The following is a 115,343-nucleotide window of genomic DNA, read 5'->3' on the forward strand; positions in this document are numbered from 1 at the left end:
TGTCATGCGCAACGCCAATCCTGCCTTCCGGTCCGCTCGGTCACGTTCCCGAAATGCCCGGTCACGTTACCGAAATCGCCGGTCACCATCCCGAAACGGCCGGTCACGTTCGTCCGAAATACGCAGCGATCGTCTTGAAGTCTGGCGCAAGACGTCCCATCAGCCACATCAGCTCGACATTGCGCTGGCATTCACGCTCAAGGCGCCGGCTGGACGGAATACGGTTCAGATACCCGTAGATATAAATCTTGAGCATCACCCCTGGGTGATAAGACGGGCGCCCCGTGAGCGCCGCGATGGCCCCCTCGAAACCGAGATCCTCAAGCCCCAACTCGTCGACGAAGACATCTATGACTCTGACCGGATTGTCCTGCCCAACATAGTCATCGAGGCATTCGGGCAGAAGTGAAACCTGCTTGCGGTCATCGCCTTCAACGAATCGCTTCATGAGTCACCCGGGGGTCGATGCGTTGATTCAGTTTAGGCGATGACTGCGTTTTCACACAGCCTCGACCCATTGCCGCCCGTCGCTCGGCGGGACCTCGAGCGGCAGCTAACGAGGTAGTTCGGCCCACCGACCCCATCATGTCGGAACAGAACCTCGGTCACTGCCGTTTCGTCGGACGACCTCCACAGCTGCTCTCGTACGAGCGGCTCGCCAAAGACGAACTGGATCCAATGTCCGCGCCAAGACCTCTCGGAGGTTCCGAGCCAAAAGCTGTCGAAGTTGTTTTGCATTAACCCTTTGCAAGAGGAGGGGGGCGGAAATGAATTGGTCGCCCGGCAATGTCGCCGAGCAGCCCGGCTCATGGGAGAAAGCAACGGCACCTAACACGCTGGCAAATTCACAGTCCCACAGAGTCCCCCGCGCTTGACTGACTCGTAGCCCTCACTCAGTTGCGACTCCCGGTTATAACCGCATTCGAGGTGGAGCTGCGCCCGCCTCAAGCACCGCTTGACCAAGCATCATCCAGTCGTCGATATTTGCAGAGGCCTTTGCGGTACGATAACTCTCGTGTGAAGAACAACCGCCCAAACGTTCTCGGACACCTCTGGCGATATTTTCACCAAAACCTGGCAAGACCGAACATTTACAGTCTTCCGCATTGTCGCAGCGCTCTTGTTCAAGGCAGTCACTACCCGGGAAAACCTCGGTTGCTACCTTCAACCAGTAGGTCCGTTGCGGTGATGTCTTCGCAAATTTAAAGATCGAGCAAAGGAGTACGCCGTTTTTCAGATCGGCGAATCGCACCGCCTCATCCGGCACCACCGACAGGCGCTCTTGGAATTCATCCCAAGTATCTGGATGCGAATCCTCGGCGACTTGCTTAAAAAGCGTATGAGGGATGGCATTTTCCAGTTCCCGTGCTCCCGCAAAGGTATGGTCAATCACTGAGTGAGATCCCTTCGTGACACGCGCACAAGCTCGTGCTATTTCCCCCGGTTCGCATGTCGGTGCCAAGCGATCGCTATCGGTGATGCATAGGCAGAATTCAATCTTCTCCTTTGCTATACGACTCAGCTCCTGACTGATTCCGGCTCCGTTTCCATTTCGCGGCTCGATGCGCAGTTGGACGCCTTGCAGTTTCGCCTCGATCATATAGTGCTTAGCGGCGAAACAATATACGTCGCCATCATGCGAATTTTCCGCAAGAAGGATCGTCGGGCGAATACCAAAGTCCGCCACATGCTTTGCCGGAACAACCCACTCCTGGAGATTCGGCTGTCGTTCGAAACGCGCCGCGGCCGGACATACTTCAACGCGGTATCTAAATCCGTTTAAAAGGCCTTTAATGTAAGTGTATTCACTCCGCAGCCACTCCATTACGCCACGTGTCGTATGGCTCAACGCGGCTTCGTTCGAAAGCTTAATCGCAAGCCTTCTACTAGCCAGAAGGAAATGCTCACCCCTAGCCACGGATTGACAAATTGTATCGACAGCAGCCCTAGAAACCGCATCAATGGAGAAATCGACGTTATCGAAAGCATCCGAGAGTGCAATTATCATTGAGATTTCCCCGATGCAAAGAAACCGTAGGGCCAGTTCTGCAAAACACCTTCTTCGTCGAACTGCGAAATTTGAATTTTTACCGGTGCTGATACAGAAGTCTGATCAAACATGACGACTTGAACATCATCGCGATCGATGCGTCCTTCGGCAACCAGCTCCCCGAGGCGATTAATGAGGCTGGAGCTATGAGTCTCGGCCACAATTCGCATCGGATTTTGTTTCGCCGAAGAGCTGGCCTCCAGTGACGCGACGAACAAATCCGCGATTTTTTCCTGAAATGCAGGATGCAAATGCAGCTCTGGCTGCTCGACCACAAAGCAAGTTGGAGCGTTGTCACTTCCCCGTCGCGGCCTCATAGCTTGGGAAGACCAGAGTTGCGTAGCAATCGGTAGAACCTGTGACATCCCAAATCCGGTGTCGGTGAGATTTGTATCATCGTTGTCGTCAACAAATCTTACCCGCAACGAAATATGCCCGCCGTCCGGAACAGAGCGAACTTCAAAGCCAAGATGAGTTTTCAACCATTCATTGAATCTGTCACGATCAAAGGCCTGCATGCTATGAATAAAAACTGCAAGGTTAGCGCCTTTTGAATCCACTTCATCAACTGCAAGTTCCTGAACTCGGTAGTAGCGCTGCGCCGTTGCGCGCAACGGCTCCAAATACCGCACACCCTTAGAAAACGTGCGAATCTCGGAATTCAACGACGAAAATACTTCTTCCAAGTGGGCTAGCCATACGAGCTCGCGAATGTGCGTGAGTTCGGGACTGGTAGTGCGCAGCTTGCTTGTATTTTTCTTCCAGGTCGATGAGCCGTTCACCGCCTGAAGTGCACTTAATACCTCCGCGCCCGATCCGAGGGGTACCAAATTTACTATCTGCGCGATTGTCTCGTCCTTTGTTTTTGGGTGCGCTAGTTTCCGGATCGAATCGTTCAACTCCGCGATGAACGGATTTTGAGGTTTTCGGAACGTACGATCTTTTGCGCGAAAGTGCCGAAAAAACGTAACCATCGGCAACAGCTCTCCCGCCGCACCGTGCGCCGAGACATCGGTGCTCGGAGTCCAGTTCACGTCGCCACAAATGATTTTTTCGACAGCCATATTTTGGGACGTGTGTACTGTGCAACTCATCCCGTCTGCTCGTATCTCCGTTCGCTTGATATACGTATTGTCATCCGACCCGCAAGCAAAAGCCACTTCCAACTGGAAGCGGGTAGGGCCGGCGAGGGGCAGCGTTTGGCTCCACCATGGGTCCATAAGGAATGGCTCTGACTCGGGCTCCAGCATAATATCGAAGCACAAGGAGACTTCCCTCACATCTGCATTGCGGTGTACCGCGTCGCGAAATGAACCGAAGTCGACGTACTTGCCCCACCATAGTACTGGTGCACGACGTTTCTCTTCATTACTTTGCCGAAGCAGCGGGAAAACACGCGCGAAGGTACTCTTGCCGACACTATTCTTTCCAACTAGCAAGGTGATCGGCTTTAGTTCGATGAACTCCGAATCAACCAAAGCACGGAGGTTTTTAACTCCAACCGCATGTAAAGTCATATCCTTGTTTTACCTCAATTTTGTTTTTAGCGATCTTTCGGGTACGGTTAACAACGCTGTCTTCATCCGGTGGGCCCAAGAAAGAACCTGCTCTCGACGGGGATGTTTACGGCATTTCTTAGCGTTCCTTTAGCTCCCTTAGTGCTTGTTCGCTATGCGCACGTTGAGCGTCGGGTAGGTTTCGAAATGAACCAGCCGTCCGAGTGACCGCCCAGTGACCGAATTGAGCGGCCGAAAGTGGCCGGCGGCTTCGGACGTAGCCTTTCGAAAGGGCCGCTGACGCTATTCGGCCAATGCCGACGATCATCCAGCGACCTCTGCGAGGCAGCAGGAGCTAACAGTATGCCGTTCCCGTAGCGAAGTGGAGTGAAAAAGCTTCCTAAGAGAGGCCCATCTTTTTAAAGGTACTGCTGTCAACTAACTTTTTTCGACGTTCGCGCGTACTTGATCCTTCCCGCTCCCAATGGACTGCATCACTTGAATTTTCGACACTGCGGAACATCGCCTGTATAATTCGTCGCGTTAGTCATAACTGAGACTCAACCTTCGTGGGGTTTGGCAACGCAGAACTATTGATTGTCGGCTATTCCGTCAGTCGTCTAGCAAATGGCGGCCTTGCAATCGGTCTTGCCCACGGATGAGTTTTATACAATTCAACGAAGTTTTTCGCATTGAGTGCATACATGCAAACGAAGGAAATCGTTGACCGTTTCATAACGGCGCAGAATAGCTTGGTCATCCAGCAGTCGGATTTTTCGCTTGCTACAATCTACGACATGGTGATTAAAGATGCGATTGATGTTTCGCCACACTATCAACGTCGCGATCGCTGGCCAATAGAGAAGCAGTCCGCGCTCATTGAATCGTTTTTATTAAATGTCCCCGTGCCGCCAGTCTTTCTGTCGGAAGACGAGTATGGGCGTTATAGTGTAATTGATGGAAAGCAGCGTATAACGGCGATTTGCGACTTTCTGCGAGGTGATTTGCGCCTAAAAGGACTGGACCGATTCATCGAACTGGAAAATTCGAGTTTCCACGATCTTCCATCCCCGCTTCAAAACGCATTATATGTGCGCCCTTATATTCGCGTAACGACTCTCTTACAACAGTCCGATCCGACGCTCAAGTATGAAGTATTTCTTCGCCTAAATACTGGCGGCGATTCACTTAAAGCGCAAGAAATCCGGAATGTGGCATATTCCGGTCCGCTTAATGACATGCTTGTCGCCCTTTCGGATCATCCATTTCTGAAAGATCGGCTAAAGATAACAAGCGATAAATCTGCTGCATACAGAAATATGGATGATGTAGAACACGTATTGCGGTTCTTTATGTTGCTTGAACGTTGGGAGTCCGTGGGAAATTCACTGAGCCAAGCAATGGACGATTTTATGGCAAGGAATCGGTATGCGGAGCCCAGTGTCCTATCGCACCGCTTCCTTCGCTCCCTGTCCGCCTGCGAGGAAATTTGGGGGCGACGAGCGTTTCAAAAGCCAAACGATAACGGTTGGCGAGACCAAATGATCTCGCCTTTGTATGATGCCCAGATGGTGTCAACGGCACTGTTGAATGACACGCAATTAGCTGAGCTGAAAGCAAGGTCCGGTGCTGTCGTTCAAGCGACGAGCCTATTGTTTACGGAAAACACCGCATTCGCGAAAGCAGTAAATCAGGGCACCAATACGCCATCGGCGGTTCGGCTGCGGATCAGTGTTATGCACGACACACTCTGCAATATTGCGCGGGGCTAACCATGTCGGCTGCGCGCTCTCAGTTCTTGGGTCGTATCTCGTCGCTCGTTCGTTCGCTCGGCATCGAAGCAGTGACGCCAAAGGCGTTGACGGAACGTGCACACAATGAGGTAGCTAGACTTCTGCGCAATGGTCTTGCCGTCGTGGGTTTTGCAGCACTCGAGGACTTTATAAAAAGCCGAACTTCCGAAATCTTGTCTGACGTTGGAAGCACTGGAGTGCCATTCCGTGACCTCCCCGAACGTCTTCGATTTGCGACTACGTTTGAGGCGGTCTCGGCTTTGTCCTATCAATTGAATATAAGACCAAAGCAAGATCGTATCGCCTACATGCAGGATCAGGCGCAGAAGATAGCGTCCACCGCGTCGGCTGCATATGAGCTAATGCCGCATGCTCTCGCCTTCGATCAAGCCAATGTCCAGGATGAGACGATTAAATTAATACTGAAATCCTTTCATATTGACGATCCGTGGGGAGAGATGTCACGGCTCTCGTCGAGACTCGGACTGACAGCGCTCCCCTTAGACGAGACATATCGCATGGCCGCACAGCGGCGCCACCGCGCAGCTCACGTTGCGAATGCGGATACACCACAAGCGGATCTCCACCAGTTTACGATTGATGCAACCGGGATCGCTATCGGCTTCGACGCATTGCTGACCCGAGCTCTTGAAAGAATGAGAGCGCGAGATAGTAGATACTTACAGGGAATTCAAAAAGTCTCCTCAAATTCGCTCACCGTTCGTGCCGTGCGTCCACACGGCGCACGCTGGCGCGAAACAGTTGAAGGAAGGACCACGGCAGTGAAGATTGGAACGTCGCTGGACAGTCTTCTCCCGGCCGCGAGGTCGCGGTGCGCCCGGGGCAAGAATCTCTTGGTTGTTTTTGAATCTGGTTCTCAAGTTCGCGAGTGGGATTGCTACTAAAGGGAGAGCAATGTGTCTAATGCAGACCCTAGCCGCCGTTGAAGGATGATCGCGCAAGCGAGCGCTTGGGCCCACGAATCTGACGTAGCCCACCAGGGGATTGAACGACTGCTTGCTGAGTGAAGCAGCCTTTTCAACTTCCGCGGGCTCAAGCAGACGAACGTCTCAAGCTGGCCGGTGCCGGACCTCCGACACAGATGGCGGGCGCCCGACCTCACCGCACTTTCACGGCGGGGGCAGAGAGCGATCGGTCTTACAACGCTTCAACGGAAGCACCTTGGCCGAATATAGCCGTACGGCCTTACCGGTGCCTTTGTCGACATCCATATCGATGCAGGCGCATCCGTAGCCGTGTCCGCCCGCATTGGTAACGACCCAATCGCCCGAAGTCATGTCAGGGAGATCGTCGAACCCTGGGACCGGCCTCTCTCCCATAACGGAAAGGGTCCAGCTTCCGTCCTTGTCGTCAAGCCACCAGTTGGCGGGCGTCGGGTTTTGCAACCAACCGCAGCGGTTTTCCCGAGTACTCGCAACTGCGTGGGTACAGAGTAATGCAGCCGAGATGCAAACGAAAAGCGCACGCACTCCCTGACCAGGATTCATGGAAGAGGACGATCCAAGAATAGTTTGTTGACGATCTATACATCGGTGGCAAATGACCGAAACTGGCTGTCGGACCACCGACCGCCCCCGCCGTCGCGCAACACCGTGCCCAGTGTACGACGCGCGTCGACCCATTGCAGACGCTCGCGTGGTCGCACGTCCTAGGGCGGTCAACATTGTGACCCAGACATCCACACCTGGTTTCTCGGGGGCAAGGTTCGGCCTTGGCCGACATTGAGGCGGCCGCATTGGCCCGTTTTCGCGGTGCGCGCAACAGCCAACAGTGTAACAGTGTGATTAGGCGATTTTATCTAAAGCCACACGCGAATCGGCCGTTATTCAATGTGTAAACGACGACTGGAGAGGCACCGTGAGGCAAGGCGATTGGACATGGGGTGCGACAATTCGTGTTTGGGGGGCTTTTACTTGGCGAGCGGTGCTCGCAGGTTTTTTTCTGGCATTCATTGTCGGCCTTCTCGTCGGCGTCGTGGAAGGTGCGCTGGGCGGGGGACGGCACCCGGCGATTGGTGTAATCGTGGGTATGACGTGCGCGATCCCCGCGAGCTTGTGGGCGATGCATTCGGCCCTTGGGCGAACTTACTCGGGCTTCCGGATCACACTCACGAGCGCGCATTAAGACGCGCAAACAGTCGCAGCAGTCTACCCCCCGGCGTCAGGATAGATTGCCTATACGTTGCCTTCCGTGTCCTTTTAACCCATCGCAGCACCACCGACGCTTTCGAAACAGCAACACCACGAATACGCCACGTCTTTCGCAGCAAGGATCTCTTCGCCCCCTCTCCGCTTCCGGTATGCTGGACCCCGTCCACATCACCAGACAAACGCGAATAGGAGAACGATGATATGCGGCGTGTCGTGTTCAATCAAAAGGGCGGCGTCGGCAAATCCACGATCGTTTGTAATCTCGCTGCAATCTGCGCGAGCGAGGGCCGGCGTACGCTGGTCATCGACCTCGACGCGCAGGCGAATTCGACTCAGTATCTCCTCGGCCCGGCGTCGGTCGACGTGAAGCCCAACGTCGCAGACTTCTTCGAAACCGCGCTCACGTTCAACTTCCGTCCGATCGACGTCACGTCGTTCATTCGGCCGACACCCTTCGCGAATCTGGACATCATGCCCGCGCATCCCGATCTCGACGCGCTGCATGGCAAGCTCGAGTCGCGCTACAAGATCTACAAGCTGCGGGATGCACTGAATGAGCTCGATATGTACGACGCGGTCTACATTGACACGCCACCCGCGCTGAATTTCTACACGCGCTCTGCGCTGATCGCGGTCGAGCGCTGCCTGATTCCCTTCGACTGCGACGACTTCTCGCGTCGTGCGCTCTACGCGCTGCTCGATAACGTGAAGGAAATTCAGCAGGACCACAACGCCGATCTCGCGGTCGAAGGCATTGTCGTCAACCAGTTTCAGCCACGTGCGAGCCTGCCGCAGAAGCTTGTCGACGAACTCGTCGACGAGGGCTTGCCCGTGCTGACGTCGCGGCTGTCGTCGTCGGTGAAGATTCGCGAATCACATCAGCAGGCGAAGCCGGTCATTCACCTCGATCCGTCGCACAAGATCGCGCGCGAGTTTGTGGCGCTACATCAGGAGTTGAGCGGAGCTCGACGTTAGGCTGCACGCTGCGCTCAATCTTTCACATGACGTTCGAGAATGAGCGAGCGATTGCTTCCCGGTATCGCGGCCCCTGATCCGAACAGGTCCATGGTGCGCTTGATGCCAACAGCCAGCGTGCAAGTAGGCCTCGACAGTGCTGCGAATTCCTCCGTGTACCAGATGGCCTTCAGCCCGGCAAAAACCTCATCGGTTCCAGGGCTGCTCCGACCGCTGACTGTCGAACTCTCGCACTCTCGCACGTCGTGCAACGCCCCGTGGCAATACGATGGCCAGACGCCGGCTCTAGCGCTCCGGCATGGGCGCGTCTGATCGGTCGCCGTTTCGAATCGCTCGCCACAACACGCGGTTGCCGATCGGAACGTTCACGATCGCGCCTTGTACGCACGAAAACCCAGATTGGGTCGAAAAACGCCCAATCGATCGATTCCCTGATTTTCCAGCGCTGTGCAAGACTCGAAAAGCTTCGCCGGCGGATTGTTTGCCGGAGCGGGTGGGTAAAAATCAACCCGGCATCCAAGGCCAACCAGCGCTGGAACCGATTCAATACGGGGCACCATTCGTATGGCACGTACATTGCGTGGCGAAGCCGCAGGAGTATGTTGCCGGTGACGCGAGTGCGCGAGCGGCCGCCCATCTACGGCACTAACCGGTGCGCTGCGGATCGTGGGCGTACTGATTCGAAATGCCGATGTCGCGCGCCTCAAAGCCAACCAGATTCGTCATCGGATCCGATTCATGCCGCCGCAATCCGCCAAAAAACAGGGCGATCCCAAAACCGCCGGAAAGAAGAGTACCGGCGCTTCGGCCCCGGAATTTCCCGACGCTGCGTCGATCCTGGGAAAACGAGCTCGCGCTGTCGACGTTGCAAGCCGTGGCGGACAGTTGTCCGCGCTCAATCATACCGGTGCGATCAAGTCATCCGTGCTCGCAATGGGCCATGGCGCGCAAACAACCCCCAAGCAATTTAGGGATGACACGTTTCCTTCACCAGAATTGCCGCCCAATATGGGCCGGGGGCGGCACGAGATTGCTTCGACGTCCCAGCGAGGCGCGTTGGTAGGCAATCCGGTTGCCGTCAGTGTCGCTGCGACGGCGCGCGTTTCCACTGCGCTTGCGCCTCTCGTCGACCACGGCGGCGAGGTCGTCGGTCATGCAGGCGAGTTCGCGCCTGAAATGACGTCCGGTCAGCCCGGCGCGCACAAGATATTCCACGATTTTCCGGCGACCCTCGCTACGCAGACCGATCCTTACGTCGCCAGTGCTCTGGCGATGCACACCGCGTTGCAGGGAACCGCCACGCCGGATCAGATCAGAGCCTCGGCTTCATTGACAGGCGCCTCATGGGTGGGCGGAAGCGGGGCGATCGAACCGCCCGACAAGTCTCGCGGCATGGACGATGGCTACGACAGCGATACCGAGCGAGGCCGCTACGCACGCCGCATCGGCGTTGGCCGCGAGCATTTGAAGGATTCGCTTTCCGCGATCCGGGCCGCTTCGCAGGCGGTGTTCGGCACCGTTCCGCCGCCGAGCCCTCGGCGCTCGCGCGGGGGCAGCTCGAATCCGTCGTTGATCGGCCCCCGGTCCACGTTAACGCTACCCGACGTATCGGCCGATCCGCCTGCGGCGGCCGCGGCGAAACTCACGACGTTCGCATTCGCGGGTTTCCAAACGCTCAGGCACGAATAGTCAAAGCGTCTGCTTTGCCGCATATTCGTGTGCGCAGGGCGAAGCGCTCGAAGGGCAACCGTCACTACGACATGCCGCCTCTCATGCTGACGCCCGATGAATATGGCCGCTACGCATCGGTTACGGTGATGCTGTGGCTCCTCGTTGCGTGGTGCGAATTACGCCGCGAATTTCGTCACTTCAGGATGGATCGGATTGTCGACGCCACGTTTCTCGATGCAGCGTATGAGGCGCAAAGAAGAACACTGATGGCACAGTGGAAACAACGTATGAAGCAATCACGCGGAACCGATTGATCGGCACTGCAGCCCATAGACCGACTTGGCAATTGCGAAGTGGCACCCTCGATGCGATCATCGGCAATCCTTCGCCGCCATCCGCACCACTTCGCAACAGTTCCTTTTCGGGAGCAAGCACGATGATCTCGCACGTTTGCATCGGCGTGAATGACTTCAACCAATCATTCGCCTTCTACTCCGCCATCATGGACACGCTGGGACTCGAGTTGAAATTCTCCGATTCCGACAGAGCCTGGGCCGGTTGGATGGAGAACGGCAAACCGCGACCACTGTTCGTCATCGGCCGCCCATTGGATGGCAAGCCAGCGCAAAGCGGGAACGGTCAAACCGTAGGGCTGCTTGCACCCACCCGTGCGTCGGTCGACGAGGCTCACGCCGCAGCACTCGCGAACGGCGCCACCTGCGAAGGCGCGCCCGGCCTTCGGCCTCAATATCATCCCGATTACTACGGCGCATACTTTCGCGATTTTGACGGCAATAAGATCTGCGTCTGCTGTCACGAGCCGGAATGAAAACTTGCGCACAGCATAAGCCCGAACGTCATTGCTGAAGGCGTCGGGTCGAAAACAGTGTTGGCGGTAAAAATGACAATCTCGTTTTGAGATCTCAAATCAAAATGCGGAATTATTTTCCGCTTACTTGCGGGTTGTCGTTTTCTCTAAATCGTCAATTAGAACTTTTCGACAAGGACGGGCGGCTTGTCGACTGTCGCTATCGATTATTCCTGTCGCCTCAATTAAAATCCCCGCTTCTCAGAAGAATCTGTTGTCAAAAGAGGGGCGCGGCATGGCTTCGAATAAGCTTTTCGACGCGGCATACAGCGGGGGCATCCAGCACAATCGGCTACTGAAGTTGGACACGCCGCTCGGCGGCGACCAACTACTGCCGTTATATGTGAAAGGCGTCTCACGTATTGGGCGCGACTATGAATTTGTCGTCGATGCCGTGTCGACGCGCAGCGATGCGATCGACATCAAAACGTTGATCGGCGTCGCGGTCACGCTTTGGATACAACAAGCCGACGGAACGTACCGTTCGCATCATGGTTACGTCCATGCCTGCGCGCGTCTTGGGTCGGACGGGTATCTGACGTTCTACCAGCTTCGCTTTTCCTCCTGGATGCATTTCCTGCGATTGCGCCGCGACATGCGCGATTGGCAGGAGCAAAACGGCCAGCAAATCATTGCCGATGTGTTCGATGCGCATCCGCAGGCGGGCGGCGCTTATCGCTTCGATCTGAGGCAGGCGATGCCGTCGTATTCCTACCGCGTTCAGTGGGAGCACGACTGGCACTTCGTCCATCGCAGCCTCGAGGAAGCCGGCGTGTTCGGCCGGTTCGAACAGGCCGAAGACGGCAAATCGCACACGCTCGTGCTGCTCGACGACCTGTACTTCGTGCCGAAGCTCGACACGGAACCCGTGCGCTTCGTCCGCACGGGTGTGCGCGAGGAGGTCGACGGCTTTACGCAATGGCACGAGCGCCAGCAGATCCAAAGTGCGACGCTGACGACGCGGACGTTCGACTACAAGCGCCCCGATTGGACCAAGCACGTGAGCGGCGATGTCAGCCGCCATGACAACGAGGTGCCGGCGCAGGGCGAAGTCTACGACTACACCGGTGGCTACACGTGGGGCGCGCGCGAGCACGGGGACGACCAAGCCACGGTTCGCCTGCAAGCGTGGGCGTCGGAGGCGCAGCGTTTTCATGGGATCGGCAGCTTGCGCTCGGCCATGCCCGGGTATTGGTTCACGCTCGTAGGGCACCCCGTGCATGACCGCGGCGCATCGCAAGATCGCGAGTTTGCCATTCTTTCGACGGTCTGGACGATCCGCAACAATCTGCCGGGGATGGAGGACGTCGCCGATTTTTCGCAGAGCCTTAGAAGCGAGCTGGCAGGCGTTGCCGCGGCAAAGCAGGGCGGCGTTGCGGTCAGGCATGCTGACGGCAGCGAAGGCTTCTTTCAGGTCGAAGTCGAAGCGCAACGGCGGCGCACGCCGTTTCGCAGTCCGCGCGAGCATGAGAAACCCGTCATGCAGTTGCAACCGGCGATCGTTGCCGGGCCCGACGGCGAAGAGATTTATACCGATTCGCTCAATCGGGTGAAGGTGTGGTTTCCGTGGAATCGTCGCAATGAACGAAACGAGAATGCGTCATGTTGGGTGCGTGCCGGGTTCGCCGCTGCGGGCTCGACCCGCGGCGGGCATTTCCCGATGCGCGCGGGCGATGAAGTGCTCGTTGGCTTCATCGGAGGCGATTGCGATCGGCCCGTGATCGTCGGTCGCATGCATGGCGGCGCGACGCCGCCGGTTTGGCACACGAACGGGCTGCTGTCGGGATTACGATCGAAGGAGTACGGCGGCAGCGGTTTCAATCAACTCGTGATGGACGACGCCACGGGGCAGAACCGCATTCATCTTGCAACGACGAGCGCCGATTCGCATCTGCATCTGGGGTATCTGGTCAATCACACGGGCAACGCGCGCGGTGAATATCTCGGCAGCGGGTTCGATTTGAAGTCGGACGCTTACGGTGCGATTCGCGCCGGGCAGGGGCTTTATGTTTCTACGCACCCGGCTTCGACGAAGCAGCCGTTCGACGCACGCCCCGCCGCTTCGCAGCTCATCAACGCCGAAAGCGTCATGGACGCGCTCTCGCAAGCCAGCGTGCAACATCAAGCGGAAGGCCTTCAGCAAGGCCACGATTCGTTGAAAGCGTTCACGGACGCGACGCAGCACTCGGTCGCCGGCGATGGTTCGCGCGGGCGCACGGCCGGCGGCGGGACGGGTAGCGCGAATGGTTTCACGCAGCCGGTCATGCTGTTTGCCTCGCCTGAGAGCATGGCGCTGTCGACGCAGCAATCGGCCCATGTGTCGACCGACGCGCATGTGAACATAGTCAGCGGTCAAAGCACGCATATCGTCGCCGGGAAGTCGCTGATTGCGAGCGTGTCGGACAAGATCAGCCTGTTCGTGCAGAACGCGGGCATGAAGTTGTTTGCAGGGAAGGGCAAGGTCGAGATTCAGTCGCATTCCGACAATATCGAGTTGATGGCCAATTCGAAAATTCGAATGCTGGCGGCGACGGATATGGTGAAGGTGGCGGCGCAGCAGGGCATCCTGTTGACGTCGGGCGGCGCGTATATCCGCATCAAAGACGGCAACATCGAGATTCATGGGCCCGGCACGATCGATGTCAAAGGGGCGCAGCGCGTGTTCAACGGACCGACGCGCATGGACGTCAACAACCCCGCGTTCAAGGACATGCCGACGAAGCGGCTCACGCTCAAGCTCAATGCGTCGCCCGATGCGCCCAATAGCGTGCCCGCTGGGATGCCTTTCAAGCTCTTTGCCGATGGCGCGCTCGTCAAGCAAGGCGTGATCGACCGCACCGGTTACTTGCCGATCGATCATCACGTGACGACGCAAAACTATAAGTTGGAGATGGCCAATGGGACCACGCACGAGATTCCGGTGCCGGGGGACTATCGCGGTGATGCGAGCAACGGCCGGCTCGCCAATCAAGGTTTTCAGTTTCACGAGGGAGCGGGGAGTGGCGATGCGCCTGCAGGAGATCGCGCCGAACATCGCTCGCGCTATAACGATTTGTTGAATCCTCCGTCGGACGCATAAGCCATGGCGACGCCCACTTTCGATTGCAAGATCACGACGCCGATGGCGCTCAATGAGACGAACTCTGCGAAGAGCACGATGCGCTGGTTCGTGCATAAGACCGAATACGATCCGCGTTGGGCGGAGGTCAGATTCCTGGTGAATGGGCAGCGGGCGTTCGGATCGATCTATCAGGACATGTTGAACGCGAAGCATTCGATCGACATTATTTGCTGGGGCTTTCAGCCGTCGATGTACTTCGTGCGCGATGGCGGGAAGTCGATGCGTATCGGGGAATTGCTCGCGCACAAGGGGGAGAAGGACAACGTCAAGGTGAGGTTGTTGTGTTGGCATGATCCGTTGTATGTAGCGGAGGCCGGCGAGAACAACATGCCGGGTTTTGATCGGAAGGTCACGACCCTTAAACACCTTCCGGACTCCTGGATCAATAAGGTTCCGCTTGCAAGCCCCGACTACCAGACATGGAGTGAAGCGGAATTCGACATGTATTGGTATGAGCGCGCTAATCTCAACAACGTGACGGACACGGTCCACAAGAACGCGCCAGACAAAATATTGGACGAGATGTCCAAGTTCACGCCAGGCGCGTTGCGCGACGACGTAGCGAGACTGCTGGGGAATCGCATAGCAGGATTCAAAAACATCGAGCTTGCGACGCGATCATTCGACGTGTCGGAGCGCACAGAGATCATTGCCCGGGTCAAGGCTCACGGGAAGGCGGCCGGTTGGAGCGATCAGTTGATCAGTGGTATGTGTCAGGGCATGGGAGGGGAGCCGACACACCATCAGAAGACCGTATTGATCGACTATGAATATCCGGACATCGCAGTGGGCTATGTGATGGGCCACAACATGCTCGATCAGTACTGGGACACGGATGAGCACAGTTACAAGCCGAAGAGCCCAAAGCTCGGGCGTAGTGGGCCCACCCCATGGCAAGACATATCATCCAGGGTTACCGGGCCAATCCTGCAGGACATTAACGCGAACTTTTGCCAAGCGTGGGACCAGGCCACGGGCCAGAAGCTTACCGAGGCGCGAAAAAAGTATGCTGGGAAGCATGCGCTTTGTTTGGCGGGGTCGACGCAGGAACGAGGTGTGATGGCTCAAGTCTTGCGCACGCAGTCGCAACACGGCAAGACGGACATCAGCAAGCTGTATCTACAGGCGCTTAACAACGCTACGCAGTATGTATTTGTGCAGAACCAATACTTTCGCTGGGACGAGTTTGCAGACACGATCAAGCAGGTAGCGACCAAACAGCATACAGCGGGGCGGGACGGCGGAACACATGGGCCGATCTATCTGTTCGTGATTACGAACTCGAGCGACGCGGCAGTGAGCACTGGGACTTTCACCACCTATGAGATGCTCGACTCTCTTGGCTACAGCGATCGGATGCCCGGCGTGAAGTATGCGGAGGCGGATGATGCGTTGCTGGCGAAAAAGGTTTCGCTCGAAAGCGAGCTTGCCAAAGCGCAGCAGGAAGAGCAGAGGATGCGCACGCAAAGCTACGACTGGAGCCAGATGGCAGGAGCGGCCAACTATATCGGAGAGCTTCGGGGACAAGAAGGGGTGTTGTCGGGGGAGATCGGGGATGTTGAGAAGCAGCTGGCGCAGCTTAAACAAGAATTGGGCGCTTCTGTGAAGATTGATCCGGGCGCACAGATCGTATCGCCCGACGGGAATCCTATCTTGAAGGTGCTTATCTGCACACTCGTTGCGCCGGATTCACCGGCGAACGCCTGGGTTCCGGTGTATGTCCACGCGAAGCTTGGCATCATCGACGATGCGTTCACGACGCTCGGTTCGGCGAACATCAACTTCCGCAGCATGAACGTGGATAGTGAGATCAATATCGCCCTCGAGAACGGGCAGATCGCGACTGAGTTGCGGCAACAATTATGGGGGTTGCATACGCGGACGTCTGGTTCGGGAGATTCTGCTCACGAGGAACCGTCGCAGGCGACCGACAGCGTAAGCGCAACTGGGCAAAACGGCCCGACGGAGGCATTCAAGGCCTGGACCAATATCATTGTGCGAAACAACCGCCACCGCGACGCGAACCAAGCACCGATAAGCTCGATAGTCGAATTCTTTCGCGTGTCGAAGCAACGGTCATATAAGGACTGACTTATGAAACGTAGACTCGTCATCCTTTCAATGGCTGTTTTGCTTTGCGCTTGTACAAAAAAGGAACCACCAGTGTCTCAGTCCACCGACCTGAGCGCGTTGCGCGCAAACCTAGCATTTACGTGTGTACATGAAACATCGAATCTACCCAAGCTAGATGCGGATGCCGATAAGCTGTTTCTGTACGCGAGATACCTGCAAAAGAGAGAGGGGGACAAGGACTTCGATGACATCATGCGGTACTACCGCATTGCGGCCGCCTATGGCCACTACAAGGCCAATCACAATGCGCAATTGCTGATAACGCAGGACCTCGTGCTATCACCGACAGGTCAAAAGGAAGCGGTTGATCTCGCTATGCAGCTCGTGCATCAGGGGGTCCCAGGCGGCTACTATGATCTTGGCCACTACATTGAGGCCGGGTATGGCGTTCAGCAGGATACGTTAGCCGCGATGCGTTATTTCCGCAAGGCGGCGGACCTTGGCAGCCCAGAAGCCCAGGCGTATGTCGCGAGCAAACTTAATCCCGTTGACATAGCACCGGATATCGCTAGAAAAATGTGGCGATGCGCAGCAGAACAAGGTGACGGCAGCGCCGCGAATGAACTCGGCGTCGTTTTGTCGATTGCTGGTCAGTTTCCCGAGGCCGTTTCCGCGTTTCAACTCGGCGTGCAAGCGGGCGAGACCCAGGCAGCGTACAGCCTGGAGTACGCCTTCAAGGGACCACCGCCATCCGACAAGCTCAACTATCTCGGGCTTGCCAACGATCCCGAGAGGTCCCGACGATATCATTTGATCGGCGACTTTATTGATCGACACGACGGTAAAAACCCGAAGGTCCCCGATATCGACAAGATCGTTCCGCTGCCGCCTGCGCCGTTGCCGGCCTGGGACGGGACGTTCCAATGGGAGAAGGAACAAGCGGCAGCGAAGCCGCCCGAGAAACCATCCGACGACCTCGTTAATCGAATGGCAAAGGACAAGAATCTCGATCCGGCAACTGGCTTGCCTTTAAGCGATGCACCCGCAAAAACATCGGCTACCGAGCAGCAGCCGGCCACGGTTGCAAGTCATGTAGACCGCCTGCCGATTGGCACAGTGGCACTCACAGGAGACAAATGCCCCGAGGACGGCGTCTGGTGCGCGAACCTCGGCAACCGACAAACAGCAAACACGCAACGACGCTTTGTGAAAGGCGACACGCTACCGCCTGTTGCCATTCAAGCCCCGAGACAAATTGCGATTCTCGATCGCTGGATGGGCGCGCGCGAGCAGCCGGAAAACGTCGTGTGGCAGTTGGTGTCGTATTCCGACAATGTCTGAGCGAAGCCAAGTCCTGGGCGTGATCGCCGGAGGGGGTGATCCATTTTCCCGATGGCCCTCAGCGAAGCTGGCATTGCTTCCGGCTGCGCGGTGGGCCACTCGAAATCTGATCGCGATACTTCCGGTCGCAGCGCTTGTTTGCGCCTGCTCGAAGTCAGAACCATTGCCATCTGGTCGCCCGAATGAAAACGAGGTGCGGCAGAACCTGGCGTTCTCTTGCACCCACGAGTCGTCGCACCTGCCGGCATTGAACGCGGACGCTGACAAGCTGTTCATGTATGCGCGCTATCTTCAGAAGCAATCCGATCCAGCGGATTTCGACGACATCATGCGCTACTACCGAATAGCAGCGGCGTATGGACACTACAAAGCGAATATCAACGCCCAATTGCTGATCGGGCAGGGCCTTGTCGTGTCGCCGGAAGGACAAAAAGAAGCTGTGGACCTCGCCATGCAGGCGGTGCGTGAAGGCATTCCAGGCGGCTATTACGACATCGGTCACTATCTTGAGATTGGCTACGGCGTCAAGCAAGACGCCATGGCTGCATTGCGCTATTTCCGCAAAGCCGCGGATCTCGGTAATCCCGAGGCGCAGGACTACGTAGCCGAGAAATTGCTCCCGGACGAAAAGTCTCGCGAGATCGCTGTCCAGATGTGGCAGTGTGCGGTGGCGCAAGGTTACGCGAAGGCGGCGGACTCGTTGGGTAATGTTCTGGGAGCTGAGGGACGCTTTCCTGAGGCCGTCACAGCGTACCAGCGGGGTGTGGCGGCAGGAAGCAGCCTATCGGCGTTCGGGCTGGAAAATGGCTTCAAGGGGCCGCCGCCTTCCGACAGGTTGTATTACATCGGGCTGCCGAATGATCCTGAGCGCTCGGATCGGTATAGAAAGATTCGCGAATTCTTCGAGCGCAACGACGGGCGCAACCCTAATGTTCCTGATATCGAAAGGATCGTTCCGCTGCCGCCTGCAAAGCTGCCGGCCTGGGACGGGACGTTCCAATGGGAGAAAGAACAAGCGGCAGCGAAGCCGCCAGAGAAACCGTCCGACGACCTCGTTAATCGAATGGCAAAGGACAAGAACCTCGATCCGGCAACGGGCTTGCCTTTAAGTGATGCACCGGCAAAGACATCGGAAACCGAGCAGCAGCCGGCCGGGGTTGCAAGCCACGTAGACCGCCTGCCGATTGGCACAGTCGCACTCACTGGAGACAAATGCCCCGAGGACGGTGTCTGGTGCGCGAACCTTGGCAACCGACAAGCAGCAAACACACAACGACGCTTTGTGAAAGGGGACACGCTACCGCCTGTTGTCATTCAAGCCCCGAGACAAATTGCGATCCTCGATCGCTGGATGGGTGCGCGCGAGCAGCCGGAAAACGTCGTGTGGCAGTTGGTGTCGTATTCCGACAATGTCTGAGCGAAGCCAAGTCCTGGGCGTGATCGCCGGAGGGGGCGATCCATTTTCCCGATGGCCCTCAGCGAAGTTGGCATTGCTTCCGGCTGTGCGGTGGGCCACTCGAAATCTGATCGCGATACTTCCGGTCGCAGCGCTTGTTTGCGCCTGCTCGAAGTCAGAACCATTGCCATCTGGTCGCCCGAATGAAAACGAGGTGCGGCAGAACCTGGCGTTCTCTTGCACCCACGAGTCGTCGCACCTGCCGGCATTGAACGCGGACGCTGACAAGCTGTTCATGTATGCGCGCTATCTTCAGAAGCAATCCGATCCAGCGGATTTCGACGACATCATGCGCTACTACCGAATAGCAGCGGCGTATGGACACTACAAAGCGAATATCAACGCCCAATTGCTGATCGGGCAGGGCCTTGTCGTGTCGCCGGAAGGACAAAAAGAAGCTGTGGACCTCGCCATGCAGGCGGTGCGTGAAGGCATTCCAGGCGGCTATTACGATGTTGGTCACTACCTCGAGATAGGATATGGCGTCGAGCAGGATGTGCCAGCCGCAATGCGTTACATTCGGAAGGCGGCGGATCTAGGTAATCCTGAAGCGCAGGCGTACGTGGCGGCGCAGCTCAACCCCGTCAACATGGCTCCCCAGATCGCACGACAAATGTGGCAGTGCGCTGCCGAACAGGGCTATGGCGATGCGGCGAGTACGCTCGGCGTCGTTTTAAAGGTTGATGGCAACTATGCTGGTGCAGTATCGGCTCTCCAGCTTGGAGTGCAAGCAGGCGACGTTCAAGCCGCATACATTCTGGAGCAAGGTTTTGATGGCCCCGCGCCCTCGGACCGAGTAAGGTACCTTGCGCTATCAAAAGACGTTGAACGGTCCCGCCGCTACGGAATGATTCGCGAGTTCATTAGTAGGAACGATGGCCGCAGTCCCAATCTTCCCGACATCGACAAGATTGTTCCGCTGCCGCCGGGACCGTTGCCAGCATGGGACGGCACATTCGAATGGGAGAAAGAACGAGCCGCAGCGAAGCCGCCCGAGAAACCTTCCGATGACCTCGTTAATCGAATGGCAAAGGAAAAGAACCTCGATCCGGCAACGGGCTTGCCGCTGAGCGACACGCCTGCAAAGACATCGGAGACCAAGCAGCAGCCGTCCACAGTCGCAAACCAAGCAGACCGTCTGCCGCTTGGAACAGTGGCGCTCACCGGAGATAAATGTCCCGAAGACGGCGTTTGGTGCGCGAACCTCGGTGAGCGACAAGCGGCAAACGCGCAGCGACGGTTTGCCAAAGGCGATACTCTGCCGCCGCTTTCGATTCAAGCACCGAGACAGTTTGCGATCCTTGATCGCTGGATGGGGACGCGCGAGCAGACGGAAAACGTCGTGTGGCAACTGGTGTCGTATTCCGACAATGTCTGAGCGAAGCCAAGTCCTGGGCTTGATCGCCGGAGGGGGCGATCCATTTTCCCCATGGCCCTCACCCAGGCTAGCATTGCTTGGGTCTGCGCTGTGGGCTGCTCGAAATCTGATCGCGATATTTCCGATCGCGGCGCTTGTTTGCGCCTGTTCGAAGTCGGGACTGTCACCATCTGATCACCCCGATGCAGGCTTGCTGCAGCCGAATCGGCAGTTCTCTTGCACTCACGAGTTGTCTCACCTGCCGGCGTTGAACACGGACGCTGACAAGCTATTCATGTACGCGCGCTATCTACAGAAGCATTCCGATCCGGTGGACTTCTATGACATCATGCGCTACTACCGCATTGCGGCGGCATACGCGCACTACAAGGCCAACGGCAACGCGCAGTTACTGATCGTGCAAGGTCTCGTGGCGGCGCCGGATGGGCCAAAAGAGGCGGTCGATTTGGCCATGCAGTTGATGCGCGAGGGTTACCCAGGTGGATATTACGACGTGGGGCACTACCTCGAGGTTGGTTACGGAGTACAGCAGGATACTGCGGCCGCGATGCGGTACTTCCGGAAAGCTGCTGACCTTGGCAGTCCAGAGGCACAAACATATGTTGCCGACAAACTTGAGCCGGCGGATATGGCGCCTGGAGTTTCGCGTCAGATGCTCCGGTGTGCGTCCGAGCAGGGGAACGGCGATGCCGCAACCCGGCTAGGCATTAATCTGAAATTGGATAAACAATATCTCAAGGCCCTGACGCAGTTTCAAACGGGCGTAGCGGCTGGTGACGCGCAGTCTGCTTTCAACCTCGAGCGTGCATTCGCGGATGGCTCGAATATTGGAGAGGACGACAGGCTAGGAATGGCGCGCGACCCGGAGCGTGCGCGACGTTACCGTGCGATTCGCGCCTTTGTGCGGCGAAATGACGGCCGCAACCCCAAGCTTCCCGACATCGACAAGATCGTCCCGCTGCCACCTGCGCCGTTGCCGGCCTGGGACGGCACGTTCCAATGGGAGAAGGAGCAAGCGGCAGCGAAGCCGCCCGAGAAACCATCCGACGACCTCGTTAATCGAATGGCAAAGGACAAGAACCTCGATCCGTCGACGGGCTTGCCTTTAAGCGATGCCCCTGCAAATACTTCGGAAATTAAGCAGCAGCCGGCGACGGTAGAAAACCGAGCGGACCATCTGCCGCTTGGCACAGTCGCGATCCTCGATCGCTGGAGGGACGGTCGAGAGCAGACGAAAAATGTCGCGTGGCAACCGGCGTGGTATTCCGACAATGCCTGAGCGAATCCGAGGCCTGAGCGTGATCAACCGGGGCGTCAACGGATTGACCCGTACCCTGCGGCTCACACGCGCTCTGTTCACGATGCTCTCGATCATGACGCTTGTTTGCGCATGCTCGAAGTCGGGACCGCCGCCATCTGATCGCGCGAATGCAAACCTGCTGCAACTGAGTCCAGCGTTCTCTTGCACTCACGAGTTGTCTCACCTGCCGGCGTTGAACGCGGACGCTGACAAGCTGTTCGTGTACGCGCGCTATCTGCAGAAGCACTCCGATCCAGTGGATTTCGACGACATCATGCGCTACTACCGGATCGCAGCAGCCTACGGACACTACAAGGCCAATCACAATGCGCAGTTACTTATCACGCACGGCCTGGTAGTTGTACCCGCGGGACCGAAAGAAGCGGTGGATCTGGCCATGCAGCTAGTGCACGATGGCATACCCGGGGGCTATTACGACTTGGCTCACTATCTCGAGACCGGGTATGGCGTACAGCAAGACGTCGGGGCGGCAATGCGATACTTCCGCAAGGCTGCGGATCTTGGTAATCCGGAAGCGCAAGCGTATGTCGCCGAGAAGCTGGCCCCTGTCGACATGGCCCCTGAGATAGCGCGGCAGATGTGGAGATGCGCGGCTGAACAAGGGCTTGGCGATGCCGCTAATAACTTGGGGATTAGTACGAAACTGGGTGAACACTACGACAAGGCTGTCGAAGCGTTCCAGCTAGGCGTCAAAGCGGGCGACGCTCAATCTGCGTACCGCCTTGAAGTCGCGTTTCGCGAGCCTTATAACCCGAGCGACGCGGATCAGTTTGGCTTGCACCCCGACGCAGAACGATCGCGGCGCTACGCGGCCATTCGAAAGTTCATAAGCCGCAACGACGGACGCCACCCCAGGGTTCCTGACATCGACAAGATCGTCCCGCTGCCACCTGCGCCGTTGCCGGCCTGGGACGGGACGTTCCAATGGGAGAAGGAGCAAGCGGCAGCGAAGCCGCCCACGAAACCATCCGACGACCTCGTTAATCGAATGGCAAAGGACAAGAATCTCGATCCGTCGACGGGCTTGCCTTTAAGCGATGCCCCTGCAAATATTTCGGAAATTGAGCAGCAGCCGATCGCCGTAGCAAACCAAGCCGACCGTCTGCCGATTGGCACAGTGGCACTCACAGGAGACAAATGCCCCGAGGACGGCATCTGGTGCGCGAACCTTGGCAACCGACAAGCAGCAAACACGCAACGACGCTTTTCCAAAGGCGACACGCTACCGCCTGTTGCCATTCAAGTCCCGAGACAGATTGCGATTCTCGATCGCTGAATGGGCGCGCGGGAGCAGCCCGAAAGCGTTGTATGGCAGCACATCGAACCGGCCTGATTTCGCGGGTCGGGGACACGAATCTGACCTGGCAAGCTCCTGGCCGCATCGTCGTCGCAGGCGATGGAAAAGATCGAAAAACGGGCGCTGCGGTCACCTGCGTGCTCGTTCAGTTGACAGACGGCAAGACGCATCCTTGCGAAAAGACGAGCGAATCCGACGAAGAACGCATCCAATAGCAGCGTATCGACAAGCCTCGGCGATACTGCCTGGCTACCTGCAAGGTGACGAGGTCGAGCGAGCACGCCCGATGGCTCAGGCCTTCGACGCGCGATAGCGCGAAGCCTAAGCCACACGGGCATTCGCCGCGGCCCTCGACACGTATCAGCGGCGATGGCGCGATGAGGGATCAGGTCGGCGAAGTACCGTAGAGAATGCCTCGACCGCTGTTGGGTGCCACGTAGACGGTCCCGAACGTCCTGGGATCACCGACCACCAGCGAGTAACCGCCCCATTGATGCTGAGCGTCGTTGATCTGCACCCAGGTCGTGCCCTGATCGATGGAGCGGAACAGGCCGATCTCGCCATTGATCGTGCCGGCCAGATAGAAAGTCTGACCGTTCGCGCCGACCGCCGCCTTGCCGAAACCGATCGAGATTGCCGACGTGATGATGCCCGGCTGGAAAGCGTTCCAGGTCCAGCCCGAGTTGCTGCTGCTGTAGAGGCCGGACGGCGTCGCAAGCCAGATCTGCCCCTGGACGCCGGTCACCGTCGAAGCTCGGCCGCCAGAGGGCAGGCCGCTGGCAGCCATTTGCCACGTCACGCCTTGATCGCCGCTGCCGTAGAAGACGCCGTGGGCGGCATCCCATGCATAGAGCAGGTTGGCGTTGAGCCCGTCCGAAAGCACCTGGACACCGACTGGCAGCGGCGTTTGCGTCCACGCCCCCAAGCACGGGAGCCAGCTCGCGCCATGGTTGGTGGAGTAAACCGGCGCCACATCGGACGGCGCCCACACGATCGTGCGGCCGTCCGCGGACAAGGCCACTCCACCGGAACCCTTGGACGAGCCGGCCTGGTTGGCGAAGGCCGTCCACGTCGCGCCGCCGTCCTGCGAGACGGCGCCGAATGCGCCAGTGCTGCCAACGCCGGTCCCGACCATGACCATCGTCGCAGGGACGTTCCTGGCGAAATCGACACCCGAGCCGTTTCCGCTGGTGATATTGGCGGCTGACTGCGTCGGCGCCACGGTCAAATCGGTGTGGACGAACCCGCCCACGTCGCCGAGGCCGCTGATGAGCGGGGCACCCGCCGTCGGCGAGGCCAGCGCGAGCACGGCGGTTTCTTCGATGCCGTTGGCGCCGATGCTCCAGTGGGTCGCCAGACCGCGATCGGCATCGGTCAGGTTGGACGTGGTCCAGATGCCGCCGCCGGTCGTATAGAACGCGTGGTCGACGTTCGACGGATCGATCATGGCCTGGGCCCAATTACCGAACGAGGGCTGCGTTTGACCTTCTGCCATCCAGGGCGCCAGGCTCGCGTCCCGCACGGCGTTCGCACCGACATCCGTCCACGTCGCGCCGCCGTTGACGGTGCGATACATGGTGTCTTGCGGCCACCAATGGTCCATCGTCATGACGATCGCGACACCGGGGTTCCACGGATCGAGCGCCAGGCCGCTGAAACCCGACGGGTAGTTGTCCAGATTGGGTGGCGAGATGTTCGTCCAGGTGCCGGTATCGATAGCGTACTTCCACACTTGGCCGGCCGTCATGCCGTTGGGGCCTTTGACATTGCCGTACGTGACGTACAGTTGACGGTCGGGCCCGATCAGGCCGCGCTGCGGCATCATAGGGCTTGTCGGGCCGCCCGCAACCGGGCTCCACGTCACGCCGCCGTCGGCGCTGCGATAAAGGGTCGACGCCGCCGTGCTGGTGGAAACGCCGGCAAAGATGATCTGGCTCGGTGAACCATTGCCCCCGGATTTCGGATCGAACGCGATAAACGCCACGCCGGCCCCCGTGCTGTCGCTGGAGAGCGCATTGAAGCCGCCCACCATCGCCCACGTCTGGCCGCTGTTGGTGCTAGTCCACAGGCCGTTGGTGCTGGGCTGGGAGCTGTCGTTGGAGCTCCCGTAGAACAACGTCGACCCATGGTTCGGATCCACCTGCAACCGTTCGCCGACCTGACGTCCGTCCTCGTTGCCGCCAACCCGAAAGCTCAACGGATACGACGTGAAGCTCGCGCCCTGGTCCGACGACACGAGTACGGCTCCATTCTGGGCCCACCAGCGGGTATAGAGGCCGACGACCATGTACACCATGTTCGGATTGCTCGGATCGACGGCAATGCTCTCGATCCCCATCCAGTTAGATTTCGATGGTGGTGTCCAGTCGTTCAGCGGAATCCATGTGCTGCTCGCCGCGTTGTAGCGATAGGCGCCGCCGATATCGGTGCGCGCATAGAAGAGCCCTTGTTCCCACGGATGCGCGACGATGCCCGTGACATAGCCACCGGCGACGATCCGCACGTTGCCCCAGGCATAGGCAGGCTCGACAGTCGCGCCGCCGACATTGGCGGCCATGGCCACGGCCTTGACGGATGTCGACGTCGGACCGCTGCCGTCCGTTCCCCCGCAGGCGGAGAGCAGCGTTGCCGCGCCGAGGCTCAAGAGAAAGTGTCGTCGAGCGTTGCTTTCGATACTGCTGTCCGCGGATTGATGCGCAGCCGGCACGTGTGCCGGCGTATTGGGTTGACCCATGAATGCACTTCACTCCAATTGTCGTTGTTGATGAACGCAAGCCTGCGCCAAAAGAACAGCACTGTGAGGTTCCCTCGGTTTTTCGCCTTCCAGAGGCCCTGGGTTATGCGGCCGTACCCCTCGTGCGCTGAGCCACAAGCCAGTCTCGCATGAACTGAGTTGGCGACGTGAAGCCAAGCGATGAATGACGACGACTGCGGTTGTCCCCCAAGGGGACTTCCTTCGGAGCGTAAAACACTTCAATGTATTCGAACAAGTCCGCCACGGCTTCGCGATGCGTGCGATACCGCGTGCCGTGTACCCGCTCGTTCATCAGGCTGTTGAAGAAGCTTTCCGTCGGCGCGTCGCAGCAACTGCCTTTGCGGCTCATCAACTCGTTATTGGAATGGCAAAGGACAAGAATCTCGATTCATCGACGGGCTTGCCTTTAAGCGAAGCACCTGCAGAAACATCGAAAATCGAGCAGTAGCCGTACACGGCCACGACCCACGTGGACGACTGCCCTCGATCTTGCCGCACCCTCACCGCTCGCGAGACCGCTCTCTAACCAGCTCGGCAATATGGCACGCGACCGCCTCGACATCCGCTTTAACGTCGTGCTCCCACACGCGAAGTGGTATCCATCCTCGCGCGATGAGCTGTGCGTTCACCGCCTCGTCACGCGCCCGATTTCGTTGGCGCTTTTCGTTCCAGAACTCCGCGCGTGTCTTCGGAGCTTGGTAGTGAACGGGGCAGGCGTGCCAGAAGCAACCGTCCACGAATACCGCCACTTTCGACGACATGTAGACAAAGTCCGGACGGCCTGGAATGTTCGCCTTTAACCGATGCCGCAATCCAAGCGCATGACAAGCCGAGCGAAGCAGAATTTCAGGCTTCGTGTCCTTTCCACGGTTATGCGACATGCAGAATGCGCGCTGCGCCGGCGTTAACACATCCGTCGAGGCAGAGGCTTCCGACTCATTCGATGTCGCTTTCTTCGTCATCCTCGTCGATCTGAATTTCCATGACGCTTTCGCTGAAGCCGAAGACGCCGCGATTGAAAGAAAGGGGGTGCCTCAAAAAAGCCAGATCAAACGACTTTAGCCTTTTTAGCGCTGGCTTTCGCGGCGTGTGGTTTCGTCAGCTGATTGAACATGGAGTCGGCGAGCGCCTTCGCCAGAAGGGCCGGGACCGCATTGCCGATCTGCCTGAAGGCGGGGTTCATCGAGCCCGACAGAATAAAACCATCCGGGAACGATTGAAGTCGGGCCGCTTCGCGCACGGAGATAGTACGAGCCTGTTTGCTATCGAAATGAATATGCGAGTAGCCGTCCTTGCCGAGGTGGGCCATCAGCGTTCGCGCCGGCGCGTCGGCTTCCATCTTTCGCCACTTGTTCGGAAATTTGCCCGGGTCGTAAGGCGGGACGGTAGCGTCCCAAAGGCCCTTGTACGTGACGGTTTTGGCGCTGAACGTCTTGCCTTTCTCCGCTTCCAACGCCGCTAGCCGTTCGCGAAAGAGTTCGATGGCATGCTGGTGCGCCTCCGGGTATTGGTCGCCAGGATTCATTCGGGCAAAGATGGCGTAATCGCGCGGCAGAAACCGGATAAGGTGATCTTTGATGCCCGTGTCGTTTTCGAAGCCGGGCCACGTGCGCATCAGCTTCGCAAACTTCGAAAGCGGAGCATCCGAATAAGGAATCAACGCATCGAAGCGACGTGCTCCCTTCTTCAATCGGCCTTCGAGATGATCGGTGATGACCGGCAGGTCGCCGATCGCATCGCGAGCCGTTACCGCCGGCTCACATGTGGCCTTGTCCGCCTTCGGAGGATCGACGAAGAAGCCGTCCTCATCAGACAAGTTGCGCTTCACCGTCTGTAGGGCAACGTTCCGCGTGCCGTCATAGCCCTTTGGAAGATCGATCCAGTGCGTCGGCGAAGGAAACTGCACCTCGGCCGCAATTTCCGAAGCGATGGCAATCAGAAACATGCGCTCGCGCATTTGAGGCGCGCCGAAGAAAACCGAGTTGAGCAGTGTATACCGGCAGGTGTACCCCATTTCCGTCAACAGCTCGCAGGTTTCCTCTGCGATGTTGTGGCCGCCATAGTTCAGCACGTCTGGAACGTTCTCCATCAGCAGCGCAATCGGTTTGACTACATCCACGTAATGGAGGTAGCGAAGATAGAGATTGCCGCGCGGGTCCTGAAGAAACGCCTCGGGATGATCGGCCACTTCGCGAAGCTTGGCCCGCCCCACTCGCGCAAAGGCCTGACACGGTGGGCCACCAACGAGGACGTCGACGTGTTTATCCGGCGAACCCGCGTAGCCAAGGCGGCTCAGCAGCTCGTCCGGTTCGATCTTCGTGATGTCCTTCGCTGCGGCGTGCAGTTCGAACTTGTCGACGGGCAGGTCGCGGAAGAAATTCAATGCGTGCGACCGTGCAGCGTCTTCATCGAACTCCACGGCGGCAATGGAACGAAATCCGGCAGCATCGAACCCCAACGAAATCCCACCGCAACCGGCAAAGAGGTCCAGGGTGCGCGGCGCCTCTCCCGCGAGTATCCGGGCGTGCTTTTCTCGGATGAGCGCTGCCGGTAGCCTGGTGAAGCTGCGATTGCTCATTGATTTTCCAGCGGTTTTTCCATGATTCGCGCCTGCTCTGAAGCTGGCTGGTCACATTGTGCCGAGGCACCAGGCAAATGGCCAGGTTTTTAAGGTCGCGGTCCTCGCCGGGGCGCTTGGCGCCCACAGCATACCGGCGCGATCAGAAATCGCACTCCGCACTCCGCCTTCCTGCGGCCTTCAAACCAACCTGCCACCCCCATCGACATGCAACACCTCGCCGGTGATGAACCCACCGGTCAACAGCACCCGCACCGCTTGAGCGATATCGTCCGGCCGCCCGATGCGTCCCGTCGGCAACGCCGCAGCGGCCGATGCCAATGCCTGCTCTTTCCCCTCGCCAAAGAACGCATCCAACAGCGGCGTATCGACGAGCCCCGGCGATACCGCATTGACACGGATCGGCGCGAGTTCGAGCGCCAGCGCCCGCACGACGGCTTCGACCGCGGCCACCGCGCCCGCGAGCATCGCTCCGGTTCGGATCGGGCGGTCGGCCAGCAACCCCGACGTCAGCACGATCGATCCCGTGGCGCTAAAGTTTCCGAGCGCGGCCCGCACCATCGACAGCGGTCCGACGAGCCGCTCGGTCAGCATCTGCCGAAGGTCGTCGGGCGTGCTGTCTCGCAGCGTCTTGAGCGAAGCGGTGCCGGCCGTAATGACCAGGTGATCGACACGCGGCAGCGCTTCGAACAAGGCGGGAAACGAAGCCGGTTCGCGCAAGTCGCCGATTCGTTGCCGCGCACCGCCAATCGCCCCCGATGCATGGCGCAGGCGCGCCTCGTCACGCCCGACGAGCGTCACCTCGGCGCCCGCGTGCGCGACATCCCGGGCGACAGCGAGCCCGATGCCTGACGTACCGCCCACCACCACCACATGTTTGCCGACAAGCGCAGCAAGCGTGCCGCTTTCGCCGTTATCCGACCGATCGCCCATGTGTGTATTCATCGCCTTCTCCGATTGATAAAAATGAGAACGGTCATCATGTCGGGGAAAACGAGTAGTAAGAAGAGCGCCGCCGCCGATTCCCATCATCGAATAATTTGATAGATTGGCGCGCATGGACCTTCTTCTCGCCATGCGCGTATTTGTCCGCGTCGTCGAATGCGGTGGACTGTCGGCCGCGGGCCGGGATCTCGGGCTCGGGCAGCCCGCCGTCAGCGAGCGCCTGCGCCAACTCGAACACCATCTGGGCGCGCGGCTGCTCGATCGCAACACGCGCTCCGTCAAGGTCACCGACGTAGGCGCGGTGTACTACGCGCGCGCCAAACAAACGCTCGAAGCCGCAGACGACGCGGCGGCGAGCGTCGCCACCTTCAATCGGCAGCTGCGCGGCACGCTGCGGGTGGCCGCTCCGCACGGGCTGGGCGAGTCGTTGTTGCCGCCGTTGCTCGCAAGCTTGCAACAACAGCACCGCGAGTTGTCGATCGATCTCGTCCTGAACGATCGCTTCGTTGATCCTGTGATCGAGGGCGTCGACGTCTCCATTCGCGTCGGCTCGCTCGGTGATGGCCGATTCGTGGCGCGGCCACTGGGCAGCGTGCGTCGCCTATTGCTCGCGTCGCCGGGTTATCTCATGACAGCGGGCGTCCCGGCGTCGCCCGCGGCGCTCGCCATGCATCCGTTCGTTCATATCGATAGTCTCGCGCGCGATGGCAAGCTGCGCCTCACCGGGAAGGACGGCTCCACGGTCACGGCCGCGGTGCGCTCGGGCTGGCGTTGCAATCACTGGCGGCCGCTGCTCGCCGCACTGTTGGCCGGCAATGGCATCGGCGTGCTGCAATGGCCTGTCTGTCGGGAACACGTCGCGGCCGGAGAGCTGGTCCCGCTGCTGCCCGATCATCCGCTGCCCGACGCGCCCGTGCATGCAATTTATCCGGCATCGAGGCGCACACCTGCGAAGACGGCGACGGCCGTGGCATGGCTGCAGGCACAACTGCCCAAGCTGTTGGAAGTCGCTGAGCCAGACCATCTACCCGACGCATAAGCACCTGCAGAGATCGGCCCGCTTCGCGCTTTCAGGGCGTCGCCAACGTGGCGGCGGCGGCCAATCCCATCGCGTGTTTCGCATCCACCGTATCGTCGACGCGCGTGCCGTAACCCGTCTGGCGCAAAACCACGAAGCCTCGTCCATATTTGCCGGCATATCGGCACCGCATTGAATTCATCGGCGCTCTTTAAATGATTTACGCTAAGGCGCGCGGAAAATCGGAGAAAAAGTCGCGCCGGTTCAAACAGGCAGGCAACGATCGGCCGGCAACGTCGCATTAAACAGCCTCACCGAACACTCGAAACACATTGCATGCGGAGGCTTCATGAAAAGCAGCAGCAGTACGTATTTTTCGGGGCAACCCAGATTAATCGCGGCGCTGGTGCGGGGCGCGCTTGCCGCGCTATGCGGCGTCGTCTCGATCGCTCATGCAAAGGTGCTGCCGGGCGGTGGAAGTTTCGTCGCCGGAAACGGCACGATCAGTCAGAACGGCAAATCGCTGACGATCAATCAAAGCACATCGCGCGGCATCATTGAATGGAATAGCTTCTCCATCGGTAAGGGCAACTTCGTAAAATTCGACAACGGTAACGGCGCGACGCTGAACCGAGTGACAGGCAGCGATCTTTCTTCGATTCTCGGCACGCTGTCCGCAACCGGCAGTGTCTACCTCATCAATCCGCAAGGCATCGTCATCGGGTCAAGCGGCGTCGTATCCACGGGGGGGCGCTTCGTCGCCTCGACACTCGATACCGACAACACGTCGTTTATGAATGGCGGGCAGATTGCGCTCATTGGCGTATCGGGTGCGAAGGTCGTCAATCTTGGCAAGATCGGCTCGACCCACGGCGACGTGTTCCTGATCGCCGATGCTCAAGTCGAAAACCGCGGCAGCATCCGCGCGCCGAACGGGACGGCCGAGTTGGTCTCGGCCGAAGCCGTGTTGCTGCAGGATTCATCGACAGGCAAGCAGGTGTTCGTCGCGCTCGGCGATAAAGGCTCGGTGATCAATCGCGGCGTGATAGATGCGGCGCAAATCAGTCTGCAGGCGGCGGACGGCAACGTCTTCGCATTCTCGGGCAATCATCGGGCATTGCGTGCGACGGGCACAGCCACGCGCGAAGGCCACATCTGGCTCGTCGCCGACACGGGGCATGTTCAGGTCGGCGGCCATATAAACGCCAGAAATGCGGACGGTAACGGGGGTGTGGTCGATACCGCGGCCGGCAATCTCTCATTCGTCTGTTGCGGCACAACCGTGTTGACCGGCATCTGGAACATCGCCATGCCGAACATGACGATCGACTCGCATGCGGCTGCGGTATTCGCCCGCAGCTTGAGCAAGGGCACGGGCGTGAGCGTCCAAGCGACGGGTGCGCAGGGCGCAACGGGCGACATCGATGTGGCTTCCACGGTCGATTGGAAAGGCGCGGCGCCGTTCTCGTTGAATGCCCTGCATTCTGTCAGCATCGGCAAAGGCGCAACGATCAAAAACGAAGGCAGCGGCAATCTGACGATGCGCGCCGATTCTACGGGCATCGACAACGGCGGCAGCGTGATCAATAACGGCTTGATCGACTGGTCGAAGAGCACCGGCATCGTCTCGATGTACTACGACCAGAAAGGCACCTACGCCGCCGGCCGGCAACTCGGCAATGCGACATGGAGCGCGCCGCGCTACAGCGGGTTGGCGACGCAGCTCACGGCCTATCAGCTGGTCAATACGATGGATGATCTGAACGCCGTCGGCGCGTCGGGCAACTACGCGTTGGGCGCCGATATTGCGCTGCCGTCGTGGGCCTACGTGCAGATCAACGGCCCGTTCACGGGGCAATTCGACGGCATGGGGCACACGATCTCCAATGCCGTCGATATCGGCGACAACCTGTTCGGGACCATCGCGCCCAGCGGCGTCGTGCGCAATCTGAAGATCACAGACGCGATCGAGATGACATTGTCCAAGGGTGTGCCGGCCGGCGTCCTGGCGGGCGACAACCAGGGCACCATCGTCAACGTCGTCGTATTGGGTTCGGCGCAAGGCAATCTGTTTGCCTACGACGCCGGTGGTGCGCCGCCCGTCGGCGGCTTGGTCGGTACGAACGAAGGCACCATCGTGCGTTCAGGCGCGAACGTGAATGTCTCGAACGCAGGCCTCGCAGGTGGCCTCGTCGGGCAGAACTCGGGCGTCATCATCGATTCGTACGCGACTGGCGGCGTCGGCGCACTGACGAATCCTTTCAGCGGCACGACGAATCATCGGGTCCGCGCAGGTGGCCTCGTCGGCGCCAATTCGGGCACGATCTCACAGTCTTATGCAACGGGCGCCGTTTCCGGCACGGCGATAGAGGGAGGCGGCCTTGTTGCAGAGAACAGCGGAACGATCACGCGATCGTTCGCGAGCGGCACCGTCAGCGGCGTGACCGATGGCTCGGCCACGCCCGTGCTGGGCGGTATCGCTGCCGTGAACACGGGAACGATCGGCGCCGACGTCTATTGGAACAAGGAAACGAGCGGCCAGACATCGGGCGGGCCCGGCGTGGCGCCGGCCAATGGGCTGACGAGCGCGCAAATGACGAATCCCGCCAGTTTCACGGGATGGGATTTCGGACCGGTCGGCGTATGGGCGATGCCGCCGAACGCGACGAACCCCGTTCTTCAATGGCAACTGAGCAGGGAGTGAAGAAGCGATGGAAAAGCAATGACGTGCCGACTGCGTGCGCCTCGCACAAGCGCACGCAGCCTTGAGCGTATCAGTGCCCGATCTGCCAGCTGAGCACCGGGTGCGTCGCGCCCGCAGGCATCGCCCAGACGCCGTTGGGCCCGAAGTCGTATCCGGCGAATGACGAAGGGTCGCTCATCTGAGCGGTGCTTGGGCGTCCGCGTACATCGACGCAATTTCGCGTATCACCTTCCCCGTCAAATTCAATGTGCCGGGTACGCACGGATTCAGATCGCTGTGCCGGTCGTAGAACGGCACCGTCGTTAGGTTGATCGAATGAGATCTATCGCAGCCTTCGAGCCAATCCGTTGGCTCCGACTTCCGTCAGTCTGAAAATTTTTGTGCGAAGCAAAGATCGAGCGTGGTCCTGCTAGCTTCGTGCGGGACTCTGCCGACTTGTGGTTCTGCCACGCCAAATCGCTCGGCATTTCTGTTCGAACGGTGGAGTGTCACCTGGACGCCCTTCGAAACAAGGCGGCGGACGGGAATTTGAATGGAATCCTTGGATCTGTCAAATGGAGCGTCAAATGCGCCGGCGATCGAGCCCATTAATCAAGGTCGCGTTTACTGCGCCGCTTTTCCGATTTCTCGACCTGCCCGGCGTGGTACGCGCGCAGCTAGGCGCGACCATACTCAACAGCGCCAGCGTGATAGTCAAATTGTTCATGCCGCTGCTGTTTCGAGGCAGCTACGCGCTGGATTTCCAGACGATAGGTATGCTGATGGCCGGTTACGGGGCGGGTTGTGTCACCGGGGCATACGCCGGCGGCGTGCTGACTGGGCGATCGGATTCGCGCAAAGTCACCGCGGCATGTCTAGGCGTTAGTGGCGCGTTGGCGGCGTGTCTGGCGCAATTGCCGACCGTTGCTTGGCTTGCCGTTCTCGTGCCAGCGATTGGGGTAGCGGATGGGGCGTTTCGGCCGGCGAACCTGCGTCTCGTAATGGAGGCCGCCGGGTCACGCGACGCTACCTGGCTGCAAGGCTTGCATCGTATCTGCTTCAACCTCGGCGTCGCGCTCGCCGGTGTCGCGGCGGCTGCCTTGTCCGGCGCGGGCTATCCAGCGCTATTCGCTGCAGCAGGTATCGCGAATATGGTGGGCGGTTGCCTTTTGGCCTGCCATGCGCGCAATGCAAGCGGCACGACCCTGGTGCAACCGACGGGCGCCGCGGCCTCGCTGGCTTTTTGCTGTGGCAAGACGCTCTCGCCCTGGGGCGATCGCCCATTCTTGCTGTTTGTACTCGGGCAGCTTCTTGCCCTTGGCGTGTTCGATCAGATGTACGGCACATTCGGCCTCTTTCTAGCCGAAGACTATGGGCTCGATACCCGTTGGGTGGGCTACCTGTTCTCTTTGAATGCGTTACTCATCGTGTTAGTGCAGGCGCCCGCAATGACGCTCATCGGCAAGATCGGCGTTCGTGCCGCGAGCCGATGGGGCACACTATTGCTCGCGATGGCGTTTCCACTACTGAATTTCGGCAACGGACCGGCGTACGCAGTCGCTACGATGATGTGTATCACTGCGGCGGAAGTTCTCTTAACCCCGGCATGGACGCTCGCTGTTATGGACTGCAGTGCCAATCGTGACCGCGGTCGCTATCTTGGCATTTACACGGCGGCTTGGCTCGGCCATTCACTGTATGGTCCGGCTGCCGGGACGTGGATCTACGGTTCGTTAGGAGGCCGCACGCTTTGGTGGGCATGCGCAGCGGCCGGTCTCGCTGTGTGGGTCATGCACCGTCGCGCGCTCGGTGCCCTCTCGCATCCCGCTCCCGTAGCCTGAGCACCCGGCGCCACAGATGACATCAGTGCAGACCCCAATGCAGACTCTTGTGGAACGGCAATCGAGGAGCCCTGGCACTCGCTCAGGTCGAGTGTGGCCGTGCTTCGCCGAGTGATTCCCTCAGCCAATCTCCCGCCTCGCCAGGTTCCGATACAACTCGCGCACCCCGAAGCGCCACGGCTCGATTTCCGTCGAGAGCCGCACCGTATTGACGAGTGCGCCGAGTGACGGCGTCGAGATCGTCACCACGTCGCCGAGATGATGCGTGAAGCCGCCGCCTGCCGCGTCGCGGTCTTTGATCGGCGAGAACATCGTGCCGAGAAACAACATGAAGCCATCGGGGTATTGATGATGAGCACCGCATGTTTGCGCGACGAGATCGAGCGGGTCCCGGCTGATCTCGCGCATATGACTCACGCCTTCGAGCACGAAATCGTCCTCGCCGACGATATGCAGCTTCACGCTGGCCTCGCGAATCGTATCGAGCGTGAAGCTGTCGTCGAACAGCCGCACGAACGGGCCGATCGCGCACGAGCCGTTATTGTCTTTCGCCTTGCCAAGCAGCAGCGCCGAGCGGCCTTCGATGTCGCGCAGATTCACGTCGTTGCCGAGCGTCGCGCCAACGACGCGCCCCTGCGCATTGACGGCCAGCACGATCTCGGGCTCGGGGTTGTTCCAGGCCGAAGTCGGATACAACCCGACATCGGCGCCGAACCCCACGGCCGACATCGGCTGCGACTTCGTGAAAACTTCGGCGTCTTCGCCGATCCCGACCTCCATGTATTGCGACCATGCGCCACGACGCTTGAGCTCGTCCTTCAAACGCATCGCGGCCGCCGAGCCCGGTTTGATCTTCGCGAGGTCGGTGCCGATCAGCGCATGCAGCGATGCGCGAATCTCGGCGGCCCGCGCCGGGTCGCCGCCGGCCTGCTCCTCGATGACGCGCTCGAGCAGGCTCACCGCGAACGTCACGCCGCAGGCTTTGATCGCCTGCACATCGCAAGGGGCGAGCAGGTGCGAAGACGTTTGCGTCGGAGCGGCGGTGACCGTTGCATCGAGCAACGCCTGCACAGGGCCAAGCGCTTCGCCCGGAACCGAGCGAGCGAAAGCGGCGACATCGTCGCGATCGAACAGATCGCTCGTGGTCGGCGCGTGCGCCGTAATGTCGAACGCCTGTCCATTGCGTACGACGACGACGGCAGGTCCGTCGATCGGCGCACCGCGCCAGACGCGGCCGACTAGCAGACTGCGGTCGAGGTCCGCGGGCAGGCACGAAGCAGAATCGATATGCATGGTGGTGAAATGTGAAAGTTCGTTCAATGCGAATGGCGCGGATTCCCGCGCGTCTCGATGACTTTGAGGTATAGCGTGGCCGGTTCGAGGCAGCCCCCCGTCGAAAGCTGCCCGACGAACTGTCGATAGAGCTCCTGCCACGGCGTTTGCGAGGCCGGCACACTGGGCACAGCCTGCGCGCTGCGCTGGGCCAACTCGGCTTCATCGACGAGCAATTCGACCCGCCGCGCATTGAGATCGACCCGTACCCGATCGCCCGTGCGCATCAGCGACAAGCCGCCGCCTGCCGCCGATTCGGGCGACATGTTGAGGATCGACGGGCTCGCCGACGTTCCGCTTTGACGGCCGTCGCCTATGCAGGGTAGCGAAGTGATGCCGCGCTTCACGAGCGCGGCCGGCGGCGCCATGTTGACGACTTCGGCGCTGCCGGGATAGCCGAGCGTGCCGCAACCGCGCATCACGAGGATGCAGCGCTCGTCGATTTGCAGCGCGGGATCGTCGATGCGGGCGTGGTAATCCTCAGGGCCGTCGAAGACGACGGCGCGCGCCTCGAACGTATTCGGTGCGCCCGGTTCGCTCAGATAAGCGCTGCGAAACGCCTCGCCGACGACCGACATTTTCATGATCGCGCTGTCGAAGAAGTTACCCGACAGCACGATGAAGCCGGCCCCGTGCTTCAATGGTTCGGAGTACGAATGAATCACGTCGCCGTCGGCGTCGGGCGCACTTTCGGCGATGTCGGCAATCGTGCGGCCCGATACCGTCAGGCAGTCTCCGTGCAACAGGCCCGCCCCGCCGAGCTGCCGCAAGATGGCCGGCACGCCGCCGGCGCGGTGGAAGCTTTCGCCCAGATATTCGCCGGCCGGCATGCAATTGGCCAGCAGCGGCACATCGGCGCCGAGCCGCTGCCAATCGTCGAGCGACAATTCCACGCCCATATGGCGTGCGATCGCGATCAGGTGCGGCGGGCAATTCGTCGAAGCACCCAGCGCCGACGCAACCACGATCGCATTCTCGAATGCCTCGCGCGTCAGGATATGCGAGGGCCGCACATCTTCGCGCACGAGCTCGACGATGCGTTTGCCCGTCGCATAAGCCATTTGCCCGCGCTCCCGGTACGCCGCCGGAATCGAGGCACAGCCAGGCAGCGACATGCCGAGCGCTTCGGCGAGGCTATTCATCGACAACGCGGTGCCCATCGTATTGCAATGACCGATCGAAGGCGAAGCCGCCGCCGTCAGTTGCATGAAGCCCTCGTAGTCGATGTCGCCGGCGGCGAGCAGATTGCGCGCGTGCCAGATCACGGTGCCCGAGCCGACGCGCTTGCCCTCGAACCAGCCGTCGAGCATCGGGCCGCCCGAGAGCACGATCGCCGGCATGTCGACCGTGGCCGCAGCCATCAGGCAGGCGGGCGTCGTCTTGTCGCAGCCTGTCGTCAACACCACGCCGTCGAGCGGATAGCCGTGCAGGATTTCGACGAGCCCGAGATAAGCGAGGTTGCGATCGAGCGCCGCCGTCGGCCGGCGGCTTTGCTCGGCGAGCGGATGAACGGGGAACTCCATCGGAATGCCGCCCGCGTCGCGAATCCCCGCCTTGGTGCGGGCTGCCAATTCGATGTGATGGCGATTGCAGGGGGCGAGATCGCTACCGGTCTGCGCGATGCCGATGATGGGGCGGCCCGATTGCAACTCTTCGCGCGTCAAGCCGTAGTTCATGAAGCGTTCGACATAGAGCGCCGTCATATCGGCGTGCGAAGGGTCGTCGAACCAGTTTTGGCTGCGCAGCCGGCGAGGGGGCGTCGATGACATAAATGTTTCGTTCTCCTGAGAAATCCTTTGCGATCAGCGCTCGCGCACGAGGCCGCGCGTCATGACGTTCTGCGGCAGACCGGGCACCGGGGAGCGGAATGCGAACAGGCCACCCCCCAACGTTTCCCGCTCGCGCCTGGCGGGGCTCAGGCCTTTGAGTGCGGTCGTGACGTATGCGGTGCGTAGGTCATCGCCGCCGAACACGAGCTTCGTGATATTCGAGCAGGGAAACGCGACCGTATCGATCTGTGTGCCTTCGCTCGAATAGCGTTCGATGCATCCGCCGCCGAAAAGTGCGACCCACAGGCAACCTTCCGCATCGACGGCCATGCCGTCGGGGTGTGCCGTCCCTTGCACTTTGATGAAGGTTCGCTTGTTCGACAGTGCGCCGTGCTCGTCGAGATCGAATGCGTAGATCGTCTGGGCCAGCGTGTCGGTGTGATAAAGCGTACGCCGATCGGGGCTCGTCGTGGGGCCATTGGTGATGACGTAACCGTCGTCGCGCCGCTCGATCTCGCCGCGCTCGCTCACGCGATAGAGCGCGCCCGTCGGCGCTTTTTCTTCGTCATCCATCGAGCCGAACCACAAATAGCCCTGCGGATCCACGAAACCGTCGTTCAAACGGTTGACGGCCACGTCGCGCTCGACGTCCTTCAGCTTGTCGAACGCGCCCGTGCGCGGGTCGAACCGATAGAGGCCTTTGCGCAACCCGCAGACGAATGCGCCATCGTCAGCGGGGACGATGAAGCCCGGTTCGCTCGGTGCGGGCCAGGTCATCGTCTCTCGCGTCTCGGTGGCGTAGCGATGCACCTGCTTGCGTTTGATATCGACGAAATAGACGGCTTTCTCGCCGGTGCTCCACACGGGCCCCTCGCCGAGTTCGGCGCCCAGGGGCCAGATGCATTCGGGTGAAATCATGAGGATGCTCCATACCAGCCCGCATCGACGAAGTATTCGCGTCCAGAGCATCGCGAGCCGTCGTCCGATGCGAGAAACAAGGCCATGCGTGCGACATGCTCGGGCTCGACCCGCTCTGGCAAGCATTGATCGGCGACGAGCTTCGCCTCGCTTTCGGGCGATTGCCACAGCTTCATCTGTCTCGGTGTGCGGACGGCGCCCGGGATGATCGCGTTGACGCGGATGCCGGATGCGCCGAGCTCACGGGCGAGTGCGCGCGTCAGCCCTTCGATGCCGGCTTTCGCTGTCATGTAGATCGACAGGCTTGGCAGTGCAAGGTGCCATGAGATCGAGCCGAGGTTCAGAATCACTCCCTTCCCCGCACGCTTCATGCCGGCCGCGGCATGTTGCGCGCAGAAGAATTGATGCCGAAGATTCACGGCGATGCGTTCGTCCCAATAGGCGGGCGTAATTGTGCCGAAGGGGTGGCGGTCGTCGTTGGCGGCGTTGTTCACGAGCACGTCGATCGCGCCCGCCTCTGCATATATCGCGCCAAATACCCGCTCGATCGCGTCGGTATCGCGCAGGTCGCAGCGGTGAAACACGGGGCGGTGCGCGCAATCGCTCAGGCTTTCGGCCAGCGCATGGGAGTCGGCCTCGGCGATGTCGAGGAAAAACACGCGTGCGCCTTGCCGGGCGAACGCTTCGACGATGGCGGCGCCGATGCCGCTGCCGCCTCCGGTGACGACGACGGTCTGATCGGCGAGGCTCGGATAGATGGCGTACGACATGGGGAATTCCACTTTGAAGAAAATGCCGCTTTTGCGCGGCAGGATTGCAGTGCGCCCGGCGTCAACGACGAGCGCTTTCCGTTGCCTTACCGCCGGTTCGTGCGCGAGACGACGTCGATCCAGACCGCGAGAACGAGAATCGCACCTTTGGCGATCATTTGCCAATAGGCGTCGACATCGAGCATCGACATGCCGTTGTCCAGACTGGCCATGACGAGCGCGCCGATCAACGCGCCGTAGACGGTGCCCGAGCCGCCGCGCATCGAGGTGCCGCCGATGAAGCAGGCCGCGATGGCGTCGAGTTCGCCCATCGTGCCGGCCGACGGCGAGCCGGCCGCGAGGCGCGCCGTATTGACGATGCCGGCGAACGCGCACATGAGTCCCATCAGCGCGAAGATGGCGAGCTTGACTCGGTTCGTATCGATGCCCGACAGCCGCGTCGCTTCGAGGTTCGAGCCCACCGAATAAATGCGCCGGCCGAATACGGTCTGCGTGGCGAGCCAGCTGAACACGCCCAGCAGGACCAGCACGAGCAGCACTGGCACGGGGATGCCGCCGTAGCTGTTGAGCGTCGCGACGAACGCGGAGATGATCGCGCCCGCGACGACGATCTTCGCGCCATCCTGCCAAAGCGGCGGCACGGGCAGGTCGTAGCGGCGGCGGTTGCTCCGCTGGCGCGCTGTCACGAACGCGAGCACCGCGAACAGCAACAGCGCGAGCGCGTCGCCTGCGAGCCGAGGCAGGTAACCTTGGCCGATGAAAACGAAACGGTCGGACACGGGAGCGATCGTCGAGCCCCCGGTGATGCCAAGCAACACGCCGCGATAGGCGAGCATGCCGCCCAGGCCGACGATGAACGACGGCACGCGCCGGTAGGTCGAGAGCCAGCCGTTGAATACGCCGGCCAGCACGCCGAGGGCGAGCACGACGGGGATCGTCGCCTCGATCGGCCAACCGCGATTGGCGTCGAGGATGGCCGCAACGCCGCCGAGCAGGCCCAACAGCGAACCGACCGACAAGTCGATTTCGCCGGCGATGATGACGAACACCATCCCGCAGGCAAGCATGCCGCTGATCGCCATCTGTCGCAGCAGATTCGACAGATTGCGCGGCGTCGCGAATGCGCCGTGCGTGAGCACGGTGAAGAACAACCAGATCAACGCGACGGCGAACAGCAGCGCGAGAATCTTGTAGCGCGCGAACCATTGGCGAATGCGGTCCGAGCCGGCGGCTGCGGCACCGCTGCGCGCCCGGGGGGAGGAAATGTCCGGAGTCATAGGGAAAATGCGGAAGCCGTTTCGGTGGAGTGGGAAGCCGCGGCGCGATGCGCCGGTTCGATGGCGGCCGTGAGAATGGCCTCTTGCGTGAGACCGTCGTTGACGAAGTCGCCGCGCAGCTCGCCCTCGCCCATGACGAGAACGCGATCGCTCAAGCCGAGCACTTCGGGCAGCTCCGAAGACACCACCACGATCGCCATGCCCCGCTTGGCCAGCGCAAAGATGAGCTTGTAGATTTCGTACTTCGCGCCGACGTCGACGCCGCGCGTCGGTTCGTCGAGGATCAGCACCTTCGGCTCGGTCAGCAGCACGCGCGTGAGCACGGCTTTCTGCTGATTGCCCCCCGAAAGATTGGCGATCGGCAGCAGCGGATGCGCCGCGCGCACGGAAAGCTGCTTCATCGATTTGTGGATCGTATCGAGCTCGGCAGCCGCATCGATCGAGCCGCGTTTGACGAAGCGCTGCAACACCGCCAGCGTGATGTTGTGACCGACGCCTAGGTCGGGCACGATCCCGTGTGCTTTGCGGTCTTCGGGCGCCATGCCGATGCCGGCCCGGATGGCGTCGCCAGGTGCGCGCACTGCGATCGGCTTGCCTTCGACGATGACCGTCGCCCGGCATGCCCCGGCATAAGCACCGAAGATCGCCTGCATGAGCTCGGTGCGGCCCGAGCCGACGAGCCCTGCCACGCCGAGTATTTCGCCGCGTCGGACGCTGAACGAGACATCGTCGACCCGTTTGCGGTGTGGGTTCGTCGTGTCGAAGCAGGTGACGTTGCGTGCTTCGAGTACGACCTCGCCGATCTCATGCGGCTCGCGCGGAAAGAGGTTCGTGATCTCGCGCCCGACCATCAACGCGACGATGCGCGGCGCGGGCATCTCGGCAAGCGGCGCCGTTGCCACATGGCGTCCGTCGCGAATCACGGTGACGGTATCGCAGACGGCTTCGACTTCATCGAGCTTGTGCGAGATATAGATGCACGCTACGCCGCGCCGCTTCAGATCGCGCACGATGTCGAGCAGAATGCGCGTCTCGGCGGCCGTCAGCGATGAAGACGGCTCGTCGAGAATCAACAATCGCGCCTGCTTGTTCAGCGCTTTCGCGATCTCGATCAATTGCTGATGACCGCCGCCGAAGTTCATCACCGGTTGCGCGACGTTGATCCCCTCGATGCCGAGGCCTTTGAGCAGTTCGTCGGCGCGTTGGTGCATCGCCGCGTAGTTCATCCGGCCGCCGGGCAACGTGATCTCGCTGCCGAGAAAGATGTTCTCGGCCACCGAGAGCTCGGGCACGAGCATGAGCTCCTGGTGGATGATGACGATGCCCGCGCGCTCGGTATCGCGCACGTTCGAGGCCTTCAATGGCGCGCCGTCCCAGACGATCTCGCCGTCCCATGTTCCGTGCGGATAGACGCCCGAGACGATCTTCATCAGCGTCGACTTGCCGGCGCCGTTTTCTCCGCACAGGCCAAGGCATTCGCCCGGTGAAACGGACAGGTCGATGCCGTCGAGCGCCTTCACGCCCGAGAACGTCTTGACGATGTTCCTCAGCGACAGCAGCGGTTGTGCTTGCGCCATGCGTCTCGTTCCTCGTTGCTTCGTTCGACTTGAACCACGCTGCGACGCCGCGGCGGCCGCTGCAAAGGGCCGCCGCGGCGCTCGCGTCATCGGGTGGACGTTATTGGCTCGAGAGCTGCGCTTGCGTGTAGAAGCCGTCCTTGACGACGACGTCGACATTTTTCTTCGTCAGCACGATCGGCTGCAGCAGAACCGTGTCGACCTTCTTTTTGCCGTTGTCGTATTGGGCGTTGAAAGCCGGCTTCTTCCCCTTGGCGAGATCGACGGACAACTGGGCGGCTTCGGTCGCGATCAATTTGATCGGCTTGTAGACCGTCATCGTCTGCGTGCCGGCCATGACGCGTTTGACGGCGGCCAGATCGGCATCCTGGCCCGAGATGGGCACCTTGCCTGCGAGCTTTTGCGCGGCCAGCGCCTGGATCGCGCCGCCGGCCGTGCCATCGTTCGATGCGACGATCGCATCGATCTTGTTGTTGTTGGCCGTCAGCGCATCCTCGACGATGCGCATGGCGGTTGCCGCGCTCCATTCGGGCACCCACTGCTGGCCGACGACCTTGATGTCGCCGCGGTCGATCGCGGGCTTGAGCACCTTCATCTGGCCCTCGCGCAGCATCTTCGCGTTGTTGTCGGTCGGCGCGCCGCCGAGCAGGAAGTAATTGCCCTTCGGCTGCGCGTCATAGACGCCCTTGGCTTGCAGTTCGCCGACTTTCTCGTTGTCGAACGAGATATAGGCGTCGACATCGGCGTCGAGAATCAGGCGATCGTACGAGACGACCTTGATGCCGGCCTTCTTCGCTTCGGCGACGACATTGCCGAGCGTCTTCGAATTGAACGGGACGATGACGATCACATCGACGCCGCGCGAGATCAGGTTTTCGATCTGCGAGATTTGCCGCTCTTCGCTGGCATCGGCCGATTGCACGGAGACGGTTGCGCCCAGTTTCTGAGCAGCGGCGACGAAGTAATCGCGATCGCGCGACCAGCGCTCGACGCGCAGATCATCGATGCAAAAGCCGATGACGGGATGATCCTTGCTCGCGTGAGCGAGCGGCGCGGCAAGCGTGATGCTCGCGAGCACCGCGCCCGCGACGAGCGAGCCTAATACCGAACGACGTTTTGCGAATGCCATGTCTCCACTCCTCTTTTATCTATTGGGCGTCGCCTTGGATGCCGATCGGACGGCCTTGCGCGCGGCGACTCGCGCGACCGCAACGCGCACCGAATGCGGCGGCCGGCCGGCGCGCCGCGGTTCGAAGGCGGCCGGTTGTCGGAGTGCGGCCATGGTGCCAGCGGGCCGGCGCCGGCCACAATTGCGAAATTGCGCAGCGACGCTAACGTTTCTTGCCGATGAGGCGTTCGACGCCCGCACGAGCGTCGTTCGCGCCTAAAATCGCGGAAAGCAACGAAATACGTGCAAAATCGACCCCCAAGCAGGCGAGCAGGCCGGCACTGAGGCTGGCGGGCGACCGACGATCGACAGGAGACGAACCCATGCGCGAGTTGCAACGCGCGACCGTACGCAGAGCAAGGCTGGGGCAATGACGAAACCGCCCGCGCCGCAAAAGGCACATCGCATTGCGCTGCTATTCAACGCGAACAAGGTCTACGACCGCGAGATCATCTCGGGCGTGGGCCAGTACCTGCTTTCCACGCGCGTGGGCTGGAATCTCTTTCTCGAAGAAGACTTCCGCTGCCGCCTCGCCGGCATCGACCGCTTCGACGGCGACGGCGTCATTGCCGATTTCGACGATCCCGCCGTATGCGAGGCGCTGGCGCAGTGCCCGCTGCCGGTCGTGGCCGTGGGTTCGTCGTTCGAAGATCCTTCGCACTATCCGCCCGGCGTCCCGTACATCGCCACCGACAATCTCAAGCTGGTCTCGCTCGCCTACACGCACCTGATCGAGGCGGGGTTGCGGCACTTTGCGCTTTACAGCCTGCCGCTCTCGAACGAACACCGCTGGGCGCATCAACGCGAGCTCGCCTATGCGCGCTTGCGCGAGGGCGACGGCCGCACGCGCGAGCAGATCGACGGGGAAATCTATCGCGGGTTATCGACGAGCGCGCCGACGTGGAATCAAGCGATCGATCAGTTGACGCAATGGCTCGATGCGCTGCCCAAACCCGTCGGCGTGATTGCGGTGACCGACGCGCGGGCGCGGCATCTGCTGCAAGCCTGTTTGATCGCGGGCATTCCGGTGCCCGAGGACGTGGCGATCATCGGCATCGACAACGATCCGCTCACGCGCACCCTGACACGCATTCCTTTGTCCTCGGTCATCCAGGGCACCGAGGAGATGGGGCGCACGGCCGCGCATCTGCTGCACCAGATGCTGCATGGCGCGCGTTTTCCGGGGCGCACGATTCTAGTGCCGCCGGTCGGCATCAATGTGCTCGAATCGACGAAACATCAGCCGCTTGCGAGTCCCTACGTCGCGCGTGCGCGGCATTTCATCCGGCAGTACGCGTGCCAAGGCATTCGCACCGAGCAGGTGGCCGATTATGTGGGCGTATCGCGCTCCTCGCTCGAAGAGTATTTCCGGCGCGAACTGCAATGCACCGTCCATCAGGAAATCCTTCGACAAAAGCTCGACGCGGCCAAGGCGCTGCTCGTCAAGCGCGATGTGTCGAGCGCCGATGTTGCCGTGCGCTGCGGCTTCAAATCGGTGCAGTATCTGCATGCCGTGTTTCGTCGCGAACTGGGCTGCACGCCGCGTGAATATCAGGCGCGTGCGCAGGCGCAAGAACCCTCTCAACCTTCCATGTCCTTATGATCAGTACTGCCGATCTGTCGCACGAACCTTGGGGCCGGCTGCCCGGCGGCGAAACCGTTCAACTGTTTACCTTGCGCAACGCGCACGGCATGCGCGTGGCCATCAGCGACCTTGGCGGCACGATCGTCTCGTGGCACGCCCCCGATCGCGCGGGGCGGCTCGGCGATATCGTGCTCGGGCACGATATGCCCGCTGATTACTGCGAAGCGAAGGGATACATGGGGGCGCTCATCGGCCGCTGGGCGAATCGTATTGCCGGTGCCCGCTTCACGCTCGACGGCATCGGTTACAGCGTCGATCGCAACGAGGGTGAGAACCTGCTGCATGGCGGGGCGACGGGGTTTAATCGGGCGCTCTGGCGGGCGCGGGAGGAAGAGGGCAGTCTTGTTTTGACGCTCGATTCGGAAGAGGGCGATGCGGGTTTTCCGGGCAATGTGCAGGTCGAAGTGTGCTACACGCTCGATGACGAAGGCGAATTGACGATCGATTACCGCGCGCGGACCGATGCGCCGACGCCGCTCAATCTCACGAACCATGCCTATTTCAATCTGACGGCGCAAACCGGCGCCGACATCAAAGGGCATGTGATTTCGATCGACGCCGATACGTTCTTCGAGGTCGACAGCACGCTGATTCCGCTGCGCGAGGCGACAGTTGCCGGCACGGCGTTCGATTTTCGCGAGGCGGCGCCGATTGGCGCACGGCTCGACTGGCCGCACGAGCAACTCGTGCTCGCACGCGGCTTCGACCATTGCTATGTGCTGCGCGAGCCGCAGGTCCAGAGCGCCGCAGCGCTGCGTAACGGCGAAGGCAAGGGCAGCGGCAGTGACAGCGAACACGACCACGACCACGACCACGACCATACCGCCGACGCGCGGCCCGTGCGGGAAGTGGCGCGGCTGTATGAACCGACGAGCGGGCGTGTGCTGACCGTCTCGACCGATCAGCGCGGCTTGCAGTTCTATACCGGCAACTACCTCGACGGCGTGCGTGCACGCAGCGGGTCGACTTACATGCGCCACGCGGGCTTGTGCCTCGAAGCCGGCGGGTTTCCGAATCAGATCAACATGGCGGACCGCGAAGACGTGATCATCCGCGCAAACAAGCCGTATCGGCAGGTCACGAAGTATCGCGTCGGCGTGGTGGTGTGAGCGTGCCTCGCTGATCGTTGTTTTGGATGTTTGGCTTTATTCGTTGGCAAACGACGAAATTGCGCTCGTTGGAGGCGACATGCCTGACAACGAGCGCTTCTGCATGAGCGGTCCCGTACACGCCGGCGTAATGTGCGGCATATGACGCCACCGCGCATGTTGTTGCTCTCGCGGCCCGCTGCGGCCAGCCCGATGTCTTCACATCGTCCTATTTTTCTCTCGTTCTATTCATAGGGTGCAAAACGCGGTCTAGGCTCGCCCGATTCGTGACATCGGCGCTCCTGGCAGGCAAACCTATGAATACCCCTCTTATCGCCCAAGATCTGCGAAAGATCGCTTCGGGAATGCAGAACAATCGGCTGTTGATGCTTTCCTTTCCTGAGGACGATGCCCCTTACGACACGTTGGTGGTCAATCGTTTGGAGGGATGGGAGTCTCTGTCGTGCGATTTCCGGTTCGTGATTGAAATACTGTCGGACAGTGCGCAGCTCGATCCGAAGGACTTCGTCAGAAAGCTGATGTGCGTGCAATTGCTGCGCGAGGACGGCAGCTATCGGTATTTCACCGGTTACGTGTTTTCGTTCCGACTGGTTGAGAGCGATGGCGGGATTGCGTTCTATGAGGCCGAACTGGGGCCTTGGACGCGCTACATGACGCTGCGCAAGAACAATCGACTGTTCCTGGACTTATCGCTGCGCGGTCAGATCGCAAGGATTCTTGAAGACTACGGGGTGCTGCCGGTATGGGATTGGCAGGTGCGCGAGCCCGATCGGCCGATGACGATGGCGTGCCAGTTCGATGAGCACGACCACAACTACATGAACCGTCGTCTGGAGCACGCGGGTTTCTTGCACTTGTACGAGCACACGGCCCACGGCCATACCTTGGTCGTGGCCGATCCCAAGCGTAACGAGGCTGCAATCGACGGCGATACCCCGGCGATTGCCTACCGGCCGGAGGTGGGCTCCAAGGAGGCGGACGGGATTGCGTCGTGGTCGCCGATCGAGCGCGTCGTGTCTACGCACGTGGCGATGTCGCGTGGCGACTTTAAGAACCCTGGGCATACCGCGAGTACCGGGGGCGTGGCGAAATCGCGCATCGAAGGTTGGGACAGCAGCCGCATGCCGAAACTCGAGTGGTACGAGTATGTCGGCGCATACGGATATCGCAACACCGACGACGGCCAGCAGTTGGCCGAGCGACGCACCGATGCAATCGGTGGGGGCGTGCGTCAGTACGAAGCGCAGGGGAACTGCCGGTATGTGATGCCGGGGCGCTGGTTCCGGCTGACCGATCAATTCGGGTATGCGATCAGCCGCAACCCGTACGACGACGAATACCAGATCGTAGCGACGCATCACGTGGCGACCAACAACTACCTGCAAGGTATCGACGTCCCGGCCGTCTATCGGAACACCTTCATCTGCGTAAGCCGCCGTACGCCTTGGCGGCCGATGCCCGGGTTCAACAGCGTCGATACGCGCATCCTTGCGCCGCAGACTGCGACCGTGGTGGGGCCGAAAGGGGAAAGTCTCTACACGGACGAGTATGGCCGTGTGCTCGTGCAGTTTCACTGGGACCGGGAAGGCAAATGCACGACGTGGATACGCGTGTCGAGCGGGTGGGCGGGCGGCAATCAGGGTGTGACGGCGCTGCCGCGGATCGGCTCGGAGGTCATCGTGCAATGGCTCGACGGCAATCCGGACCACCCGCTCATCACAGGACGGGTTGCGAACGCGCGAAACCTGTCGGCGTGGCAATTGCCGCACCAGCGCGCGCTGACCGGCATTCGCAGCCGCGAGCTGGTGGGTGATGCGGGCAACCGTGCTGGCGGTAAGAGCAATCATCTTGTTTTCGACGATACGGCGGGTGCGATTCAAACGCAGTTGCGCAGCGACCATGGGGCGAGCCAATTGTCGCTGGGCAGCATCACCCGGATCGAGGACTGGCAGGGGCGGCAGGATGCGCGGGGCGAGGGGTTCGAGTTGCGGACGGACATGGCAGGTGCGATCCGCGCGGCGCAGGGGCTGCTCATCTCGACAGATAGCCGCGCCCAGGCGAAGGGGCGTGCGCTCGACAGCCAGGAACTCGTCGGTCAACTTGAGGTTGCGCTGGCTATTGCAAAGCAGTTGGCGGACGTCTCTTCCAGACACCAGGCCGATGGCACTGACACCGCTCAGCAGGAGAAATTGCTCGGCAAGCTAAAGCAATGGGACACCGGGCAGCCGGGCGGCAGCGCCGTGATCGGGTTGTCTGCGCCCGACGGGGTGGCGCTCGCGAGTCCGCTTAATGTCGTTGCCTCTGCGGGTAGACATGTTGACGTTACCGCCGTGCAGGACGTCAACGTCAGCACGGGACGCAAGATCCTGATGCGGGCGGCGCAGGGGCTCTCGGCTTTCGCGAAAGCGGGCATGAAACTGATTGCCGGGACCGGCGACATCGCGGTGCAGGCTCAGCAGGGCAAGACGGAGGTGGGAGCTTCCGAGCGCCTGCATCTGTATTCGCTCAAGGACGTGCTTATCGAAGCGCCCAACATCGTGCTGAAGGCCAACGGGGTGACGTACTCGCTTGGCGACGGCAAGGTGCTCGCGTCATCGAGCGGCGACCACAGGATCGAGGCATCCAGGTTCAGCTACACCGGCGGCGGAGGTGGCAATCCCGAGTTGCCCCAGATGCCGTCGTCCACGATGAAAACCAACGAGCAATTCGCGCTTGTGAACCGGGCCGGTCAGGCGCTGCACAACCTCGCACACCAGGTGTTCGACGAGACGGGCGCGGTGCGCGATGCCGGTCGCCTCGGCGCGGACGGTGCGAATCAATCGATCGTCGAAGACACACAGATCCGGCCGCTCACGATTCGTCCGACTCCCTGACTCTTATCTGTATTCGACCTATCTATGTCCAGTCCAGTTGCCCAAGCTTTGCGGGTCCACCAACAGGCGGTACGTCGCGTGCCTCTGCAATTCGATGAAAACGGTGATCCGATCTTCAATAGCGTGACGAGTCCAGACTGCTTTAAAGCGCGTGCGCTTGGTGTCATGCCGCCGAAACACGTGATTCCGGTGATTTTTGTGCCCGGGATCATGGGTTCGAATTTGCGTGCGAATGGGAATCTGCTCCCCCGAGGGGCACCGGCGTGGCTGCCGCCGAATGGCATATCGAATGGGTTGGATGAGTGGCGTCGGCGCAAAAAGCAGGAACCCCGGGATCGCCAGGTTCAAATGGCCGCAGACGGTGTCGAGGTTGACGATACCGGGCCGGTCAGCATTCCGAGGACGGTTTTTACCCTCACTGAAGCAGAAGCGAAGCGCCGCGGTTGGGGAGAAGTTCACCTTGATAGCTACGGCGGCATCCTTGCCGAACTCGAACTCGCGCTGAACGACCAGTACGTTGAGGCGGGAACCCAGGCCGCAACGCCGATGGCGGCCTGGAAGGTTGCGATGACTCTTCGGCGCGATTCCGACCATCGATATAACGAGCAAATCGACGTTGTAAAAAATGATTGGCATCCGGTCGCCGGCACGGACGTACCACCATTGACCGAGGAGGAGTTTCGGCGGCTGGGCGACTACTATTACCCGGTGTGGGCATGCGGCTATAACTGGCTTGACAGCAACGAGGTTGCGTCGGATCGCTTGATCCAGCGCATCAACGAAGCCTTGGAGTGGTACAAGAAAGGCAAATATTGGATTCCGGTCGGCAAGGTCATTGTCGTCACGCATTCAATGGGCGGATTGGTGGCCCGGCGTGCGGCGCAAAAGGCGGGCGACAGCATCCTCGGCGTTGTGCATAGCGTGCAGCCGGTTGGCGGCGCACCTGTTGTCTATCGTCGCTTTCGAGCGGGTACGGAAGCTAATGGCGTGTTTGACATTCCCGCTGCGGTGGCTGCCGAGATCATTGGTTGGGATGCCGCCGACGTTACCTGCGTCCTGGCGAATTCGCCGGGCCCGCTGGAGCTTTTGCCCACAAAGCACCATCCGCCGGGCTGGCTGCGATTCGAGTCACGAAGCGGAGGCGAGACCAAGGAGTTGATGCCGGCGCTGCCGGTCTCGGATCCGTACGAAGAGATTTATAGCAAAACTGTCCAAAATGTCTGGTGGGGGATGATCGATGAGACACTGATCGATCCGGCGAAACTCACTGGTTCGCGTGGTAAAACTCCGATGCGGGCCTATGGAGAGGCGCTGGCCGCGGCACGGGCTTTTCACGATGCGTTGAAGCTCGAATGCCATCCTGTCACATACGCGCATTTTGGCAGCGATCCAAAACACGTGTCGTTTGGCCGAGTGACGTGGGCCACGAGCGATGCACTAACGCCTGGCCGCGCCGACATGCTGCCGGTCGCGCGGGCCACTTCACACACGAAGCTGGGTGCTTCGACGCTCACACTTGGCGATGAAACGGCCACCTTCAGACTGGTCAAACATGAACCAGCGTCAGAAGACGACAAGGCGAATGCGGGCGACGGCACCGTGCCACTGCCATCAGGCCTGCTGATCAACCGCTGCTCGCCGTTGCCAAAGGTTTTCAGCATGACGGGCTTTGACCACCAGATGAGCTACGAGAATCTTCATGTTCAAAAGAACGTCTTGTACTGCATGGCGAGAATCGCGCAGCTTGCGACTCCCGTTTCGCAGCTTCCTTCGTGCAAAGAGTGAAATGTTGGTTGCCAGGACATTCACGATGCTGCTTTCCAGCATCATTGCCTTGAATTGCTATGCGAAAGATCCTCAGATGAGCGAAACAAAGACCTACTGCATGGGCCGATACCTTGTCGACGTTCCAGCCGATGCTCAGATCAACGGGCAAGCGTACATGTATCGGTTCGGGCTGATCGAAACTGACGCATCGATCGAGACGGCCTTGGCTTTCCAGCAGAAGATGGACGAACGAGAGGTTGAGCTAAGGGGCGGCAAACACAAGAAAAGATACGCCCTCGTCGGAGTGCGTCGCCCAAGTTCAACCATTCGCATTTTCGAACTCTCGACGGAACTGATAGTCGGTTCTTCTGCGGGATTCGGTGCGTATGTTTGGGACGATGGAAGAACCTTCTCGATGGAAGAGACGGCTTATGATCCGGCAAAATTTGGAGACATACTTGCAGAGCTGCAGGAGAAATTGCTGCCTCATCTGAAAGCCCGCTCGCCGGACGATATCCCTACCGCGCCAGGCTTCTGCCTAAAAGACGGTTTCATTACTGACGACGGCAAGGTGCCCCAATTTGAAAGTGCCCTGATCGGTTTCAAGTTTGCGAAATGGCCGGGGGTGCAAGTAACCGTACAGACGGCGACGGTCACCAAACTCGGCGAGCCCAAACTGCTCGAGAGACTGAATATGGACGACGTGCCGGAACGATTTAAGAACCTGGTATCGAAGATTCATACGATACGACGGGGTGAGCGAGCGATAAATGGCCGGGCGGGCGAAGAAGATCTGTCGACTGTGCCGACGGGGCACGGCTACAGCGTTCATCAATTTCGCTGGGAATCTCAGGGAAGCCACGTCAGTGATGCTCTTGAGCCCACGCTGGTCGTCGAACTCGAGAGCGGCATGACAAGAGATGGTCACGGCAATCCCGCGCGTCCTCCGCTGACAGACGAGGAGGCTGTAGCCGTGTTTGACGCGGTCTCGAAGTCGCTACGTTTTCGTTCAAGCGAATCGGGCGTGATAACTGGCGATACCCATCCGTCTCCCGATTTGCCGCTCGGCACACTTGCGCAAACGGGCACTACTTGCCCGCAGACAGGCTGGTGGACCTGTCCAGAAGCTATTTCGAACGAGATCGAGGGTGGGGGCCGCCAGCGGTTCGAGGCTGGTTCTGTGATACCGGCGGCGCAGGTACTTGGTAAGCAGTCTCTGATCGACCGCCTGACGGGCCGACGGGAGAAATACAGTGTCAACACCGTGTGGAAGCTCGTGGCATATGACCCGAGCTCGCGCATCACCAATCAGGAAGAAGGCGACAAGCGCTGAGCTTCGCTTTTACCTTCATCCAATGACTGAGGCCCAAGGCGGCAATCCAGACCACCCACTCATCGCGGGGACGGGTTGCGGATGCGGCACCCGTTGCCCAACTGCCTTCGCGCGAGGAATGAAATGCGGATTGTCGCGACATTTATGGTGCTTTTCGCCAGCCTTGTCACCCTGAATTGCAACGCCCGAGAGCGTCAGATGAACGACACAAAGACGTACTGCATTGGCCGATATTTGGTTGACCTTCCTGCGGATGCTCAAATCAATGGGCAGGCCTACGACTACAAGTACGGGCAAGTGACTTCCCGGTCGATGGACGAGGACGAATTCCAACGGCAGATGGCTCAACGAGAGGGTGAACTGCAAGCAGGCAAGCACAGGGATGGATATAAGCTGAAAAACGTATTGCGTCTAACGCCGACCGCATTGATTTTCGAATTGGAGCGTCAACTGCTGATGGGACCATCGGTGGGCTTCGAGGCCCACATGTGGATCGATAATCAGGCCTTCCAACTCATTCAGGTTGACACGCGCCAGGGAAAGTATGCGGTGGTCATTTCCACCGTAAAAGCAGAAGTATTCCCGCGGCTTCGCGGGCGTCACGCGCACGAGTTGCCTACCGAGCCGGGCTTCTGCCTGAAAGACGGTTTCATTGCTGACGACGGCACCACCCCGCAATTCGAGGACGCAGCCATCACCTTTAAGTTTGCTCAATGGCCCGGGGTGCTGGTTTCGATCGAAACGACGACCGTCACGAAACCGGGCGAGCCCGCTTTGCTCCAGCGAGTTGATAGCAGTGGGGTATGGGAGACGTTCAAGGATGTGGTGAGCCAGATCCGGACACTGCGACGCGGACAGCGCGCGATCAACGGGCGAGCCGGCGAAGAGATTTTGCTGACCCTTCCTACGGACGGTGGCTATCGTCTGCATCAGTTCCACTGGGAAGCGCAGGGTACGGAGGTCGGCAATGGACTCAAGCCAACCCTTACAGTCGAGCTGGAAAGCGGAATGAAGAGGGAAAACGGTGTTCCAGCCCGCCCGCGACTCACGGATGCACAGGCAATCGAGCTCTTTGATGCCGTCGCCAATTCGGTCCGGCCAAGGCCCGTAATTGCCGCGAAGGTTTCCGAGGATCAGATTGCCCCGACGGCTCCGCTTGGCACACTGGGCCAAACGGGCACTACTTGCCCGCAGACAGGCTGGTGGACCTGCCCAGAAGCTACCGCAAACGAGATCGAGAGCCCGCCGGCTGCGACACCCGGCTGATTTCATCGATGCAGTAAATCGCAGATGGTTTTGGAACTATCGGCCCGCACCGGTTACTCATTCAGCGCAATTGCGAACCACCAGCCTTTGAACCACCAGCCTTTGAACCACCAGCCTTTGAACCACCAACCCTCGCACCGTCAACGAGATCGCCCTGAATGCAAATCCAGTTGCCAAACATCGCCCAGCACCCGGCCCGCTCAATCCAGCCGCACAACCCGCACCATCCCGCCGCAATAACAGATCTTTCTCCTCGATGAACCGCTTCGAACCGGGTCTACTCGACAAACTATTCGGCGACGGACCGCACCAGCCTGCGTCCGCCGTTGTGCGGCGGTGGTCACTGGATGAATTGAAAGGCGCGGTCGCTCGTCATATCGAATCGATCCTGAACACTCGGATCGTCTTCACCGACGAACGTCTCGACGGGCTGCCGGAGTGCATGCGCTCCGTGCTGACATGCGGTCTAAACGACTTTGCCGGACTGAGTCTCGCCAGCCACGACGATCGCACAGTCATTTGCAACTCCATTCGCCGGGCCATCGAGCGTCATGAGCCAAGGCTGCAGAAGGTAGACGTGGAACTGGAGCTGAACCAACAGTCGACCCATGTGCTGTGCTTTTCGATCCAGGCGCTATTGGTGGTCCATCCTGCCGAGGAGCCGGTCAATTTCGATGCCTTGCTGCAACCGTCCACGCTCCAATACTCGGTCACGCGAGCACGCGCAAGAAGGCCTTCCCATTAGAGCGATCGGCGCGCTCGAAAGCGCTCGCGACCGCCCTGACACACAGGCATCGGAACGATAGATGGAAGAGTTGTTATCGCATTACGAACGTGAACTATTGCATTTGCGCCGCCATGCCGGCGAGTTTGCGCAGCGTTATCCAAAAATCGGGGGGCAGCTTTCGCCGCCGGGCGAGCATGGCGACGATCCGGCTATCGCGCAGTTGATCGACGCGATGGCGCTGCTCAACGCGCGCATCGGCAGGAAGCTCGAAGACGATTATCCGCAGCTTATCGAAGCCCTGGCCGACGTCCTGTATCCCCACTATCTGCGCCCGTTCCCGGCGTGCTCGATCGCCCAGGTGACCGTCGCGCCCGCTGAAAGCAACGCACGTCCTCACACCCTTGCGCGCGGCACGGAACTCGTGAGCCGTGCCATCGACGGTGTCGAATGCCGCTTCAAGACCGCCTACGACGTGACGCTTGCACCGCTCGCCATTAGCGAGGCCCGGTTCCTGGCGGCGGCGTCCGCTCCCATCGTGTTGCCGGTCAGCGCCGCGGGCGTCGTGTCGATCACGTTCGAATCGACCGCGCCAGATATCGATTTGCGCGCGCTCGACATCCGGACGGTGCGCGTGCATCCGAACGGCGAGCGCTCGTTCATTGCAGCCCTCGCCGATGGCATCTTCCTTCACGCGCTGGCGGCCTATGCGCAAGTGGGCGGTACGCGGTGCTGGCAACCGCTACGGGCAGTTCCGATCGCTCAGGTCGGTTTCCTCGCAGACGATGCGCTGCTCGAATTCCCAGGGACATCGCACCCGGCGCATCGCCTATTGTTCGAGTACTTCGGTTTTCCGGAAAAGTTCGACTTCGTCGATGTCGATCTCGGCGCGATGCTCGATACGACAGGGCCGTGCCAACGCGTGACGCTCCATATCGTGTTGAAGGATGGCTATGGCAACCCGCAGGCGGCGCGGCTATTGGAGTCTCTATCACCAGCGCACTTGCGCCTGTTCTCGACGCCCGTTGTCAATCTGTTTCGCCAACATGCGGAACCCGTACGCGTGACGCACGCGGCGCTCGCCTATCCGGTCGTGCCCGTTGCGCGCCATGCATCCGCGTACGACATCTTTTCAATTGACGATGTGCGGCTCGTGCGTCAGACGATCGAGTGCGACAAGGTCACCGAACTGCGCCCGTTTTACTCGCTGCGCTACGGCGACGAACAGCAGTCCGGACACTACTGGTTCGCGCGTCGGGACGAAGCGGTTGCGTTGAAAAGCCCCGGGTACGAGACGGAGATCTCCATGATCGACGTCGACCTGGACCCCATGGCGGCGCAAACCGATACCTTGAGCCTTCAGCTGACATGCACCAACCGAGACCTGCCGTCGAGACTCGCGGTCGGGCTCGAAGGCGGCGATCTCTTCTTGCGCGAGCGCACGGAAGCCGGGCCTGCGCTCAGCGTCGCGATGCTTCGCCGGCCCACGCAGTCGCTCCGTTTCGAGCGAGGTCAGGAACTGCATTGGCGGCTTTCGTCACACCTCGGGCTCGACTATGTGTCGGTGGCGGACATGGAGGTCGGATCGCTCAAAGCAGTGCTCGTGCTGTATGACCTGATGCGCTCCAGCGTCTCGTCGCGGCAGATCGAAGGGATCGCCGGCATCGAGTCGCAGGATGCGGTGGTCCAACTGCCGGGCAACCCGTTCGTGACGCCCGTACAGGGTGTCGGCGTGCGCCTGATCCTCGATGAAGGTCATTTTGTCGGGACGAGCATCGCGGCGTTCGTCGGCCTGATCGACGCCTTTCTCGGCAACTACGTCCATTTGAATAGTTTCGTTCAATTGACCGCCATCTCGAAGGACACGGGCGAGGAGATCTTGCGATGCAGGCCGCGCAGCAGCGAGGAATTCCTTACATGACTGATCCGTTTGCCCGAGAGCGTCGGATCGTCGTTCGGGCACCGATGGGTGCGCACTGTCCCGCATGAGCTCAAACGTTGACGTCTACGACGACGATCTGCTGCGGCATTACTACGAGCTGGAACTCGAGGTCTTGCGCCGCGATATGCTCCGCTTCGCGCAACGGCGCCGCGATGCCGCCGCGCGCCTATCGATCAATAGCGACGGGCACTCGGATGAGCAAGGCGTCGAGCGCCTGGTTCAGTCGACGGCGCTGCTTCATGCGCGCCATCGCCTCAAAATCGACGACGACTATCCGGAGTTTGCCGAAGCGCTGACGCACCTGTCCTATCCGCAGTACCTGCGGCCCTTTCCGTCGTGCGCGATCGCGCAGTTCAACATCGATGGCCTGTTCGACAGTGTCAAAGAGCCCTTGCGCATCTCCCGCGGGACGGACTTATGGACGCACGTCGAGAACTGCCGATTCCGCACGGCATACGATGTCGTTCTGGCGCCGTTGCGTATTGCCGCCCTGCAATATGTGTCCACGCCGAGTGCGCCAGGCAGCGTGAGATTGCCGCCCGACATCAGCGGCATGTTGTCCGTCACCTTCCGCTCGGCCACCCCCGACGGTCGCCTCGATGCCGCGATGCCGGCCAGTCTGCGCGTTCATCTCGCGGGCCAGCTTCCGGTCGTTGCCACGCTGATGGACACGATGCTGCTCCGCACGACGAGCGCTTTCGTCGAAGACAGCGCCGGCCGTTGGACATCGCTGCCTGCGATACCCGTAACGGCGGCGGGCTTCGGCCCGCAGGACTGGCTTTGTACGGACGAGCGGGAGACGGGCCAATCGTTCGGGATACTCGCCGAGTGCTTCGCGTTCGCGCAACGATTTCATTTTGTCGACATCGATTGTGCGGCGCTGCGCGTAGCCGCTTCCGGCCAAACGCTCACGCTGCATCTGGCCGTCGATCGCATTGCCCCGGATTCGTGGGCATCGCAGCAACTGGCCCACCTGAACGCCGATCATTTCAAGCTCTTCTGCACGCCGGTCGTCAATCTCTTCGACAAGCGGGACCTGACGCTCAAATACGATCCGCACACGGATGCGTGGCCGTTCGAGGTGCAGGGAAGGGACGATGCACTCACGGAGGTCTGGTCGGTCGATCGCGTCCGCATCGAGCAAGGCCCATCGCTGTCTTCGGCGGCAGCGTTCACGACCCGTTGCGCCGACGATGCGCTTCCCAGGTGGGCTCTCACACAGTCCAATGGTCAGGAAGCGCCCGGCGTCGGCGGGCGCGCAGCGCTCGTCCTGGTCGCCGCCGACGGTGGGACGGCGGGCGCGGCCGCTCTTGGCTCGCTGCGGGCCGACGTGATGTGCACGAACGGTGATGTGCCCCGCAAGGAACGCTGCGGTGCCGCCGAGGGCGACATGCGGATGGATGGCCCCGCGCCGGTGAAGCGGGTCACGCTGCTGCAGGCGCCGACTGCCGTCGCGCAGCTCTCTCGCACCAACGGTGCGCTGTGGCGGTTCATCGGTCAGCGCACGCCTCAGCCTGTCCGGTTGAGTCAGGCCGGTCTGCCCGGACTGAAGCAACTACTCCAGCAGTTCGCGACGTTGTCGCCGGTGCCGGCTCGGCACATCGACGGCGTCACGGCATTGAGCCATCGATCCGTCATGACGATGGTCGCGCGGCCGCCCCAGCCCGCCATGGTGCGAGGCATCGAAATCACGCTGGAGATCGACGAGCCACTGTTTGCGGGCCACAGCATTGCCGTATTTGCCCGTGTGATGGAGCGGCTTTTCGCGCCCTATGCGCACCGCAACAGCTTCGTGCAGCTGTGCGTCGTATCGGGCAACGGCGCGCGTCTGTGGTCGGGCGCGCCACTGACGGGGGCGAGCCCGGTGCTGTAAGCGACCGCGCTTCCCCCGTTTGACGCCGAAACCGCGCGCAAGCGGGCGCGCGGTCCCGCCCGTGGGCCCTACTGCGACTAGGAGACGCGCATATAGCGGCACACTTCATGATCGGCACGAATGCCCGGATGCACGCGCGTCGCCTGCCACAGCGGCGATGTGCCGATGCTGCCGTGTTCGCCGTCGTGGCCATAGTGCCCGCGTGCCAGCGCTTCGCGATGCGCCTGCGCGCTCGTCCAGCGCGAGAAGTTCAAGACCGAAGCTTCGTCGTGCGACGCGAAGAAATTCGCCGAAATCAGACCATCGGGCGGTTCCGCGTCGCCGTTCAGCGCGAGCAGGACGCGGTCGATCCAGCTTTGTTGAATGACGGCCGAGGGCCGCTCCAGCGGCTGGCGCACGAGCACGAGACATTCTCCGGGGCCGCTGCGGCCCGACGTCCACGCGCCGGCGGGCACGGCCACGTCGACCCATTCGGGCGTCGCTTCGCCGTGCAGCGGCTCGATCGCATGAGCGATAGCATCGACGACCGTGCGCTCCGCGGCCTCGAAGCGGTTCACGCGCCAAGCCGCGACGAACAGCAAGGCGTTGGCGTCGACATCGCGGAATACATCGGCAAGGGTGCCCGTCGGCACGGTGCGGGCCCGCTCGATCAGCGGCGCCATCGCGGTTTCGAGCGCGCGGCTCGTGGCAAGGCGCACACGGCCCGCGGCCAACAACCGAATGTCGGGGTCGGTGCAGCAAAAACGGTTCGACATGGATTTCCTCCTCTGTGTCGCTGCCGGCGCGAGCGGCTACTTCGTGCCAGGTGAGACCGGCGTCGGCGCGTCGCGATTCCCTCGCCGTCCTGCCATGGACGCATGCGGCACGCTCATAGTTCGTCGCGCATAAGACTAAGTTAGCGCTTCTTCGGCCCGCCTGCAGGATCGCCGCTTCGCAAGCGCGGTCATTTGACAACACCCTTACGCTCGCGTAAATTTCGCGCACGCGTCGGGAGAGCGCGTTCGCACCAGGGTTTCTACCCGCCCGCGAGCGCCGCCGAAGGGGCACACCCATAAACTCTCAGGCAAAAAGGACCGACCGCGTCGAAAAGTTTGCGCATTGCGCGGCTTTTCGCACTCTGGAGAGAGGCGATAGCTCGCAAGTACGTAGGCAGCGTTCATCAGACCGTTGCCGATACTCGCCAGCCAGTCGCCCACCGAAGGGGCGCGCGCAGCGCCAGGCAAACGCAGGGCGTTGCCGGCCGCGCAATCTCTCAGGTACCGAGGACAGAGGGGCCATGCACTGCATTTGCCGCAAGCATTCCAGCCAAATGAGCTGTCGAGCTTCGCGCGCGGGTCGGTCGGCATGGCCCTTTTTTGTTTTCGCGAACACCTAAGCGCGCCGAGGCTGAGAATGACCGAACTGAAACACACCCCGCTCAATGCTGCTCACCGCGCCCTCAATGCGCGCATGGTCGATTTCGGCGGCTGGGACATGCCCGTCAACTACGGCTCGCAGATCGACGAGCACCACGCCGTGCGCACCGATGCCGGTATGTTCGACGTGTCGCACATGTGCGTCGTCGATTTCGCCGGAGCGCGCGCTCGCGCATTCTTCGAATATGCGATCGCCAATAACGTCGGCAAGCTGCAAACGCCCGGGCGCGCCCTGTATTCGTGCATGCTCAACGAGCGCGGCGGCGTGATCGACGATCTCATCGTCTACTTCTTCTCCGACGATTTCTTTCGCGTCGTCGTCAACGCCGGCACGGCCGAGAAGGACATCGCCTGGTTCAATCGCCTGAACGCCGAGCGCGGGTTCGGCTTGACGATCACGCCGCGTCGCGATTTCGCGATCGTCGCGGTCCAAGGCCCCCAGGCGCGCAGCAAGGTGTGGCAGGTGCTGCCGGCGGCGCGCGAGGCGACCGAATCGCTCAAGCCGTTCAACGCCGCGCGTGCGAACGTCGCGCCCTACGGAGAGCTGACGATTGCGCGCACGGGCTATACGGGCGAGGACGGCTTCGAAATCATCGTGCCGGCGGCCCAGGTCGTCGCGCTCTGGCAGGCGCTGGCAGCCGCCGGCGTGCGGCCTTGCGGACTCGGCGCGCGCGACACGCTGCGGCTCGAAGCGGGCATGAATCTGTACGGCCAGGACATGGATGAAGACGTGTCTCCGCTCGACGCGGGGCTGGCCTGGCCCGTTGATCTGACGGCGCCCCGCGATTTCGTAGGCCGCGCGGCGCTCGAACGGGACGGCTCGCAGCAGGATTTCGTCGGCCTTATCCTGCAAAAGGAAAACGGCAAGGCCGGCGGCGTCCTGCGCGCGCATCAGAAGGTCGTGACGCCGCACGGCGAGGGCGAGATCACGAGCGGCACGTTCTCGCCGTCGATGCAGGAATCGATCGCCTTCGCGCGCGTGCCCAAGGGCGTGCATGCGGGCGACACCGTGCAGGTGCTGATTCGGGACAAAGCTTTGCCCGCAGCCGTGGTAAAACTGCCGTTCGTGCGCAACGGCAAGGTGCTGGCCGCCTGAAGCAACCCCGGGCGGCCCTGCGCGCGTACGCATGGACCTCGCCATCGACACCGCCGATAGCGCGATGGTCCCGAAGCTTTCAATTCAACGCATTTCCTATTTCACCAGGAGCATCCAATGAGCAACGTCCCGGCCGATCTGAAATACACGGAAGAACATGAGTGGATCAGAACCGAAGCCGACGGCACGGTGACGGTGGGTATCACCGATCACGCGCAAGAGACGCTCGGCGACATCGTTTTCCTCGAACTGCCGACAGTCGGCAAGACGATCACGGCCGGCGACGCCGTCGGTGTCGTCGAATCGGTCAAGGCGGCTTCCGATATCTATGCGCCCGTCTCTGGCGAGATCGTCGCCGTCAACGAGGCACTGCTCGATACGCCCGACGCCGTCAACCAGGACGCCTACGACAGCTGGCTCTTCAAGGTCAAGCTCGGGGCCAGCGCGGCGCTCGACAAGCTGCTCGACGCTGACGGCTACCAAAAGCTCGTAGGCTGACCCCAAGTGCCGCGTTCGGCCGGTCAGCGCCGCTTGCAGTGCGCTTTCACTTTGCGCTTGCACCCGCTTTCGCCGAACCCGGCACGTTTCGTTTTTGCCGCGCGGCGCGTCTTGCGCATGGGACGCTAAGACGCCGCGCACAACCGCCGCCCTATCATGAAGCTCGAACACCCGGATCGTCTGATGAACCGCTCCCCTCTCTCGCTCGCCGCGCTCGAAGTGCATGACGCCTTCGCGGAGCGGCACATCGGCCCGGATGCCGCGGACCAGCGCACGATGCTGGACGCGCTCGGCTTCGAGTCGCGCGCAGCCCTGATCGATGCGGTGATCCCGCGGGCGATCCGGCGCACCGACGCGCTGCCGTTGGGTCCCTTCGCCGAGCCGCGCAGCGAAGCCGAAGCGCTCGCTTTGCTGCGGCAGCTTGCGGACAAGAACGAGGTGTTTCGTTCCTACATCGGGCAGGGTTACTACAACACGCACACGCCGGCCGTCATTCTGCGCAACGTGCTCGAAAACCCGGCGTGGTACACGGCCTACACGCCGTACCAGCCTGAAATCTCGCAAGGCCGGCTCGAAGCGCTGCTGAACTTCCAGCAGATGATCGGCGACCTGACCGGGCTCGAGATCGCGAATGCGTCGCTGCTCGACGAAGCAACGGCCGCCGCCGAAGCGATGACGCTGCTGCAACGCGCCGGCAAAGCCAAATCGAACGTGTTCTACGTGGCCGACGACGTGCTGCCGCAAACCATCGAGGTCGTGCGCACGCGCGCCGAGCCGATCGGTATCGAAGTGCGCGTCGGTCCTGCGCAGGAAGCTGCCGGCGCGAATGCGTTCGGCGTGCTGCTGCAGTATCCGGGCGCGTTCGGCGACGTGCGCGACTACCGCGCGCTGACCGAGGCCGTGCATGCGGCGGGCGGCCATGTGGTCGTCGCGGCCGATCTGCTGGCGCTGACGGTGCTGACGCCGCCGGGCGAGTGGGGCGCCGACGTGGCCGTGGGCACCTCCCAGCGGTTCGGCGTGCCGGTCGGGTTCGGCGGGCCGCACGCCGCCTACATGGCGGTGCGCGACGCGTTCAAGCGTCAAATGCCGGGCCGGCTCGTCGGCGTGACCGTCGATGCGCAAGGCAAGAGCGCATTGCGCCTGGCGCTGCAGACGCGCGAGCAACATATTCGCCGCGAAAAAGCCACTTCGAACGTGTGTACGGCGCAGGCGCTGCTCGCGATCATGGCGAGCATGTACGCCGTTTATCACGGGCCGCAGGGGCTCAGGACCATCGCGCAGCGCGTGCATCGCATCGCGCAACTCTTGGCGACGGGCGTGCAGCAACTCGGTTACACGCTCGTCAACGAGACCTTTTTCGACACGCTGACGATCGAAACCGGCACGCGCACGGCGGCTGTTCACGATGCGGCCAAGCGCATGCGGATCAATCTGCGCCGTGTCAGCGACACGCGCGTCGGCGTATCCGTCGACGAAACGACGAAGCGCGCCGATCTGAACGATCTGCTGTGCGTCTTCGCGACCGCGGCCGGCGCGATCGACGTGCCGCACGTCGACGTGCTCGATACGGCTTTGACACGCGCCGAGGCGGAAGGCCGCAGCGGCGAATCGGGCGGGGCGGCGGCGGTGCCGGCCGCGCTCGTGCGCACGAGCGCGTACCTGACGCACCACGTCTTCAACCGTCACCATTCGGAGACGGAGATGCTGCGCTATCTGCGCAGCCTCGCCGACAAGGATCTCGCGCTCGATCGCTCGATGATCCCGCTGGGCTCCTGCACGATGAAGCTGAACGCCACCTCGGAGATGCTGCCCGTCACGTGGCCTGAGTTCGCGCAGATTCACCCGTTCGCGCCCGCCGACCAGACGGTCGGCTATCGCGAGATGATCGACCAGCTCGAGCATATGCTCGTCGCGGCGACGGGTTATGCGGCCGTCTCGTTGCAGCCTAATGCGGGCTCGCAGGGCGAGTACGCCGGCCTGCTCATCATTCATGCCTATCACGCCTCGCGCGGCGAAGGTCATCGCGACGTCTGCCTGATTCCGGCGTCCGCGCACGGCACGAACCCGGCCTCGGCGCATATGGCGGGCATGAAGGTGGTCGTCGTCGGCTGCGACGAGCAAGGTAACGTCGACATCGAAGACTTGAAGGCGAAGGCGGCCGAGCATTCGGCGAACCTCGCGGCCATCATGATCACGTACCCGTCGACGCACGGCGTGTTTGAGCAGAACGTGCGCGAGATCTGCGAGATCGTGCATGCGCACGGCGGGCAGGTCTATGTCGACGGCGCGAACATGAATGCGATGGTCGGACTCACGGCGCCCGGGCAATTCGGCGGCGACGTGTCGCATCTGAATCTGCACAAGACCTTCTGCATTCCGCACGGCGGCGGCGGTCCCGGCGTGGGTCCCGTTGCTGTCGGCGCGCATCTGGCGCAGTTCCTGCCGAACCAGACTTCGTCGGGCTATCGCCGCGCCGAGAACGGCATCGGCGCCGTATCGGCCGCTCCGTACGGATCGGCCTCGATTCTGCCGATTTCGTGGATGTACATCGCGATGATGGGGGCGAAGAACCTGACGGCGGCGACGGAAGTGGCGATTCTGAACGCCAACTACGTGGCCAAGCGTCTGGCGCCGCATTATCCGGTCCTGTACTCGGGCCCGGGCGGACTCGTCGCGCACGAGTGCATTCTCGATCTGCGCCCGATCAAGGATGCGAGCGGGATCACGGTCGACGATGTCGCCAAGCGCCTTGCCGATTACGGCTTCCATGCGCCGACGATGAGCTTCCCGGTGCCGGGCACGCTGATGGTCGAGCCGACCGAATCGGAATCGAAAGAGGAGCTCGATCGCTTCGTCGAGGCGATGATCGCGATTCGCGAGGAGATTCGCGCGGTCGAGGAAGGTCGTGCCGATCGCGAGGACAATCCGCTCAAGCACGCGCCGCATACGGCGGCCGTGGTGACGGCGAACGAGTGGCCGCATGCGTACACGCGGGAGGCGGCGGCCTATCCGTTGCCCTCGCTTGTGACGCGCAAGTACTGGCCGCCGGTCGGGCGAGCGGACAACGCGTATGGCGACCGCAATTTGTTCTGTTCCTGCGTGCCGGTGGCCGATTACGCGTAACGGCGGGAGCCGTGAGCGTAACGGCGGGAGCCGTGAGCGTAACGGCGCGAGGCGTCAGCATGCCCGCTGTGCGCGGGCATGCTTCGCTCGGCGCGAATACCGGCTACCATCTGTCTCCGCAAGGCCAACGAGGGAGCGACGGATGGAGCAGGCGGTCAATACGGAATCGAAATCGCGCGCATCGTTCGCGGCTTGGCTGATTGCCTGTGCGGGGGCGCTGGCGCCCGCGGGCGCGGCGCAAGCGGCGATGAACTTCTGCGCGGCGCCGGCCATGCAGACGAGCGAGCGCACGAGCGCGGCGCCCAGCGCGCAAGGCCTCGTCAAACGCGTCGCGGCGCGTCTGAACGATCAACCGAAGCCGCTCGCGCGCCTGCATACGGAAGGCACGCTGCCGCACGAGGGCATCTACGACGAAAGCGTCGAAGCCGAACGCGACCTGGAACTGATGCGCGATGCCGCGCTCGTCTGGCGCGCGACGGGCGACGCTCGCTATTTGCATCTCGTCGACCGATTCCTGCTCGCTTGGGCCACCACCTATCAGCCGAGCTTCGACCCGATCGACGAGACGCATTTCGACTCGATGATTCTCGCCTACGACATGACCGCCAGTGCGCTGTCGGTGAAGACGCGCAATGCCACCGCCGCATTCATCAGCAAGCTTGCGAACGGCTATGTGGAGCGAATCGATGCGCAGCAGCGGCCGTTGACGGGCGTGTATCGCAACAACTGGGAGAGCCACCGCGTGAAGCTGATCGCGATGGCCGCGTTCACGCTTGACGACCGCAAGCTCATCAACGCGGCGCAGCGGTTGTTCATCGAGCAGATCGGCGAAAACGTGGCACCCGACGGCGCAACCGTCGACTACGCCGAGCGCGATGCGTTGCATTACGTGACCTACGACCTGGAGCCGCTCGTCGTTGCGGCGCTGGCCGCGCGCCGTCACAACCGCAACTGGCTCGCACAGCGTGCACAAAATGGTGCTTCGCTGCAATCGGCGATCGACTGGCTCGTGCCTTATGCACTCGGAGAAAAGACGCACGAGGAGTTCGTTCATTCAAGCGTCGCGTTCGATGCGAAGCGGCGCGAGGCGGGCCTGACCGGCTATTCGGGGCCATGGGATCCGAAGGGTGCGGCGGAACTGTTTCATCTGGCCGCGCGGCTGTCGGGCCGCTATGCGGGTGTCGCGCTGCGGCTGGCGCCGACACCGCCGGCATGGCTCGCCGTGTGCCTCCCGCTGCCGGCGCGGTAGCGTCAGCGAGGCATCGGCGAGGAATCGAAATTTGCGTATTTCGCAAGGTGTCGGGTGAATCGTTGTATCGAGTGACGGCCGGTCGCCGGGCGCCGGGCATCAGGGCGCATACTTATCAACCCGAACGGCGCGAGCATGTCGCGCGCGCCGCTTCGATCAATCAGCGGGTGGAGCAGCAATGGCAGTCAGCGTTTTCGATTTGTTCAAGATCGGCATTGGCCCGTCCAGTTCTCATACGGTCGGGCCCATGCGCGCGGCCCTGCTGTTCGTGCAAGGACTCGAGCGCGATGGGCTGCTCGAGCAGACGGCTTCGGTCAAGGTGGAACTCTACGGATCGCTCGGCGCAACGGGCAAAGGGCACGGCACCGATCGCGGGGTCATGCTCGGGCTCATGGGCGACGCGCCCGATACGGTCGACCCGTCGACGGTCGCTGCTCGTCTCGATATCGTGCAGAAAACGCGGCGGCTTACGCTGATCGGCAAACAGGAAATCGCGTTCACGCCGAAGGAACAGATCGCGTTTTACCGCCAGGCACTGCCCGAACATCCGAACGGCTTGAAGCTGCGCGCGACCGACGCGGCCGGCGCCGCGCTCCGCGAGGCGACCTATCTGTCAGTGGGCGGCGGTTTTGTCGTGACGGCGGGCGCGCCGAATACGAAGGTGTTGCAGGCGGCCGATCAGCGCGCGCATCCGTTCAGCACCGGCAACGAACTGCTCGCGCTCTGCGCATCGACGGGCAAGTCGATCGCCGAACTCATGTGGGACAACGAGCGCGTCTGGCATACCGAGGAAGAAACGCGTATCGGTTTGCTGAAGATCTGGGATGTGATGCAATCATGCGTCGCCCGCGGCTGCGGCATCGGCAATCCGGACGCCGACGGCACCCTGCCAGGGCCGTTCCAGGTCAAGCGCCGCGCGCCGCAACTCTATCGCACGTTGTCGGGCAACCCTGAGCAGGCGCTGCGCGATCCGCTTTCGATGGTCGATTGGATCAATCTTTATGCGATCGCCGTCAACGAAGAAAACGCGGCGGGCGGGCGCGTGGTGACGGCGCCGACGAACGGCGCCGCGGGGATCATCCCGGCGGTGCTGCATTACTACACGCGTTTCGTGCCGGGCGCGAACGAGCAGGGCGTCATCGATTTTCTGATGACGGCGGCCGCAATCGGCATTCTCTACAAGCTGAACGCGTCGATTTCCGGTGCGGAAGTCGGCTGCCAGGGCGAGGTGGGCGTCGCCTGCTCGATGGCGGCCGGCGCGCTGGCCGCCGTGACGGGCGGCACGCCGCGCCAGGTCGAGAACGCGGCCGAAATCGGCATGGAGCACAACCTGGGGCTGACCTGCGATCCGGTGGGCGGCATGGTGCAGATTCCCTGCATCGAGCGCAACGCGATGGCCGCCGTCAAAGCCGTCAACGCGGCGCGTATGGCGTTGCGCGGCGACGGCAGCCATTACGTGTCGCTCGATTCCGTCATCAAGACGATGCGCGAGACGGGCGCCGACATGAAGACGAAGTACAAGGAAACGTCGCGCGGCGGATTGGCCGTGAACATCGTCGAGTGCTGACGCTACAGCTGCCGCCGATCACGGGCGCAACTGGGGCGCGCGGGGCGCCTTGCGTCACGCGATGAATGACAGCCGGATCGATTTCTCCTGCGCGAAATCGCGAATGTGACGCTCCGCGGCATTCCACGGTAGGCCGAGGAAAGTCGAACGCATCTCGGAGCGCGAGATCACGATCGCGGCAATGTCGCGATCGAAGCGGATGTCCGCATGAGCGTGGAATTCGATGTAGTTGACTTTGACGCCCGTCGTATCGGGCGGCAGGCAATAGGTCGAGCCGCGCGCGCGTTGTCCGCTGGCATACAGGTAGATCTGCCTGAGCATACCCGGCGTGCAGTAGAGCAGGATCTTTTCGAGGTTGAAGTAGGTGGCGATCGCGTCGTGCAGCGTGATGTGATGGCCGCCGTATTCCTCGCTGCGCGCGGCGAGGTCTTTGTTGACCTTGAACGAGTCCGTATGGGCGAAGGTCGACGCGTGCTTGATATGTTCCTTGAGCACCGCGTAGGACTTTCCATAGCCGTTGCCGCCCGCACCGCCGCCCTGGCAATAGGCGAAATCGAGCGCGCCGTAGCGCGGCCGCACCCACGGTTGAAAATGCGGCGAGGTCGGTAGACCGACCCGATTCATGCCCGTGGCACAGAAGTGTGCGACCAATCGGCGCGCATCCCTCAACGGGTGCGAACGACCGCTGCGCGCCCGCCCGCCATAATCGCCGAATTCCATCTCCACGTCGTTCCGGTACCAGCGATCCTTGACGATCTTGGGGTCGTGAGTCGGTTTGCCCAGCCTGTCGAAGAGATTCAATACGCGAGACGGTTCACGTCCATTGCCGAACCACGTGTCCGCATTGAAATTGATCGTGAGCCGGCCTTCTTTCAATACGCCGAGCATGCGCGTTTCGAATAACCGCCGTGCCTGCTGATTCGATTCATGCGGCCGGCAGATTCTCATAAAACGGCGAAACGCTCTTTCCTTTAGATCCAGATGACGGTCGGCGATATTGCGCAGACCGAGCACATTGTTTCGGGCCAGCCGCGCCAGTGCGGCTTCGGTTTCGAATTCGTCGGCTCGCATCAGGTCGTCTCCGCGGTTTGCATGGCTTCGAATGTATCGTCGCCGTCTCGAACCCAGCAGCGGAAAAGTCGCAGAATCGTTTCGGCGATGGGTAACCGAAGGGGGGCGCCGACTATGCCTCGACCCGTGCGTCGAGCTATGCGCCGATGGATGCGGCAAGCCGCCGCGCACGTGCCTCGCCCACATTTTTTCGGCAGTGACAGTGCGCACGACGCAGGCGTAAGCTGTCGACGCCGTGTCTCCCAACGCGCTTTGTGTCGTTTCCACTTCCAACAAATCACAGACAGTCAGGAGGTTGCCGCACATGTCGAATGCCGCCGATACCACGAACGTGACCGGAGCGCGTCTACTCGTCGACGCGCTTGTCACGCATGGAGTCGATCGTGTCTTCAGCGTCCCGGGAGAGAGTTTTCTCGCCGTGCTCGATGCGCTGCACGATGAAACCGAACGCATTCGCACGTTTGTTTGCCGACACGAAGCCGGCGCAGCCAACATGGCCGAGGCGACCGGCAAGTTGACGGGACGTCCCGGCGTTGCACTCGTCACGCGCGGGCCCGGTGCGACCCATGCGTCGATCGGCGTCCACACCGCATTCCAAGACTCGACGCCGATGATTCTGCTGATCGGTCAGTGTGCGCGCGAGCATCTCGATCGCGAAGCGTTTCAGGAGATCGACTATCGGCGGATGTTCGGGCAGATGGCGAAATGGGTCGCCCAGATCGACGACGCGAGGCGCATTCCCGAGTATCTGAGCCACGCGTTCCACACGGCGTGTGCCGGCCGGCCGGGCCCCGTCGTGCTCGCGCTGCCGGAAGACATGCTGTCCGATCCGTGCCCGCGGGTGCCGGGCGCGCCACCGTTCAAGCGCATCGCCGCATCGCCGTCGCACGCGCAGATCGATGCGCTGCGCGACCTGCTCGAGCGCGCGCAACGGCCGGTGGTCATTGCGGGCGGCAGCGGCTGGAACGAACAGGCATGCGCCGATCTGCGCCGGTTCGTGGAAAGCTGGCAATTGCCGATCGGCTGCGCGTTCCGCTATCAGGACACCATCGACAACGATCACCCGAATTACGCCGGCGACGTCGGCCTCGGCATCAATCCCGCACTCGCACAGCGCATCCGCGAGGCCGATCTGCTGCTCGTGATCGGTCCGCGTCTGGGCGAAGCGACGACAAGCGGCTATGTGCTGCTCGACATCCCGAAGACGAAGCAAACGCTCATCCACGTTCATCAGGGGGCGGAAGAACTGGGCCGCGTCTATGCGGCCGATCTGCCGATCGTCTCCGGCATGCCGGAAATTGCGTCGGCGCTCGCAGCGCTCGAGCCGCGCGGGACACCGGCCTGGGCGGGCACGGCGCAGCAAGCGCACGGCGCCTACCTCGAATGGCGTGCGCCGCGGCCGATGCTCGGCGATGTCCAGTTGGGCGAAATCATGGCGCAGTTGCGCGAACGCCTGCCCGGGGACGCCATTGTAACGAACGGCGCCGGCAACTACGCGATCTGGCTCCATCGCCATTTCGCCTATCGGCAATGGCGCACGCAAGTCGCACCGACGAGCGGGGCGATGGGCTATGGCGTGCCCGCTGCGATTGCGGCGAAGGCGCTTTATCCCGGACGTACCGTCGTCGCACTTGCGGGCGACGGCTGCTTCATGATGTCGTCGCAAGAGCTCGCGACGGCGATGCAGTATCGTCTGAACGTTGTTTTCATCGTCGTCAACAACGCGCACTTCGGCACGATCCGCATGCATCAGGAGCGCCATTATCCTGGTCGCACGCACGGCACCGGGCTGACGAATCCCGATTTCGCGGCGTTTGCGCGTTCGTTCGGCGCGCATGGCGAAACGGTCGAACGGACGGCGGATTTCTTGCCGGCGTTCGATCGATGCATCGCCAGCGGGCTGCCGGCCGTCATCGAAATTCGCGTGCCGCAGGAAGTCAGCACGCCGTCGGCCACGCTCGACGACATCCGCGAGCAAGGCCGGCGCGCGCGAGCGGGCGCCGGCTCATAGCCGCGGCGCCGCGGCTTAGGCTCGCGGCTTGAGACGCGGCTTGAAACGCGGTTGGCGAGGCGCGATCGGGCAGGCGCGGTTGGCCAGGCGTGCCGGGCGGGATGCGCCTATGCTGACCGCTATGGGCAGCGCAAAGAATCGCAGCGCGCGATCGCGCGCGGGCGTACGCTTCCCAACTTACAGCCGCGCCGGGACCGTCCTTTATGTAGTGGATCGGCGGTCAACCGGCACGAGAAGGCGGGTATGAGGAATCGGCGCGCACACCGATGGCTGGCGGGCCTCGCCACGGCGCTGGCTTTGACGGGAACGGCTGCCCAGACAGCGTCGCCGCCGGCTGTTTGCGCGCCTGCGCTTGCGCTCGACGATGTCGCGCCGACCTTCCGTTTCGTGCGCAAATGCGATATCACGCCAGAACGGTTGACGCGGTTTGCCGCCGACGCGGAGCGCGCCGCGCATCGTGCCCGCCTGCGCAGCAGTCAACGTGTCGCTTTTGCCAAAGCGGCCAATCTCATGTTCGCCGCCGCACCGCCCGAAGCGTTCGACCGACTTGCGCCGCTCGTGCTCGCGCTTGCCGCGCTGGGCACGGGCAAGCCGGACCTCGACTTCGCCGCGCTCGCGCGCAGCTGGGTCGATCGCTATGGTCTGCTCATGCGGCGCGTGCGCGTGTTATGGACCGACGATCCGTTGGAGCCACAGGTCCATGCCGCGCTGGCCGGATTCGCTTTCGACGATGCGGCCAAGTCGCTTGCCCTTGAACTGGCCGAGCCGGGCGCGCCCGACGAGCTGACCGCCGAACGCAGCTTCGAGGCCTCGATCGTCGAGTGGCTGCGGCTTTCTCCAAAGCGTGCGCTCGCGTTGGCGCGCATCGCGCACGCCATGCAGCCGGACGATCTCGACATCGCGGAGTTCTACGGCGATCTGCTCGAAGAAGCGCATCTGCTGGAGCAGGCGCAACCTGTCGTCGAGGCGTTGGCGCTGCGCTATCAAGCGCTGGCGCGGGACAAGCCCGATCGATGGCGGGGCCGGTTCGCGCGCGAACTGGGCAAGCTCGGCGTGCTCTATACGGCATTGGCATTGCCGCAGGATGCCGAGATGGCCTATTTGCACGCGCTCGGAAACTACTGGGGCCTTGCGCGCGAACAGCCTGAGCGCTTCGGCCCCGATGTCGCCGACGTACTGGAGGCGTTGGGCGCGCTCTATCGCGACGCCGAGCGCCCGGACGACGCCATCGACGCTTATCGCGAGGCACTCAAACTCGAGCGGGCGCTCGCGCAGCATGACGCCACGGTCTATACGGTCGGCTTGGCAAGAACCTTGAACGATCTGGGCGTGTTGTACGCGATGACGCATCGTGCGGACGAAGCCCGGCACGCCTATGCCGAGGCGCTCGATCTGCAGCGCGAGCTCGTGCGCGAGAACCCGATGGCGCATAGGGCGGCGTTGGCCCGCACGCTCAATAATCTGGGCAATCTGTACAGTGATGACGGCCGCTTCAGTGACGCCGAACAGGCATATGACGAAGCGCTGACGATTCGCCGGGCGTTGGCGCTGGAGAGCCCGACTTACGACGCGCCCGACATGGTGCGCACGTTGACGAATCTGGGTGTGCTCTATCGCAGGCAAGGCCGTGTTTCGCAAGCCGAGAAAGCCTACCGCGAGGCGCTGCGGACGCTGCAGCCGCTGGAGCGCGGCGCGCCGGGGGCGTTCAACGCCGACAAGGCGCGCGTGCTGAACAACCTCGGCGTGTTGCTCAGCAAGACGCGTCGCCGGTATGAAGCGGAGGGCGCCTATCGGCGGGCGATCGTGCTGTACGCCGCCCTCGCGAAAAAAGAGCCCGCCAATTACCGGTCGGACTATGCGCGCGTGTTGGGCAATCTTGCGAAGCTCTATGCGGAGATGGGCCGAAAGCGGGAAGCGCAGGCCGTGCGACAGACGGCGGGTAAATTGGGCGGCGCCGAGCGGATCGAATAGACGGCGTTGGGGTCTTCAGCTTGCCGGTTTCACGAGTGCGACCGCGAGCGCGGCGGTACGTAGCGCCAGGTCAGCAGCACGACGAGCGCGAACGCGATATAGACGAGCGTGAAGACCCAGGCCGGCAGCGCGTAGTAGAGCAGCCGCCCGACCCAATGCTGGATGAAGCCTTCGGGGCCGACGCTGCCCGTGCGTAGCCGGTCTTCGAGGAAGGTGAGGGGGCATGGAATGTCCAACGCGGCCAGCAGCGCCACGATGGCGATAGCGGCCAGATGCACGAACCGCAAACCCCGATCGCGCACCCACTCCCAGTTCAGCGCGGCGCCGAGCCATATCGCGACGAACCCGCCGACGATGAACAGCACGACAAGCGCATGCAAGAGGAGAACGAGATCGGCCAGGGCGGTCATGGAAGGATGCATATGCGTCGAACGGCATCTGCGAAAGTCGCTCAGTATTGCACCGTCTCAGTGGGCGAGCATCAACAAATCCATAGCACGCCGAGACGTAGGGGCCGCAGTGTACGCGTGATCCGGGGGGCCGCGTCGCCCGGCGGATCGGCGAGTCGCTGCGCAGCCGCTTTTCCTCCGGGTCGAGCCATTGCCGAATCGCCCGATGACGCGTAGTCTATCGAACGGTCGACCCTCGCTGATCCGGTCGATTCCGGCATTGGCTACGCGCCAAGCCCTTATCCGTTCTACATCAATGACGAACTTCATGCGCACCCGCGGCTTCCTGACCGGCACCTCCGACACCTGTGTCGGCGCCGGGCGCGCTGCGCATTCGGCTGTCGTCGTACTTGTGCAAGCCGGCTCGCCTCCCCCTCCGAGGCAGGTCGTCGTCGGTATTGCTGCGCCTCCGCCGGCGCACGCCTGACACCGGCTTTTTTCGCATCCCGTTCACGTTCGCGCGTTTCGTATCGCGTTCGCTCGCGAAACGAACGACGCACGTGCGTGTGCACGGGGTTCCGGCACATTTGCACAGGTACACATCCAAATGAATTCGATCAAGGCCGCGCTGGCGGCTTACGGTACGACCTCGCTGTTCGTTTTGCTCTGGAGCAGCGGCGCCATCTTTTCTGAACTTGGCATCGAGCATGCCAGCGCTTTCGCCTTTCTGCTGTTGCGATTTGCGCTTGCCTGCGCCGTGCTCGGCGCGTTCGGCCTGTATCGCGGACGATGGCTGCCCGCGCCCGGCACGCGTTGGCGCGTTGCGCTCACGGGCGTGCTGCTGACGGGCGGCTATTCGATCTGCTATCTGCTCGCGCTTGCGCGCGGGCTGACGCCGGGCCTGCTGGCCACGATCCTTGGCGCTCAGCCGATCCTGACGATGCTCGCGACGCAGCGGCGCTACAGCCTGCGCCGTTTGGCGGGCCTCGGCACTGCACTGGCCGGATTGGCGCTCGTCGTCCATCCGGGCGAAGGTGGCGCCGCTACATCCTTCGCCGGTGCGGCGCTGGCGCTCGCCGCGCTGCTGTGCATGACCGCAGGCGCGATCTTGCAGAAGCAGATCAAGCAGGCGCCCATCGACGTGCTGCCGCTGCAAAACGCCGTCAGTCTGGCGCTGTGCATGGCCATCGGCCCGTGGATGCCGCTCACGGCCCGATTCGATGCGACGCTCGTTGTCGCACTGATCTGGCTTGGCCTCGTCATTTCCGTCATCGCGCAACTGCTGTTCTATCGGTTGGTGCAGCGCGGCGATCTCGTCAACGTCACGAGTTTGTTCTACCTCGTGCCGATCACGACGGCTTTGATGGACTACGTCTTCCTCGGCAATCGTCTGCATTTGACGGAGCTTGTCGGTATGGCCGCGATCCTGGTCGGCCTTACGCTCGTGCTCGGGGCCGGCGGCACGCCAGGACTTCGTCAACGCGCGGGATAGGGTGGAGCGCCCGGCCGGCCGCTCCTTGCGGCGCGGGCAGCGCAGGGCAGGGCCAGGACCGGGCGCGGCGGCGCGAACGGGCGGGCCGGCTACAATGGCGCACGCACGGCGTGTGCCCCTTTTTTTTCGTCCGCTTCATGACCAACGTTGCCCGAGCCGAGCTTCTCGGCTCCCTGCTCAAAAGCGTCTCGCGCTCGTTCTATCTGACGTTGCGCATCCTGCCGGGCCCGATGCGCGACCCGATCGGCCTCGCTTATCTGCTCGCTCGCGCAGCCGATACGATCGCCGATACGCCGCTGATCGATCCCCCGCGTCGGCTGACGTTGCTGTTGGCGCTGCGCGCGGCCGTGGGCGGCGACACCAGCGATGCGACGAATCAGGCGATGCGCGAAGTGGCCGGTGAAGTGGCCGGCCGCCAGGCGCTGCCCGACGAGAAGCGCTTGCTCGAATCGCTCGTGTCGGCGCTCGCGCTGCTCGATGACCTCGACGCGGGCGATCGCGCCGCGGTGCGCGATATCGTCACGACGCTGACGACGGGGATGGAGTTCGACTTGCGCACGTTCCCGGCCGAGGATTCGGGACGGATTGCCGCGTTGCACGATGTCTCGGAGCTCGACCGCTACACCTGGCTCGTCGCGGGCTGCGTGGGCGAATTTTGGACGAAGATGACGTGCGCCCATCTGCCCGGCACGTTCGACGAGCCCGAAGCAACGCTCGTCGCGCGCGGCATCCGATTCGGCAAGGCGCTGCAATTGACAAACATCCTGCGAGACTGCGCGAAGGATTTGCGCATCGGCCGTTGTTATCTGCCGACGTCGATGCTTGAACGTCACGGTCTCACACCGCCCGCTTTGCTGGGCCCGGACGCCTCGGTGCGGGCACGCCCCGTTCTGGTCGAGCTGATCGGGACGGCGCTCGCGCATTACCGCGCCGCGCTTGATTACACGCTCGCGATTCCAAGGCTGTCGCTTCGTTTGCGCCTGGCCTGCTTGTGGCCGATCCTGATCGGATTGGAGACGTTGCAACTGCTCGCGCACAACGATGCCTGGCTCGATCCGGCCCGGATTTCGAAGGTGAGCCGCAACGACGTTTATCGGCTCGTCGCCGGCTCGACGGCGCTTGTCTGCTTCGACAGCGTCTTGCGGCGCTGGATCGAACGCCTGATGCGCGACGTGCAGACACGACTGGCGCAGATGGGCGCGGCCCACGCTGTTGCGTAGTGTCACGTGGGGCCCGTGTGCGCACGTGCGCATCGGGCGGCGCGTTTATGCGAAGCATGGAATAATCGATCCGTCCGCGCGACTGGCGCCCTGGGATGGAGTTCACCATCGGGAAACGCGGAATCGCACCCGCCGCGCGCCTGGGCATGAATGGCCATCTATCACCTACCCAGGAGATGCAATGCCCACGTCCGGTTCACTGCTTGCTTTCGGTCTCGTCGCACTCGGCATCGCGCTGACGCCCGGCCCCAACATGATCTACCTCGTCTCGCGCTCGCTTTGCCAGGGGCGCGCCGCAGGCATGATCTCGCTCGGTGGCGTCGCGCTCGGCTTCGTTTTCTATATGGTCAGCACGGCATGCGGCATCACCGCGCTGTTGATGGCTGTGCCGCTCGCCTACGACGTGCTGCGTATGGGCGGCGCGCTCTATCTGGCCTACCTTGCCTGGCAGGCGTTGAAGCCGGGCGGCCGCTCGCCGTTCGAAGTGCGCGATCTTCCGACCGACAGCCCGCGAAAACTGTTCGTCATGGGCCTCGTGACGAATCTGCTCAACCCTAAAATCGCCGTGTTGTACCTGTCGCTGCTGCCGCAGTTCATCGATCCGCAGCGCGGCAGCGTGCTCACGCAGTCGTTGACGCTCGGCAGCCTGCAGATCGCGGCGAGCCTCGCGGTCAATACCGTGGTGGCATTCATGGCGGGTTCGATCGCGGCGTTTCTCGCGACCCGACCCAGCTGGGTCAAGGTGCAGCGCTGGTTGATGGGCACCGTGCTGGCAGGCCTTGCCGTGCGGATGGCGACGCAGGCGCGGCGCTGACCCGGTCGCATCCGCCCGCGAGGAGCGGCGCTGCGCCGCTCCCCTGACATCAATTTCCGATCGCGCGCGTCGCGCCGTCGAGTTCCTGATTGAGCACGCGTTGCTCGTCGGCGGACAGTCCGCCTTCGTGCTGATCGGCCATGTCGTGCAGTTCCTGGTGAATCACGTCGAGGCGGTGGTGCAGCGAGCCGCCGGCCGGGCGCGGATAGTAGCCCTGGTTGACGCGCTCGTCGATACGGCGATGCAAGCTGTCGATGCGTTCCTCGACCTGCGCATAGCGTGCCATGTCGGCTTCGTGCGGGACCACGTTGGGCGGATTCGGAACCGGCCGCACGACCGGCGGTGGCGGTGGCGGGGGCGGCACGCGCCGATGCGGCGGCCGCGGCGCCACGCAGGCCGCCAGCGCGGACATCAGCGCGCAGCATACGAGTACGCGAATCGAGCGTTGCATCCCATTCTCCTTGTGATTGTGCATGGGGTTCGGTGGGGTCGATCGTTCCAGTTCTGTCACATCAAACGTCCGGCGCCCTGTGTCCGATGACAAGCGCCGGACGAATCCAATTACACAGTCGGCCGCAATCCGCGGCTTGGCCCCCCGGCGCGGCGGACAAGGCTACGCCTCACACGACGGCGCGCACGAACGGCAGTCGCTTGCCTTCACGAGCGCTTTCGTTCGCGAGTTCGATGATCGTCATGACGTCGACGGCATCTTGCGGCGTAACGGGGAAAGCGCTGCCGTGAGCGATCGCCTGTGCGACGCGGCGGTAGAACCCGACATAGTCGCCATCGCGCGTGGGTACGACAGTTTCGACTTCGCGCTCGCCCTCAAGTGCACGAAGCGTGCCTGACGCATTGCCGCCCCCGTAGCCCGTCTGGCCGGGACGCAGCCCCGCCTTCAGTTGATCCTCCTGCGTATCGAGACCAAATTTGACATAGCTTCCGCGCGTGCCGTGCACGGCGAAACGCGGCGGATCGATGGCCGACAGCGCGCTGGCGTGAAGCACGATTTCCTTGTCGGGATAGCCGAGCAGCAGATGAACGTAGTCGGGCGCGCTGGCCTGATCGCGGTGCAGCTTGACGGTCGCGTAGACCGATTCGGGCGCGCCGAACAGCACGAGCGCCTGATCGATCAGATGCGGACCCAGGTCGAACAGGAGTCCGCCGCCGCGTGATGCTTCTTCGCGCCAACGCGGGCGCACCATCGGCCGGAAGCGATCGAAGTGCGACTCGAAATGAACGATCCGCCCGAGCACGCCGCTTTCGATCAGATCGCGCACGGTCATGAAATCGCCGTCCCAGCGGCGGTTGTGAAACGGTGCGAAGACGACGTCGTGCTCGCGAGCGAGTCGCGCAAGCGTGCATGCCTGCGCGGCCGTCAGCGTGACCGGCTTGTCGACGACGACATGCTTGCCCGCCGCCAGCACCTGCGCCGCGAGCGTGTAGTGCGTGTCGTTGGGCGTGGCGATGACGACGCAGTCGACGTCGGTCGACGCGATCAGCGCATCGATGTCGGCCACGATCTGCGTGCGCGGATAGTCGGTGCGTGCGCGCTCGGGTTGGCTGGTGGCGATGGCGGTGACGCGCGCGTACGGCGTATCGGGCGCGTCGGGCGGTGCGCCGCAGTGGTCGATGACGGGGGCATGAAACGTGGCGCCCGCGAACCCATAGCCCATCAAACCGATTTTCAACGTCGAAGCCATGCTTGCTTTCCTCCGTCTTGTGACGTGACGACGAGTGGACAAGGCGCGCACGGCAGGCGCGGCATCGATGACGCCTCAACCGGCCGCGCGGCAAGAGAATCGGACATTGTGGCATGCATCGCCACAGGGAGGAACCGATCCCATCGACGTGACGGGATGAGCGGCGCATCCGTGTTAACATCGCGCACTTGCCCTCACGGCCAAGCGGCACCGCATCGGCACGACCCATCGATGCGTTGGTTGCGCTGGCCGCCAACCTCGTTACACCCATCCACAGACGATGTCCGCAGGATTGAACCCCGCGCAAAGCGAAGCGGTGCGCTATCTCGACGGCCCGTGCCTCGTGCTGGCCGGCGCAGGCAGCGGCAAGACGCGCGTGATCACGCAGAAGATTGCTCATCTGATCGAGAACAAAGGCTTCGAGCCGCGTCATATCGCGGCCGTGACGTTCACGAACAAGGCGGCTGCCGAAATGCGCGAGCGCGTCGGCAAGTTGCTCGAAGGCAAGACGCTGACCACCCCCGGCAAAGAGGGCCGTAAGGTGCCTGTCAATCAACTGACTGTTTGCACTTTTCACTCGCTTGGCGTGCAGATATTGCGGCAGGAGGCCGAGCATCTGGGGCTCAAGCCGCAGTTCTCGATCATGGACGCCGACGATTGCTTCGGCATGATCCAGGAGCAGGTCGGCTCGACCGATAAGGGTTTCATCCGCAAAATCCAATCGATCATCTCGCTGTGGAAAAACGGGATGATCGATCCGCAGACGGCGCAGGCCATTGCGGCGAACGAGGACGAGCACCAGGCCGCGATCGTCTACCGCAATTACGTCGCGACGCTGCACGCTTACCAGGCCGTCGACTTCGACGATTTGATCCGCCTGCCGAGCGAACTGTTCGCTCAAAACGAAGCGGTGCGCGACCGGTGGCAGAACAAGCTGCGCTATCTGCTGATCGACGAATACCAGGATACGAACGCGTGCCAGTACGAATTGCTGAAACTGCTGGCGGGGCCTCGCGCCGCGTTTACGGCAGTGGGCGATGACGATCAGGCCATCTATGGCTGGCGCGGCGCCACGCTCGAGAACCTCGCGCAGCTCGGCAAGGATTTTCCGAAGCTGCATGTGATCAAGCTCGAGCAGAACTACCGTTCGACCGTGCGCATTCTGACGGCGGCCAACAATGTCATCGCAAACAACCCGAAGCTGTTCGAGAAGAAGCTGTGGTCCGAGCACGGGATGGGCGACACGATTACGGTGACGGGTTGTAACGACGAAGAACATGAAGCCGAATCGGTGGTGTTCCGGTTGTCGGCGCACAAGTTCGAGCGGCGTTCGCAGTTTCGCGATTACGCCATTCTTTACCGCGGCAACTTCCAGGCGCGCATCTTCGAACAAGTGCTGCGCCGCGAGCGTATTCCGTATGTGCTCTCGGGCGGCCAGTCGTTTTTCGATAAAGCCGAAATCAAGGATATTTGCGCGTATTTGCGGTTGATCGCGAACCCCGACGACGATCCCGCTTTCATCCGCGCCATTACGACGCCGCGCCGCGGCATTGGCAATACGACGCTCGAAGCGTTGGGCTCGTTTGCCGGGCAGGCGAAGGTGTCGTTGTTCGAGGCTGTCTATATGGGCGGAATCGAGGCGCGGCTGTCGGCGCGACAGGTCGAGCCGCTGCGCGTGTTCTGCGATTTCATGCAGCGCATCGCCGATCGCGCGACGAAGGATCCGGCGACGACGCTGATCGACGACCTCATGGAGGCCATTCACTACGAGGCCTACCTGTACGACACCTTCGACGAACGCCAGGCGCAGTCACGCTGGCAGAACGTGCTCGAATTTCTCGAATGGCTCAAGCGCAAGGGCACAAAACCGGAGCCCGAGAATGTCGAGGACGGCGAAGCGAGCGGTTTCGACAATGCGGATGGGCTTGCCGATACCGGCAAGAACCTGCTCGGGTTGATTCAGACAGTGGCTTTAATGTCGATGCTCGAGGGCAAGGATGAAGACCCGGACGCCGTGCGACTTTCGACGGTGCATGCTTCGAAAGGCCTCGAATATCCGCACGTGTTTCTCGTTGGCGTTGAAGAAGGGATCATGCCGCATCGTGGCGGGGCCGATGACGAGCCGATCGACGACGCGCGCATCGAAGAAGAGCGGCGCCTGATGTACGTGGCGATCACGCGTGCGCAGCGCAGCCTGCATTTGAATTGGTGCAAGAAGCGCAAGCGGGCGCGAGAAACGGTGGTGTGCGAACCGTCGCGCTTCATTCCCGAAATGGGGCTCGACGAGGCGCCGCCACCGACGCCTGAAGAAGCGCCGATGTCGCCGAAGGATCGGCTCGCCAGCCTGAAGGCGCTACTGCAGAAACCTTGAGTGCCGGGGTTGCGGGGAACAGCGCGCATCCCGTGCGAGCGGTGCGCGGCAGTTCTCCGTTGTCGCGTTCGGGTTCCGGCCGTCCGTCGTCAGGTTTCTGCTTTCGGCTTCCTGCTTTCGGCGTGGTGAGGCCCCGCGCGTTAGCTTGGGGCCTTGAACGCTGACTTTCTCTGCGTGTTACTTCGCTGCGCTGACCATGTAGTCGACGGCGGCTTTGACATCGTCGTCCGATGCGTTCGATCCGCCCTTGGGCGGCATTTGCCCTTTGCCGTGCAAGGCATAGTTGTAGATCGTGTCCATGGGATCTTTCAGGCGTGGCGCCCAATCGGCTTTGTTGCCGAACTTTGGCGCGCCGAGCACGCCCGCGGCGTGACAGGCCTGACAGACCTGCGTGTAAAGCGCCTTGCCGGCTTGTGCATGGTCTGCGCTCGACGTCGACGGCGCCGGCGCACTCGGCAAAGCCGCAATGGCGGCCGCAGCCTGGTCGTTCACGGCGCCGGTGCTGGCGCTCGCGCTTTGAGCGGCGGACGCGGCGGCTTCCGGTGTTGCCGCGGTTTGGGTGGTGGCGCCGGGGGCCGGTGCTGCTGGTTCCGGGAAGCTCGCGCCCGAGTGGTCTGCCATGTAGACGACGGCGCGTGCGATTTCGTAATCGCTGTAGTCGTCAGGGCTCGTGCCGCCGCGCGGGGGCATGGCGTTCTTGCCGGTCAATGCGTTGTGCAATAGCGCGTCGTAGCCTTGGGCAATCCGTGGCGCCCAATCGGCGTTATTGCCGAACTTGGGGGCGCCGGCTGCGCCGGGTGTGTGGCAGGTCGTGCAGACCGCCTTGAAGACTTCTTCCCCGGTTTTGAAGACATGGGGTGCGTTGGCGTCGCGGACGGTCACTTGCGCGAGCGGAGCGATGCGGCTGGCGACGGTGGCGTCGGCCAGGCCGTCGGTGCCGGCGCCGGTGCGCACTGATTGGTTGACGTAGAACGCCAGCAAAATAATGACGACGATCGGGACCGCGAACGCCGCGACGACCGCGGCAATCAACTGGCCGGGCGTTTTGATCGGGGCTCCGTGTGGTGCTTCGCTCATGCTTGTCTCGTCTCCCGGGAATTTTGTTGGTGAGCGGTACAGCGCGACGGCAACAGCTAAAAACCTGAAACGGCTAAGTCGGCAACGACTTAATTAATTCGATCAAACAGGGACGATTATAGACGCAACGTTTTAGCGTCGGCGAGCGGAGCGGGCATAGCCCGGGGGCCGCGTTTACCCGGGCTGGGTTCAATCAGGGGCCGAATCGGCGGTTTTTTAGGACGAGGAAGTGCCGGGTGTGGGCTGCGGGCGGTGCGCCGGCGCGCGGTCCGGCGGGGTGCGGTGGACGCGTCAGGTGAAACCGGGTATGCTCTCGGTCTTGCTTGGCGCTATGGTTTTGGGTTCCCACAGCCGCGCCGACATGTCTAAGCGCCCGTAGCTCAATGGATAGAGTACTGCCCTCCGAAGGCAGGGGTTGCTGGTTCGATCCCAGCCGGGCGCGCCAAGAACAGGCCGTTCAATCAATGTCTTTTCCGAGGCGCTGACAGTGCTGTGGGCTCAGGAAAAGGACGCGCACCGTCTCGAACACGTTGGATGTGGGTGCGTAGGCAGTATGAGTTCGCCTGCGGCAACCAAGGCCGCTACCACAGCTGCAATATCCATTTGTTCAACGGGGGGCTACGGTATGGGCGGGAAGCGCGACCTTACGACGCTATTGAGCGATATGACGCCGGTCATCGCTCGGCCTACCTACGTTTATTGCACCTTCCCCGACCGTCGTTTGCCAGTAGGCGTGGAGGCGATCTGTCAGTTCAGCGAAAGTGAAGGCCTCACTGCCATCATCGACAAGTCGGACGCGGAGCGACTCAATATAGCCTATGAGTTCGCTGCACGCATGATTACGCTGACCGTTCATTCGGACCTCGCCGCGGTGGGGTTCTTATCAGTCGTCTTCGCAACGCTTGCAAACGCGGGAATCGCCTGCAACGCGGTTTCAGCCTATCACCACGATCACTTGTTCGTGCCCGATGAGCGGTCGGACGAAGCGATGAGCCTGCTGCAGTCGTTATCCGAGGGCGGCGGAAAGCGCTGATTTTATGTAGGCTCCGGCCTGCGATGCTGCTACCGGTTAGGGAAAACCGCGATCAAAAATAAAAATTAACCGAAGCGGGAGAGCGCGCGTCGGTGGATAGAATGCGCCCAACTAGGGAGGTGTTGAGAGTGCTCTCCGCCTGCTATCCCTTTCCCTCGTTTGGGCAATGCCGTGGACAATCATCAGCGAATGGTGGCTAACGCTGTATTAGCCGATGTTACCGCAATCCGTAAAGAACTCGTCGAGCACGCAGTCGACGCCGCCGCGATTTGCTCGATCAACCCGTGGCGTCCCGTTTTCGATCTCATATTCGACTGGTGCGTGATTGTATTCGCGTGCGTTTTCGGCTTTGACCGCGGCATTTTCGGTTGTTTGTTAGCGCTTTTCGCGGTCGGAAACCGCCAGCGGGCGCTGGGGAATTTGCTGCATGAAGCGAGCCACAGAAATCTCCACCCTGCCCAAGCGTTCAACGATTGGCTAGCCGATATCTTGCTGGCACCCGCGCTGTTTACCGACTTGAATTTGTACCGCGTCTCGCACTCGCGGCATCACGCGAAGCTAGGCGTACCCGGCCAAGACCCGGACTACATTATTCCCGCTTCAAGCGAGCGTAGTGCGTGGCGGCAGACGTATTGGCGCGAGCTTATGTGTCGCGTCAACTGGCGTAGTTGCCTGTTCGGTCATTTGACCGATGGCCGTCTCAAGCCGCATCGGTACGTGTGGATGACGATTTGGTGGTTAGCCGTCATCACGCTGCTTACTCTGTATAAAGGTTTGGCCTTTTCCATCTTCTTTGTCGGTGTTTGGGTCGCGGCAAAAGCCACTGTTTTTTATGCGATCACGTGGTTCCGGGAGATGTGTGATCATTTCGGCCTCGAGCGCGGCGGCATCTTTTCATTCACGAGGGACACCTGCGTTGGCAAATGCTGGCGATGGATCATTCATCCGCATAACAACGGGTACCATCTGTCACATCACCTGATGCCGTCCGTTCCCTATTACAGGCTGCCGGTGGCTCAACAGGTGTTGTCTCGTTTGCCGAGCTATGCGGCGAAAGCCATCGTATGCAATGCCTATTTTTACGGCTGGAAGGCAGTCGTCCGTCATAGCGTCAAGCTGTCGAGGTCCTCCACTTGAATACTCGGGAGCTGGGATACCTGCAAGTAGCCGCACTACTTGTCTCCGCCAGCTACGGTGTCGGCTTTCTCTTTGGTGCGGGAGAACTGGCCGTCACGAGCGGAATGGCCGGAAGCCTTTATCCGTGGCTAACCGCCCTGGGCATGGCGCTGCTTGCCATTTTGGCAGGGAAAGTTTGGTCATTGCGAGCACCGATCTGGGACATGTTCGGCCGCGCATACGGTCCCACGGTCAGGCGCCAAGTCGCGCTGCTCTCGCTGATCTGGATGACCGGTGTACTGGCCGCCCAAATCCAGGGCGGAGCGGCCGTCTTGCTGCTCGCAGCGCTGCCTCGGCAGGCTGTGCTGCCGTCAATGCTCGTCCTCATCTTCGGTGCCACTCAGCTCAATCTAAGAGCGGCCTCAAAGGTGTTTTCGTTTTGCTTGCTTGCGAGCAGTTTCGTACTCGTGTTTGCATTGAGGGAAATGAACGGCGGTGACGTCTATCTGCACGCCATTCCGCGATTTCTACGGGACGTGCATCGTATGAGTGGGAGAGATATTATCGCTATGACCGTTGCCGTCGTGTTTCTCGTCATCACCGGGGCGGACTATCAGCAATTCATCATTGCAGCCCGTCGCCGCATCGACGCGATCGCTGGTTGCGGCCTCGCCGCCGTGTTTCTACTGCTGGTGGGAGCATTGCCGGCGTCCGCTGTGATCGCTGCACAAAACACCGGGGTTCTTGCCGGAGCCGCGACCTCGAAGCTGGCCATTCCCACGATCCTGTCTCACGTATCGGCGCACTTGGGCCAGGGCTACAGCGTGGCTATGTTGCTAGCGTTGCTAGCAGCTGCTTTGGGAGCCGGGGCCGCGATTGTGCGAGCAATGACTGGTGCGCTGGCGTCCGTTATTCCTGCCGCAACGACAACGCGCGTGGAAGGCGCTCGCATGTCGGCCGCTATCGTCTTGCTTGGGGGCATGGTTGCGCAACGCGGCCAGGGCATCGTCGAGACGATGGTGGAGCTCAACGTGGTTTATATCGCCAGCGTCGCGCCGTTGTTCGCATTTCTGCTGATCGGATGGCCGGTGTCTCCGGCCGCCGCACAGCGAGCGATTACGGCAGGCTTGGTCGCGTCGGTATGTCTTTACATTGGCAAGTGGATCGGCTTGGTATCGGGGCAGGTCGAACTGATGTTCCTGTCCGTCGGAATGCTCGCGTCGCTCGTTGTGCTAGCGCTGAGCAGACGCAAGACGGCCACGATCGTTTAATGGCGGACGCAACTGCGATTGGCGGTTGTCGCGAGTATCCCCGATGTCAATCGCCGCTCAAGCCGTCTGGCGTCTCGGCTAGCAAAGCGACCTTTGCCGCTCCCGCAATGAACTCGGTAACGCGCCGAGCCAGCGGCGGTTCCTGTCGCCAATGATGCCAATAGAGCGGGACCCGCAAAGGGAGCGAAGGGGCAAGGTCGATCAACTCGCCCGATTCCAGTTGCGCCTTCACCTGACCCGCAGGAACGATCCCGTAGCCGCTTCCCGTTTGAATCGCGTTTAGCAGCGCCACCGGCGATGGGAAGTAATGTTTGACGTACCGCTCTATCTCGACACCCAGCAAACGCTTCAGGAAGTCGTCGTGCAAAGAGTCCTTACGATTGAACAGGATGGCAGGCACCGCAATCGCTTCCCGCACTCGCAAACCATCTGGGAAATGTGCGTCCGCGAAGGCCGCCGTCGATACGCACCGATACTCCATCGCCCCCAGATAGATTGCCTCGAATCCCGGCGCGGGTTTCGGTTCGGCGCAAACACAGCCCACGACCTCGCCGCGTAACAGCATCGGCCAAGTATGGTTCTGGTCTTCAACGAGCACTTCGAGCGCGACAGGCAATGCCTCTAGCATCGCTTTGCAGCAATCCCCGAACCAAGTGGCGAGCGAGTCTGCATTGATCGCGACCGCCAAGCGCACGCGTTCGCGCCGCTTGTCGTCCGGCGTAACCTGAAGATAAATCTCCTGTTCGAGTAAGCGGACAGCGTTGACATGGCGAAGCACGATCTCGCCCACACGCGTAGGCAAAACGGGGCGTTCACGGATCAATAGCACTGCGCATAACGCTTCTTCTAACGCCTTTATCCGTTGCGAAATGGCGCTGCGCGTGACATTAAGGGCGCTGGCCGCGCGGTCGAAGCTTTGGTGTTCGACGATCGCGGCAAATGCTTCCAACTGACCTCGGTCTAGCATCGTCCTTCTCGGTTAAGAAAAATTACCGCGTGTGAAAACTAAGAAACGGCGTAATTTATCGTGGCAGGGCCTGATAGTATCGTCGATTGCTAACCGCTCGCAAGAGTCGCGTGGAATATGGAAGGTGGCCAAAGATTATTCCAACTCGCACATGAAAAAACGATCGGATAAATGCCGCGTGCTGGACGAAATATTTCAAAGTCTTTCTCCCGCCGTGCATCGCGCCTCGACTGTCGTATTCGACTCCCTCGAAGAATTCGTTCAGCGTAAGGATCGGCAGCCCGATGGATTCAGTTACGGTGTGACGGGCACGCCGACCGCGCGCGAGCTCGAGCGTCGCATTGCTCAACTGGAGGGAGGGGGGCACTGCATTGCTGTGCCGTCGGGTGCCGCGGCATTGATGACGACCTTGATGAGTTTCGTGCGCGCGGGCGACCATCTGCTCGTGTCGGCGTCATGCTACGGCGCATTGCAGTCATTCGTCTCGCGGTGGCTCGCAAATTTAGGTGTCGACGTGCAGATTTTCGATCCGTCGATCGCAGCGGAAATGAGCGGGCTGATCCGCAGCAACACCAGGATGATCTGTCTGGAAGCGCCTGGTAGCGTGACGATGGAGATTGCCGATATCCCGACGGTGGTGGACATCGCGCGGCGCGCTGGGGTCCTCACCATGATGGACAACACCTGGGCCAGCCCTCTTGGGCTAAAGCCGCTCGATCTTGGTGTCGACTTCGCCATCGAGGCCGCCACCAAGTATATCGGCGGTCATTCCGATCTATTGCTTGGAGCCGTATCGACTCGCTCGTACGCGCACTACGCCAGCCTGCGAGACGCGCAGGATGTACTGGGTCAGCAGGCCAGTCCTGACGATTGTTTCCTTGCGTTGCGGGGACTAGAGACTTTCGAGCTGCGATTTTCAGCACAAGCTGCTTCTGCGTTGCGTGTGGCGCGGTGGCTCTCCGAGCAAAAGACGGTCGACGAGGTTCTGTTTCCGGCATTACCCGGCAGTCGAGGCCACGAGCGCTGGAAGACCTGGTTCACCGGTCACGGCTGTCTCATGTCGATCATCATGCGACCCGCCGCCGATACTGCGTACGCCGAATTCTTTTCGCGGCTACGCAGATTCAGTATCGGCGCGAGCTGGGGAGGGGTTCACAGCCTCGCAGCATTCTTTCCCGAGTCATTGCAGCGTGATAGGCCTTTTGTGCTGACCCAGCGTCCGATCATTAGGCTGTCGATCGGTCTCGAAAATTGCGATTTACTGATCGAAGACCTGCATGGGGCGATGGAGGCGTTCGCGCGCTGATTGGCCGCGCGCGGCAGAGGCGAGGCGAAACATCGCATGCGCGCTTCTAACCCTTTGCGAATTTTTCTTACCGGCATGCCTAGGCGCAACGCATCCGGTAATGTTCTACCTGCGCACATCAGTGCGACACGTAGCGCAAGACTCAGACTCACGTGAATGCGAGGCGTCCAGCCGCGCTTTCGCATTGGTTTGTCGACCGATGCGCATGCTCATCCAACGAAAGCCTTGAGTTTTCCTTTATCGAAATGGGATTAAACGTCATCACGTCTGTCTTGAAGTCGGATGAAGACAGTTCAAAGCAAAATAGTGATTCTGGGCTATCGCTAGAGAGAATGTCGATCGATATGAAACTTAAGAGCCGGCAATATGATCTTGAAATCGAAGCGGACCTCGCGCGTGAATTGGCGAGTCTGAGCACGGAAATCGACGTCTCGATCGATCATTTGATTTTCTCGGGCTGGCTGCTGCTCTTGCATCAAGTGGTGGACCAAGACGAAGTTAGCGTGCGGGTGAGAGACACGCGTGATTTCGTCTATACATCGCTCTTCAATCCGCACGTCCAGTGGCAGACCTTCGCGGCGGCGACGAGTGCGCGGCTGATCGAAGCAAGCCGCGCCGGAAACGTCGACGCGCATCACTCACCGCTTGGACATGACGTAGCCCTGTATGGGTGCGAAACGGGCTATTGCATACGCGCGCCATCCGCTGAACCGGCAACGAGCGCTGAGCCGCATTGGTGGCTACGTGCGAGCGAGGGGGGCAACGGGGTATGGACGTTGCACTGCATGACAACGTCGCCGAGCACGATTACACGTAGACATCTGGACCTGCTGCAATCGATGATGCGCGCGTTAACCCAGGGCCGGCGTGTCCCGATCGCTGCGATATCGGCGATTTCCGCAGAAGAACGGGCGCGCGTGATCCGCTTCAATGACACGGCGCGCGAGTATCCAGCGGATCGGACGCTCATCGACCTCGTCGCGCAATGGGTGCGTAAGGACGCGGCAAGGACGGCGCTCGGCGACAACGATGTAACGTTGAGCCGCGGGGCTTTGATGCAGCAAGCGTGTAATCTGGCGCAACACCTCATCACCATGGGGGTGACCAAAGGAGACCCGGTCGCGCTACTCATGGAACGCGATGCGTCGATGGTCGTCGCCACATTGGCCGTTCTCATTGCCGGCGGCGTCTACTGCCCGATCGATCCGAGCTATCCTGAAGCACGCGTGCGCTATTACCTCGAGGACACCCGTGCAAGGGTATTGCTTGTGTCTGGTGAAACCGGGGATGCGCTAAGCAGCAATATGACGTCCGATGGGACGTTTAGTGGCTGCGTATCGCGGGCGGACCGTCGGAGTATAGGGCTGTTATCGCCCGCATCAGTCGACGATTTGCTGTCGCGTTCCATCTCGCTACCCGACGATCCGGCGTACATCATGTACACCTCGGGAACAACCGGGACGCCAAAGGGCGTGTTGGTCACGCACCGAGGCGTAGTCCGGTTGGTGCGCGGCGCCGACTACGTCGAACTCGACGAAGACACGCGAATGCTGCAAGCAGGTGCGATCGGATTTGACGCCGCGACCTTCGAAATCTGGGGCGCGCTGCTGAACGGCGGCGAGCTGCATGTGATCGATCGCGACGCTTTGCTCAGTCCGCGTTTGTTCGAAGATTTCGTTGCTCGGCGCCGATGCAATACGGGGCTGTTGACCTCGTCGCTCTTTGCGATGATGTCCAACGAGTCGCCGGGGGTCTTTCGGCACTTCCGTTCGATCGTCGTGGGCGGTGACGTTATTCCATCAAAGCAGGTTCAGTCGGTGAGGCGTCTGTGTCCCGAACTGACCGTCATCAACGCATACGGGCCGACGGAAAACTCCGTCATTTCCACCGCGCATATCGTCAGTGACGAAGACGCGCTAGACATTCCCATCGGCAAGCCCATTTCCAACACAACGGCCTACGTGCTCAGCCGGCACCGGCAGGTGCAGCCGATCGGCGTGCCCGGTGAACTCTATGTGGGTGGTGCGGGTATCGGTCCGGGCTATTTGCACAAACCTGAACAGACGGCCGCATCGTTCGTGACGGTGGATGGGCTCGGGGGCGAGACGCTCTATCGAACCGGGGACATCGTGTCGTGGCGCGAAAGCGGTGTCCTGGATTTCATCGGGCGCCGCGATCACCAAATCAAGATCCGAGGGCTGCGTGTCGAGATCGGCGAGATCGAAAGGCAACTGCTTGCTGCGGCGGAGATAGAGGAAGCCTTGGTGCTTTCCAGGAAAGTCGGTAGCCACGGGGATCCCACTCTCACGGCGTATTTCAAGGCGCCCGTCGAGATCGACACGGCAGTCCTGCGTGACTTGATGCGCAAGCGACTACCGCCGCATATGGTGCCGTCGAATTTCGAGCAACTGGACGTCATGCCGCTGACCGCGAACGGGAAGGTCGATCGACGCCTGCTCTTGGAGCATTGTGCAACGCGAGTCGGCCCAGCCGCATCAAACATGGCCACCACGCTCGATCCGAACGCCGATCGCCATGACCTGACAAGCGTTGTCATGCGTGAACTGACTGCCTTGTTGGCGCGCACGGACATCAGTGCGTCAGCGAATTTCTTGGCTTTGGGTGGCAGTTCGCTCACGGCCGCCCTGCTCGCGTCCCGTCTAGAGGCACAGTGTCAGCGCCGCTGCATGGCGAGCGATATTCTGAACAGCGACAGTCTGGAGCAATTCGCGTCTGTGCTCGGCGCGGCACCCGCGCTTACCGGATACCCTTTTCCGTGTGCAACGGAAGGGCGGGCGGGATGGCCCGGCGCCGTCGTAGGCGGGCGACGCGTGGCTTCGATTGCGCAAAAGCAGATATTCGTCGAGCAGGCGAAGTTTCCGCAATCGACGGCGTACAACCTTCCGCTTGAGATCGTGGTCCCCCGCGGGCGCATCGATACAGCGCGCCTACGTGATGCTTTGCAAAGCGTCGTCGACCGCCATGAGACGATGCGAACTTCGTTCACAACGGAAGACGGCAACGTCGTGAGGCATGTGCAGCTTCACCTCGAAGCCGATCTGGAGGTCGCCGAGCTCGAGGATGGGGCGCCGGCGAGGGCAGCGTCGCCTGACGCGTATCGAGAATGGGCGAGGCGATGGGTGCGCCCGTTCGATCTGACGTCGGCGCCGCTCTGGCGTTTCGCCGTGGTGAGCGACGGCAGCGGTACGCGTGTGTTCTGCGACTTTCATCACATCATTGTCGATGGGAAATCGATCGCGACCCTGCTTCGCGACTTGAGCGACGCCTATGGTCCAGCCGTCGATGAGGCGGACAGCTCGATCGTCGAAAGCCGAGCCGGGTCAAAGGACGATCGCCCCTTCAACGACGCATCGTTCGATCGATATATCGATTGGATGACAAGCGGACACGGTGCAGAGCGGACCGCACGCAACGAGACGTTCTGGAAAGCGGAGTTCGGGGATTGGAGTGCGCCGTCCGATTTGCCGACAGATTATCCAAGAGCGCCGGTGCGAGATTGGCGTGGCGGTGCGTGGCGCTTTTCGTTGGGCGCGGGCTTGACCGCACGCGTCCAGCAGTTTGCACTCACGCATCGTGTCACCCCGTATAGCGTTTTGCTTTGCTCATACGCGCTGTGGCTGGCGTCGGTTACGGGCGAAGCCAAACCGACGATAGGTACGGCTGCCGCCGGCCGCTCGATGCCGGGTTCCGAGCATATTGCCGGCCTATTCGTCAACACGGTTTGCCTCCGCCTGGACGTAGTAGGTCATGCGCAGACGCAAACGGTTTCAGCCTGGGTGATGCGCAGCGCGCGAAAAATCAATACGTGCCTCGACCACCAGGACTACCCCTTCCTGCGACTCGTCGAACAATACGCCGCGAATAGAACTTTCGATCGGCACCCATTGTTCGATTCGATGTTTGCAATGCAAAACACCGGCATGTCAGAGGGGCGATTTTGGGGCTCCCCGGTCGCGTGGCGCCCGGAATATACGGGTGCCTCTCTGTTCGACCTGAATTTGCAGATCGAAATCGGTGAGTGTGAGTTCTCGGCGATCTGGACATACAACGCGCAGTTGTTCAACCCTGACACGGTTGAGCGATTTGCCGAGCACTGGCTGTCGATCGTCGACGTGATGATTCGCAATGGAGACCGCGGTATGTCCGCGCTGCTGGCCGATCCGGCCGTCGGGCTGGAGGAGGCCGATCCTGCCGGCACGTCGCGCCTACCGTCTATCAGTTTCACGTTATAAGCCGCATCCGCTGCCGCGCTTTGCAATAAACGCGATGCGATGATTTGTTCGAATCGCGAGGATCGAATCGCGTCACGCGTGGTAGCGCCACCCCTTTTACCAAAATCCCCGGCGTCGGGGAGTGAGTCCATCAAACTATGCAATCGATTGAAGCGTTGGGTCATCTGAAGGTCGCTGCTGCCCGCCGTCGCCGCGAAATGGCATTTTGGGCAGAGCGCGTAGCCGGCAGCCTCCAGAAGGCTCGCTTTCCGCAGGATCAAGCACCACGAGGAGAACCGAGCCGTGGCCGATACCAGCGAGAACTTGACGCATCGGTGGCCGAACGCCTAGCGGCGGCAACATCGAAACAACCGGCCGCCATGCGGATTCTGCTAGCGGCTCAAGTTGCAGTCCTGGCTTCTCGCTACGCAGGGCTCAACCACATCCCGATGGGATCGCCGGCCAATTTCTCGGCCGTGGACGAGGTCCCGCTCGCAACCTGGTTACCGATTTATATCCCCGTATCGCCAGGCGCATCGCTTCGCGAACTGCTTGCGACGGTCCACCAGGAATACGGCGCTGCCGTGGCCAATCAGGATTGCCCGATCAGCCTGTTGGTTGACGAAGTTGGACTGACGGTCGAAGAGCATATGCATCCGTTCTTCGACATCGCAGTCGACATCGCAATCGACGACGAGACCGCAAGGTTGCGTCACCGACACCCTGTCGAAGGGGTCCCGATCGTGGTGGCAATTCACGGCGATGGGGGCCGCTGGCATTGGCATATCGACTTTGACGCTCGGATGTATCAACCCGAGACAGTCTCGCGCTTGGTTGGTCATTTGGAGTTGCAAATGGCGTCGAGTCTCGCCGACGCCGATCGTGCCATGAGCGCGATCGCGCTCGACAACGACGCGGACGCGCGCGTGATCGAACAATCGAACGCGACGCAAGCCGCTTATCGAAGCACCGTGCGTCTTGACCAAGTGCTGACCGAACAGGCACAAAGAACGCCCGACGCGGTCGCGGTCATTTGCGGCGACAAGCGAATGACCTATCGCGAATTCGACGAGCGGGTAAATCGGCTTGCGCATACGCTCAGGGCCGCGGGAGTCAGGCCCGACCAATTGGTCGCCGTGATCGCACAGCGCTCGATCGAGATGCTGGTCGCGATTCACGCGGTGGTTAAAGCGGGCGGCGCCTATTTACCCATCGATCCCGGATATCCGCGCTCGCGCATCGAGTATGTCTTGGAGGACAGTGCGGTATCGGTCGTACTTGCCCATCCGGAACTCGTGCCGGACTTGAAGGTCGAGCGGAACATTATCGACTTGCGAGATCCGGCGTCCTACACCTCCCAAACCTCGGCGCCTGCGCCGCTCGGCAACGCCCAAAACGTTGCGTATGCAATCTATACGTCGGGCTCGACCGGCATGCCAAAAGGCGTGCTGGTCGAGCACCACGCCGCGATGAATAGAATCGAGTGGATGCAAAAGGCGTATCCGTTGAAGGCAGGCGATGTCATCCTGCAAAAAACGCCGATCTCGTTCGATGTATCCGTGTGGGAGCTCTTCTGGTGGAGCTTCGTCGGCGCGACGGTTTCGCTGCTTGCGCCGGGTGGGGAAAAGGACCCCGAGGCGATTATCGACACGGTTGAAAAGGACGGTGTGACCACGTTGCACTTCGTGCCGTCGATGCTGAATGCTTTTCTCGAGTATGTCGATGCGACCCAGGCGGCTCCTCGACTGCGATCCATTGCCCGCGTATTCGCAAGCGGCGAAGCATTGGGCGTGCATCATGTGCAATCGTTTTACGCGCTGCTTCAGGCTGGCAGTCCCAAGCTGATCAATCTGTACGGTCCGACGGAAGCGACGGTCGACGTGTCACATCATGTGTGCGTTCCCGACGTAAGCGCCGGGACTGTGCCTATCGGCAAGCCGATCGATAACATCCGGCTGTATGTGGTCGACAGACAACTGCGCAAGCAACCGATCGGGGTTCCGGGAGAACTCGTCATTGCCGGCGTGGGCTTGGCTCGGGGCTATCACAACAGGCCAGAGCTGACTGCCGAGCGATTCGTCGAAAATCCATTCGAGGACGAGGCGCGTATCTATCGGACAGGCGATCTGGCGCGATGGAACGGGCGAGGCGAGATCGAATACCTGGGGCGCATCGACAATCAGGTCAAGATTCGCGGATACCGGATCGAGCTCGGTGAGATCGAGGCGCAGTTGCGTCGGCATCCGTCTGTAAGCGACGCCTTCGTGATCGCGCATGCGCTCGGTGGCCGCGAGGCAGAGCTCTGTGCCTACGTGACGGGCGCCGATGTCGATTCCGAATCGCTCCTGCGTTTTGTCGCACAGGCGGTGCCCGAGTACATGGTGCCGTCGAGTCTGATCCGTCTCGATGCGTTCCCGCTGTCACCGAATGGAAAACTCGACCGAAAGGCACTGCCTTTGCCGCAGCGTGACCAACATGCCTACGTGGCGCCGCGCAATGCCGTGGAGCAGGCTTTGGCCGCGGTCTGGTGCGAGGTATTGAATGCGCCCAAAGTCGGCATTCACGACAACTTCTTCTCGTTAGGCGGAAACTCGATCCACTTTGTCACCGTCTTGGCGAAAGCACGGCGGCACGGGTTGCGCTTTACTTTCCAGCAGCTCTTTAGCCATCCGACGATCGCCGCGCTGGCGCAAGTGCTGGAGCAAGTCGATTCGTTGGCGCCCGAGGCTGGACGTGAGCCGTTTGCATTGCTGCAAGACGTCGACAGGGCGCGCGTCCCCGCATCGGCAGAAGATGCTTATCCGTTGGCCTTGCTGCAGACAGGCTTGATATTCGAAAACGAGCTGACGTTCGGTACGTCGCAATATCACGACATCCTGAGCTATATGATCGAGACGCGCTTCGATCGGCCTGCGTTCGAAAGGGCTGTGCATAGCGTCGTCAAGCGTAATCCGATTTTGCGGACCAGCTATCACCTAACGGGATACGAGGTTCCCATCCAGATTGTCCATAAGGACATGCCGTTGCCGTTGGAAGTGATCGATCTGCGCAGTTTCGACCAGGCCGAGCAGGAATCGCGCTTTCAGGAGTGGGCCGCCAAGGAGCGAAGCCGGCGGTTCGCTTGGGAGCAGCCCGGACTAGTTCGCTTCCACGTCCATGTCCTGTCGGACAATCTGTTCCGCTATACGTTGACACAGCACAATTCGGCTTTGGACGGGTGGAGTATCACGCTCGTTCACACGCAGCTGTTCGATGCGTATCACGCAACGCTTTCGGGGCAGCGTCGCGAAGTACCGAAGATCGATAACTTCTTCCGCGAATTCATCGCGCTCGAACAAGCCGCGCTGCGCTCCGGCCAAGATCGGCGCTTTTGGCGCAATGCGATAGAGGGCACGACATTCACGCGACTGCCGCGCTGCTCGCAGCAGCCGACCGATCCGAACGAACGCGTCGTTCCTAAAGTCATTTTCCACGACGTCGATATTCCGAGAGCGCTTTCAAATCGAATCGTGAGCCTTGCGGACCAACTTGGGGTGCCAGTCAAGACAGTGCTGATGGCTGCGCACTTGAAAGTCTTGAGTGTGCTGACCAATAGCGACTTCGTGTCGACGGGGTATGAACAAAGCGGGCGGCCGGAGCATGTCGACGCGACCGAAGCCGTGGGCCTGTTCTTGAACACGGTGCCGTTCGGAATCGATGTCGAGGACTGCACGTGGGAAGAACTCGTGCGCAAGGTGTTCGAGGCGGAAGGCGCCTTGCTGCCGCACCGCCGTTATCCGATGGCGCAAATGAAGCAAGACTTGGGCATTAGAGAGCACCTGTTCGAGACAGCGTTTAACTACACCCACTTTTATCGCCTCAAAGAGCTGAAAAAGCTGCCGGAGTTTTCGTTGTTGGACGTGCGTGCGAACTCGGAAACGGAATTTGTCGTCCGGGCGGAGTTTTCGCGCCATTTCTTTACCGATGACGTCCGCCTCAGCTTGCACTACCACGACCAAGTGTTCTCGCCCGACCAAATGGTCTCAATGGCGGGCTTGTATCGACGAGCGTTCGAATCGATGACCGAAAACGTCGCGGCCAAGCACCGCCCGGACGCGCTGGTTGCACCCTCGGAATTGGCACGTATGAAGCGAGCAGCCGCTGAGCAATGCGATGCTCGGTCGTCTTACTCGGGGCCTCGCGAAGTCTTGCGCCATGTCGATTCGATCGCGATCGTGGACCGCTACGGCGTAGCTGCGCCGATGGGCGTCTACGGCGAGCTGATGGTCAGCCGCGAGGAGGGGGGAGCTGCGGCGAAGACAGGGGTCGCAGCCCGTTGGCTGCCGGATTGGACGCTAGACATTGCGGGCCCAGTGGACGAGGTGCTTGGCCGCGAGCGCAATAGGGTGCTCGGAGAGCGTCGGGTCAGAGCGCCGGGTACCGCCCCGAGCCGTACCGCTCGCACGCTCACCGCGGAGCAACAGCGGATTGCGGCGGTTTGGGCTCAGCTTCTGAAAAGGCCCGCCGCTGATATCGGGGTCGACGACAACTTCTTCCACATCGGCGGAAATTCGCTGATGGCGATCCGAGTCGTGCTGATGCTCGACGGCGCCATCAGATTGGCCGATCTAATGGCGAATCCGACGATCAGAGCGCTGGCGGAGATGTTAGGCCGGGATAGCGCCTCTCGCGCTTCCTCGCTGGTCGGTCTGACCACCCGACCGCACGCCAAAGCTAGCGTCGTCTTCTTGCCTTACGCCGGGGGCAGCAGCGCGAGTTTTCAATCGCTGGCGCAGGCGCTTCACCATCAAGACCTGCCCTTGTCCGCGTATGGGGTCGACTTGCCCGGCCACGAGCTCGTGGGCGAGCTGAGCGCGTTGCTTGACATCGAAGCGACTGCGCAGCGGATCGCGGAGGAAATTCGGGCGAACATCGATACCCCGGTGGTGTTGTGGGGGCATTGCGTGGGTGCGGCGTTGGCGCTCGCTGTCGAATGCGAGCTCGATAAAGCAGGCCATGCAGTGGCGCACGTGTTCATTGGGGGCAAGCTGTTGCAGTCCAGCGAAGAAGTGGAGGCTGGCATCGCCACGATGAGTGGCATGACGAATGCTGATGTGCTGTCCTGGATGGTCAGAGAGACCGGGCATACCGAATTGGCTGAGCTGGCAGCGTCGCATGCCGATCGCCTAGTCTCGTTATTCCGGCACGATTCCAGTACGGCGAACCGCTATTTGGCCAACATCGCTGCTTCGCGCGAACGGCGTTTGTTCTCTCTGACCGTTGTCTTCGCCGATGATGATCCGCTCACGAAAGGCTATCAGCAAACCTTCACGCGTTGGGAGTCAGTGTGCGATGAGCTGCGCATGATCCGCCTACCTGATGGCGGCCACTATTTCTGTCGTTCCCGTCCTGAAGAGGTGTCGCGTTTGATTGCCGATGCGCTCCGGGACCGCAGTGTCGCCATTTCTACCACCGCCTAAGCGAAACACGATGATGAACGTACATGATCTAGCGGCCGAAGACATCTTGGATCAGCGGCCCGGCTCACGATCGGCGCATCTTCGCGCTGGCGCGGCTGCATCGTTGCCGCTTCTTGCTTCGGCGTTTCCGATGGGTTTGGTCGGCGGCGCACTGGGAGTGGCAAGTGGACTTAGTATCGGCCAAACGACAGCGCTGGCCGCATTGCTCAATTCCGGCACTGCGCAGTTCCTCGCGTTCAAGCTCATTCAGGTTCATGCGGCGCCAGCCGTCGTGATTTGCACGAGCCTGACCTTGAGCTTGAGAATGGTGATGTACGGCCTTTCCCTGCGCGCAAAGGTACGGCAGCTGTCTACGATCTGGCGTGTCGTATTGGGCTTCGGTTTGATCGATGCCGTCTTCATGGTCATGACCGTGCCGGCGCATTCCGCCTACGCACCGCGGCGCTGGCGATGGTTTTATCTCGGCGTATCGGGTGCGATGTATGGCGGATGGATCCTGGCTACGGTTATTGGCGCATCGTTGGGCGAGACTATCGCAACCCACCTGCGCGCTGGATTGGATTTTCCGTTGGTAGCGGTATTCGGAGCGATGTTGGCATCGACGCTATCGAGTCGCAGCGCGATGACGGCCTGCACCGTGGCAGCCGTCGCTGCGCTGCTGACGTTGTCCTGGCCTTACCACATTGGGCTGCTCGTATCGACGCTTGTTGGCGTCGCGGCCGGGGCAGGCTTGGACAGGTTGATTTGTGTCCGAAAGACGGTAACAGAGGAGTCATGATGCTGTACACGTTGTTCGCTGCGCTCGCTTTGAGCACCTTCCTTCCTCGCTTTCTTCCGCTCACGTTGTGGCGGAACCGAGATCTTCCTGGCGGCGTGCGCGTTCTTCTTGGATATGTGCCGCCGGCGATACTGGCCGCGATCTTCGTGCCGGGCATCGTCGCGCCCGATGAAGTCATCAAACTCGATGCCTTCAATCCGTACCTCATCGGCGGCCTAGTCACCTTTGTGATGATGCGCGTCACGCAAAGGCTGCTGCTGTCCGTGATCGTCGGCGTTGCCGTCTTTTACGTCATGCTCAGATCGTTCGCCTTGATTTAACTGTTGTTCAGCTAATGCAAACCGAGGACGCAATGCCGAAATCTCTTACCTTTTTGACCCTTCCCGGGCTCTATAACTCCGGCGAGAAACACTGGCAAACGCATTGGGAGCGGCGCTTTTCGAACGTTCGACGGGTCGAGCAATCCGATTGGGACACCCCGCATTGCGATGATTGGGTCGAAACGCTCGAACGAGCCGTCTCCGAGTGTGGCGATGACGTTGTGCTAGTGGCGCACAGCCTGGCCTGTCCTTTCGTGAGCAAATGGGCGCAACGCTATCCGCGCGAGATCGCGGGCGCGTTCTTGGTCGGCCCCAGCGATATCGAGGCGCCGACCTACCCGCGCGGGACGACCGGATTCACACCGATCCCGCTCGAGAAGCTGCCGTTTCGTTCGATGGTCGTGGTGAGCAAAGGGGATGAGTTCGCGTCGCTCGAGCGAGCCCAGCAATTCGCCGATGCCTGGGGGAGTGAGTTGACCATTCTCGAGGGGCTGGGGCATATCGGCTCCGATGCCGATCTCGGCATGTGGCAGCAGGGCCTGTCTCTGTTGAACGGCTTCGCGGGCACATCCCTGCAGCCATGAATGTCCGCGTAGCTCCCGGCGCTCGGGATGTGTGTTTGCCTACCGTGCGGGAAATCGCACTTCCCGCGCTGTGGGGCATCCCGGGTATCCGACAGCGCATTGTCGCGTTGCCGACGGAGCCTGTGCTGACGGGCGAGGCAGCGCGCGAACGCGAGTTTCGGCTGGGTAGGGCGATTGCCGCACAGTTGCTGCTTGAGCATGGCAGCGCCACGGGCAGGGTGGGGGTTGGGCTAGATCGCTCGCCGCAATGGCCGCCGGGTTTCATTGGAACCATCAGCCATTCGCCGGCGCTGCTTGGCGTAGCGATCGCGCGGCGCGATGCAGTCGAGATGCGTGTTGCTGATGCGCCGGGACAATGCGGTATCGGTATCGATATTGAGCCCATCATCGAGGGTGCAGCCGTAGAGGACATTCGGCGATTTTGTCTATGCGAGGAAGAACGCGGTGTGAGGCGCCCCCTGTCGAGCCGAGAAGACGCGATGACCGTGACCGCCATTTTCTCGGCGAAAGAAGCACTGTTCAAATGCCTCTATCCCATCGTGGGGTCGTTCTTCGATTTCTGCGATGTCGTCATCGAGCTGAACCTGCAGGCGGCGGAAATCCGAGGGCAGCTAAAACGCGCGTTGTCCCCAGAGCTTCCAGTGGGTACCAGGGTTTTGGGGCGCTGCCGCTTTATCGAGCAGCATGTCGTCACCGCATTTGCTTGGCCATCTTCGGCTCTATTCGAAAACATTACCTATTTATGAAAAAAATTGTGGCGTTGTGCTTGGCGCTCAGTGTCGGCGCGCAGGCGAGCATGGCATGCACGACGATCATTGTCGGACGGAACGCGACCAACGATGGATCGATCTTAGTCGCGCGCAGCGTCGACGGCGTGAGTGGCAACGTTGCGGTGGACTACGTTTATCATCCGCCGCGTCGAAACGGCTATTTGTTGCGCAGCCAGTTGGAAAACCGCTTTTGGTATCAGATGCCCGCCAATTTGATGGGGTATACCGGGTCGCCGGACCATCGCACCAATGGCACCGGATTTGAAGAGTCAGGATTCAACGATGTTGGTGTCGGGGTATCCGCGACAGAGACGATCTTTAGCAACGAAGCGACGCTAAAAGTCGATCCGTATGCCACCGATGATGGCATCGTCGAGGAGGTCATTCCGACCATCATCCTGCCACAGGCCAAATCGGCACGAGACGGCGTTCAGATGCTGGGGCAACTGATCGAACGATATGGATCAGCAGAGGGGTTTGGTGTCGCATTTGTCGACAAGCGCGAAGCTTGGTATCTCGAGAACGCAGGCGGGCACGAATGGCTCGCGCAACGTATCCCTGACGACAGCTACTTTGTCTCGGCCAATCAGTCGAGACTTGGCGTGGTCGACCTGAATGACCGACAGAATGTGCTTTCGTCGCCACGACTCGCTCAATGGGCTGCGCAACATGGGTTGTACGGTGCGAAGCGAGGTCAGGCTTTCAACTTCCGGGAGATTTTTGGGCGCGATGAGCAGAAGGATGCGGGATACAACTATCCCCGGGTGGAATATCTACAGGGGCGGTATACGCACGCGCTTGCCGGCGTGCAACAGACGGCCAACCGTTTTCCGACCTTTGCGCGGCCAGATCATCTGCTCAGCGTCGCCGAGATCGAGAACAGCTTACAGAATCACTTTCAGGGAACCGCCCACGATCCATACGGCCGCGTCGATCCAGCTGCGACGACGCGTCCCATCTCTGTGTTCCGCACCTATCAGTCGCATGTCTTGCAGACGCGAGCTAACCTGCCGGCGCCGATTGCGAACGTCGAATATCTGAGCCTGGGCATGTCGGCGCTCAGCGTCTACGTGCCCTTCTACGAAGGCGCGTCGATACCGGCGTCATATCGGGGAGCCGGCGCAACAGCCGATGACCATTCGGCGTTTTGGACATTTCGCCGGTTGCAGACCCTCGCGATGCAGAACTTTCCGAAGTATGGTCCGCTGGTTCGACGTCGCTTCGATGCCTTCGCCGTGGAAATCGCGACGCGGCAAAAGACGTTCGAAACGCGTTACTCGCAGACGTACGCGCGTGATCCAAGTGAAGCGAAGCGGCTGCTCGACTCGTTTACAAATCAGACTGTCGATGAGGCTCTGCAGGCGGCAACGGAATTGTCCAATGAGATCATCAGCGACATGGCTCTGACCGTGAATAAGCAATTCAGCTTTGAGGGCGCGTAGGTCGTTCGCGACGCTGCGTAAATATGTTGCTGCTCGCGGCGGGAGAGGAGTAATTTCATTCGCAGTGAAACTGCGTCGCACGCCAACAGTTTTCATAAGCGCGAATTTAACCGCACCTAGAATCGGAAGCTGAACGAGCGCAGGCTTGTGTCCGCAACTACAACTCGCGGACGCAACCGATGACACAGAACGAAGTTGATTTCCTTCCGCTGCGGGTGACCGGCGTGACCGCGGCGGGCAAGCGCAAGTTTGACGCCGAGCGTAAGCGCAAGCTGATTGAAGCCAGCCTACAGCCGGGCGCGTCAATTGCCGGACTTGCGTTGAAGGCTGGCGTGAACGCGAACCGGCTGCATAAGTGGATTCAATTGCGCAAACGCGCGAATGCCGCGGCTGCGACGGCGAGCAACGAGCCGTTGCCATCGGCATTCGTGCCAGTCGTCACAGTCAACGAGGTGGCGCCGGTGCGCACGAATCCCGAGCCGGTGAGCGTGCGGCGAACGTCGCACAGATACGAATCGGCGAAGACAGCGACGCCGGCCCGGCTATCGGCGCAGTTGCCCAACGGCGTGACGCTGCAGTTCGAATGCGCCGCACACGATGGCGCTCTCGTGAAGGCGATGATCGAAGTGTTGGGGGCACGCTGATGTTCCGCTTCGACGCGGACCTGCAGATCTACCTGCACCGCGAGCCGATCGACTTCCGCGCCGGCATCAACAGCCTCGTCACGCTGGTCGAGCAGTCGATGCAGCTCGATCCGCTTGCGCGAGCCGTCTTCGCGTTCCACAATCGCAAACGCGATCGCGTGAAGCTTCTGCTGTATGACCGAGCCGGATTCTGGCTCCTATTGAAGCGATTCGAGAGCGGCTCGCTGGCCGATCTTGCTGCAATCGCTCAGCGCGGCATCTCGCTTGCGGAGCTCACGACGTCGCTTGAAGGAATCGACGTCGGAGTGCGCCGGCGCGTACGCGCTGTGAACGCAACGGTGGTCGCATGAATCGCGAGGATATGCCCATGAGCGGGTCGATCGCAGCGATAATGCTGACCTATGCAACCGCTCAACGTCCCCGCCTCGAAACAACCCTTGCCGATGGCATTGGGGGCGTGGAGCCTTCCCGAATTGCTCAACGCGATTGCGCAGCGCGATGCGACGATCGAGCGGCAGCAGTGCGAGATCGAACTGCTGCGCGAACGGCTCGAGGGGCAAAGCGAAGTGCTGGCCAAGACGCAGCAGGCGCTGCTCGAGATGCGGGCCAAACTGACCCATGCGCGGCAGGAGATGTTCGGGGCGAGCCGCGAGCGCATGAGCGCGTGGCAACTGGACATCTTCGATCAGGCGCACGAGGCACCGCTGCCGCCACAGCAGCCGGATCTATCGATTCCGGTGGAGGGGCATCAGCGCAAGCGTCGCAGCAAGGGCCGTCCGGCACTGCCCAGCGATCTGCCGATCGAGCGCGTCGTGCATCCGATGCCGGAACGGGAGCTGTCGCAATACGATCGGGTGACGGTGATCGGCGAGACAGTCACGCGCACGCTCAAGTACACCCCGGCCAAGATGTCGGTGGTCGAGCATGTGTGTCCGCGCTATGCGCTGGTGAAGAACGGCGTCTCGACGGTGCGCGGCACGACATTCCAAGCGTCCCCGCTGATGAAGAGCAACGCGAGCCCGGAATTGCTGGCACGCATCATCGTGGCGCACTTCGACTCGGGCCTGCCGTTCTACCGGCTGGAGGAAGAGTTCGCGATGCACGGGCTGCGCATTTCGCGCAATACGATGAGCGACTGGACGATTCGGCTCTCGAAGCTGATGTTGCCCCTGTACGAGGTATTCGCTCGGCAGTTGCTGAGCGCGCCGGTAATTTTCGGCGACGACACGCCGTTTCCGCAGTTGTGCAAACAACTGGAGCGCACCAAGACGGTCCGGCTGTGGGGGTATGCCAGTGCGGGAGCGATGTTGCGCGACGGTCAGTGGGTGAACGTTCCCAAGGTGATCTACTACGATTACACGTCGAGCCGGGCTGGCCGCCACCCGATGGCCCTGCTGGGCAACTACGCGGGCTATTTGCAGGCCGACGATTACTCGGGCTGGGCAGCGCTGTTTCGCGGCGGCAAGGTTCGGCACGTGGCTTGTCATGTGCATGCGCGCAGGATGTTCTACAAGATCTACCGGCTGCTTCGCAAGGAGTCGCCGCAGACAGCCCACGAGAGCGTGGCCGCGCAGGCGCTGGCGTGGATTCGCAAGCTCTACGAGATCGAGCGCACGTTGCGCGATGCCGATCCATCCGAGCGAAGGCGGGTACGGCAGCAGGAATCGGCGCCCGTTTTACGCGATTACCAGCTTTGGCTGCAGGCCAAGGCGGGCGAAGTGCTGCCCAAGTCGGCCCTGGGCCGGGCCATTGCCTATTCGCTGTCGAACTGGGAAGCGCTCACACGCTATGTGGACGACGGCAATCTGGCGATGGATTCGAACCTGATCGAACGGGCCATTCGCAGAGTGGCCATCGCTCGGAAGAATCATTTGTTCTTCGGTTCCGAGGCCGGTGGCAAGGCCGCGGCAGTGTTCTACAGCATACTGGCGACTTGTCGGGCCAACGGCGTGAACCCGTACGATTACCTGAGCGATGTGCTCGGGCGAATCAACGACCACCCGATCAATCGGATCGAGGAATTGGCCCCGTACAACTGGAAGCCCTCTGGCGTGGCTGGGTCGACATCGACCTTGGCGTCGATGTCGTCATTGCAGGTTGCGGGCTCAGCGACCCGGCACTGAACCGGGCTCGCGCATCAACTGGAACGAAACGATGGGCAAAGCAAGCGCGGGCAAGACCGAACGCAAAATCTCCGAAACGATCCTAGACTTCGGCGAGCCGCTTCTCTCCGAGGCCATCACTGAAGAGACGCCGATCGCCGTGGTGCGCGAGATATATAAGCTCGTGGTGCTGATCTGGAACGCGCACGTCGCGGCCAACTCTCGCGGAGGCGATCCCACCTATCTGCAGATGCTGCAGCAGATGGCCGCCTCGCCGCAGATGCCATCGGAAGCGCGTGACTGGATCGGCAAGCTCTCCAATCGCTGGCGGGAGAAGTTCGCCGACGCCAAGTACTGCGTCGGCCATTGGCACGTCAAGATCAAAGACGACGACACCCTGAGCTTCTACTGCGACGCCCGGGAAGCACCGCGGCGGTAGTCCATCTCGCGCACACAAGCCCCTCCAACGGCGACGACGTCGCCACGTGTCGGCGCCGCCGACAACCACTCTCCCCGACGGTACTGAAGTCTCCGCTAAATCGGCGGCATTCGCTACTGCGGGGATTCTCGGGCGGATACATAGCGACACCCATCCCACCGTTCCAGTGGGAAATTGCGAGTGCTGTGCTTGGCGCAATTCGGGTGACTATCTACCGGGCGCTAAGCGAACCGCGGCGCTAGTTGTTTCCCGAGGCGACTTGGGGACGCACGCTCCGCCTCGCCTTTGCGCTGTGCAACTGCAATCCGAGCGCTTTAATTACTTTGAGTATGGTGCCCAAGCTTGGATTGCCCTCGTCGGACAATGCCTTGTAGAGTCCGTCACGCGAAATGCCTGCCTCGCGAGCGACTTGTGACGTGCCAAGAGCGCGCGCGATGACGCCCCCTTGGAGACCCTACGCGCATAGTTGCCCAAAACGACACTTCAGTCACGCCGCCCGCTCGGACAGCCGATCTCCCGAAGGAAACCGGCATCGCCGTTAAGCGTCGTTAATTCGTCGCTGTATCCCGCTTACGCGGTGACATTGACGGTGCCGCCGACCATCTGGCCGTTGGCATTCATCACCGGCCGCGACGCCGCGGCGGCAATGGCTTGGCTACCGCCATCGTCGCCGTCTCCGTCGTGATCGGGACCGACTTCGCGTGCTTCGTTTCCCCCGGAAGCATAGTGGGCGGACTGCGCCGCCAAGCTCATCGCATTGGCGTTGATGGGTGAGAGGGTCATGCGTGGACCTCTTGAGTGTCAGTGGATCGTTGATGGCAACCCAACGTGCCTGCCCGGTCTAGTGGCAGTTGTGCGCACGAACGGCACTGCCATGATGAACTGCCAACATTAAGGCTTCCTGATGGCCAGGCCGCCCGGCCGATCCCCATCACCCCACCATAGCCACTGAATCGCCCCTCCTGCCTGCCACGCGGCGCCAGGTAGGAGGGGCGATATCGCGCCTCCGCAGGCTTGGTCAAAGAGCAGCGACAATTAAAATACATAGGGTAAACCAGTAAAGTCTGACTTCATCCGCGACATCTAAAGGCGGTCCGGTTCGATCTGCCGATCATTCGTCTTGCCCGCCTCGGCCAGACCGGTGCCGCAGCGCGAGGCCCGAACGCTCAATAGCGGGCGGAACGCATATGTTACGATTGAATACATTCTGTCCCAAAAATGGGCGCGGCAGGGCTGCCGGTTCGTGGAAGCCGACTGTGCGGGCTCGTCGGCACCAGGGCTCGTGCTCGGTGCGGTGACTCTCCGGCAGGGACACGGCGCGACGCCGACGGGCGCATGGGGCGTGCTCGCCGGAACCGGCGCGGCGCCGGGCGGCGCTGCTCCAGCCAATCAAGCTGCGGCACGGGCACGGGTTCGGCGAACCGCATGGCGACGATAGGGTCGCTTGGTCATGCTCGACACGCATAGGTATCGCATTCGTCCCACGAGCTATGTCAACCCGTTCATCCAGCATGAAATCAATATGGGGATCCAGTGAGTCGTCTGGTTATCGTTTCAAATCGTGTTGCCGATCCGGGCAAAGCCGCGGCGGGAGGCCTTGCGGTCGCAGTTAAGGAAAGTCTGCAGCAGACGGGTGGTCTTTGGTTTGGTTGGAGCGGAAAAATCCGTGAAGAGACGCCTGACAGTGCGGATCACGGTGACGTCAAGTTGGAGGCGGTAGGCAACGTACAACTCGCTACCATCGATCTGAGCCAGCAGGACTACGACGCGTACTACCTGGGGTATGCCAACGGGGTGTTGTGGCCGGTGTTTCATTACCGGCTCGATCTCGCGAACTTCGACGTGCAGTTCGCCGCTGGATACCGGCGCGTCAACCGGCTATTCGCCCATAAGCTGTTACCTTTACTACGGCCCGATGACGTCATCTGGATTCACGACTATCATCTGATCCCCCTCGCGGCAGAATTGCGCGCAATGGGGTGCGGCAATCGGATCGGCTTTTTCCTGCATGTTCCCGTGCCGCCGCCCTTGATTATGGCGGCGATACCGGAACACGAATGGCTGATGCGTTCGCTGTTTGCCTATGATCTCGTCGGCTTCCAGAGCGAAGCCGATGTGACGCATTTTGCGCGCTACGTGGAATCGGAGGCCGGCGCCGAGTGCTTGTCGGACGGTAGTCTTCGGGCGTTCAATCGTACTCTGCGTGTGGGGGCGTACCCGATCGGTATCGACGTCGACGAATTCACCAAGCTCGCCAATGCGCGGGACGGGGTCGACATGTTCCTGCGGATGCGCGAAGAGTACTCGCGGCGCCGCCTGCTGCTCGGTGTCGACCGGCTCGACTATTCCAAGGGGCTGCCGCAACGTGTCCATGCGTTTCGGGAACTCCTTGCCACCTACCCCGAGAATCGCGGCAGCGCGACGTTGATCCAGATTGCCTCGCCAAGCCGCGAGGACGTTGGCGCCTATGACGACCTGCGTCGCCAGATGGATAGTCTGTGCGGCGAGATCAATGGCGATTACGGCGAACTGGACTGGATGCCGGTGCGTTACATTCATCGCAATGTCGCTCGGAAGCGGTTGCCCGGCTTGTATCGCGCAAGCCGCGTTGCGCTCGTGACGCCGCTGCGCGACGGGATGAACCTGGTCGCCAAGGAGTTCATTGCCGCGCAGGATCCCGCCGACCCGGGCATGCTGGTGTTATCGCGGTTCGCTGGCGCCGCGGAGCACTTGAAGGAAGCACTGCTGGTGAACCCCTATGACACGCAAGGGACGGCACACGCGATTCAGCGCGCACTGACAATGTCCCTGGATGAGCGAGTCAACCGCCACGCCGCACTCATGAGTCGAATCCGCCAGTTCGATGTCCACTGGTGGAGCTCGGGTTTCTTGGCCGCACTGGAACATGCCGGTCTGCGCGAGGACGCTGGGTGTGCCGCTTGAATTCGGGGCGAACCCGTACGCGCGCCGTTCGAAGGCGAGGTTTCGGGTCCTTCAGGCCCTTCCGTATCAGCCACCAATTGACAGGATAGCTGGTGTTTGCCGCTATGGCATCAGCACCTCAGCAGCCCGCGTTCCCGGCTCGGTCACCGATGGAGTTGGATCGCGGCGCGGGCGCCGGGACTGCCCGTGGCGACCGGACAGCCGGGCCGGCAGGCCCGGGCCGATGAAACGAGGCGCCGGGCTCGCCGGCCTCAGGTCGCGGGCGCTTGCGAATAAAGCTCGTTGGCCGTGAGCTCGTTGGGCGAGACATTGAGAATGTGCATGGTCCTCGCGGCGATCTTGGCGAAGGCCGGCCCCGAGACCGCGCCCCCGAAGTGCGAGCCCTTGCTTGGCCGGTCGATCGAGACTGCGATGATCACGCGAGGCGCGCTCGCTGGCACGATTCCGACGAAGGACGCGCGATACTGGCTGTGGTCGTAGCCCTTCGCGGTCCAGCGGTATGCGGTGCCGGTCTTCCCGGCGACCGTGTAGCCCGCGACCTGCGCCTGTGGCGCGGTGCCGTCTTTCGACACGACGCTTTCAAGCATCGCGAGCACCTCGCGCGCGACGCGCGCCGAATAGATGCGCCGGCCATGGACGCGCGCGGCGCCGCGCTCATGAATCGTCGCGGGAACGAATACGCCGTCGTTCGCGAAGATGGTGTAGACCTGCGCGAGCTGCAGCAGCGAAGCCGACAGGCCGTAGCCATACGACATCGTCGCCTGGTCGATGCGCCGCCAGTGCTGATACGGGCGCAGGTTGCCAGCCGCAGCGCCGGGTAGCCCCGCAGAGGGCGCACGTCCCAATCCCACCGCGCGGAAGTTGCGCCACATGTCGCGGGGCTTGAGCTGCAGCGCGATCTTCGTGGTGCCGACGTTGCTCGATTTCTGGATCACCTGAGAAACCGTCAGCACGCCGAAATCCGCATCGTCGTGAATCACCGCGTGGTCGAGCCGCAAGCGGCCGCCGTCGGTGGTCACGATGGAATCCGGCGTTACGACTCCGCGCTGGAGTGCAAGCGCGATCGTCAGCGGCTTGAGCACAGAGCCCGGCTCGAAGACGTCCGTTACCGCGCGGTTGCGGATCTGTCGGCCGCTGCGCGCGGCGTTGCGATTCGGATCGTAGGTGGGCCAGTTCGCCATCGCGAGGATTTCGCCGGTATGCGCGTCGAGCACGACGGCGGAGCCCGCTTTCGCGCCGGAGCGCCGCACCGCATTGCGCACCGCCTGGAAGGCGGCGAACTGGATCGACCGGTCGATGGACAGCCGGATGTTCCGGCCCGGCTTCGGCCCGACAAAATTCAGCGTATCGATGATCTGGCCGCGCGCATTGCGCAACACGCGCCGGTTGCCATCGATGCCCGTGAGGAAGCGGTTGTCGACACGTTCGATGCCTTCCTGGCCGTTGCCGTCGACGCCCGCGAACCCGGTCACCTGCGCGGCGATCTGGCCTTCCGGATAGAACCGCCGATAGTCACGCTCGGCATAGAGGCCCGGTATGTCGAGCCGCATCGCGGCGTTCGCGGTCGCGAGCGGCACCTGGCGTCGCAGATACGCGAACGTGCGATGCTCGCGATACACGTCCTCGACGCGGCCGCTGTCGATACCGAGCAGAGCGGCCACCGACGCCAGTTTATTCCGCGCGACGCTCGGCACGTCACGCGCATCCACCCAAAGCGCACGGGTAGGCAGACTCATCGCGAGAATGTGGCCGTTGCGATCGAGAATGCGGCCGCGCGCCGCATGCACGGTGAAGTCGCGGATCTGGCGAATATCGCCCTGAAGTTGGTAGAAGCCGTCGTTGATGCATTGCACCCAGAAAGCGCGTGCGATCAATGCGAGGAAGGCCAGCGCGAATGCCGCGCCCAACAGCGCCGATCGTAATCGGAATCGCAGGTAGAGGTTTTCGCCCAGCACTTCCGATTGCTTGAAACCATGCGTGTTGCGCGGCCGGTTCATGACGTCGGGGCGTCCGGCGTGCCGTCCGCTCCATCGCCCGCATCCGGATCGAGACACCCGCGCACCATGGACCAGTAAAGCGGGCCGACACGGCGCCTGCGGAAGTATTCGACACGCGTGTACCGTCCGCCCGGCACCACGCGCAGACCGATCGGCGCTCCGTTAAACAACGATTCGGCACGCAGCGTGATCGCTCCGGCGCGTTCGCCGCGACGCAAACGCCGCGTGCCCTGTTTCCAGCGATGCGCCACGCAACCCGCGACCGCTGACGCGGAAATGCTGGATTTCGCGGTGAAGACCGGCGAGAGCGAGAAGACGCTTTCGCGGCGCGAACACGCCACGAGCAGCAGGCAAAGTGCCGCTGCAATTGCCATGTGCCAACCGTTCATTGGTGTCTCCCGATGCAATGCGGCCCGATGTCGCAACCATCGATGGGATCGCGTCACAGTGCGACATAAAGGGCCATCCGCCCGAACCCGGGCAAGCTTGCTCGACGCCGTCCACGCGGGCGGCAGTTCAACGATGGCGGCCTTCGAGCAACCAGCGCCGCAGATCGATGGCGTCCTGAAAGTGCGCCTGAGGGGACGGGTCGCCTAGCAGCACGATCAGTATCATGTGTCCATGCACGCGCGTCATGACGATCAGGCAGTGTCCCGCCTCGTTGGTGAAGCCCGTCTTTTGCAAAGCGACGTGCCACGCGACATAGTGCACCAGCGGATCCGTGTTGTGATACATCAGCGGTCCCGCGCCGCCCAGCACGAGCTTCCGGTGCGATGTCGAATACAGGCGTATCCGCCGGTATCGGTACGCGGCGCGCGCGAGTCGCGTCAGGTCCCGCGCGGTCGACACATTGTGCGGCGACAGCCCGGTCGGATCCACGAAGCGGCTGTGCCGCATCTGCAGGCGTCTCGCCTTGCGATTCATCGCGCGCACGAATCCGGCCCGCCCGCCCGGATAGTCGCGGCTCAGCGCGAACGCCGCGCGATTCTCCGACGACATCAGCGCGATGTGCAGCATCGTGCGCCTGAGCAGCAGCGAGCCGACCGGCAGGCGTGAGCGCGACCACTTGAGCCGGTCGACGTCGGCGTTCGTGATGCGCGACGGCCTGATGAGCGAGCGCTTCGAGTCGACGACCACCATGGCCGTCAGGAGTTTCGTGAGGGACGCGATGGGCAGGCGCCGGTCGGGATGCTTCGCATAAAGCGTGCGTCCGGTCGCGAGATCGACCACCATCGCAGCGCGTGCGAGCACCGCGGGGCGGGGCCGACGGCGGTGCGAGTGTGCTCGCGCGCGCGCGAACGCGTGATCGGCGAAGGCGAACGGCAAGGTGCACAGTGCGACGAACAGAATCGGCCACAGGCGCATCGTTCTCGCGCTCAAAACAGCGCGGCGAGGCGATTCGCACGCTGCGCGAAACGCTTGCGGTCGCTGCCGTGCAGCGGTGTGCCGCCGGGCAGGCTCACGGTGAGCGGATTGCGCGCGACGTCGGCGACGCGTACTTCGTAGTGCAGATGCGGCCCCGTTGCCCAGCCGGTCTTGCCGACGTAGCCGATCACTTCTCCGCGCCGCACGTGCGTGCCCCGATGCAGCCCGCGGGCGAAACGCGACAGATGTGCGAACGCCGTTTGATACGGTGGCACATTGTCGATCACGATGATCTTGCCGTAGCCGGTTTCCCAGCCGATATACGAGATCGTGCCGCGGGCGGTCGCGTGAACCGGGGTGCCTATCGGCGCGGCGAGATCGACACCGTCATGGCTTTGCCATTGATGCGTGACGGGATCGAGACGGCGTGCGGCGAAATTCGACGACACGCGCGTGAACGCAAGCGGATAGCGCGCGAACGCCGGCGCACCCGATCGGCCGTTGGCCCTGTAGTAGAACGGCTTACCCCGCAGATCGCGATGCAGGAACAAATCGTGATCGGTGTCGCCATGCGAGATGCGCACCGCGAGGGGCATGTTGTCCGTGGCCTGCGCGTTGCTGGCGGGATCGATGGCATGGGCGGGCGGCATCACGAGGCTGACCGTGTCGCCCTTGCGCAGATCGCGGCGAAAATCAATCTGGCCTGCGAACGCGTGCGCGAGCAACGCGGTCACGCCCGCATCGACGCCTAGGCGCCGCATCGCTTCGGCGAAACTCGAATCGATGGTCACGGATCGGGCGACCGGACCGGACGGCTGGGCGGGCGGGCCGGCTGCGGGCGAACGACCGGAAGGCGCGTCGTTATAGAGCGTGCCCGCAGATGAGGCCGCGTCCGGGCGCGCCGCGCGCAGCGCATCGGCGTCATGCGCAACAGGCGACGGCCCCGCGGCGGACGGCATATCGTCGTCCGGACGGGAGCCGCGTCTGGGCGGCGAGAGCATGAAGGCGACGCAAGCTGAACTGAACGCGCAAATGAGTAGGGCTTTGCCGATGCGCGTTGTGGGCACGACGAGTGCAGGTAGGGCCATGGATGACGACGGAAAAAACGGTGAGCGGAGCGGCGACGGCCTCGGGGGGGGCCAGTCTTCGGCGATCGCGTCCGGTTCGGGAGCAGGAATGCTTACGAAGACGAAATTTGCGCGGATGCTGGTGCGCGTGGCGGCGGCAGCTATTCGCGCTGCACGTGCAGGACATCGCCGGGAAGCGAATGCCATGTGAAGTCGGGTGAAGAACGTACGTCGGACATCGAGCAGCGCGCCGCCAGGGGAAATCTTCGGGAAGGGCTTACCGTAGATAGCGACACTTAAGCGAAACTTAAAAGGCGCTCGGTATTTCGCGGAAGATTCGCCGGGAAGCCTCATCGAGAAAGCCGCCCGCTCGGGGACGAGATCGAGGCGACAACGGAAAGAGGCGTCGAGCAACGTATGCGCTCCCGCTAGCACTGCCGCTGCGGCGAGGTAACGCGCGCTTGAGAGGGGAGTGGGCGCGAGTCCGGGCGCACGCCCTCGCCAGTCGATGCCGCCGACCGTTCGTCGGCGAGCCCGGTGCTTGGCCGCGCGCTGGAAAGCAAGTCCGCTCCGGCTCCGGGCGACAGGTGGACCGTGTGCGTCGGGAAGGCGAAACTCAGGCCCGCGCGATAGAGCCCGTCCATGAGATCGAGATTGATGCGCTGTTGCACGTCCATGTAGAGGTTGTAATCCGGGTCGGTCACGTAATACACGACCTCGAAGTCCAGGGAACTGGCTCCGAAGGCCTTGAAATGTGCGCGGTCGAAACGCGTATTGCCGGCATGTTCCACCGCCTGCTTGACGAGCGCGGGAACGGCCTTCAATTGCTCGGTCGTGGCGTCGTAGGTGACGCCGAACCCGAAGAGGATGCGGCGTTCCTTCATTCGCTTGTAATTGTGGATCGTGTTCTTCAGCAGCGCGGTGTTGCCGCAGACGATCTCCTCTCCGTTCAAACTGCGAATCCGCGTGGTCTTGAGCCCGATGTGCTCGATACTGCCCGCAATGTCGTTGAAGACGATGAAGTCCCCTATCTCGAACGGCTTGTCCAGGCCGATGGCAAGCGACGCCAGCACGTCGCCGAGAATGTTCTGCACCGCGAGGGCGACCGCCACGCCGCCGACGCCCAAGCTGGCGACGAACGCTGTAATGTCGACGCCCATGTTGGCAAGGATCGCGAGGACCAGGATGGTCCACAGCAGCGTGCGCGTGATCCACGCGCCCATGGTCGTGATGACCGGATTGTGCGCGATCGCGCCTTGAGGGCTCAACCGTTGCTGAGCCCATAACGTCACTGCGCGGTTCAGCCATGACGCTATCTGGAAGCCAATGACCAAAAACCACAGATGATCGAGCCGGTTGCTCCACTTGTCCGGGATCGAGAGAAAGTTCGTGCCCGTGAGCAGGGCGGCGGCGACGAGCGTCAGCCGGTTGGTGCCTTTTAGCAGCAGCACCAGGATGTCATCGAACCGGGTGGACGTTCGTTCGGCGATTGCAGCCAGCCGAGCCACGACCAGCCGGAGGACCCAGCTAAGCGCCAGGTAGGTAACAAGCGCCGCAGCGATTGCGTAGGACCACTCGATGGCCGATATCCCCAAGAATGCGTTGAGATCCAACCATTTCATCTGTTTTCCCCTTGGTTCTTTAATTGAGCGGCGCAAAAACGGCGGACGCCGCACCGCTTGGTAGGGGTACGTTCGTGAACGGGCGATTTAGTTCCCCGGAACGTACGTTCCGTTCAAGTCGGAATGCATAGCGACGGCGCCGGTGCTTTTCGACCAATTGACGTGCCGACGTTCAAGCTGCGCGCGCACGACCTCCGTGAACTGGAGGATTGATATGTTCACCGGCCATCTGATGCGCCAGCGCGATGTCTCTCTGCTGAGCTGTCCTGTGACCGCCTCAAACCTGCCCCAAATACCGCAACAGCTTCGTCACCATCACGACCACCGTCATGGCGAGCAGCAGAAAGAACAGAGCAAGCGGCAGCAGCACGTGAATCGACACAAAGCCCGCCAGCCCCATCATCGCCGACGACACGAGCAACAGCGCGCAGCCCAGAATCGCGCTCGTCAAACCGGCGATATGGGGGAACAGCGAGTTGCCCTTGGCCATCAGCGTCGGGTACATCCCACCCGCGCACAGCCCCATCACGAGCACGGGCACGGCGAGCGTCCAAACCCGCAGGCCCACTGTCAACGCAAGCACGACCATCACGATCGATGCAGCCACCATCACGCGCGACCCGATGCGCAGCCGCATTTCCGCACTCGGCAAGCGCGGTCCATGCAGACGATTCGACAGCCCGCCGAGGAAGTACATCAACCCGATGCCGAGCGCCAGATAGCCGAAGTACGTCGGCTGCTCGTGCAGCGTGTTCTGCACCATGAACGGCCCGACGATATTGAACACGAGCAGGATGCTGTAACACAGCCCCTGTGCAAGAAAGCAGCTTTGAAACACCGGATTCGACAGCACCATCGCCGTGTTCTTCAGCAGCGTGCGCGGCTCGAGACGCACCGGTGACGGCAGCGTCTCACGATAGCGCCAAAGCACGCCCAACATGGCGAGCGAATAAACGAGCAGGAAGACGAGGCACGCTTTCCATCCGAACAACGTTTGCAGATGGGCCCCGATCACCGGAGCGATGATCGGCGCAAGCCCCCACGCGATCGCCATGTAGGTGAACGCATGTATCAACGCCTGGCCCGCGAAGGAATCGGTGATGATCGCCTTCGCCAGCAGATTCGTCGCCGCAATGCCGAAACCCTGCAAGCAGCGCGCAAGAATGAACGTTTCGAGGTTCGGCGCCGCCAGCGACAACGCACAACCGATCGTGTAGACGATGAGACCGAATGCGAGCACGCGCTTGCGGCCATAGGCATCGGCGATCGGGCCGAAGATCAATTGCCCGAGCGCGTAAGCTGCCATGTAGCCCGACACGCTCGATTGAATCGCCTGCGGCGACGTCCCGAAGTAACGCGCCATCGCGGGTAGCGCCGGCACGTAGATGTCGATCGCCAATTGCCCCGCGGAGGAGAACAAGCAGATCATAAACAGCAGAAAGCGCGGCGAGTTCGGGCGCCGCACGATAGCGGCAACGCGGTCGGAAATATCGGGAGTCATCACGGGGTCGGAAGCGGGGCAGGTTTCCGCCGGCGCTTTTGGCCAGCGGCCGCGGACATAGAATTGCCAGCTATTGTAGTGAGTCGCGGGCAAGCCTGCTCTCGACGTGCACCTGACGCCTCGCGACGTTCAGCCGTCCGTCCGTGCCGCCATACTACGAAACACCAGAGGCCGTTCCTCGACGCTCGTCACCCGACGAGCGAACTTCACAGCCCGCTCCACCTCCCCGTGATGCGGCGACTTCGCACATACGGGATCAGCCGCACGCGCATCCCCCGTCAGCAAATACGCCTGGCAGCGGCACCCCCCATGGTCGACTTCGCGTTCGTCGCAGGTGCGGCACGGCTCGCGCATCCAGGCTTCCCCCCGAAACGCGTTGAACCCGGCGCTTTCGTACCAGACCTTCTCCAGCGACATTTCCCCCACGTTCGGCAAGTCCAAGCCCGGTAACGACCGCGCCGCATGACAGGGCAACGCGGTGCCGTCCGGCGCTACGCCAAGGAACACCGATCCCCAACCGTTCATGCATGCCTTGGGCCGCTGCTCGAAATAATCGGGCACGACAAACAAAATCCGACATCGCGTCCCGATGAGTTTCCGATAGCGGTTGACGGTCTCTTCTGCTTCGCGCAATTGCTCCGCAGTCGGCAGCAACTGATCGCGATTGAGCAACGCCCACCCGTAATACTGCGTATTGGCCAGTTCGAGATACTCGGCGCCGAGATCGAGCGCCATGTCGATAATCTGGGCGACGTGCGGCAGGTTATAGCGATGGAGCACGCAATTGAGCACCATCGGGTAGCCGTGCCCTTTGATCAAACCCGCCACCTTGCGCTTCAGTTCGAACGTGCGCGTACTCGACAGGAAATCGTTCAACTCGCGCGTCGAATCCTGAAACGAGAGCTGAATGTGATCGAGGCCCGCTTCTTTCAAGGCAGCAATGCGGGCCTCGTTCAAGCCGACGCCGGACGTAATCAGGTTGGTGTAATAGCCAAGCCCGCGCGCATGCCCCACCAGCGTTTCGAGGTCGTCGCGAACGAGCGGCTCGCCTCCGGAAAACCCGATCTGCACCGCACCCAACGCACGCGCTTCGCTGATCACGCGCAGCCATGTCTCTGTGTCGAGTTCCGGCCCGTGACGCGCGGCG

General features: G+C 61.5%; 84 protein-coding genes, 1 tRNA gene, 3 pseudogenes and 3 riboswitches (1 of these 91 running past the window's edge). Of the genes and pseudogenes, 54 read left to right on the forward strand and 34 right to left on the reverse strand.

Features of this window, described 5'->3' with window-relative positions; all coding sequences use genetic code 11:
* Nucleotides 1–118: 118 nt before the first annotated feature.
* From C0Z19_RS18260 to C0Z19_RS18275, 3 genes and pseudogenes are all read right to left on the reverse strand, one after another.
* Nucleotides 119–448, reverse strand: a pseudogene (locus C0Z19_RS18260) (transposase); the annotation flags it as partial.
* A 462-nt stretch (nucleotides 449–910) separates the two neighbouring features.
* Nucleotides 911–2,008: a hypothetical protein gene (locus tag C0Z19_RS18270; RefSeq protein WP_102611249.1), complete on the reverse strand. Its 1,098-nt coding sequence runs from the start codon at nucleotides 2,006–2,008 to the stop codon at nucleotides 911–913.
* Nucleotides 2,005–3,567, reverse strand: a complete 1,563-nt coding sequence (locus C0Z19_RS18275; RefSeq protein WP_102611250.1) for an AAA family ATPase — start codon at nucleotides 3,565–3,567, stop codon at nucleotides 2,005–2,007. The genes C0Z19_RS18270 and C0Z19_RS18275 overlap by 4 nt, the downstream gene beginning before the upstream one ends.
* A gap of 683 nt (nucleotides 3,568–4,250) precedes the next feature.
* On the opposite strand from C0Z19_RS18275, the gene C0Z19_RS18280 reads away from it, so the two are divergent.
* Entirely contained in the window at nucleotides 4,251–5,318 is a 1,068-nt protein-coding gene (locus C0Z19_RS18280) for a DUF262 domain-containing protein (protein ID WP_102611251.1), read from the forward strand.
* A gap of 2 nt (nucleotides 5,319–5,320) precedes the next feature.
* Complete coding sequence (locus C0Z19_RS28030; RefSeq protein WP_146012097.1) at nucleotides 5,321–6,244, forward strand: hypothetical protein; 924 nt, start codon at nucleotides 5,321–5,323, stop codon at nucleotides 6,242–6,244.
* Nucleotides 6,245–6,469: 225 nt separating this feature from the next.
* Here C0Z19_RS28030 and C0Z19_RS29095 read toward each other — a convergent pair whose 3' ends face one another.
* The gene (locus C0Z19_RS29095; protein WP_102611253.1) at nucleotides 6,470–7,096 is read right to left on the reverse strand and encodes a DUF4087 domain-containing protein; all 627 of its coding nucleotides are present in this window, start codon (nucleotides 7,094–7,096) and stop codon (nucleotides 6,470–6,472) included.
* A 615-nt stretch (nucleotides 7,097–7,711) separates the two neighbouring features.
* Between C0Z19_RS29095 and C0Z19_RS18300 the strand changes: the two genes are divergently transcribed.
* Nucleotides 7,712–8,485, forward strand: a complete 774-nt coding sequence (locus tag C0Z19_RS18300) for a ParA family protein (RefSeq protein WP_102611255.1) — start codon at nucleotides 7,712–7,714, stop codon at nucleotides 8,483–8,485.
* Between the two features lie 645 nt (nucleotides 8,486–9,130).
* Here the strand turns inward: C0Z19_RS18300 and C0Z19_RS18305 are convergent.
* Complete coding sequence (locus tag C0Z19_RS18305) at nucleotides 9,131–9,388, reverse strand: hypothetical protein (RefSeq protein ID WP_102611256.1); 258 nt, start codon at nucleotides 9,386–9,388, stop codon at nucleotides 9,131–9,133.
* A gap of 153 nt (nucleotides 9,389–9,541) precedes the next feature.
* On the opposite strand from C0Z19_RS18305, the gene C0Z19_RS28280 reads away from it, so the two are divergent.
* The 11 genes from C0Z19_RS28280 (at nucleotide 9,542) to C0Z19_RS18360 (ending at nucleotide 23,226) form a co-directional block, all read left to right on the forward strand.
* Nucleotides 9,542–10,174: a hypothetical protein gene (locus C0Z19_RS28280; RefSeq protein ID WP_158243014.1), complete on the forward strand. Its 633-nt coding sequence runs from the start codon at nucleotides 9,542–9,544 to the stop codon at nucleotides 10,172–10,174.
* Nucleotides 10,175–10,257: 83 nt separating this feature from the next.
* Complete coding sequence (locus C0Z19_RS28285) at nucleotides 10,258–10,470, forward strand: WYL domain-containing protein (RefSeq protein WP_158243015.1); 213 nt, start codon at nucleotides 10,258–10,260, stop codon at nucleotides 10,468–10,470.
* A gap of 122 nt (nucleotides 10,471–10,592) precedes the next feature.
* Entirely contained in the window at nucleotides 10,593–10,985 is a 393-nt protein-coding gene (locus tag C0Z19_RS18320; protein WP_102611343.1) for a VOC family protein, read from the forward strand.
* A 274-nt stretch (nucleotides 10,986–11,259) separates the two neighbouring features.
* Entirely contained in the window at nucleotides 11,260–14,103 is a 2,844-nt protein-coding gene (locus C0Z19_RS18325; protein ID WP_102611259.1) for a type VI secretion system Vgr family protein, read from the forward strand.
* Between the two features lie 3 nt (nucleotides 14,104–14,106).
* Complete coding sequence (locus C0Z19_RS18330; protein ID WP_102611260.1) at nucleotides 14,107–16,236, forward strand: phospholipase D-like domain-containing protein; 2,130 nt, start codon at nucleotides 14,107–14,109, stop codon at nucleotides 16,234–16,236.
* A gap of 3 nt (nucleotides 16,237–16,239) precedes the next feature.
* Nucleotides 16,240–17,559: an SEL1-like repeat protein gene (locus C0Z19_RS18335; RefSeq protein WP_233196187.1), complete on the forward strand. Its 1,320-nt coding sequence runs from the start codon at nucleotides 16,240–16,242 to the stop codon at nucleotides 17,557–17,559.
* A gap of 73 nt (nucleotides 17,560–17,632) precedes the next feature.
* On the forward strand, nucleotides 17,633–18,976 hold the full coding sequence (locus C0Z19_RS18340) for an SEL1-like repeat protein (protein WP_483409867.1): 1,344 nt from the start codon (nucleotides 17,633–17,635) through the stop codon (nucleotides 18,974–18,976).
* Between the two features lie 85 nt (nucleotides 18,977–19,061).
* Nucleotides 19,062–20,393 (forward strand): SEL1-like repeat protein, encoded by a 1,332-nt coding sequence (locus tag C0Z19_RS18345; protein ID WP_483409866.1) that lies wholly within the window; start codon nucleotides 19,062–19,064, stop codon nucleotides 20,391–20,393.
* Between the two features lie 274 nt (nucleotides 20,394–20,667).
* Nucleotides 20,668–21,672, forward strand: a complete 1,005-nt coding sequence (locus tag C0Z19_RS18350; RefSeq protein WP_175084040.1) for an SEL1-like repeat protein — start codon at nucleotides 20,668–20,670, stop codon at nucleotides 21,670–21,672.
* A gap of 82 nt (nucleotides 21,673–21,754) precedes the next feature.
* Nucleotides 21,755–22,990, forward strand: a complete 1,236-nt coding sequence (locus C0Z19_RS18355) for an SEL1-like repeat protein (RefSeq protein ID WP_483409865.1) — start codon at nucleotides 21,755–21,757, stop codon at nucleotides 22,988–22,990.
* A 32-nt stretch (nucleotides 22,991–23,022) separates the two neighbouring features.
* A complete protein-coding gene (locus C0Z19_RS18360) occupies nucleotides 23,023–23,226 on the forward strand; it encodes a hypothetical protein (protein ID WP_102611265.1) in 204 nt (67 codons plus the stop codon).
* 170 nt (nucleotides 23,227–23,396) lie between these two features.
* On the opposite strand, the gene C0Z19_RS18365 is transcribed toward C0Z19_RS18360, so the two are convergent.
* The 5 genes and pseudogenes from C0Z19_RS18365 to C0Z19_RS18385 all read right to left on the reverse strand — a co-directional run bounded on the left by C0Z19_RS18365 (nucleotide 23,397) and on the right by C0Z19_RS18385 (nucleotide 29,289).
* Nucleotides 23,397–25,745 (reverse strand): WD40/YVTN/BNR-like repeat-containing protein, encoded by a 2,349-nt coding sequence (locus C0Z19_RS18365; protein WP_102611266.1) that lies wholly within the window; start codon nucleotides 25,743–25,745, stop codon nucleotides 23,397–23,399.
* 103 nt (nucleotides 25,746–25,848) lie between these two features.
* Nucleotides 25,849–26,115, reverse strand: a pseudogene (locus tag C0Z19_RS18370) (IS3 family transposase); the annotation flags it as partial.
* Between the two features lie 151 nt (nucleotides 26,116–26,266).
* A complete protein-coding gene (locus tag C0Z19_RS18375; RefSeq protein ID WP_102611267.1) occupies nucleotides 26,267–26,728 on the reverse strand; it encodes a very short patch repair endonuclease in 462 nt (153 codons plus the stop codon).
* Nucleotides 26,729–26,814: 86 nt separating this feature from the next.
* A complete protein-coding gene (locus C0Z19_RS18380) occupies nucleotides 26,815–28,344 on the reverse strand; it encodes a DNA cytosine methyltransferase (RefSeq protein WP_102611268.1) in 1,530 nt (509 codons plus the stop codon).
* 180 nt (nucleotides 28,345–28,524) lie between these two features.
* The gene (locus C0Z19_RS18385) at nucleotides 28,525–29,289 is read right to left on the reverse strand and encodes an SDR family oxidoreductase (RefSeq protein ID WP_233196190.1); all 765 of its coding nucleotides are present in this window, start codon (nucleotides 29,287–29,289) and stop codon (nucleotides 28,525–28,527) included.
* 112 nt (nucleotides 29,290–29,401) lie between these two features.
* On the opposite strand from C0Z19_RS18385, the gene C0Z19_RS18390 reads away from it, so the two are divergent.
* Complete coding sequence (locus C0Z19_RS18390) at nucleotides 29,402–30,328, forward strand: LysR family transcriptional regulator (protein ID WP_102611270.1); 927 nt, start codon at nucleotides 29,402–29,404, stop codon at nucleotides 30,326–30,328.
* 31 nt (nucleotides 30,329–30,359) lie between these two features.
* Here the strand turns inward: C0Z19_RS18390 and C0Z19_RS28290 are convergent, their stop codons facing one another.
* Nucleotides 30,360–30,509, reverse strand: a complete 150-nt coding sequence (locus C0Z19_RS28290; RefSeq protein WP_158243016.1) for a hypothetical protein — start codon at nucleotides 30,507–30,509, stop codon at nucleotides 30,360–30,362.
* A gap of 147 nt (nucleotides 30,510–30,656) precedes the next feature.
* Between C0Z19_RS28290 and C0Z19_RS18395 the strand changes: the two genes are divergently transcribed.
* Together C0Z19_RS18395 and C0Z19_RS18405 are read left to right on the forward strand one after the other, a co-directional pair.
* On the forward strand, nucleotides 30,657–33,011 hold the full coding sequence (locus C0Z19_RS18395; RefSeq protein WP_102611271.1) for a two-partner secretion domain-containing protein: 2,355 nt from the start codon (nucleotides 30,657–30,659) through the stop codon (nucleotides 33,009–33,011).
* Between the two features lie 566 nt (nucleotides 33,012–33,577).
* Nucleotides 33,578–34,831 carry an MFS transporter gene (locus C0Z19_RS18405; protein ID WP_158243017.1) on the forward strand — a complete coding sequence of 418 codons (1,254 nt, stop codon included), beginning with the start codon at nucleotides 33,578–33,580 and terminating at the stop codon, nucleotides 34,829–34,831.
* Nucleotides 34,832–34,951: 120 nt separating this feature from the next.
* Here the strand turns inward: C0Z19_RS18405 and C0Z19_RS18410 are convergent, their stop codons facing one another.
* The 7 genes from C0Z19_RS18410 to xylF all read right to left on the reverse strand — a co-directional run bounded on the left by C0Z19_RS18410 (nucleotide 34,952) and on the right by xylF (nucleotide 43,603).
* Nucleotides 34,952–36,124 carry a fumarylacetoacetate hydrolase family protein gene (locus tag C0Z19_RS18410; protein WP_102611274.1) on the reverse strand — a complete coding sequence of 391 codons (1,173 nt, stop codon included), beginning with the start codon at nucleotides 36,122–36,124 and terminating at the stop codon, nucleotides 34,952–34,954.
* 23 nt (nucleotides 36,125–36,147) lie between these two features.
* Nucleotides 36,148–37,932 carry an IlvD/Edd family dehydratase gene (locus C0Z19_RS18415; RefSeq protein WP_102611275.1) on the reverse strand — a complete coding sequence of 595 codons (1,785 nt, stop codon included), beginning with the start codon at nucleotides 37,930–37,932 and terminating at the stop codon, nucleotides 36,148–36,150.
* A 33-nt stretch (nucleotides 37,933–37,965) separates the two neighbouring features.
* The gene (locus C0Z19_RS18420) at nucleotides 37,966–38,850 is read right to left on the reverse strand and encodes an SMP-30/gluconolactonase/LRE family protein (RefSeq protein WP_102611276.1); all 885 of its coding nucleotides are present in this window, start codon (nucleotides 38,848–38,850) and stop codon (nucleotides 37,966–37,968) included.
* A complete protein-coding gene (xylB, locus tag C0Z19_RS18425; protein ID WP_102611277.1) occupies nucleotides 38,847–39,620 on the reverse strand; it encodes a D-xylose 1-dehydrogenase in 774 nt (257 codons plus the stop codon). The genes C0Z19_RS18420 and xylB overlap by 4 nt, the downstream gene beginning before the upstream one ends.
* 86 nt (nucleotides 39,621–39,706) lie before the next feature.
* Nucleotides 39,707–40,897 carry a sugar ABC transporter permease gene (locus C0Z19_RS18430; protein WP_102611278.1) on the reverse strand — a complete coding sequence of 397 codons (1,191 nt, stop codon included), beginning with the start codon at nucleotides 40,895–40,897 and terminating at the stop codon, nucleotides 39,707–39,709.
* Nucleotides 40,894–42,474, reverse strand: a complete 1,581-nt coding sequence (xylG, locus tag C0Z19_RS18435) for a D-xylose ABC transporter ATP-binding protein (RefSeq protein ID WP_102611279.1) — start codon at nucleotides 42,472–42,474, stop codon at nucleotides 40,894–40,896. The genes C0Z19_RS18430 and xylG overlap by 4 nt, the downstream gene beginning before the upstream one ends.
* 100 nt (nucleotides 42,475–42,574) lie before the next feature.
* Complete coding sequence (gene xylF, locus C0Z19_RS18440; RefSeq protein ID WP_102611280.1) at nucleotides 42,575–43,603, reverse strand: D-xylose ABC transporter substrate-binding protein; 1,029 nt, start codon at nucleotides 43,601–43,603, stop codon at nucleotides 42,575–42,577.
* Between the two features lie 409 nt (nucleotides 43,604–44,012).
* On the opposite strand from xylF, the gene C0Z19_RS18445 reads away from it, so the two are divergent.
* The 9 genes from C0Z19_RS18445 (at nucleotide 44,013) to tssF (C0Z19_RS18485) (ending at nucleotide 58,174) form a co-directional block, all read left to right on the forward strand.
* Nucleotides 44,013–45,245 (forward strand): XylR family transcriptional regulator, encoded by a 1,233-nt coding sequence (locus C0Z19_RS18445; protein ID WP_102611281.1) that lies wholly within the window; start codon nucleotides 44,013–44,015, stop codon nucleotides 45,243–45,245.
* Nucleotides 45,242–46,396, forward strand: coding sequence for an aldose epimerase family protein (locus C0Z19_RS18450; RefSeq protein WP_102611282.1), 1,155 nt, complete (start codon nucleotides 45,242–45,244; stop codon nucleotides 46,394–46,396). Before C0Z19_RS18445 ends, C0Z19_RS18450 begins: the two co-directional genes overlap by 4 nt.
* A 296-nt stretch (nucleotides 46,397–46,692) precedes the next feature.
* Nucleotides 46,693–49,269, forward strand: a complete 2,577-nt coding sequence (locus C0Z19_RS18455) for a type VI secretion system Vgr family protein (protein WP_102611283.1) — start codon at nucleotides 46,693–46,695, stop codon at nucleotides 49,267–49,269.
* A gap of 24 nt (nucleotides 49,270–49,293) precedes the next feature.
* Nucleotides 49,294–51,054, forward strand: a complete 1,761-nt coding sequence (locus tag C0Z19_RS18460; protein ID WP_102611284.1) for an alpha/beta hydrolase family protein — start codon at nucleotides 49,294–49,296, stop codon at nucleotides 51,052–51,054.
* 25 nt (nucleotides 51,055–51,079) lie between these two features.
* Nucleotides 51,080–52,369 carry a T6SS immunity protein Tli4 family protein gene (locus tag C0Z19_RS18465; RefSeq protein ID WP_233196191.1) on the forward strand — a complete coding sequence of 430 codons (1,290 nt, stop codon included), beginning with the start codon at nucleotides 51,080–51,082 and terminating at the stop codon, nucleotides 52,367–52,369.
* Nucleotides 52,370–52,567: 198 nt separating this feature from the next.
* Entirely contained in the window at nucleotides 52,568–53,635 is a 1,068-nt protein-coding gene (locus C0Z19_RS18470; protein ID WP_233196192.1) for a T6SS immunity protein Tli4 family protein, read from the forward strand.
* A 256-nt stretch (nucleotides 53,636–53,891) separates the two neighbouring features.
* Nucleotides 53,892–54,380, forward strand: coding sequence for a type VI secretion system baseplate subunit TssE (gene tssE / locus C0Z19_RS18475; protein WP_102611286.1), 489 nt, complete (start codon nucleotides 53,892–53,894; stop codon nucleotides 54,378–54,380).
* A 61-nt stretch (nucleotides 54,381–54,441) separates the two neighbouring features.
* Entirely contained in the window at nucleotides 54,442–56,280 is a 1,839-nt protein-coding gene (gene tssF, locus C0Z19_RS18480; RefSeq protein WP_102611287.1) for a type VI secretion system baseplate subunit TssF, read from the forward strand.
* Between the two features lie 64 nt (nucleotides 56,281–56,344).
* Nucleotides 56,345–58,174: a type VI secretion system baseplate subunit TssF gene (tssF, locus tag C0Z19_RS18485; RefSeq protein ID WP_102611288.1), complete on the forward strand. Its 1,830-nt coding sequence runs from the start codon at nucleotides 56,345–56,347 to the stop codon at nucleotides 58,172–58,174.
* Nucleotides 58,175–58,251: 77 nt separating this feature from the next.
* Here the strand turns inward: tssF (C0Z19_RS18485) and C0Z19_RS18490 are convergent, their stop codons facing one another.
* Nucleotides 58,252–58,929: an antibiotic biosynthesis monooxygenase gene (locus tag C0Z19_RS18490; protein ID WP_102611289.1), complete on the reverse strand. Its 678-nt coding sequence runs from the start codon at nucleotides 58,927–58,929 to the stop codon at nucleotides 58,252–58,254.
* A gap of 223 nt (nucleotides 58,930–59,152) precedes the next feature.
* Nucleotides 59,153–59,261: riboswitch (glycine riboswitch) on the forward strand.
* 20 nt (nucleotides 59,262–59,281) lie between these two features.
* Nucleotides 59,282–59,453: riboswitch (glycine riboswitch) on the forward strand.
* A 113-nt stretch (nucleotides 59,454–59,566) separates the two neighbouring features.
* Here C0Z19_RS18490 and gcvT point away from each other — a divergent pair.
* The 5 genes from gcvT (at nucleotide 59,567) to C0Z19_RS18515 (ending at nucleotide 67,122) form a co-directional block, all read left to right on the forward strand.
* The gene (gene gcvT / locus C0Z19_RS18495; RefSeq protein ID WP_102611290.1) at nucleotides 59,567–60,685 is read left to right on the forward strand and encodes a glycine cleavage system aminomethyltransferase GcvT; all 1,119 of its coding nucleotides are present in this window, start codon (nucleotides 59,567–59,569) and stop codon (nucleotides 60,683–60,685) included.
* 117 nt (nucleotides 60,686–60,802) lie between these two features.
* On the forward strand, nucleotides 60,803–61,183 hold the full coding sequence (gcvH, locus tag C0Z19_RS18500) for a glycine cleavage system protein GcvH (protein WP_102611291.1): 381 nt from the start codon (nucleotides 60,803–60,805) through the stop codon (nucleotides 61,181–61,183).
* Nucleotides 61,184–61,339: 156 nt separating this feature from the next.
* On the forward strand, nucleotides 61,340–64,306 hold the full coding sequence (gene gcvP, locus C0Z19_RS18505) for an aminomethyl-transferring glycine dehydrogenase (protein ID WP_102611292.1): 2,967 nt from the start codon (nucleotides 61,340–61,342) through the stop codon (nucleotides 64,304–64,306).
* Nucleotides 64,307–64,448: 142 nt separating this feature from the next.
* A complete protein-coding gene (locus C0Z19_RS18510; protein WP_102611293.1) occupies nucleotides 64,449–65,555 on the forward strand; it encodes an alginate lyase family protein in 1,107 nt (368 codons plus the stop codon).
* A gap of 178 nt (nucleotides 65,556–65,733) precedes the next feature.
* Nucleotides 65,734–67,122 carry an L-serine ammonia-lyase gene (locus C0Z19_RS18515; protein WP_102611294.1) on the forward strand — a complete coding sequence of 463 codons (1,389 nt, stop codon included), beginning with the start codon at nucleotides 65,734–65,736 and terminating at the stop codon, nucleotides 67,120–67,122.
* A 54-nt stretch (nucleotides 67,123–67,176) separates the two neighbouring features.
* On the opposite strand, the gene C0Z19_RS18520 is transcribed toward C0Z19_RS18515, so the two are convergent.
* The gene (locus C0Z19_RS18520) at nucleotides 67,177–68,193 is read right to left on the reverse strand and encodes a DUF3626 domain-containing protein (protein WP_158243019.1); all 1,017 of its coding nucleotides are present in this window, start codon (nucleotides 68,191–68,193) and stop codon (nucleotides 67,177–67,179) included.
* Nucleotides 68,194–68,497: 304 nt separating this feature from the next.
* On the opposite strand from C0Z19_RS18520, the gene C0Z19_RS18525 reads away from it, so the two are divergent.
* Both C0Z19_RS18525 and C0Z19_RS18530 read left to right on the forward strand, forming a co-directional pair.
* Nucleotides 68,498–70,204 (forward strand): thiamine pyrophosphate-binding protein, encoded by a 1,707-nt coding sequence (locus C0Z19_RS18525; protein WP_102611296.1) that lies wholly within the window; start codon nucleotides 68,498–68,500, stop codon nucleotides 70,202–70,204.
* Between the two features lie 243 nt (nucleotides 70,205–70,447).
* Entirely contained in the window at nucleotides 70,448–72,175 is a 1,728-nt protein-coding gene (locus C0Z19_RS18530; RefSeq protein WP_102611297.1) for a tetratricopeptide repeat protein, read from the forward strand.
* 29 nt (nucleotides 72,176–72,204) lie between these two features.
* Here the strand turns inward: C0Z19_RS18530 and C0Z19_RS18535 are convergent, their stop codons facing one another.
* Nucleotides 72,205–72,585: a DUF2784 domain-containing protein gene (locus C0Z19_RS18535; RefSeq protein ID WP_102611298.1), complete on the reverse strand. Its 381-nt coding sequence runs from the start codon at nucleotides 72,583–72,585 to the stop codon at nucleotides 72,205–72,207.
* Between the two features lie 586 nt (nucleotides 72,586–73,171).
* Here C0Z19_RS18535 and C0Z19_RS18540 point away from each other — a divergent pair.
* From C0Z19_RS18540 to C0Z19_RS18550, 3 genes are all read left to right on the forward strand, one after another.
* Nucleotides 73,172–74,056 carry a DMT family transporter gene (locus C0Z19_RS18540; protein ID WP_102611299.1) on the forward strand — a complete coding sequence of 295 codons (885 nt, stop codon included), beginning with the start codon at nucleotides 73,172–73,174 and terminating at the stop codon, nucleotides 74,054–74,056.
* Between the two features lie 137 nt (nucleotides 74,057–74,193).
* Nucleotides 74,194–75,276: a phytoene/squalene synthase family protein gene (locus C0Z19_RS18545; RefSeq protein WP_102611300.1), complete on the forward strand. Its 1,083-nt coding sequence runs from the start codon at nucleotides 74,194–74,196 to the stop codon at nucleotides 75,274–75,276.
* 68 nt (nucleotides 75,277–75,344) lie between these two features.
* A riboswitch (ZMP/ZTP riboswitch) is annotated at nucleotides 75,345–75,429 on the forward strand.
* Between the two features lie 28 nt (nucleotides 75,430–75,457).
* A complete protein-coding gene (locus C0Z19_RS18550; RefSeq protein WP_102611301.1) occupies nucleotides 75,458–76,090 on the forward strand; it encodes a LysE family translocator in 633 nt (210 codons plus the stop codon).
* 49 nt (nucleotides 76,091–76,139) lie between these two features.
* On the opposite strand, the gene C0Z19_RS18555 is transcribed toward C0Z19_RS18550, so the two are convergent.
* Nucleotides 76,140–76,541, reverse strand: a complete 402-nt coding sequence (locus tag C0Z19_RS18555) for a hypothetical protein (protein ID WP_102611344.1) — start codon at nucleotides 76,539–76,541, stop codon at nucleotides 76,140–76,142.
* Nucleotides 76,542–76,710: 169 nt separating this feature from the next.
* Complete coding sequence (locus tag C0Z19_RS18560) at nucleotides 76,711–77,790, reverse strand: oxidoreductase (protein WP_102611302.1); 1,080 nt, start codon at nucleotides 77,788–77,790, stop codon at nucleotides 76,711–76,713.
* Nucleotides 77,791–78,070: 280 nt separating this feature from the next.
* On the opposite strand from C0Z19_RS18560, the gene C0Z19_RS18565 reads away from it, so the two are divergent.
* Nucleotides 78,071–80,161: a UvrD-helicase domain-containing protein gene (locus C0Z19_RS18565; protein WP_102611303.1), complete on the forward strand. Its 2,091-nt coding sequence runs from the start codon at nucleotides 78,071–78,073 to the stop codon at nucleotides 80,159–80,161.
* 177 nt (nucleotides 80,162–80,338) lie between these two features.
* Here the strand turns inward: C0Z19_RS18565 and C0Z19_RS18570 are convergent, their stop codons facing one another.
* Nucleotides 80,339–81,238, reverse strand: coding sequence for a c-type cytochrome (locus C0Z19_RS18570; protein WP_102611304.1), 900 nt, complete (start codon nucleotides 81,236–81,238; stop codon nucleotides 80,339–80,341).
* Between the two features lie 369 nt (nucleotides 81,239–81,607).
* Here C0Z19_RS18570 and C0Z19_RS18575 point away from each other — a divergent pair.
* From C0Z19_RS18575 to C0Z19_RS18590, 4 genes are all read left to right on the forward strand, one after another.
* Nucleotides 81,608–81,683, forward strand: a tRNA-Arg gene (locus tag C0Z19_RS18575).
* A gap of 180 nt (nucleotides 81,684–81,863) precedes the next feature.
* Nucleotides 81,864–82,271, forward strand: a complete 408-nt coding sequence (locus C0Z19_RS18580) for an ACT domain-containing protein (RefSeq protein WP_102611305.1) — start codon at nucleotides 81,864–81,866, stop codon at nucleotides 82,269–82,271.
* Between the two features lie 171 nt (nucleotides 82,272–82,442).
* A complete protein-coding gene (locus tag C0Z19_RS18585) occupies nucleotides 82,443–83,408 on the forward strand; it encodes a fatty acid desaturase family protein (RefSeq protein ID WP_146012099.1) in 966 nt (321 codons plus the stop codon).
* A complete protein-coding gene (locus C0Z19_RS18590; protein ID WP_102611307.1) occupies nucleotides 83,405–84,658 on the forward strand; it encodes an SLC5/6 family protein in 1,254 nt (417 codons plus the stop codon). The genes C0Z19_RS18585 and C0Z19_RS18590 overlap by 4 nt, the downstream gene beginning before the upstream one ends.
* Nucleotides 84,659–84,704: 46 nt before the next feature.
* On the opposite strand, the gene argP is transcribed toward C0Z19_RS18590, so the two are convergent.
* Nucleotides 84,705–85,625 (reverse strand): HTH-type transcriptional regulator ArgP, encoded by a 921-nt coding sequence (argP, locus tag C0Z19_RS18595; RefSeq protein ID WP_102611308.1) that lies wholly within the window; start codon nucleotides 85,623–85,625, stop codon nucleotides 84,705–84,707.
* A 31-nt stretch (nucleotides 85,626–85,656) separates the two neighbouring features.
* Here argP and C0Z19_RS18600 point away from each other — a divergent pair, with 31 nt between their 5' ends.
* The 12 genes from C0Z19_RS18600 to C0Z19_RS18655 all read left to right on the forward strand — a co-directional run bounded on the left by C0Z19_RS18600 (nucleotide 85,657) and on the right by C0Z19_RS18655 (nucleotide 103,701).
* Nucleotides 85,657–86,931: a trans-sulfuration enzyme family protein gene (locus tag C0Z19_RS18600; protein WP_332882218.1), complete on the forward strand. Its 1,275-nt coding sequence runs from the start codon at nucleotides 85,657–85,659 to the stop codon at nucleotides 86,929–86,931.
* Between the two features lie 344 nt (nucleotides 86,932–87,275).
* Nucleotides 87,276–91,184: a non-ribosomal peptide synthetase gene (locus C0Z19_RS18605; protein ID WP_158243020.1), complete on the forward strand. Its 3,909-nt coding sequence runs from the start codon at nucleotides 87,276–87,278 to the stop codon at nucleotides 91,182–91,184.
* A 137-nt stretch (nucleotides 91,185–91,321) separates the two neighbouring features.
* Complete coding sequence (locus C0Z19_RS18610; RefSeq protein ID WP_102611310.1) at nucleotides 91,322–96,622, forward strand: non-ribosomal peptide synthetase; 5,301 nt, start codon at nucleotides 91,322–91,324, stop codon at nucleotides 96,620–96,622.
* Between the two features lie 10 nt (nucleotides 96,623–96,632).
* Nucleotides 96,633–97,400 carry an AzlC family ABC transporter permease gene (locus C0Z19_RS18615; protein ID WP_158243021.1) on the forward strand — a complete coding sequence of 256 codons (768 nt, stop codon included), beginning with the start codon at nucleotides 96,633–96,635 and terminating at the stop codon, nucleotides 97,398–97,400.
* A gap of 11 nt (nucleotides 97,401–97,411) precedes the next feature.
* A complete protein-coding gene (locus C0Z19_RS28295) occupies nucleotides 97,412–97,720 on the forward strand; it encodes an AzlD domain-containing protein (RefSeq protein ID WP_158243022.1) in 309 nt (102 codons plus the stop codon).
* Between the two features lie 32 nt (nucleotides 97,721–97,752).
* Nucleotides 97,753–98,304, forward strand: a complete 552-nt coding sequence (locus C0Z19_RS18625; RefSeq protein WP_102611347.1) for an RBBP9/YdeN family alpha/beta hydrolase — start codon at nucleotides 97,753–97,755, stop codon at nucleotides 98,302–98,304.
* 44 nt (nucleotides 98,305–98,348) lie between these two features.
* Complete coding sequence (locus C0Z19_RS18630; protein WP_233196198.1) at nucleotides 98,349–99,050, forward strand: 4'-phosphopantetheinyl transferase family protein; 702 nt, start codon at nucleotides 98,349–98,351, stop codon at nucleotides 99,048–99,050.
* A complete protein-coding gene (locus C0Z19_RS18635; RefSeq protein ID WP_102611313.1) occupies nucleotides 99,047–100,516 on the forward strand; it encodes a C69 family dipeptidase in 1,470 nt (489 codons plus the stop codon). The genes C0Z19_RS18630 and C0Z19_RS18635 overlap by 4 nt, the downstream gene beginning before the upstream one ends.
* Before the next feature lie 179 nt (nucleotides 100,517–100,695).
* The gene (gene tnpA / locus C0Z19_RS18640) at nucleotides 100,696–101,160 is read left to right on the forward strand and encodes an IS66-like element accessory protein TnpA (protein ID WP_102611314.1); all 465 of its coding nucleotides are present in this window, start codon (nucleotides 100,696–100,698) and stop codon (nucleotides 101,158–101,160) included.
* A complete protein-coding gene (tnpB, locus tag C0Z19_RS18645; protein ID WP_158243024.1) occupies nucleotides 101,160–101,510 on the forward strand; it encodes an IS66 family insertion sequence element accessory protein TnpB in 351 nt (116 codons plus the stop codon). Before tnpA ends, tnpB begins: the two co-directional genes overlap by 1 nt.
* A gap of 51 nt (nucleotides 101,511–101,561) precedes the next feature.
* Nucleotides 101,562–103,283, forward strand: a complete 1,722-nt coding sequence (tnpC, locus tag C0Z19_RS18650) for an IS66 family transposase (protein WP_102611316.1) — start codon at nucleotides 101,562–101,564, stop codon at nucleotides 103,281–103,283.
* Nucleotides 103,284–103,314: 31 nt separating this feature from the next.
* Complete coding sequence (locus C0Z19_RS18655) at nucleotides 103,315–103,701, forward strand: hypothetical protein (RefSeq protein ID WP_102611348.1); 387 nt, start codon at nucleotides 103,315–103,317, stop codon at nucleotides 103,699–103,701.
* A gap of 238 nt (nucleotides 103,702–103,939) precedes the next feature.
* On the opposite strand, the pseudogene C0Z19_RS18660 reads toward C0Z19_RS18655, so the two are convergent.
* A pseudogene (locus C0Z19_RS18660) lies at nucleotides 103,940–104,143 on the reverse strand (addiction module antidote protein); the annotation flags it as partial.
* Between the two features lie 128 nt (nucleotides 104,144–104,271).
* A complete protein-coding gene (locus C0Z19_RS18665) occupies nucleotides 104,272–104,484 on the reverse strand; it encodes a hypothetical protein (RefSeq protein WP_233196194.1) in 213 nt (70 codons plus the stop codon).
* 750 nt (nucleotides 104,485–105,234) lie between these two features.
* Here C0Z19_RS18665 and otsA point away from each other — a divergent pair.
* On the forward strand, nucleotides 105,235–106,644 hold the full coding sequence (gene otsA, locus C0Z19_RS18670) for an alpha,alpha-trehalose-phosphate synthase (UDP-forming) (RefSeq protein ID WP_102611318.1): 1,410 nt from the start codon (nucleotides 105,235–105,237) through the stop codon (nucleotides 106,642–106,644).
* 251 nt (nucleotides 106,645–106,895) lie between these two features.
* On the opposite strand, the gene C0Z19_RS18675 is transcribed toward otsA, so the two are convergent.
* The 7 genes from C0Z19_RS18675 to pqqE form a co-directional block, all read right to left on the reverse strand.
* Nucleotides 106,896–108,641, reverse strand: a complete 1,746-nt coding sequence (locus C0Z19_RS18675) for a peptidoglycan D,D-transpeptidase FtsI family protein (RefSeq protein ID WP_102611319.1) — start codon at nucleotides 108,639–108,641, stop codon at nucleotides 106,896–106,898.
* Nucleotides 108,638–109,030: a hypothetical protein gene (locus tag C0Z19_RS18680; protein WP_102611320.1), complete on the reverse strand. Its 393-nt coding sequence runs from the start codon at nucleotides 109,028–109,030 to the stop codon at nucleotides 108,638–108,640. Before C0Z19_RS18680 ends, C0Z19_RS18675 begins: the two co-directional genes overlap by 4 nt.
* A gap of 127 nt (nucleotides 109,031–109,157) precedes the next feature.
* A complete protein-coding gene (locus C0Z19_RS18685; protein WP_102611321.1) occupies nucleotides 109,158–110,006 on the reverse strand; it encodes a serine hydrolase family protein in 849 nt (282 codons plus the stop codon).
* Between the two features lie 11 nt (nucleotides 110,007–110,017).
* On the reverse strand, nucleotides 110,018–110,965 hold the full coding sequence (locus C0Z19_RS28300; protein ID WP_158243025.1) for a peptidoglycan DD-metalloendopeptidase family protein: 948 nt from the start codon (nucleotides 110,963–110,965) through the stop codon (nucleotides 110,018–110,020).
* A 536-nt stretch (nucleotides 110,966–111,501) separates the two neighbouring features.
* Complete coding sequence (locus C0Z19_RS18695) at nucleotides 111,502–112,695, reverse strand: mechanosensitive ion channel family protein (RefSeq protein WP_102611323.1); 1,194 nt, start codon at nucleotides 112,693–112,695, stop codon at nucleotides 111,502–111,504.
* Between the two features lie 277 nt (nucleotides 112,696–112,972).
* On the reverse strand, nucleotides 112,973–114,196 hold the full coding sequence (locus C0Z19_RS18700; protein ID WP_102611324.1) for a multidrug effflux MFS transporter: 1,224 nt from the start codon (nucleotides 114,194–114,196) through the stop codon (nucleotides 112,973–112,975).
* Nucleotides 114,197–114,325: 129 nt separating this feature from the next.
* Nucleotides 114,326–115,343, reverse strand: the 3' portion of a protein-coding gene (gene pqqE / locus C0Z19_RS18705; protein ID WP_102611325.1) for a pyrroloquinoline quinone biosynthesis protein PqqE. 104 nt of this gene lie beyond the right edge of the window; 1,018 of the gene's 1,122 nt are visible here — the last part of the coding sequence; its start codon lies off the right edge, out of view — the gene reads right to left on this strand; its stop codon occupies nucleotides 114,326–114,328.

The sequence above is a fragment of the Trinickia soli genome (genome assembly GCF_002879855.1).
In the GTDB taxonomy this organism is placed as follows: domain Bacteria; phylum Pseudomonadota; class Gammaproteobacteria; order Burkholderiales; family Burkholderiaceae; genus Trinickia; species Trinickia soli.

Coding starts and splice junctions, on each gene's coding strand:
- C0Z19_RS18270 (WP_102611249.1), bottom strand. CDS start 2,008: ATGATAATTGCACTCTCGGATGCTTTCGATAACGTCGATTTCTCCATT.
- C0Z19_RS18275 (WP_102611250.1), bottom strand. CDS start 3,567: ATGACTTTACATGCGGTTGGAGTTAAAAACCTCCGTGCTTTGGTTGAT.
- C0Z19_RS18280 (WP_102611251.1), top strand. CDS start 4,251: ATGCAAACGAAGGAAATCGTTGACCGTTTCATAACGGCGCAGAATAGC.
- C0Z19_RS28030 (WP_146012097.1), top strand. CDS start 5,321: ATGTCGGCTGCGCGCTCTCAGTTCTTGGGTCGTATCTCGTCGCTCGTT.
- C0Z19_RS29095 (WP_102611253.1), bottom strand. CDS start 7,096: ATGCGGCCGCCTCAATGTCGGCCAAGGCCGAACCTTGCCCCCGAGAAA.
- C0Z19_RS18300 (WP_102611255.1), top strand. CDS start 7,712: ATGCGGCGTGTCGTGTTCAATCAAAAGGGCGGCGTCGGCAAATCCACG.
- C0Z19_RS18305 (WP_102611256.1), bottom strand. CDS start 9,388: ATGATTGAGCGCGGACAACTGTCCGCCACGGCTTGCAACGTCGACAGC.
- C0Z19_RS28285 (WP_158243015.1), top strand. CDS start 10,258: ATGCTGACGCCCGATGAATATGGCCGCTACGCATCGGTTACGGTGATG.
- C0Z19_RS18320 (WP_102611343.1), top strand. CDS start 10,593: ATGATCTCGCACGTTTGCATCGGCGTGAATGACTTCAACCAATCATTC.
- C0Z19_RS18325 (WP_102611259.1), top strand. CDS start 11,260: ATGGCTTCGAATAAGCTTTTCGACGCGGCATACAGCGGGGGCATCCAG.
- C0Z19_RS18330 (WP_102611260.1), top strand. CDS start 14,107: ATGGCGACGCCCACTTTCGATTGCAAGATCACGACGCCGATGGCGCTC.
- C0Z19_RS18335 (WP_233196187.1), top strand. CDS start 16,240: ATGAAACGTAGACTCGTCATCCTTTCAATGGCTGTTTTGCTTTGCGCT.
- C0Z19_RS18350 (WP_175084040.1), top strand. CDS start 20,668: ATGTACGCGCGCTATCTACAGAAGCATTCCGATCCGGTGGACTTCTAT.
- C0Z19_RS18355 (WP_483409865.1), top strand. CDS start 21,755: ATGCTCTCGATCATGACGCTTGTTTGCGCATGCTCGAAGTCGGGACCG.
- C0Z19_RS18360 (WP_102611265.1), top strand. CDS start 23,023: ATGGCAGCACATCGAACCGGCCTGATTTCGCGGGTCGGGGACACGAAT.
- C0Z19_RS18365 (WP_102611266.1), bottom strand. CDS start 25,745: ATGGGTCAACCCAATACGCCGGCACACGTGCCGGCTGCGCATCAATCC.
- C0Z19_RS18375 (WP_102611267.1), bottom strand. CDS start 26,728: ATGACGAAGAAAGCGACATCGAATGAGTCGGAAGCCTCTGCCTCGACG.
- C0Z19_RS18380 (WP_102611268.1), bottom strand. CDS start 28,344: ATGAGCAATCGCAGCTTCACCAGGCTACCGGCAGCGCTCATCCGAGAA.
- C0Z19_RS18385 (WP_233196190.1), bottom strand. CDS start 29,289: ATGAATACACACATGGGCGATCGGTCGGATAACGGCGAAAGCGGCACG.
- C0Z19_RS18390 (WP_102611270.1), top strand. CDS start 29,402: ATGGACCTTCTTCTCGCCATGCGCGTATTTGTCCGCGTCGTCGAATGC.
- C0Z19_RS28290 (WP_158243016.1), bottom strand. CDS start 30,509: ATGAATTCAATGCGGTGCCGATATGCCGGCAAATATGGACGAGGCTTC.
- C0Z19_RS18395 (WP_102611271.1), top strand. CDS start 30,657: ATGAAAAGCAGCAGCAGTACGTATTTTTCGGGGCAACCCAGATTAATC.
- C0Z19_RS18405 (WP_158243017.1), top strand. CDS start 33,578: ATGCGCCGGCGATCGAGCCCATTAATCAAGGTCGCGTTTACTGCGCCG.
- C0Z19_RS18410 (WP_102611274.1), bottom strand. CDS start 36,124: ATGCATATCGATTCTGCTTCGTGCCTGCCCGCGGACCTCGACCGCAGT.
- C0Z19_RS18415 (WP_102611275.1), bottom strand. CDS start 37,932: ATGTCATCGACGCCCCCTCGCCGGCTGCGCAGCCAAAACTGGTTCGAC.
- C0Z19_RS18420 (WP_102611276.1), bottom strand. CDS start 38,850: ATGATTTCACCCGAATGCATCTGGCCCCTGGGCGCCGAACTCGGCGAG.
- xylB (WP_102611277.1), bottom strand. CDS start 39,620: ATGTCGTACGCCATCTATCCGAGCCTCGCCGATCAGACCGTCGTCGTC.
- C0Z19_RS18430 (WP_102611278.1), bottom strand. CDS start 40,897: ATGACTCCGGACATTTCCTCCCCCCGGGCGCGCAGCGGTGCCGCAGCC.
- xylG (WP_102611279.1), bottom strand. CDS start 42,474: ATGGCGCAAGCACAACCGCTGCTGTCGCTGAGGAACATCGTCAAGACG.
- xylF (WP_102611280.1), bottom strand. CDS start 43,603: ATGGCATTCGCAAAACGTCGTTCGGTATTAGGCTCGCTCGTCGCGGGC.
- C0Z19_RS18445 (WP_102611281.1), top strand. CDS start 44,013: ATGACGAAACCGCCCGCGCCGCAAAAGGCACATCGCATTGCGCTGCTA.
- C0Z19_RS18450 (WP_102611282.1), top strand. CDS start 45,242: ATGATCAGTACTGCCGATCTGTCGCACGAACCTTGGGGCCGGCTGCCC.
- C0Z19_RS18455 (WP_102611283.1), top strand. CDS start 46,693: ATGAATACCCCTCTTATCGCCCAAGATCTGCGAAAGATCGCTTCGGGA.
- C0Z19_RS18460 (WP_102611284.1), top strand. CDS start 49,294: ATGTCCAGTCCAGTTGCCCAAGCTTTGCGGGTCCACCAACAGGCGGTA.
- C0Z19_RS18465 (WP_233196191.1), top strand. CDS start 51,080: ATGCTGCTTTCCAGCATCATTGCCTTGAATTGCTATGCGAAAGATCCT.
- C0Z19_RS18470 (WP_233196192.1), top strand. CDS start 52,568: ATGAACGACACAAAGACGTACTGCATTGGCCGATATTTGGTTGACCTT.
- tssE (WP_102611286.1), top strand. CDS start 53,892: ATGAACCGCTTCGAACCGGGTCTACTCGACAAACTATTCGGCGACGGA.
- tssF (WP_102611287.1), top strand. CDS start 54,442: ATGGAAGAGTTGTTATCGCATTACGAACGTGAACTATTGCATTTGCGC.
- tssF (WP_102611288.1), top strand. CDS start 56,345: ATGAGCTCAAACGTTGACGTCTACGACGACGATCTGCTGCGGCATTAC.
- C0Z19_RS18490 (WP_102611289.1), bottom strand. CDS start 58,929: ATGTCGAACCGTTTTTGCTGCACCGACCCCGACATTCGGTTGTTGGCC.
- gcvT (WP_102611290.1), top strand. CDS start 59,567: ATGACCGAACTGAAACACACCCCGCTCAATGCTGCTCACCGCGCCCTC.
- gcvH (WP_102611291.1), top strand. CDS start 60,803: ATGAGCAACGTCCCGGCCGATCTGAAATACACGGAAGAACATGAGTGG.
- gcvP (WP_102611292.1), top strand. CDS start 61,340: ATGAAGCTCGAACACCCGGATCGTCTGATGAACCGCTCCCCTCTCTCG.
- C0Z19_RS18510 (WP_102611293.1), top strand. CDS start 64,449: ATGGAGCAGGCGGTCAATACGGAATCGAAATCGCGCGCATCGTTCGCG.
- C0Z19_RS18515 (WP_102611294.1), top strand. CDS start 65,734: ATGGCAGTCAGCGTTTTCGATTTGTTCAAGATCGGCATTGGCCCGTCC.
- C0Z19_RS18520 (WP_158243019.1), bottom strand. CDS start 68,193: ATGCGAGCCGACGAATTCGAAACCGAAGCCGCACTGGCGCGGCTGGCC.
- C0Z19_RS18525 (WP_102611296.1), top strand. CDS start 68,498: ATGTCGAATGCCGCCGATACCACGAACGTGACCGGAGCGCGTCTACTC.
- C0Z19_RS18530 (WP_102611297.1), top strand. CDS start 70,448: ATGAGGAATCGGCGCGCACACCGATGGCTGGCGGGCCTCGCCACGGCG.
- C0Z19_RS18535 (WP_102611298.1), bottom strand. CDS start 72,585: ATGACCGCCCTGGCCGATCTCGTTCTCCTCTTGCATGCGCTTGTCGTG.
- C0Z19_RS18540 (WP_102611299.1), top strand. CDS start 73,172: ATGAATTCGATCAAGGCCGCGCTGGCGGCTTACGGTACGACCTCGCTG.
- C0Z19_RS18545 (WP_102611300.1), top strand. CDS start 74,194: ATGACCAACGTTGCCCGAGCCGAGCTTCTCGGCTCCCTGCTCAAAAGC.
- C0Z19_RS18550 (WP_102611301.1), top strand. CDS start 75,458: ATGCCCACGTCCGGTTCACTGCTTGCTTTCGGTCTCGTCGCACTCGGC.
- C0Z19_RS18555 (WP_102611344.1), bottom strand. CDS start 76,541: ATGCAACGCTCGATTCGCGTACTCGTATGCTGCGCGCTGATGTCCGCG.
- C0Z19_RS18560 (WP_102611302.1), bottom strand. CDS start 77,790: ATGGCTTCGACGTTGAAAATCGGTTTGATGGGCTATGGGTTCGCGGGC.
- C0Z19_RS18565 (WP_102611303.1), top strand. CDS start 78,071: ATGTCCGCAGGATTGAACCCCGCGCAAAGCGAAGCGGTGCGCTATCTC.
- C0Z19_RS18570 (WP_102611304.1), bottom strand. CDS start 81,238: ATGAGCGAAGCACCACACGGAGCCCCGATCAAAACGCCCGGCCAGTTG.
- C0Z19_RS18580 (WP_102611305.1), top strand. CDS start 81,864: ATGGGCGGGAAGCGCGACCTTACGACGCTATTGAGCGATATGACGCCG.
- argP (WP_102611308.1), bottom strand. CDS start 85,625: ATGCTAGACCGAGGTCAGTTGGAAGCATTTGCCGCGATCGTCGAACAC.
- C0Z19_RS18605 (WP_158243020.1), top strand. CDS start 87,276: ATGAAACTTAAGAGCCGGCAATATGATCTTGAAATCGAAGCGGACCTC.
- C0Z19_RS18610 (WP_102611310.1), top strand. CDS start 91,322: ATGCAATCGATTGAAGCGTTGGGTCATCTGAAGGTCGCTGCTGCCCGC.
- C0Z19_RS18615 (WP_158243021.1), top strand. CDS start 96,633: ATGATGAACGTACATGATCTAGCGGCCGAAGACATCTTGGATCAGCGG.
- C0Z19_RS18625 (WP_102611347.1), top strand. CDS start 97,753: ATGCCGAAATCTCTTACCTTTTTGACCCTTCCCGGGCTCTATAACTCC.
- C0Z19_RS18635 (WP_102611313.1), top strand. CDS start 99,047: ATGAAAAAAATTGTGGCGTTGTGCTTGGCGCTCAGTGTCGGCGCGCAG.
- tnpA (WP_102611314.1), top strand. CDS start 100,696: ATGACACAGAACGAAGTTGATTTCCTTCCGCTGCGGGTGACCGGCGTG.
- tnpB (WP_158243024.1), top strand. CDS start 101,160: ATGTTCCGCTTCGACGCGGACCTGCAGATCTACCTGCACCGCGAGCCG.
- tnpC (WP_102611316.1), top strand. CDS start 101,562: ATGCAACCGCTCAACGTCCCCGCCTCGAAACAACCCTTGCCGATGGCA.
- C0Z19_RS18655 (WP_102611348.1), top strand. CDS start 103,315: ATGGGCAAAGCAAGCGCGGGCAAGACCGAACGCAAAATCTCCGAAACG.
- C0Z19_RS18665 (WP_233196194.1), bottom strand. CDS start 104,484: ATGACCCTCTCACCCATCAACGCCAATGCGATGAGCTTGGCGGCGCAG.
- C0Z19_RS18675 (WP_102611319.1), bottom strand. CDS start 108,641: ATGAACCGGCCGCGCAACACGCATGGTTTCAAGCAATCGGAAGTGCTG.
- C0Z19_RS18680 (WP_102611320.1), bottom strand. CDS start 109,030: ATGAACGGTTGGCACATGGCAATTGCAGCGGCACTTTGCCTGCTGCTC.
- C0Z19_RS18685 (WP_102611321.1), bottom strand. CDS start 110,006: ATGCGCCTGTGGCCGATTCTGTTCGTCGCACTGTGCACCTTGCCGTTC.
- C0Z19_RS28300 (WP_158243025.1), bottom strand. CDS start 110,965: ATGCCGTCCGCCGCGGGGCCGTCGCCTGTTGCGCATGACGCCGATGCG.
- C0Z19_RS18695 (WP_102611323.1), bottom strand. CDS start 112,695: ATGAAATGGTTGGATCTCAACGCATTCTTGGGGATATCGGCCATCGAG.
- C0Z19_RS18700 (WP_102611324.1), bottom strand. CDS start 114,196: ATGACTCCCGATATTTCCGACCGCGTTGCCGCTATCGTGCGGCGCCCG.